This is a genomic window from Schlesneria paludicola DSM 18645 (assembly GCF_000255655.1).
Lineage (GTDB): Bacteria > Planctomycetota > Planctomycetia > Planctomycetales > Planctomycetaceae > Schlesneria > Schlesneria paludicola.
In genome coordinates this window covers 773580-888922 of record NZ_JH636435.1, presented here as the reverse complement: position 1 = coordinate 888922, position 115343 = coordinate 773580, and the positions used below count along the sequence as shown (strand labels likewise).

The following is a 115343-nucleotide window of genomic DNA, read 5'->3' as shown; positions in this document are numbered from 1 at the left end:
TCCTTGGCCATCGCACCCAGCATGCGTCCGAACAAGGGGGATTTGAGCGGATCGGGCCACGCACTGACGGCGCCTTGCGACAGGGGGCGCGTCGGATCAGAGATCAGGGCCGCCAGGTTCGTTCCCTGTTGAATCCCGATCCCTTCGCACACCGGGCACCAACCCAGCGGACTGTTGAACGAGAAGTTGTGCGGTGCCAGTTCTTCAAAGCTGCGTCCACAGCTTTCGCAGGCACGAAACAGGCTGTAGGGCAGGACCTTCCACTTTTTCTCGTCGCGCGTCTCGTCAACGATCGCCACGCGGATAAATCCCTTGCCGAGATCAAATGCCGACTCGACCGACTCGGCCAGCCGCGAACGGCCGCTCCGGTTCACGGTCACGCGGTCGACGACAATTTCGACGATGTGCTTTCGCTTGCGATCAATGTCTGGGGCATCTTCCAGCGTGTAGATGACCCCGTCGATTCGAACACGACGATAACCCTGGTCGGTCAGGCGTTCCCAGAGTTTCGAATACTGCTGGCCGACGGCGACCTCTTGCGGTGCCAGAATGAGCAGACGAACGGGTTGGTCCGCGTCCTTGGAATCACGTTGATCGGAGACTTCGCCGTCTTGCGTAAGTCGCATCAGGCGGTCGATGACGTCGTCGATCGTCTGAGACTGCACGGCGATTCCACAATCCGGGCAGTATTGCGTTCCCAGGCGGGCGAACAGAATCCGCAAATAATCGTAAATTTCGGTGACGGTTCCGACCGTCGAACGCGGGGTGCTACCCATCGTCTTTTGTTCAATCGCGATCGACGGCTGCAGTCCGTGAATATGTTCCACGCGGGGTTTTGGCATCTGCCCCAGGAACTGTCGCGCATAGGCCGACAGCGATTCGACGTAACGCCGCTGTCCTTCGGCGTAAAGCGTGTCCATGGCCAGCGAACTCTTTCCCGAACCGCTGGGCCCGCAGAAGACACTCATCTTGTCGCGCGGGATGGTGAGATCAAGTTGCTGAAGATTATGTTGTGATGCGCCGCGGACGACGATGGAGGTCTCGGCACCGACGGCCGAGTCCTTAAGAGCAACGGACGTTTGCCAGCGAGGCACCGATTCGGCGACGGTGGCGGGAGCGGGCGATCCATTCGCCGACTTCTTGGTCCCCTTCCCTTTCTTACCTGTGCGCGGTTTGGCGACGGTCGTGATCGATTCGAAGCCGGGAATCGTGCGCAGGGCGCGGCCGGTGTGTGATTCCTCGCACGCGGCGACGTCTTCGGGAGTGCCCTCGATCAGAATCCGGCCGCCGCCCGATCCACCTTCGGGTCCCAGGTCAATCACCCAGTCGGCGGTCTTGATGACGTCGAGGTTATGTTCGACGACGACGACCGTGTTTCCCGCGTCGACAAATCCGTGGAGCACACGCAGTAGATGCTCGATATCGACAAAATGCAGGCCGGTGGTTGGTTCATCCAGAATGTAAACCGTCTTGCCCGTCGAACGTTTGCTCAGTTCTTTCGCAAGTTTCACGCGCTGCGCCTCGCCGCCGGAGAGTGTCGGCGAGGGCTGGCCGAGCTTGATGTAGTCCATGCCGACATCGTGCAGCGTCTGGATCGATTTCATCAACTTGGGGTGATTTGTGAAATGCTCAAGTGCCTGCTGGATGTCCATGTTCAGGACATCGTTGATGCTTTTTCCTTTGAAATGGACTTCCAGAGTTTCTTTGTTAAACCGCTTACCCTGACAGACTGGGCAGGTCACCCAAATGTCGGCCAGGAAATCCATTTCGAGCTTGTTCGCGCCGTTTCCTTCGCACGCCTCACAGCGGCCTCCAGGGACGTTGAACGAGAAACGGCCGGGCTTGAACCCGCGCAGCTTTGATTCCGGCAATAACGTGTAGAGTTCACGAATAAGGTCGAACAGTTTCGTATAGGTCGCGGGGTTCGAACGCGGGGTGCGGCCAATCGGCGTCTGGTCGATGTCGATCGCCTTGTCGATCTGGTCCAGTCCCGAGAAGGCGCGATGGGCGCCGGGTTTGCCCGCGCCCTTGTTGACGTCGCGGTTCAGAACTTCCCAGAGGATGTCGTTGACCAGCGAGCTTTTTCCAGAACCGCTGACCCCGGTCACGCAGATGAATTTTCCCAGTGGAAAATGAACGGTGACATCACGCAGGTTGTGATGGGTCGCGCCTTGGATCTCGATCGTCTGCCCGTTTCCAGGCCGACGAATTTTGGGAATTTCGATGGCGCGACGACCGCTGAGGAACGCGCCAGTCAGGCTGCGTGCCGATCGTTTGACGTCCTCGACAGATCCCTGAGCGACGATTTCGCCCCCGCGGACCCCAGGGCCGGGGCCAAAGTCGACCATGAAGTCGGCCGCTTTCATGGTTTCATCGTCATGTTCGACCACGATGACGGTGTTACCCTGATCGCGCAGGTCTTTCAGGCTGTCCAGCAACATCACGTTGTCGCGGGGATGCAGGCCGATCGACGGCTCGTCGAGGATATAAACCACGCCCACCAATCCGCAGCCGATCTGACCTGCGAGGCGAATTCGCTGAGTTTCGCCACCCGACAACGTGGGTGCCGTGCGATCAAGTGTGAGATAATCGAGGCCGCAGCGCAACAGGAATCCGAGTCGACCACGAATCTCTTTGAGTGCTTCGGTGGCGATATGCCGCCCCGTGTCCGTCAGTTCGAGATTTCCGAAAAAGTCCCAGGCCGCAAGAGTGCTCAACGAGCAGACTTCAGGCAGTGAGAGCGCCAATGGGGCAGATGAACTTCCCGCGTCGCTGCCCGAACCGCTGTCGATCGTCGTCTGCTGGTCGACCCCTTCGGATTGCGACCGTTGCTTGGCATTCAATCCCCTGCGTTCGTCTCGCGCCGTCGCCGCGCTATGGGAAGTGATGCGATAGCTGCGGGCCTGATGGTTCAGTCTGGTTCCGGCACAACTGGCGCAGCCTGTCTCGTGCATGTACTTTTCAAGCTGCACCCGCCGCATCGGGTTCCGCGTCTTGCGATACTCGTCGAGGAGTTCGGGAATAAAGCCCGCGTAGGTGCCTCCCCGTTTCCAGACGTTGTTGCCCGAGCGGTAGGCGAAGGTGATATTGCGCGAACCGAGTCCGTATAGGAATAGCTTTTTGCCTTCGAGCGGCAGGTCTTTCCATTTGGTCTTGAAGAACGAATCCTCCGCGAGCCCCAGATCGACTTCGATGGCGCGAGCGACGCCTTTCAGGATATGTTTTCGCCATTTGCCGACGGAACTCAGTTTGCCCAGAACGACCAGAGCGCCTTTTTGAATCGTGAGCGTATCGTCGGGGACCAGACGATCCATCGCGAAGTCGTAACGAATGCCCAGCCCCTGGCAATCGGGACACATTCCTTGCGGGCTGTTGAAGCTGAACAGTTGTGGCGACGGTTGATCATAACTGATGCCACAGTGCATGCAGGCATAGTCACAGGAGTAGAGTTCATCGAGCGTGGTTGGAACGTCGTCGGGGGGGCCATCGTCGTCCGAAACAATCAGGTCGGTGGATCGTGCGGACGCGGCTTTCGAGTTTCGTTTCTTGGACGCTTTTGTCGGCTTGCCTGTTGGTTGTGTTTCGTGTGACTCATCAAGCGGAATGGGAGAGTCTGAGTTGGGTTCTCGAGCGATGACCAGTTTGCGTTCGGCGAGGTTCAATGCCGCTTCGATGGCTTCGGCGACGCGCGATCGTGGTGACTTGCCGGCGACCAGTCGATCGACGACGACATCGATCGTGTGCTTCATCTGCTTATCGAGCTGCAGGTCGTCTGTCAGTTGGACCAATTTGCCGTCGACGCGGGCCCGCAGAAAACCTCGCTTGAGTAGATCGACGAACAGGTCTTTGAATTCCCCTTTCTGGCGGGTAATAAGCGGCGCAAGGACGGAATATTTGGTCCCTTCGGGCAGTCTGAGCACGCGATCGAGAATCTGTTCTTGTGTTTGGGCGGTGATGGGGCGACCGCACTGGTAACAGGCGGGGGTGGACACGCGGGCGAACAAAACGCGAAGATAGTCGTAGATCTCGGTGATCGTGCCGACGGTGCTGCGGGGATTGCGACCGCTCGCCTTCTGCTGAATGGAGATTGAGGGGGCCAGACCTGTGATCGAATCGACATCCGGTTTCGGCATCTGCCCGAGAAACTGTCGAGCGTAGGACGACAATGATTCGACATAGCGCCGTTGTCCTTCGGCGTACAACGTGTCGAAGGCGAGCGAACTTTTGCCCGAACCGCTGACGCCCGTCATGACGATCAGTTGATTCCGAGGCAACGTTAAGCTGACGTCTTGCAGATTGTGCTCGCGCGCACCACGAATCACAATGTCAGAGGCAGGCATAGGCGGATCAACAACTAAGGCAGTGGGGATGAATCGGCGGACACGCAAGCGCGAATCTTAAGGCCGCTCACGAGTATAGGCCATCGCCCCCATCCATCAACTGTCTCGCGGCGACTTCCATCAGGTCAGAATCGATCCGTGAAGGTCGTCACCGTTCACGGGCCAGATTTGGGGGGGGGCAGCCCCATTTTCACCAGCGGCGTGTTGCTTGGTCGCGAATGTCTCCCGCGGCGTCTCGCGTTTTCAGCGATGAAATTGCGTCAATCCCCCATTGTGAACGATGACATCAAGGTCCGAAGGGCCAGAAAATTTGATCTTCATGATCCGTTTGATCGGCTTGTTCCCGATCATCTGATTTGGCAATGACTTAGGTGTGTTCATTGCTTTCGCAGTTTGATCGCCTTGATTGAGCATCTTGAGCAATATGGATTCTGCTTGTCCTTTGAAGGATGCGGATCTTGCCAGAGGAAGCTTGGGCGAACTGCGAGCAGCGACGCGAACTCTGCTCGCAGCCATTCCGGAGTTGCGGGCTTTGTCGAATGTCATAATCAAGCTCCTTTCCGACGCTGACGACGTTTATGGGCGCGTCTGTTGACCGCGTTCTCGCCATCATACGATCTCTGCGGAGCGCGTCACGGCCAATGTTCCAATCGTTTGGAAGACTCGCTGTGGTTTTATTGGGGGCCGACGGGGCGTCTTGATGGAGGTGGGCGAAGCGGTGTGAGGGAGGCACGGAGAAGCAGAGGTGCGAACGCTTCAGATTTGTGTGCCGTTTCCTCGTTTCCACGCGAGAGGTTGGAAACGAGGAAATACTCTCAGACACGGTCATCGGTGATTGATGCTGGAGTGTCGATCAGGGTTCGAGATCGAACTGTTCCTTTTTCATGAAGGACCGATTCAGTGGCCGTTCGTTGGCGCGGAGGTAGAGAACTCGTGGCGTTTTCGGGAATCGCTTTTCCAGTGTCGCTCGGGCGGTCTCGGGAAGTTTTTCTCTTAATTTGCCTGTGGTTTCGCAGGCGATCGCGGGAACGGTGACGAATCCGAACTCTTTGGCGGCTGCGATCAATTCCGCGGTTTCGTACGAACGACCGTTGTCCGAGGCAGGCAGTGAGAATTGGAAGCAGCCATCCTTATCGGTGATGGCATGGAGATCCAGTTGATCGGTGTCGCGGGAAAAAAGTCGAGTGGAACCGATGAAGATTCGCGCGTGATGAACGGGGTGCCCGTACGGGCCGATGACTTGTCCCTCGAAGTCATACGTAGGAATCGCGGGTTGTGGTGCGTCGCCCTCGATGGTTGCGCTCGCGACCGATTCGAACGTCCCGTAGAGCCCCAATTTCAAATCGCCAAGATCCAGCGGCTCGTCGGCCGTGACGACGTCCTTCGTGATTCTGGCAAAATTCCCGATGATGCCCGGACCTTCTGCGACAAGATGATAATTGCCGCCAGGGACCAGCTCACACCGGAAGCGTCCATCCCGATCCGTGATGAACGTTGTTGGTAGCCACCGTTCATTCAAGTCTTTCGATTTGCGAAACACTCGGATTGTCAAATCGGGCATTGGGCGATCCGCATGGAGCAATCGTCCCGTCACCGTCGCAAGCGGCAAGAGGCGAATCGTCGCTTCGTTGAGAGTTTCTCGCGGTTCAATCTGAATGGTCGCTCCGATGCTGCGTTCGTGGTGCTGAACGAGCAGGTCCAATATGGTTCCACGAGGCATGTGCTCGATGGTGCGGACGGCATTTCCTTTGATGGTGAGCGTTTTGTCGAGTCCGAAGAAGGTTGCACCTTCGACGAGTGATCCGGCTTCGTCGACGATTCGTAGTGTCAGGTGCAGTCCGGGATCGAGTTCGAGATTCGCTTCCACATTCGGCTGCGCCAGAGTCGGATTGATTTCGTGCAGCGATAGGGGCCAGTCGCGCGACGGACGTTTGGGGTTTGGCCAGGTCTTCAGTAGATGCTGCAAGTGTCTCTCTTCTTGACGAAGGGCTTGGAATCCGGTTCCCGGGATATAGTTCGCGCGATCCTTGTTCGCGCCAATCACGGCGGGACCGGGCAGCCCGACAAGGCGATAACGGCCGTCGAAATCAGTGAGGTATTGTTCGAGGATCAAATCTGGTGGATCATCTCCGGCAAATTCTGGCAGGGGGATCGCGAACGTGTTGTCTTCGTAGGGGAGATAATGCATGCTGACGCCCGACACAGGTTCGCGTGTCACTTTGTCGACAACGCGGCCGCTGATCCAGATTCCTTGATGCAGTTCGATCGACATTGCGGTCGACTTCCGCTCATCGAAATCGGTGACGGGAATTCGCCGAGGCAGGTAGGGACGTTCGTGATTAGGCCTCAGGCACAGCAGTGCCTCGGGTAACCTCGGAATGCCCGTCAGTCGAAAATGTCCCATTCTGTCGGAGGTGACGGTGGGAGCCAACCGGGCGCGATTCGCAATCGGATTGCCGGGAATGTGGTAGTCCACCTGGACTCCAGACAGTGGTTCACCAGTGCGTGAATCCACGATCACGCCGTCGATCGAACGACTGGGAGCGGTAGTCAGTGTGAAGTCCTGTCCATAGGTCGGGATGTGCATTCGACTTGATAGGTTGGTCTGTTCTTCCTGTTTCAAGTCCCGCGACAGGGCGACGAAATTGTGGATTGCGATGTTCTCGCCCCTTAGTGTCAGGACGACACCACGGTTCGCGCCGAGGCCGTGGAGCTCGATGCATCCATTCGCGTCGGAAGTCACTGGGGCTTGCATTCCGAGAAGGCGTGCCGGTGCGGACCGCGGGCGGCGGGGATGAATCTTGACGAAGGGAAGTTCGTAGTATTCCGCCGTGGCCCACCAGGTGACCAGTGACGTGTCGGCTGGAATGTCGTAGACCTCGTTCAGACTGAGTTGAACTCCTTTGAGTGGTCGTCCGGCTGGATCAAGAATTTGGCCACGCAGGGGGCTGTTATCGACCAGATTCAGCGTCACGTCTTGATTGGCTTCAAGGTCTGACAATTCCTTCCAGGCGACACCAAAGCCCCTGAGTGCGGCGGCGAACTGGATGGAATTCCCAGACTGGGATCGCTGATTGAGTGGAATCCGATGGTCGGTGACCGCGTCTCGACTGACCGAGATCGAGAATTGTCCCTCGGTGTTCGTCTGCGTTTCGTACAGGGTGGGAACGAAATCGGCGGGAAGGAGTGGTCGGAGCTCGGGTGAGACGCGGTGCAGCGCACGAACGGTTGCCCCGACTGCAGGCGTGCCATCGGGGGTGAGCACCGTTCCCGTCACCATGACCGTTTCTGCCGCGTCGTTTGCTTTTGGAGCCGCTGCCGCGTGTTCATTGCTCGCGTCGTCACGAGACGGTTTCTCGTTCGCCGACGCACCAAGCAAGCTGGCCAACATCGTCGCGCAGGCTGCTGCGACGATGACGAAGACGAGCGGCGTTCGCTTTGTCTGGAATGAGACGTTGCGTGCGCCGTCTAGGATTCGTTGAACGCGTCGGCCCAAACACGATTTGTAGTCTGCAATGCCGACAGCGGTCGTTGTCGTGGACCAGGATGCGGGGAAACGCTCGGCTATGGCGAGCAGTTCGCGGGCGTACGACACGCGGTCAAAGTTGTGAGCCACGACGTAATCGTCACACACTTCGTCAGCAATCTGTTCCAATCGTCGGGCAAGCCACCATGCCAACGGTTGCCAGGGAACAAGTGCGGTCAACAGGTGGCCAATCAAACTCCATCCGCAGTCTCCTCGTTTCAAATGAGCCAGTTCATGTGCCAGCACGTGGAGACCGAGCGGCTGGAGTTCTGCCGGAAGCATGATGGTCGGTCGCCAGAGTCCCGTAAGACAGGGGCTGCTGAGTGAGGCATTGATCAGAACGGGCGGTGCGGTGATCCCCATTTGAATCGCGATGGATTGGCATTCTCGCAGAATTTCAGCCGGTGCCGGGCCAGATTCGCTTCGCAGTCGCCACATCACGAGATTGGCGATCACGAGACGAGCCAGGAGCAGGCTGCTCATCAAAGACCAGATCACGATCACGATGCGATACGAAGTTCGCCACCTGGACCGATGGTCCGGGGAATCGACGCCGGGCTGCCAGGCGCGGGTTTCGATAGCGCCGAATGGCGGATCGGTCGGAGGGGATGTGGTGGGCTCGACTGGGGAATCTTGCCCGAGCATCGGGATGACAGGTGTGGGGAATTGAACGGTCGTTGTGTCGGGAAATGGGGGGGCTTCGTTAATCGTGGTGGGACCAGCTTGCTGAACGATTGTTGCGTCTTCCGGCGATGTGGGTGCGACGACGGGGCGTGGATTCGTGTTCTGATTGTGTGAGGCCAGGTCGATGCGGAATCCGGAAATCCCCGCTGAGGCGAGGAACCAGGACGCGATGGGACAAAACAGGGTGGCGAGCAGCGTGGTCCGCAGAATCGCAGATTGCAGCGCGGCACCCTGGTGACGGAGGATTCTCGCGGCGAGCAATCCAAATCCGATGACCAAACCGGTCTGCAGCAGAAGGCTGAGGCCGAGTGCCATGGTCCACTGAAGGTGCTGGTCGTACGACGAGAAAAAGAGATTCGTCATGGGCGTCACCCGGTGATGTGGTGAGAGAACTGAACGGCGGCGACTACGGATCGCGTTTTCATGTCACCAAGCTCCCGCGTTGGTAACGCCTCTTGTGATCTTGTCTTCTGTCGAGCCATGAAGTGGCCGGGGCCCCTTGCACTGGTTGTCTACTTATCGGAAGCGTTGCCAAGCGGGAGCTTGGCAACGAGGACAGGCCAATTCACTGTTCGCAGCACGAAATGAATTCGAGCCCGGTTACTTACCACGTTTTTCTTTTTCTTCGATCAGCTTGCGAATCGCTTCCAGTTCCTTGGGAGGGATCTTTTCTTCTTTGAGCAGGTACGAGACGAGGCCCGAGGCCTGGCCGCCGAAGATTCGTTCGATCAGTTCGCGTGTTGCGCTCTTGGCAACACTTTGCTGTTCGACGAGTGGGACATAAATAAACGTTCGCTCTTCGACCTGGTGGGTCAGTGAGCCCTTCTCTTCCAGTTGTCGCAGCAGTGTTTGAACCGTGCTGTGTGCGACCTCTTCTTCCTGGTTGAGGGTTTCCGTAATCTCGCGGGCGGTGGCTCGCCGACGTTCCCATAGGACTTGCATGATCCGAGTCTGCAGTCGGCCGAGTTTGGTTTTCGACATCGCGGTGATTCCGACGGGGTGGCGTCCTTTGTCGTTTACTGAGGTAAGTTTATATATGTAGAACTATGATTGTCAATGAGGGTTTGGAAGACGCGTGTTGGAGGTGCTGGACTGGGGCTGCTTGTTTTGCTTGTGGTTGAACTGATGGCCTTGGAAATTGGCACCTGTTCGCCATGCTAATTGGGATGGTCGAGGCTGCCGAACGGTTCTCGTTTCGGGCAGGAACGGGGATGTGTGGTTCCGATGGACGCTTTGTGTGGAACGTGGGTTCATCGGCTGATTGAGAGGCACGGAGGCACGGAAAATCGGAGACAAAAGAAGAAGTAAAAAAGGCCGTCGAGCAACAAGCTCGACGGCCTTTTTTTCTTGGACGAGGGCGTCTTTCCGTCCGGTAGATGTCGGGTGGGAAGACGCGTTACCAAGCGGGAGCTTGGTAACGAGAGGGGGTGCTCGCGGGGCGGGTTATTCTTCTTGTTCGCGGAGCTTTGCGAGGACGGTGATGTCTTCCAGGGTTGTGGTGTCGCCTGCGGATTCGCGGCCAGCGGCGATATCGCGGAGCAGGCGGCGCATGATTTTTCCGCTGCGTGTCTTCGGCAGCGCGGGGGTGAATCGGATCTTGTCTGGCGTGGCCAGGGCTCCGATCTGTTTGCGAACGTGGTTCGTCAGTTCCTTCTCGAACGCTTCGCTTCCTTCACCGTTCTTCAAGGTGACGAAGCAGCAGATCCCTTCCCCCTTGATTTCGTGTGGGAAGCCGACGACGGCCGCCTCGGCGACAAGCGGGTGAGCGACCAGCGCGGATTCCACTTCCATGGTGCTCAAGCGGTGCCCGGCGACGTTCAGCACGTCGTCGACTCGGCCCATGACCCACGTATAGCCATCCGTATCTTTGCGTGCGCCGTCGCCCGCGAAATAGCAGCCAGCGATTGTGCTGAAATAGGTCTGCTTGAATCGGTCGTGATCGCCATACAGAGTTCGCAGCATGGAAGGCCATGGTTGCCGCATCACCAGCAGGCCCCCTTCATTGGGGCCAAGGCTGACGCCATCTTTGTCGACGATATCGGCCACGACACCCGGCAAGGGGCGTGTGCAGCTACCGGGCTTGGTGGCTGTGATTCCGGGCAGCGGCGCGATCATGATGGAACCGGTCTCGGTCTGCCACCAGGTATCGACGATCGGGCAGCGTTCCTGTCCGATGACCTTGTGGTACCACATCCAGGCTTCGGGGTTGATCGGTTCCCCGACCGAGCCGAGCAACCGGAGGCTGGATAGATCGTACTTCGCGGGCCAGTGGTCACCCCATTTGATGAAGGCGCGGATAGCCGTGGGGGCGGTGTAGAAGATGTTGACTTTGTACTTCTCGATGATCTCCCAGAAGCGGCCCTCATTCGGCCAGTTGGGGGCTCCTTCGAACATCACCGTGGTAGTGCCGTTGGCCAGCGGGCCATAGACGATATAGCTGTGGCCCGTGATCCAGCCGATGTCGGCGGTACACCAGTACGTGTCTTCGTCCTTCAGGTCGAAAACCCATTTCGACGTCATCATCGTGCCAAGCAGATAGCCGGCTGTCGTGTGCAGGACGCCCTTGGGCTTACCGGTGCTGCCGGACGTGTAAAGGATGAACAGGGGATGCTCGGAGTCGAGCGGGACCGGATCACAATCCGGCGAAACATCCGCCATCAGGTCATGCCACCAGTAGTCACGATCGGGCACCATCTGGACGGGGCTGCCCGTGCGGCGGACGACCACGACGCGTTCGACGGTTGGCGATTTTTCGAGGCTTTGATCCACGGCTTGCTTCAGGGTGATTTCTTTGCCGCGGCGCCAGCTTCCATCGGCGGTGACGATCAGTTTGGCCTGGGCGTCGTTGCTACGGTCGGCGACGGCGTCGGCGCTGAATCCGCCGAAAATGATCGAATGCGTGGCGCCGATGCGGGCGCAAGCCAGCATGGCGATGGCCAGTTCCGGGATCATGGGCATGTACAGCATCACGCGATCGCCGGTGTTGATGCCGAGTTTTGTCAGGACGTTGGCGAATTTACAGACTTCGCGATGCAGATCCTGGAAGGTCAGCACGCGGGTGTCGCCCGGTTCCCCTTCCCAGATGATTGCCGCTTTGTTCTTTCGCCAGGTTGTCAGGTGGCGATCGATGCAGTTGGCACTGGCATTGATTTTTCCGCCCGTGAACCACTTCGTCTCGGGCATCGCTCCTTGCAGGACGTGGTCCCACTTTTTGAACCATTGCAGGTTGTTCGCCAGTTCGCCCCAGAATCCGGCCGGGTCGACTTTGGCACGGTTCCACATCAAGTCGTATTGGCCTTCGGTGCTGATGTGCGCCTGTTTCGTGAATTCAGCAGAAGGAGGGAATGAGCGGGTTTCTTGCAGAACACTTTGAATATTTTCGCCAGACATCGGGAGCTTCTCCGAAAGCAAAGCGCATCGCGGCTTGGACTATTGGGTACAGCCACCCTGTCCTGACAGGTTCATGGACATCGCCCGCAGGATTGTTGGCCTGCTCGCGGCGAGTTCATCAGCGTGTCGATTCAGGTTTGGAGCACCGCTGGGACGGTTTTACCCTATTTGGGGCGGCAGATTAGACACGGATTTCAGGCTGAATGCTATTCAACTTGATTTATCTGTCAAAGGTCGTGGGAAATGGTTTTTTTGTAAGGCACCGTTGCAAAGGGAGCGATTGTTGGATGTTAGGGCGGTTGATTCAGGCGGAATGCGCAGTTTTTACGATCGCACTGAGGCCAATGGCCGAGCACGGACGTCGCCGTGGCCGGTGTTTTCGTTAAATCTTGACTCGTTCGCTCGTGGCCGCGAGTTGATGTCAACCTGGCCGCTGACTATGGTGGCGTCTGGATTTCTCCAATCCAAAACTCACATTTCGAACCTGAGGAAACTGTCCATGACGAATCGTTCGCGTCTGGTGCGTGTCTCGCGTTACGTTGTGTTGCTTGCGGGGGGGCTTGCCGCGGATTGCCGTCTGGCATCGTCGGCTCCCCCGATTGTTCCGCCCGGCGCTCAGGTTGAAAAACTGTTCGAGTCGAAAGTGCTGACCGAAGGGGTCTGCGTTGCACCGGACGGGATGGTCTATTTCAGTGAGATCACGTTTTCGCATGTGGCACGCGATAAGAACGGCGTGATTGAAGCCGGATACATCTGGAAGTTTGATCCCACGACGGGCAAGACCACGATCTTTCGGTCGCCCAGTGGCATGTCGAATGGGATCAAGTTCGATGCGAGCGGAAACATGATCGTGGCGGAGGGGGCGGATTATGGCGGTCGCCGCGTGACGCGGACGGATATGAAAACCCAGAAGTCCTACATCATCGCCGGGATGTTTGAGGGGCGACCGCTCAATTCACCGAATGACATCACGATCGATGAAAAGGGGCGAATCTACTTCAGCGATCCGCGTTATCTGGGGCATGAGCCGCTCGATCAGTCGATCCAGGCGGTCTATCGCATCGACACGGATGGGACGATTCATCGCATCGTTTCGGACGCGGGAAAGCCGAACGGTGTGGCGATCTCGCCGGATCAGAAAACCTTGTATGTGGTCAGCAACGACAACGGGTCGACCGCCATTGATCGGCTGAAACGGGGAACGGCCAGCCAATCGGACAAAGTGGAAACGCCGCTTCGCAAGGGATACATGGCCCTAATGGCGTATGACCTTGCCGAGGATGGGACGGCCAAGTACCGCAAGACGCTGGTGGACTATGCCCCGTATGACGGGCCGGACGGATTGATTGTCGACAAGGATGGCAATTTGTACGTGGCGGTGCGGGCGGAAAATCGGCCGGGCATTTATGTCTACAGTCCCGAGGGTGCAGAACTGGCCTACATCAAAACGGAAGTTCCCACGAACGTCGGGTTCGGACGAGGGGCGGACTCGAATCTGCTCTATATTACGGCGGGTGCCAGTCTGTACCGGATTCGACTGAATAGTCACGGGTATCAGCTACCAACGCGATAAGGGAGGCAAGGTCTCGGCCTGCACAGCCGATTGCCACAGTCGCCCGATTGCCACAGTCGCCCGACCATTGCCGTCGACCGATCACCGCAGCCAACGGATCCGTCGCGTCTCATGAGACGTAACGGATCCGTGTGGTCGCGGTTGTTGTGTGTGGTTGCGATCAGCGATAAACTGCGCATCGTGCGGCGAACAACGTTGCGTGGAAGGGATTCTCGTTCTGGATGGTTGAGGGATCGCAAATGGCCGCTGCCAGTGACGCATTTCGGGTGGAAATAACGGGTGGAACGATCGTCATTTCGCCGGTGGGCGATATCAACAGCCTGTCGAGCGATTTGCTGGACGAAGTGGCGGTGATGATGACCGATCTGATCGAAGGGCACGAGTCACCAATGCTCGTGATCGATCTGACGGATGTGCCATCGTGCAGTTCGCTGTTCATGTCGTTTCTGCTGCGATGCCATAAGGCCGTTAAGAATCGAAGCGGTGAAATGGTGCTTTGCTGCGCCAGTAAAATGATGCTGGAATTACTGTCGCTGACCCGTCTCGACACCGTTTGGGCCGTGTACCAAACCCGGTCTCAAGCCTTGGATGCGGTCGATGGTTAGTGGCACCGACGCTTGGTCCTGGCAAGTTCTTGAGCATGTCCGACCGGCTCGTTCGGTTTGCTGGCGAAGAGTCTATCGACGGATTGATTCCCGTTTGAAATTTCACGAGTTCTGCATTTAATGATCAAGACGCGATCTGCCTTCGCATCGACTTGCGCTTTTGCTGACGAGTTATTTCTATGAGTTCTGAAGCTGATTTACCGATCAATTCGGCGTCGAATACGATCCCCGGACCAATTCCCTCCAAGTTCGAGCTTGATGCACGGGCCGCACTGATCGCCGAAATCAAAGAGACTGCCGACAAGTTGGGGGTCGATCAGGCATCACGAGGCGATCTGAAAATTCTGAGTCGGGCGCTGAAGGAATTGCGTTATGCCTTCAAGGTGTTCACTCCGTTTCGCAATGTGAAGAAAGTTACGGTGTTCGGTTCAGCGCGAACGGCGCCAGATCATCCCGATTTCCTGGCGTCAGTCGAGTGCGGTCGCAAGATGGCCGAGTTGGGCTGGATGGTTGTGACCGGTGCGGGCGGCGGCATCATGGAGGGGGCTCATCAGGGCGCCGGTGCGGCGATGTCGATGGGCGTCAACATCATGTTGCCGTTCGAGCAGGAAGCGAATCCGGTCATCAACAACGACGCCAAGCTGGTGACGTTTCGGTATTTCTTCACTCGCAAGCTGATGTTCGTCAAAGAAGTTCACGCCGTGGTGCTCTTCCCAGGCGGTTTCGGAACACAGGACGAACTGTTTGAAGTGCTGACTCTTGTGCAGACCGGGAAGCGGGACTTGATGCCGATCGTGTGTGTCGAGAGTCCAGGCGGAACGTACTGGGCAAATTGGTTTGAGTTCATTCGCAAAGAACTTCTCGCGCGGAAATTGATCAGCCCGCACGACCTGTCGCTGGTTCGGTTGACAGACAGCATTGATGTGGCCGTGCAGGAAGTGACCAACTTCTACCGCAATTACGACAGCATGCGTTACATCCGAGACCGGCTAATTCTTCGGTTGCACAACCCCGTCAGTGACGAGTTGCTGGCGAAATTGAATGCCGAATTCAAAGACATCCTGACCAGCGGGACGATTGAGCGGACCGAGATTCACCTGTTCGAAATGGAAGATGATTCGACCCGCGACTTGTGGAGACTGGCACTGCACTTCAATCGCCGCGATTCGGCACGTCTGCGCGAAATGATTGATCTGCTCAATCAAGAAGGATGACGCGGGCTCGTCTCAATAATGAAGGCTTGGTCCGCGCGGAGTGTTGTCGTTCAAGGCAAGGAATCAGCGGACGAAGCCCACAAGTTTGGGATTTCCGGGGCCGCGAATCGGAAGGCTATGTCCGCTAATCTTTGTGCCATTGGCTATGCCAATGCCCGATCCGCATTGATCCAGAACGGGGCCGTGATGGATGTTGATGAACCCTTCAGTCGAGCTTTTTTCTGATTGAAGATTGCTTCCCAACGAACGGTGTTCCTTGCTTGCAAATCGACTGGCACTGGCACAGCCAGTGGCCCACAAGAGATGTTGGATACCGGGGATGGTATGGCGGCTTTCGTCGTCGTTTCGAAGCGAAGCTGCGTTACCGAACGCACCTACTGCGTTACCACAATGCCTTATCCAAACACATCCACGACGTAGCGGATGCTGCTTTCCAGATTTGTCAACCATCTTTCGACGTTGGTGTCATCGGCGCCCGTTCGTTCCTGATGCATGCGTCCGAAGGTTTCGCGGACGGCGGGGGCCATCTTGCGGCCTTCGCCACAGACGAAGATTTTTGCTCCATTCTCAATGAGGTTCATGACCTCTGCCCGTTCCGTCCAAAGTCGATCTTGAACGTATTGCTTTGCCGAGCCGTCAAGTCGCGAGAAAGCTGGGCGCAATTGCACGAATCCCTCTTGTTCCCATGCCAAAAATTCGTCTCGGTACAGGTAGTCGACGTCCGGATGACAGCAGCCGTAATAAAGCAGTACGGAGCATGGCGCGACGCCATTGGGTGTGCCGCGAAGGGCGAGTTCCTGAATGAAGCCTCGAAAGGGGGCGACCCCTGAGCCTGCGGCGACCATGATGATCGGTTGCGTGTTGTGATCGGGCAGGTGAAAGCCAGGATTTGAGGGACGGACGGCCACGGCGACTTTGGTGCCTGGTTTGGCCTGGGCCAGATAGTTCGATGCGACGCCGAAGTATGTCCCCTGCCCTGACCAGGACGTGCCACTGATCACCGAGAGCGTGAGTGTGCAGTGATCGGGGCTCCAGAGCGGTGACGACGAAATCGAGTACTGCCGCGGTTTGAGTGGCTGCAGCATTTGCAGGTAGGCGGCGAGAGGGAGGCCGCACGAAGCGAACCGTTCGAGCAGATCGAGAATGCTGACACGCTTGTTCTGAATCTCCTCCGTATACGCCGACTTGTCGGCGATCCACCGTTCAAGTTGTTTCTTTTCGGGGGGACATGGAGTCGCGACGGCGAGCTGTTCGATTTGGAGAGGCGTCGCGGCGAGACCCAGTTCGACATAGCTGGAAATGAGTTCCCCGATCATGACGGGCTGGTCGGTCGGCAGGAAGGTCTGCACGGCATCGCTGCGGTGAATCATGATCTGTGCATCATACGACAGGCCGAATCGGCGCAGGACGCGATCAACGTTCTCGGGGGGATTTGTCGGCAATACGGCCAGGTAATCGCCGGACCGATATTTCATTCCGGTGGGCAGGGTGATTTCCAGATGGCGTTTCGAGCGTCCGATGGGCGACGAGAGATTCACGAGTTCACGGTTCTCGACGACGAATCCGGTCTCCAGGTGGTTGACGCGTAGCAGCGGGTCGCGAGTCGCGGAGACGAATTCGATTTCGAGTGCGGGGTGGGTTGTGCTGGGGTTCGGGTCAGTGTTCTTGGCAAGCCCGATCGTGTTCCAGAGCGTCGCGGACCAGGCGTCGAAGGCACTGAACAGCCCTTCTCGGGCGTCGGCTTCCCCGCGGTCAACGAGCCGTGAGGCACCGGCGGCGGTAAGTCCCGAATCGATTCGCTTGGGGATCGCCTGATAGGTACGCGTCCAGTCGCGGTTGCCACATCCGAAGACCGCGAAATGAACTCCGTCGCACGCGCCAGGGGGCAGGCTGTCGAGCCAGCCCACAAATTGGCGTGCATTGTCTGGCGGTTGTCCCTCGTAGGTGGCTGTGACAATGATGACAGGGCCGTCTTTCGAAAGGTGATCGACGGCAGAATCCAGCGGTGCGGTCGTGGCACGGTAGCCGTGTCGATGCGCCTCGGTCGCGATCCGTTGTGCGAACGATTCACATGATCCGCTGTTGGAACCGAACAAGACCTGCATTGGTGTTTTGGCAGAATCGAGCGGTTCCGTCACCGCAGCGACCTGAGCGGTTGCGGAGGCGACTGCCTGCGTGGCGCGGCGCATCGGAGCCGTGGCGAAGGCGCTGCGTCTTTTGGCGGTGACAAAGAAGCCCTCGGGCTTCAGTGTTAGCGTTTCTTTGACTTTCAACTGATAGTTTGCGTCGACTTTTGCCAGGTCAAATCGCTGCAGGATCATAGCCAGGATGAGTAGTGCCTCTTGCATGGCAAACGGCCGGCCGATGCAGGCTCGCTGTCCGTTGCCGAACGGCTTCCAGGCGTTGGGAGGCAGTTGTTCAAAGAGTTCTGGGGCCATGCGATCAGGATTGAAGGTCTCGACATCATCGCCCCAGACCAGAGGATCGCGATGCAGCATGGGCAAGAGGACAAACAGGACTTGTCCCTGTTGGATCGGATAGCATCCGCCGAGCATTTCCTGTTCGGCCTTGGGATGAACGGCGAACGCGGGGGCCGTTGGCCAGAGCCGAAGCGATTCTTTCAGAACCTGATCCAGGTAGACGAGCCGCGAAAGGTGTTCGAACCGGGGACTCTCATTTCCCAGCACCGCTTCGACCTCGGCCCGCGCCTTGGCCAGGCATTCTGGATTCTGGAGCAATTCATACAGGGTGAACGACAGCATTCCGCTGGTGGTTTCATGACCTGCGATCAGGAATGTTACCATTTGATAGCGGATGTTTTCGTCGCTCAGTCGTTCGCCCGTAATGGGATCGGCGGCCAGCAGCATGCGATTGAGCAGGTCTTTGACATCGGGAGCGGGATTCTTGCGGCGCTCGGCAATCAGTTCGTCTGCAACCTGGTGCATCACCCGGATGTCTTCGGTGTACTGCCGCTGTGTAATCAGCATCAGTCGCGTCTGCAAAGACAGTCTTCGCGAACGACGGCCGGATTCGTTCAGGGCGCGGACCATCGCTCCGACGAATGGGTGCAGTTCTCGCTCGTAGAAGCTGTTGAAGCGATAGTCGAACGCACAGAGTGCGATGGTGTCGAGTGTCAATCGCGTGAAGTTGTCAGCGACATCGATTGCGTGTGCGGGGCCCTCACGTTCCCATTTCAGCAGCATCTGTTCTGCAATGTCGACCATGCTGTCGAACATGTCTTGTAACGACGCCGGCCCGAATGCGGGCATCAAGATCCGATGGGCCAGCGACCAGTTTGGTTCCTGCGTATTGGCGGTGAACAGGCCATCCCCAGCGAAATCACGAATCTTCCAAAGGGCGGCGTGAACTTTCTTGTCGAAGCGCTGTTCGTCGCAGAGTTCATTCACCAGTTCCTGCGAGCAGACGACGAATAGTTCGCGACCAGGGAATTCGAGCCGAAAGAACGGACCGTATTGTTTGGCCAATTCCATCATCGATTGAACCGGTGTGTTCGAATCGATTGACGGCAGGTTGCGCAACAGCGGATACGCTTTGGGCTGCGGAATGCGATTGGGCAGGTTGGACATCCCTCTGTTCCTTGCAGGAGTCATGATCGAGATGGGCGGTCAATGCGTATGGCGTTGCACAGGGCATTGTCACCCGGTTCTGACGGGTTCACGAACAGCGCAAACAGGCATGTGGACCTGCTCGCGGAACGTTGATCGATGGGTCAATTCAAGTTGGAAACGCGACTCATTGACGCTCGATTCATCGTGCATCGGCTTTCAAAGTTCCATAGCGGAACACATCAATGACGGTCAGGCACAGTTCTTCATAGCTGATGTCGGCAGACACAATTTGAGGATTTTCTCCCAGTCCGATGACCGATGAGCGAAATATGACTTGAACGACCAGTGGATTGAGTTCCTCACGCCAGTAGCCCGCCTCGCGGACCACACGCATTGCGTTCTGGAAAATCTGTTCGATGGCCGATTCTCGCTGGCGTCGGAATTCCCGATGAATGTCGGGAAAGGCGTTTTGAATTTCGGCCAGGCATGGCAGAAATTGCGAGACAGGCAAGTCTCGCAGTTCTTTGAGCAACTCCAGCAGCCAGTTGTCGTACTGCTTCATCGTGACGGTCGGGCCCATGGCGGCGGCGTGAGCGAACGGACGCAAGATCCGCTGGCAAACCGCCGCGACGAGTGCTTCTTTGTTTGAAAAATGACGATAGATCGTCACCCGCGTCAGGCCTGCCGCGGTCGCCACGTCCTCAAGGCTCGATTTGAGGACGCCTCGTTGCGAGAAGGTCTGGAAGGCTGAGTCGATGATTCGGTCGGGGGTTGCGGTGCGTTTCATGATTCCAATGATACAAAAAAATGACTCTTCTGTAAAGTTTTAGGCGTCGTGACGAGATTGGCAAGTCAGAAATTCGAGCGGGTTGAAGCCTGGCCAACCGCTGTTTGGGATGTCTGTACAAACGGGAGAGTTGGAAACATCTGAGCCGCCCTGACGGAACTGGTGGCCTTCCCTTACCTGTCGCTGGTCATGGCGAAGGGGCCTCGATTCGAACGGCCATGCCACGGCGACGCGCATACCGTGGGGACCGTCGCAGCTCTAACAGGCAGCGGATCGGGCAGGCTGCAGATCGAGAGAGCTTGGGTGTTACAGGCGCTTGATCGAGCCGCTACAATTCTGACTGCCGACGAGCGTGCGCCGCGACGCGTGATGTAGGCACAAAACCAGGAGTTACTGATGCCGGGGTCTCACCCGTTTCGCAAATCTGTCCTGAGCGCCTCGACCGAGGAAGTCATCGTCAGCGAGCATCTGGCGGATCTGCGGGGTCGCGTACGGCTGCTGACATGGATCTCGGGGCTCTGTTCGCTGGCGGTCGTCGTATTTGGCGGATTGCTGATTACCGGGATGCTGGATTGGTTCGTTCACTTCGACGAATCGGGCACGCGGTTGGTCTTTGCTCTGGGGCTATTGGGCGCGGCGGGATGGATCTTATGGAAGCAATTGATCGGTCCCCTTCGCGTGTCACTGACCGGGACTTTTCTTGCCGCGCGCGTTGAGAAGCGTTTTCCGGATTTGAAGAACCGGGTGGTCAGCGCGGTGGAGTTTCTTGAACACCGCTTGGATTCGCGTCTGGGTTCCAGCGAACTTCAGCAGGTTGTGGTCAAGCAGGCCCTAAAGGATTTGGAGCGGATCGAACCTGCGGATGTGATTGAGTCTGGTGCGATTCGCAATCTCACGTTTGCGGGTCTGGTCGTCACGGCGATCACGGCGATCACGGTCATTCTGCATCCCGCCGAAGCGGTGACGTCGGTTCAACGGCTGGCGTTTCCCTTCGCGCCGATCCCCTGGCCGCGTGCCGTCGAGTTGCAACTGGTGCATGCAGACCTGTCGTCGGCGACGTTTGATCCTGATCATCCTTTCTTAATCGCTCGCGGAGACACACTGGAGCTGTATGTCAAAAATCGCAAAGGGAAGTTGCCGGAGCGTGTCTGGTTTGAGTATCGGGTGGGTGACGAGGGGCCGGTCGCGCGGGAGACGTTACGGCAAACGACCGTTCGTGACGAGCAAGGTCGCTCGCACGAGACGGCTGTATTGAGCTGGATTGCAACGCGGGGCGAGATGCAGTTTCGGGTCAGTGGTGGTGACGATGAAACGATGCCCTTTTATCGTATCGAAGTCGTTCAACCTCCGAACCTCGAATCTCTGCAGGTCACGGTGACGCCACCAGCGTATTCGTTGCAGACGAAAGAAACTCTTCCGCCAGGCGTTGGGCACGTTCAGGGGCTTATTGGGACGAAGGTCGAAGTCACGGCGACCAGCGACAAGCCGCTGAAGTCCGCCGTTCTCCATGTCGGTACGCAGGCGGCGGTTGATGTTCCGCTTGATCCAGGCCGCCATGAGTTGGCCGCCACCTTTGAGATCAAAGAGGCCGCGGCAAATTATTATTGGTTTGAACTGACGGATGAACGCGGATTCACCGATCATGAGCCGGTGCGATACGAGCTTCGAGGGATTGGCGATGGCGTACCTGTCGTGACCATTGAGTTGCCCGTGACCGATGTCACGCTTACCGCAGACGCGGAGCTGCCGATTCAGATCCTCGCGAAAGATGATCTGGGATTGCGCGACGTGCAGATTCGCTATCAAATTGGCGACGACGAGGCGACAAAGACGATTCCGTTGTACACGTATCAACGGCAGGCGGCTGCGGAGGCCGCAGGGGACAGTCCAGCGGCAAGCGGCGTCGGCGAACCGTCTGGGCTTGGTCCGCAGCAGCAGCAAGTCGAGCACGTCTGGAAGATGAGCGACTTGAGTCTGCAGCCGGGAACGCAAATCGTCTTTCGCGGCGAGGCCACTGATGATTGTGACATTGGTCCGCCGCATATCGGGTCGAGTATTCCGCGGACGATCACCATCGTGTCGCGCGATGAGAAGCAAAAAGAGCTGGCCTCGCGCGTGGGTGACTTGCACGACGATTTGAAGCAAGCGACCGAAATGCAGCAACGGGCTCGTCAACAGACGCGAGAGCTGCAAACCCAGTTAGAAAACGTGGGTGAATTCCGATCGCAGGATCTCGACCAGTTACAGCGGACGGAACTTGATCAGCGTCAGACGGCATCGCGATTGACGAATGCGGCCGACGGTGTCGAGACACGTGCCCGGAAGTTGCTTGACGAGTTCCGGGGCAATCGCGTGAACGACGAAGCGACCGAAGCGCGTTTGGCGCGACTTGCCAACGAGCTGGAACGTTTGGAAAAGGAAGAGTTGCCAGCGGTAGAGCGGGCGCTGACGGCGGCTCAAAAGACGGCCGAGAGTCAGCGAAAGCCGGACGGTTCATTGGAAAGACCGCAGGAATCCATTTCCGAGACAGAAAACTCCGCGACGAAGTCGGCGGCCGAGAAATCGACTCGACCCGCTACGGCGGGTGATAAGAAACCGGCACGGGCCAGTGATCCTGCTGGGGCCGAATCACAGACGGCTGAATCGGCAACTCCGTCGGTTCCTTCCGACTCGAAAGAGGCAGGTGGCGAAAAGGGCGAGCCGCAGAAGAACGAGCACCAAACGCAAGACGGCCAGAAGCAAGAGGCTCAGAGCGGCGTAGCGAAGGCAAAGCCCGCTCCGCGAGGGGATCAGAAGCAGGATCTCTCGGAGCAAACAACTGCGGAGCTGAACGAAGCACAAGAGAATCAGACCCGGGCTCTGGAAACATTGCAGGAACTTCAAGAGGCGCTATCGGAATGGCGCGATCGCCGCGACGTGTCACGCGATCTGGATTCCGTCATTGCTGAGCAGGAAGCGGTTCAGAAAGAAGCGGCCGAGATGGCGCAGAATACGCTGACCAAATCCGCCGCCGAGCTAACGAAACAGGAGAAGGCAGAGCTGAACAAGCTCGCCGCACGTCAGTTGAAGGTGTCGGAGCAACTCGACCAGTTTCGAAAGCAACTGCAGCAGACGGCCGAATCGTTGCGGAAGAGTGATGAGGACGCGGCCGAGCGAATGTCAGAAGTTGGCCAGCAACTGAACGAGCAGGAAACGGCCAGCAAACTTCAAGAGGCGGCTCAAGACATTGCGGACAACAAGCTTGGTTCGGCCACTCAGGCTCAACAAAGCGCGATGGATGAACTTCGCGATGTTGAGCGGATGATGAAGCGCCAGCCGCAAGAGGATCTTGAGCAGTTCGTGAAGCAAACCGAGGAAGCGCAGCAAGAGTTTCAACAGATCCGGCAGGAGCAACAGGATCTGGCGGATCGCGCGCAGGATCTCGCGAAGCAACCCGAGTCGATGGAGAAAACGGAACAAGTCAAACAGTTGATGGAGCAGCAAGAAGAGCTGACAGAGCGAATGGCGAAGGCGGAGCGGAAGCTGGAGCGTCTGCGACTGCATGGCCCGGCGGACGCGGCGCATCAAGCTCGAAAGCGTTTGACGGAAATGATGAAGAATGCGCAGGAGGCCGAAGACGGCGAAGAGATGTCGCAGGCGATGGACGAAGCGCTCGAGGATCTGGAGCAGGTTGAACGAGAACTGGTACTTGAAAAGCGGATTGCACAGGAGCGGCTGGCGTTCGAGCAGCTTGAAAAGATCGAAGATGAGCTGAAATCGCTGCGGTCTCGACAAGAGACGGTGCTCGCCGAAACGGTGCGACTGGATGAGGCCCGCGGCGAGCGAGATTCGTTTAGCCGTGGACAGTTGAAGACGCTGAAGGATCTGGCGGAGACGGAACGTTCGCTGCATGTGGCGGCGGAGCAGATGCAGCAACAGATGGCCTCGGCCGAGGTGTTCTCGCTCGTGCTGAAGCGACTGGCTCGAACATTGAAATTGGCCGCGGATCGCCTGGGAGAACAGGAGACGGGGGGACCGACGCAGACGTTAGAGAACGAAGGGCTGCGGAAGATCGACAGTTTGCTGGCGGTGCTGAAGCAAGAGAAAAAGAAACCTGAAAAGCCAGCAGAAGGCGCCGAAAAGCCGGAGGACTTAAGTCAGGAACCCAAGCCCGAATCAGACAAACCCGAAGAGGCTCAGCCGCCCGGCGACACCATCCCGCAACTGGCTCAATTGAAGTTGCTCAAGTCTCTGCAGGAAGAGTATCTGGAGCGGACTGAGTTGCTCAACAAGCTTCGTGACAAGGATGGCAAGCTTCCTGAATCGGTGTTGGCCGAGAAAGAAGAGCTGGCACGCGAACAGGCGGAACTGGCGGACTTTGCCCGCGCCCTGATTGTGAAATATTTGCAGCAGCAGCCGGATCGCGAAGAGGGGGACGAATCCCCTGAGGCGAAGCCAGACCCTGTGAAGGATCAGGACCAGTCCAAGAAGACGTCGAATAAAAATGAATGATGTTTTGTCGAGCGAAGATGGTCCGCGTTTCGTGTGATGCGGTAACCGGGATGAACAGATCGGCGGATTTGAGTTGATGAGCATTCCATTGAGATACCGGTGCAATCGATCCTTGATCGTCATTTCACTGTTCACGGCCGTTTCGGCGGTGTTTGCTGCGGATGAAACCGCACCACCCAAGCCAGAGAACGCAGCAGAAAAACCGCCGGCGAAGTCCGACCCTGCCGAGAAGCCAAAGGAGCGCAGTCTGCTTGAGAAATTGGGGGACGAGCTCTTGCGGGAAGTCGACGACACGCCGGGAGCGAAGCCTGAACAGGCGGGTGAGAAGGTGGACAAGATGGATCGTGCCGTCAAAGGAATGCGGTCGGCCGGGGCGAAGTTGGACGATGGCGTGACGGCGGATGAAACGCAAACGCTTCAGAAGCAGGTCATCAAGGACCTGGAGGACATCATCAATCAGCTCGAGAATCCACCTCCCCCAAATCCGAATGGCGGCGGAGGCGGCGGTGGTGGTGGTGGTGGTGGTGGAAGCAGTTCAGGCGGAGGTGGCGGCGGGGCGGGACGCGGGGGGCGTCGGGGTGGTCGTGGTTCGTCGCTGCGGATGCGAAGTCCGCAACGTTCTGGGGGGGCGTCAGGTGCACAGCCGCAAGGGGCGGCACCTTCAGAAGAACCGATGGGTGGCCAGAATGGCGCGAGTGGAACGGATTCATCAAAGATGACGCCGGCGCAGAAGCAGGCTGCCGAAGAGGCCGCTCGCCGCCGCAAACTGGAGATGGATATTTGGGGCCATTTGCCCGCTCATCTGCGCGAAGAGCTCTTGAGTACCTACAGCGATCGAATGCTTCCAAAGTACGAACAGATGGTGAAGCAGTTCTACGAAGCATTGTCGGTTCAGGGGGACTCGAAAAAAAGCGATCCGCCAAAGAAGTAGCCGTCGCTGCTTCGGTTCCGAAGCGCCATCAGTCGAATTCGCGATCACCCGGAGCGACGTCTTGATCTGCGGAGGTTGGGATCATGGCGGAGCCGTCAAGGGTCAAGATTTTGACGGGTTCGTTGGAGTCGGCCGGCATAAGTTGGCTGATCAGGAATTTTCCATCATCCGTGAAGCCGAGTCGTTGCACGTCGAAACCGGGGTATGCCATTTCAAATAGCTCTTGGCCGGACGTGACGTGCCAGAATTTCAGTGTTCCATCATTTGTGCCGGAAACCAGAACGCGGCTATCGGGTGAGAACGTGAGACAACTGATGGGGCCCTGATGGTCTGTTGATTGAAATCGCACGGAGCCATCGGTTGCATTTAGAAGTTGAAGCATCCGATCATGGCCGGCAACGGCCACCAGCGCTCCGTCGGGGCTGAACGCGACGCTTGAGGTTGTGTTGTTCGACGCCTCCCAGAGGATCCTTTTCTCTTTCAAATCCCACATGACCAGGCCCATTCGCGTGATCAGGCCCAGTCGTGTTCCATCGCGTGAAAACTCGGAATCTTTGGCGAATGGGACGGGGATCCGTTCGGCAGACCGAATTTCGGGAACGTTGTCACTGTCGGGCGTCTGTCGCTTGCCTGAATCGGGCAAGCGAAGAATCCAGACCATGTGGTCTGCGTCTTGACCAGGGACCTCTTGATACCAACGCGAAACGGCAACGGACTTGCCATCCATGGAGATTCGAGGGTTCGACAGATCTCCTTGGCATGTCCAATAGGCGATCGGCGATTGGTCGAGCGGATGCTGTCGATTCGCGGGCAGCTGATAGACGGTGATTCCCTCGGTACGGCCATCCAGGGGATGCATGTTAACGGCCGCGAACAATTTGCCATCGGCCGAGGTTGCAACATGATAAAGTTTTTCGGACGTGCTCTCGGAAATTTTTGACTGTGACATCCAGTCCCAACGCATCAGATGGTTTTCAGGTGTTCGCACAAGAAGCGATGTGGAATGGGGAATCAGGCAGATTCGGCGTCGGCATTCGAGTTCAAATTCGCTTTTCTCCGCAGACTCGATCGCCGCCAGGCTCCAACTGATCACGCGGCCGTCGCGTCCCGCGGAGATCAGTTTTGAGCCATCGGGGGACCAGGCGAGCGCATAGATCAATTTGTTATGCGCATGCCATGGTTCAAAACCTTCTTCAGACAGCTCACCGGTCGCAGAAAGTCTTCGCAGGCGAATTTGACCGCTGGCGTCACCTGCGGCGAGCAAGGAGCGGTTTGGATGGAGGGCCAGAGCCCCGATCTTGTCCAAGTGTTTCGTCGATGAAATGACCTGTGCATTCCGCAGGTCGATGGTCTGGATGAAGCCGAGACTGTTTCCCATGATAAGCAGGTTTTGATCGGGAACGGGAATGGCCGTGTCGATCTCACCTGGTGACGTCATCAGGCGGGTCTGTTCGTTCGTCTTAAGATTCCAAAAGCGAACTGTACGGTCATTACCCGCGGAGACAAGGGTTTGCCCCTCGTCGGTCAAAACCAAGGTTTGGACGTCTCGCTGGTGTCCAGTCAACGTGGAGACTTCTGCACCGGTTCGCGCATCCAGCCTGTAGATGATTGGGTCGTCGCCACAACTGATGATTTGACTTCCATCGGTCGTGTAAACGAGCTGAAAGGCCTTCCGGTGATGCGATACGAGCCTCAAACGTTCCGTGGCGTTTTCCAGATCCCAGATACGAATCGTTCCGTCGTCGCCTGCCGTTGCGAGGTCTTTGCCGTTGGGTGAGAAGGCGACGCCATTGACTTCCAGTTGATCCGTTGCGATCTGCTTCCAGATGATGCCGGTGGACGGATCAAAGATGCGGACAACCGCATCAAACCCCGCGGCAACCATCAAACGCTGATCCGGTGTATAGGCGAGAAGATACTGGGCCGTGCCGATGTCCAGGAGCTTGACATGAGACCGATGGGCTCGTCGATAGAGAAGCCACCATTCGAACCCCCGTTGGTCGATTCGGCCGTTTGCCGGTAGATGACGATCGAGCAGCGTGATCATGCCGCGGGTGTTGTCATGCTGCCAGGCGAGTGCCGCGCGGTTGATATCGGCGGCATAGAGCGCGTCTTGCGTTTGCCGCTCATGCGCCTCGGCACGATGCTGCAACACTTTGGCGGCTGAAGCGGACTTGTCGAGTTCGTCGATCAGCTTCTTGAGATGTTGATTCAGATGTGTGAGATCAAGATTGTATTCTGTCAGATTGCGGTTGTTCGTGACCAACAGTGTCACGATCGCGGCAGCGGACAGAAATGTCAGTCCGATCAAGCTGGCCACGGCGGGTCTGCGTCGGCACCAGCGTCGAACACGCTCGAACGGTCCAATCGGCCGTGACAGGATGGGCAATCGTCGCCGAAATCGGTCGAGTTCGTCCGCGAGTTTGGCGGCATTGGCGAGGCGACGATCGGGTTCCTTTTCCAGACAGCGCAAGCAGATGGTTTCCAGATCGCGCGGAATTTTCGGATTCAGTACTCGCAAGGCCAGCGGATCTCGATGTTGCACCTGTTCGAGAATATCCAGCGTCGACACACCGACAAAGGGGGGGCGTCCGGACAGCATTTCGTACAACGTGGCGCCGATTGCGTAGACGTCTGTTCGAACGTCGGTGGGGCGACCGCTTGCCTGTTCCGGCGCCATGTAGAATGCCGTTCCAAAGCAGGCACCCGTCTCTGTCAGCCCGCTGACTCGACCGGCTTCCTTGACCAGGCCGAAGTCTGCCAACTTGATCGCGCCGCGAAGATCGAGCAGGATGTTTGCGGGCTTGATGTCGCGATGCAGAAGTCCGCAAGCGTGCACCGCGATCATCGTCGTCGCCAGCTCGAATGCGATGGAGGCGGCGTCGTCGGGCGAGATAGAACCGCGTTTCATGCGGTCCGCCAAACTTTCACCCTCGACGTACTCCAGGACGATTGCAGCCGCTTCAGGAGTCTCGACGACGTCGATGATCTTGACCACGTTCGGATGATTGACGCGCGACAGACCAGCCGCTTCTTGTCGTAGCCGGTCCGCGTATCCCGACATTCCCCACCGCGACCCGGGCAGCGTCTTGATGGCGACAAGGCGTCCCAGGCTATTTTGACGCGATTTGTAAACAACCCCCATTCCCCCGCGGCCGATTTCTTCAATCAATTCATAGCCGGGGACGACGGGAAATTGAGCTGCGACCATCATTCCGTCATGGTCGGCAAACGCGACTTCGGCCCGTGCTAAGAATTGTCGGTCGAATTCACTCAGGTCGGCGAGGCACTTTTCAAAGGTAGGCAATAGCTCGGGGCAATCACGGCAGAAGTCCGCCGGAGTCAACGAACTGTTCGCGATGCGTGCCTCATCCCAGGCCAGCAACATTTCTGTCAGGCGAGCGTCACGATCACCGCTAAGTGTATTGGGATGGATGTCCATAGCACCGGCGATTGGAGTGAGTGTCGGTCGGACAGGCCATTGCAATGGAGACGGGTGCAGGTTACCACTTCCAACAGGCGTTTTCAGCGCTGCGACACGAAATTGCCTTCATAAAGCAACGTGGTGGGACGATCTCAACAGACAGGCGAACAATCTCTGGAACCTTTCGCCACAATTGTCTTTCGCCACAATTGTGAAGTGTCGGGGTGCGGTGGCTGAGGCGTCAACGTTGGCGATCTCGTCCGATCGGGATGTTCCTGTTGCATTTTGAAAAGTGAAGACGAGTGTCTTCATTGCAAAACAAGAGATGAGGAAAGCTGTGATTCAGGTGCTGCGATGAGTGGATCGGATTCAGGTCGCGTTGGTTTGCATGTTTGCAGTTTCGAAAGCCGGCGTGGCAGCGAAATGAAGTCGCTGATCGAGCGAAACGGCGGAATCGCGACGGTTGCCGCCTCGATGAGGGAAATCCCTTTCGGTGACAATCCTGAGGCCTTCGCATTCGCGGAAGAGCTGCTGTCGGGGAAGATTGACATTGTGTTGTTCATGACAGGCGTGGGGGCCACGGCGCTGCTCGAATCGCTTGAGACGCGGTATCAGCGAGCCGAGATCTTCGCGGCGCTCGAGAAGACGATCGTTGTGGTTCGTGGGCCCAAACCGACGGCAGTGCTCCGTGGGTGGGGTGTGCGGATCGATCATCGGGCGGCCGAGCCCAATACCTGGCGCGAAGTCCTGGCGCTATTTGAGCAATCCATTCCCCTCGAAGGTCGCCGCGTTGCCGTGCAAGAGTACGGGTTGCCAAGCACAGACCTTTATCACGAATTCGAGCTCCGCGGTGCCAGCGTACGCGCGGTTCCCGTTTATCGATGGGCACTACCCGTGGATATCGAGCCACTGAAGCAAGCGATTCGGCAGACGGTCGCTGGTGAACATAACGTGGTCATGTTCACCAGCGCTCAGCAGTTGACAAATGTGCTGCACGTCGCCGAGCAGATCGGACTGCGCGAGGAATGGTTGAACGCCGTCAATCAACGCTGTGTCGTCGCTTCAATTGGTCCCACCGCCACAGAAGCCCTGAAAGCGGGAGGACTTCGTGTTGATCTGGAACCGACTCACCCCACAATGGGATCGCTTGTCAAAGAGACGCTGGCCAACGCAGGGCGCCGAATGGCTTGAGCGAATCAACCTGCTTCGTAGGCCGCTTTGAGCTTCTGAATGTCGAGCTTGGTCATGGTCATCATCGCCTCCATGGCGCGTCTGGTTTTCGTCGGTTCCTTGCCCGACATGAGTTCGCTGATGGCGGATGGGACGATTTGCCAGGAAAGGCCGTACCTGTCTTTCAGCCAGCCACACCGCGACTTTTGTCCTCCTTCCGACAGTTTTTCCCACAGCTCGTCAATTTCCGCCTGGGATTCGCAGTCCACCGACAAGGAAATGGCTTCGGTAAATTTAAAGTGCGGACCACCGTTGAGAGCAATGAACTCAACACCCGACAGAGCGAACTCCACGGTCATTGCCGATCCGGCGCGCCCGGGGCCGCCTTCGGCATTCCGTGTGACTCGGTTGACTTTGGAGTTCTTAAACAGTGAGACATAAAAGTTCGCGGCTTCTTCAGCCTGGTTGTCGAACCACAGAAATGTTGTGATTTTTTGACGTGCCACAGTGATGTCCTTCATGACGAACGTGAAACTGGTTGATCCCGCGATCTGGCCGCCAACGCGCACGGGTGCCATTCGTCAACTCCAAATCGAGGCCGGGGCAGTTCCCAACGCGAGGTGGCCTCGGGCTTGCTAAAGCGGAACTGCGTGATGGGGATTTTGAGCGCCATTGTCAGCGTTGCCAAGCCCCAAATGGTCGCAGGAGCCGCGCACCAAAGAATCCAATGCTTCCACCCAAGGGTCCAGAGTGGCGATTCGGGCGGCGTCGCACTTTGAAATTTGATGGAGAGTGACTGTTTGTCCAGGAAAAGTATGAGCAGCGTTCCCAGTCCAATTGCTGCGAAGAACATCAACGACGTCGGGAATCCGATGCGGGGCAAGAGAATGTAGATGGCCAGCGCCATCCAGATCACAAGCAGAGCGAGCAGCTGGCTTTTACCGAGTGGTGATTTCGGCGCAAGATCAAGCGTTCCCATTTGCTGACGGTAAAGAGCGGTGGCCAGTAGTAGCAGGATCATGACAACGACGGCCATCAGGAGGTAGCCCGTAGGGATGCCAAGCGTCCGCTCGGAAATAAGCTTGAACTCTTTCCAATGTCCTACATTCGTCAAGAAGTTGAACGCGAACAGCGGACCCAGCAGCACAAAGGCGCAAAATGGGTTTAGAAGCCGAGCGACGGAATCTTCGTGTGGCGGAGCCAAGCGGCCTTGTACCAGACGCTCAATCGCCAGTGCGGTACCGAAGCCCATGACGTACCCAAACGTTTGCTCCATGATCGTCCAGGCCCCGAACTCTTTCAGGATGGCGATTGAGCCGATGGGCCCCCATTCGGCACGACCGAGTGCCTGCAGGAACTCGCCGCAGGCGAATCCATATCCGCCTGCAACAAGGCCGTAGCCCGCCAGCATGATGGCCGCTCGATTCTTCTCGATGATAAAATAGCCCAGTAGCGCAAGTTGCATTCCCAGGCAACCTGCCCAGGCATCATGGCGCGGCGGATTGATTCTGAGGTCGGCGAGATGAACCAGAACGAACATTCCGGCGAACCAGCCCAGTCCGAGGCTGGCCATCAGCCAGCCTGCACCGCGGTTGCCAGGCGTTCGTATCGCGGCCACTGTTCCTACGACGATCGCGGTGGCCGCATTCAGCCAGTTCGAGTTGTACAACCAGGCCGACACATTGGGAGTTGCCGGATCTTTCGCGAACAGGTCAATGCTCCAGCGTTTCAGGCCCGTGAACTCTTCCAGTAACCAGAGTGAATAAAGCACGATCATCGGGATGACCGCATGATCGAGAAAGGAACGTGGTTTGGTCAGACCAATCGCCAGGAATGAACAACCGAGTCCGCTATAGAGGGCACCGATCAGAAACAGGCACGCGTAGCCGTAGGCGCTATTCTCAAGCGAGCCGCCCACGCTATAGCCGATCAGCAGGCCGTAGCTGCTGGCACCATTGAAGCCCCAGCCAATCGCGGACAGAAACCCCAGAATCGCCGCTCGTTTCCGCCAGTCGGTCCGAAGTGAACAGACTGCCAAAGTGAGCCCCAGCATCGCGCCCGGCATCATCGCGCCACGGGAATGACCGAAGGAACCGCGGATACCCCACCCTGCTCCCATGATCAGCGTGGCCGCCATGACCAGTGCGAACCGATTCCACATCGATAATGAGTCTAATTTTCCGTCTTGATCGCTGGATGCTGGCGTTAGGGTCATGAAGCTCTCGAACTGGAAGTGGTCGCCGACTTCGTGATCAGAAGTCTTGATCCTCTTGGTGGAAAGGTTGGGTTTTCAGAACGCAGGAAATGCCAGGAACGGTTCACGTCGCACAGGCATCTGCCGCGCACCACATTGTCGGCTCGTCAGGTATGGATTTGCTGTCGTTCTCGAAGCGTCTTCATTAACAGTTGCGGATCAACGGGTTTCACGAAATGGTGGTCGAAGCCGGCTTCGTGTGACTGTCGACGATCGTCATCTTGTCCCCACCCCGTGAGGGCGAAGATTGCAATCTGTGTCCCCCAAGGTTCCTGCCGAATCTGACGGCAAACTTCATAGCCGTTCAGAGTCGGTAGGCCGATATCCAAAAGAATAATGTCCGGATGGTATTCGCGCGCCAGATCGATACCGTCGGGACCGTCATACGCGGTACGGGTGTCGTTTCCCATACACCGCAGCATCATCGCCAGACTCTCTGCTGCATCGCGATTATCGTCGACGATCAGGACTCGAAGAGATGTCTGCGGTGGTTCATCGGGTGGGGTGCCATTGAGGCAAGCCTCTGTGTTTTGCGCGTCAATGACGAGCGGTAGGCGGATGATGAATTCGGAGCCCAATCCGGGGCCCTCGCTTTTCGCTTCAACCTGGCCGCCATGCATCTCGACCAGTTGCTTGACGAGCGTCAGGCCAATCCCCAACCCGCCCTGCGATTTTCCCTGAGCGGAACTGACCTGCGAGAACATCACAAACAGGTGTGGAATTTGTTCGGGGGCAATTCCAATTCCGGAATCTTTCACCGAAATCGTGACCATTCGATTCTGCGGTGCTGCAGTGAGTGCATTCTGCTCTGTGGCAGGGGGAGCGCTCTGTACCGTTGCGGTGAGGGCAATCTGGCCGTTCCGGTCGCCGTACTTGGCCGCGTTGTTGAGTAGGTTTGATATGGCTTGAGCAAGCCGAACGGGGTCTGCTTGCAGGAGCGTCGGTTCTTCGGGCAATTGAATCGAAAGTTGATGGCCCATCTGTACGAGCAGTGGTCGGCTTGTTTCAACGGCATTTTGAACAATCGTGGACAATGCGACTCGTTCGGTTCTCAGTTCCAGCTTTCCACGGTTGATGCGACTGACATCCATCAGGTCATCGACTAGCCGAACCAACTGAGTGACCTGGCGCTCCATCATCGCGATCGTCTCACCGACCGTTTGACGATTCGCCGCGATAAGCGGAAGCAGTTGGAGTCCGTTACGAATCGGCGCCAAAGGGTTACGTAGCTCGTGGGCGAGTGTGGCGAGGAATTCGTCTTTTCGACGATCGGCATCACGGAGATTGCGGTAAAGCTGCGAGTTTTCGATCGCAATCGCGGCACGTCCAGCCAGATCCTGAGCCAGGGCCAGGTCAGTGTCGTCATAAATATGATACGAGTCGGCCGAGACGAACGTCATGACGCCCAGCGTTTTGCCTCGCAGGTTCAATGGCACGCCGATGTAAGACTTCAATCCAAGCTGCTGCATCGTCTGACGTAGCTGAGGCTGTGGGATGGAGCGATTCAAAATTTCGTCGGTGATCTGGGGTACGATTTCGGATTCGCCCGTTCTCAGGATCTGCCAGACACCATGATTGACGTTGGGGTCGGGGGGGAAACGTCGGTAGATCTCGTTTGCCAGTTCCACTTTTGCAGGATTGTCATGCGCCACCGCGACACGCCGCAGACGCCCGTTGTCTTCGAGCAGATCGATGGTGATCCAGTCGGCGAAACCTGGAACAACGAGTGACGCCACGTTTTGAAGCGTGCTGTCGATTTCTCCCAGGGTCGTCAGCGCGGCACTGGTTTCGGCCAGAAAACGGGCCGTTTGTTCGGACCGCTTACGTTGATTGATATCCATGCAGACGCCGATCATCCGTTCGGGGCGGCCATCAGTGCCGACGAGCACCTTTCCCTTGGCGGCGGTCCAATGTACACTTCGATCCGGCCAGACATTGCGGAACTCGACGTCATAGTCGGCATCGTGCTGCATCGCATCATGGATACATCTGTCGACCCGCGCGCGATCATCTGGATGAACGAGGGCCTTCGCATCGTCGTACGTGCCACCGAAGGCTCCGGCCGGCAGGCCATGCAATGCTTCGAGGCGTTCAGACCAGACGACGTGATTGGTACGAAGGTCCCAATCCAAAACACCCATCGATCCCGCATCGAGGGCAAGGCGCAGTCTTTTCTCGCTGGCGGCAAGCGCTTCCCGCGCCTGTTTGAGTTCGGTGATATCGGTATTGGTTCCGAACCAGCGTACGATTTGCGACTTGTCGTCGCGGACGGGCATGACGCGTGTCAGGAATGTGCCATAATTGTTGCTTCGGTCCCTGATCGTAAATTCCATGTCAAACGGTTCGCCGGTTGCAATCGATGATTTCCAGCGGGCCATGACCTTTGGTCGCTCGTCCGGATGAACAAACGATTCCCAACCCCAGCCTTCGACTTGTTCAAACGTCGTCCCGGTGTAGTCGTACCAGCGACGGTTGTACCAGAACACATGCCCGTCAGGATTCGCCATCCAGGCCAATTGGGGGATCCATTCGGCGAGTGTGCGAAAGACGCGTTCTCGAGCATCGCGTTCGCGTTCGCGTTGCCGTCGTTCGCTGATATCGCGAAACACCAGGACCGCTCCGGTGATCGAGCCGTGTTCATCGCGCAGCGGCGCGGCGCTGGCATCGATGGGACGTTCGATACCCGTCCGGGAAATCAGCACGGCATGATTGATTTGATTGACGGGCGCCCCTTCGCGTAGCGCCGATTTGATTGGCGATTCAAGGGGCTGGCGCGATTGTTCGTCGATCGGCCGAAAGCTCTGGTTTAGCGGTGTTCCGAGGGTGCGGGTTGCGTCGCAGTCCATCAACGCTTCGGCAACGCCATTCACGAAGGTAACACTTCCGGTCAGATCGGTGACGACGACGCCATCGCAGATACTGGCGAGCGTTGTACGGAACAACTCTCGCTCTTTATGCAAAGTGGCGATCGAGTGCGTCAATTCGCGCGTCCGTTCATTGACGCGGCGTTCGAGTTCCGCATTGGCCAGACCCAGGGCCGCTTCGGCGTGTCGTCGCGCCGCGATCTCGTGTTCCAATTCTTCCGGGCTGCGCATCTCGATGACGGTGGGGACGATACGAATGAGCGCCAGGACCGTGATCCAGGAAATGACAGCCGTCACCAGTTTGATCAAACCGGCCAGGCGATAGGCAGGCCACCAGAAGATGATCGCATCCATCAAGTGGGTTGTGCCGCACAATAAGATGAACAATCCAAATAAGAAAAAGATGCGGCGAAACGGCAGATCGCGCCGCCGGATCGCAAAAAATGCCAAGACAATCGGAATCGCAAAATAGGCGGACCAGATCCCGAGATCCGAAAGAATATGCAGCCATCCAAGCCCAGGACTCCACTGTCCGCACGACCAGCGAGCGGGGAAGCTTGACGTGTTGAAGAGCTGTCGAAAAAAATCCATGGATTAACCTGACCGAATCAGCATTCCGCGGTGAACGGCCGATGATCAACTGTCGTGGATGCCGGTCAATGACCGTCTCGCGATTCACTCTTTTTGAGCGTCGAACGGCTCCTCGTTCGATTGGTTGATGAGATCGTCACCGTGGGAAGTCTAGCCTTCAGTGGAGCGATTGTCGCGGATGTGAGTTGAAACTTTCCTATCGTGATTCCCACAAAGTAAAATGCCCCGTCAAGAGTGGTGTGAGGGCTGCCGTGGGGGATCATACTGCAAAAAGGCGTTTCGAAACTGTCAGAGGATGTGATTTTGAGTATGCTGCCCCGATGAATACTGCACTCGCCATTCTTTCTGTCATGGGTTACGTGTTAACGCTGGCACTGTTGCCGGTCGTCTTGCTGACGAAAAAGCAGCAGTCCGTGTCGACCGTTGCCTGGATCATGGCGATTGTGACCATGCCCTATGTTGGTGCGTTCTTGTTTACCGTGTTCGGAATCAACCGTGTCGGACGCCGAATTCGGGGGAAACAGGTGGCAACCGAAACGGTGACGCGAACCTTGCCTCAATTGGCGCGGCATCATCATCTGCATCACGATCACCTGAATGCGACACAGCAGGAACTGCGTCGTCTGGCGGAACGCGTTGCGGACACGCACGCGACAGTCGGGAACCGGGTTCAACTGCTGATCGATGGCGAGCGAACATTTGACGAAATCGCGGCTGCGATTCGGCAGGCGCGATTCTCGGTTCATCTGGAGTACTATATCTGGCAGCCGGATCGGTTGGGGACGAAACTGCGGGACTTATTGATTGAGAGGGCCACTGCGGGGGTTGAGATCCGGTTTCTGTACGACGCAATCGGGTCTGGAAAACTGACCCACCACTTTCTGAAACCGATGCGCGATGCGGGAATTCAGATTGCGTCATTCGTGCCGGGGCAGTCGTTGCGGGAACGCTGGTCGATCAATTTGCGCAGTCACCGCAAGATCATCATCGTCGACGGCCAGGTCGCGTTCACGGGGGGAATGAACGTCGGCGACGAGTATCTGGGGCGAGACCCGCATTTCGGGCACTGGCGTGACACTCACCTGAGACTGCATGGTCCGACGGTCCTGCAGTTGCAAGAGGTGTTCGCGATTGATTGGAAATACGCGACAGGCGAAGAGCTGACCCACGACTCGTTCTTTCCGCAGCCCGAGCACGTCGGGGCCGTCTATGCCCAAATCGTTTCCGGCGGTCCGGACGAGGATGAGGCGGTGTTTCACTCGCTTTATTTTTCCGCGATCAATGCGGCTCGCAGTCAGGTCACCCTCGCGACGTCCTACTTTGTGCCGACACCGTCGCTGGTCTCGGCGTTGGAGTCGGCCGCTCAGCGTGGGGTGGCGACGCGCGTGCTGATTTCCGGTCCGAAGACCTACTGGGCGACGCTGCATGCGGCACGCTCGAATTTCGATTCGCTGCTGAAGGCGGGAGTGGAGATTTATGAGTATCAGGACGGGCAATTGCATTCGAAGACGCTGACCATCGACGGATGCTGGTCGATGGTGGGCACACCCAACTTTGATGCGCGCAGTTTGTATCTGAACTTCGAGGTCGGAGCGATCCTGTATGACAAGGGGTTGGCCGAACAGCTTGAGCATCAGTTTGCGGAAGATTTGAACCACGCGAAGCGAATCGAAGCGACCACATGGTTTGCCCGTTCGAATTGGGACCGATTGCAGGAAAACTTTTGTAGAATGTTTTCTCCTGTCTTATGATCCAGGCTAATGCGGGCGTCCGGAAAGTCTTCGTTGTCACGCGGCCAATTGGCAACGCTTGCGGCATGTCAGGGGGGAGTATGAAGCGTTGCCAAGCGGGATCCTGGTAACGAGGAAAAAAGAAACGAACGCAGTAACGAGGAAAACGGGACGATCGCTCGAGGCGTTGCCCACCGGGGCGTCAGGGGTAATGCATGTTTGAAGCGCTGCCGATGAGTACGTTGGCAACATTTTGCCGGTCACTGGCCACGATGTTGCACTCCGGTGTGAACATTCTGAAAGCCTTTCAAGTCGCCGGTGGAAAATCGCATCATCCGCGGCTGAAGCGGATTTCGAGCGAGATCATCGACCAATTGCGAAAAGGCTCGGAAGTGTCCACGGCACTGCGCGAGCAGGGCGGTGCGTTTCCGGATCTGATGGTCGATCTGGTTCGCGTCGCAGATCAGACCGGTTCGTTGCCAGAGGTCTTGAGCGCGCTGGCGGATCATTACGACAACCTCGTGCGACTTCGCCGCACATTTTTGGGTGCCATCACGTTGCCGGTGATTCAGTTGCTGGCGGCCATCTTCATCGTGGCCGGATTAATCTGGCTGCTGGGAATGATTGGTTCGATGAATGGGACAAAGCCGTTCGACGTACTGGGGCTCGGGTTGACCGGAACGTCGGGAGCCTTGACCTGGCTGGGGGGCTGCTTCGGAACCGCCTTCGCCGGGGCGTTCCTGTATTTCTTTTTTGTCAACGGGCTGAAAGGACGCATGGTTGTCCATCAGGCGCTGCTGCGAATTCCCGTGATTGGCGGTTGTCTGCAATCCTTCGCATTGGCTCGATTTTCGTGGGCGTTCGCTTTAACGCAGCAAGCGGGCATGTCGATCAATCCGAGTCTCGAATCCAGTTTGAAAGCGACGGGCAATGGTGCCTATGCCGCCGCCATTCCGATGGTGACTGCAATGGTGACTGAGGGCGAAGACCTGTCGTATGCACTCATGGAAACAAAACTGTTTCCGCGTGATTACCTGGAGCTTGTGCGCGTCGGCGAAGCGTCAGGCACGGTTCCTGAGACCCTGGATCGATTGAGTCCGCAATTGGAAGATCAGGCCCGTCGCAGCTTGTCCGCCATGACGACGGCTTTGGGGTGGGCGATCTGGGGCTTTGTGGCGTCGATCATTATTTTCTTTATTTTCCGCATTGCATTGATGTATGTCGGCCTGATCAACGACGCCGTGAACGATCGGTTCTGAATTGCCTGATCTGCTTCTGCCGCTGCGATCCTCTATTCAGCGACACGTCCAAATACTTTTGAACCAAGGCCCGACAATGAATTGGAAGCGACTGTGCGTGACCTTCTTGGCCATCAGTGGATACATCACTGGAACAATTGCCGATGACAAAGCGGTCACTCATCGAATCATGGTTGTCGAATATGGTGCGGGCGACAAAAACCGGATCATCGAAATTGGTGATGATGGTAAGGTGGCATGGGAACATCGTCCACCAAGTCTGTGCGTGCAGTGCCAACCATTGGCAAACGGGCATGTCGTGTATGCCTACGGTGGCAAACCGACCGGGGTTCAGGAAGTGGATCGTGAGCTTCGCGTTGTCTGGAATTACGTTGGCAAATGCGAGCAGATCATGACGTGTGAACGCCTGCGGAACGGAAACACGCTGGCAGCGGAGCAAGGGCCCTGTCGAGTCGTAATGATTGACCCCACCGGTAAAACGGTTTTGGGTGTCAACATTCCGGTGAAAGAGACTGTCGCACACCAGCAGATGCGCTGCATCCATGCGCTGGAGAACGGTCATTTTCTGGTCGCCAACGAGTCTGACGCCATGGTACGAGAAGTGGCTTCAGACGGTCGCCTGGTGTGGGAATGTCCAGCGGGAAAGTATGTTCATGACGCATTGCGGCTGGAAAATGGCAATACGCTGATTGGATGCGGTACGGACAAGCGAGTGATTGAGGTGACGCCCGAGAAGAAAGTCGTGTGGGAGCTGACGGCCGCCGAAGTGCCGGAACTGAATCTGGCCTGGATCACCAGTTTGCAGGTTTTGAAGAACGGTCACTATGTGATCTGCAATTTCCTGCGCGGGCAAGAGGGCAAAGGGGCTCATGCGTTCGAGATCACGCGCGACAAAAAAGTGATCTGGCAATTTGCAGATCACAATCTGGTCAAGACGGCCACAAACGTGAAAGTCCTGGAGGAAACGCCTTGATTCTTACAGTCGCGCGTTTCGCAATGCGGTTTGATCCGACGGATTCGAACTTGGATTTGGTTGACGCCGCGTTCAGATCGCTACCGCATTAAGAATTCGACTGCGTGGCATATTTCTGAAGAACGCCTGCCACGAGATGTCAATTTCAATACGGCGGAAGCATCCGGCGGGCTATGTGAACCATGACGGCGGAGAGGAAGACGGCGTTTCTGCCCAGACCGACGATTGGCACGTATCTTGGCGTTGATTGGATGTCGCCGGTTTGCATGGCTTTGTCCGTCGCATCAGCCAATCGTTCCATCCAGTCAACGGAACGAGGCCATTCGCAGAGGCCGTTGAGCCAGGCGGGGGGGATGCCCGATCTACCGACTTCCGCGCCAACGATCGCTCCCACAATCGCGGCCGTTGTGTCTGTATCTCCACCGCAACGAATGACCGTCTGGATCGAACTTTGGTAGTCGCGAGGATGGCTGAGCCAACAATGGAGGACCACGGGGACAGTGTGGTAGACGTACCCGGATACGCCTCGACGACAGCCGAGTTGATCCGCGAAGATTTCAGTCGAGTCACCAGCAGCAAGACTGCTTGCCATCGTCTTCATCAATCCCTGGAATTCGTCAGAGGTATCCGTATCCACCAGGGAGCGGTACTTTTCAAAGAACGCGCCAGGGGTACTGAGTCCCCTTTTGGCGCACCAGGCGGCGATTGCGACCGCAAGGGCGCCGTGAAAGGCCTTGGGGTCGGTGTGAGTGATGCGCGTAGACGCGTGCACGTAGTCTCGAAGCAAATCCAGATCGTCGATGGCCGCTCCCAGGATGGGGCTCCTCATCGCTGGTCCGTTTCCGGCCGAGAATACACCGCTGTGCGACGCTCCGTAGCCGAGCCACAACTTGACGGTCGCTCGAAGCGTTGCGAAGCCGATGCCTGCGGGTAGCCCGACAAGCCACCATCGCAGTCGAATGCCCAGTTCACGAGCAAACTGATCCACGTCTCTGGGTTCGCGACAAAGCGATTCCGCGACAAAGCAGGTATGTTCTGTGTCATCCGAAACCATCCCTCGGCCCATCAGGAAGCGATGCCGATTGGGAACTCCGATCAATCGCGTCGCGCGTTGCCGCGAAAGTCCCTCATACGGTAGGCCGATGGCGTCCCCTACGGCGCATCCCAGAATTGCGCCCGCAATCGAATCGGTTGGCTGCGGGGAGGTCATTGTCTGTCTCTCAACTAAGTCGTGGCGTCTTATGTTCTGTTGGAAGACGATATCGAAAGTGCACGATTTTGAAATTCCAATTCACGCGATTCGTCTGAATTCTTTGTTGCAGGGTCACGCGGTCTCTGGTTTGGAAGGATTGATTGGTTTCAGCCGATTCGAGGGCGGTTGCCAAGTCTGAGGGGCGATTGGGATTCAGAAGTTGTGTTTCGTTTCACAGCCCCTCATTGATTTGTGACTTCTGGCTCGATGGATATCATCGCCTGGACGAATTTCACAGTGAAAACCGGGCGGAGCGAATTGTGGACGGTCAAATGGGTGACAAGCGAGTCAAAGTTGGCGTTGTCGGTTTGGGGCGGTTTGGTCGCTTGCATGCCTTGACGCTGGCGGGGCTGGCGGAGACGGAACTTGTCGCCGTTGTCGCTCGGCGACAAACCAGTCTGGATGCCATTCGGAGTGAACTTCCCGAGGTTCCCGGTTGGTTGGATCTGGGACGAGCGATCAAGGAATCGGCAGCGGACGCCTGGGTTGTGGCCTGTTCCACGGACGATCATGTCCGAGTGACCAAGACATTGTTGCAGGCCGGAAAATGCGTCCTACTTGAAAAGCCGGTTTCCGTCGACTTGTCGGAGGCGGAGAGTCTGGCGCCGCTGGTTCGTTCGGATTCCTCAAATTTGATGCTGGGGCATATTCTGCTGTTCAACAGCGAGTTCAGGCAATTGCGCGAGGAAGTCGCACAGCGAGGTCGGCCGATCTTGATCGATTGCGTCCGGCATCGGCCCGCATCGATCGTGCGAGACTTTCCCGGCGAAAACCCGCTTCATGCGGCGATGGTTCATGACCTCTACGCGGCCCAGGTCTTGATGAAACGCGAGGAACCGCAGCGGTTCTCGGCACGGTTACACCGAACGGAATCGGGTGAGGTCGATCTGGCGATCGCGCAGGTCGAATGGAGCGGCGGCACGATTGGCACGTTCGCGGCGTCGTACTTGACGCCGACGGGAATGCCTCCGCGCGGCTTTGACCGGACAGAAGTGTTTGGTCAGGGCTGGGTGGTGCGTGTGTCACCGAATCCACGTCCGATCGAGGTCTGGGACGATCGGGCTCGCTGGCCGATGGCGCTGGAGATTCGAACCGACGCATCAGGTGCGACCGGAATGATGGCCGAGGAGTTGCGATGCTTCTCACGCGTTGTCCGAGGTTTGGAAACCGTGCCGGTGGGAGCGACTTATTCGGATGCACTGCAGACCCAGCGATGGATGAATCAACTTCAGGCAGCGGCCGTTGATTGAGTCGAAACACGAAGTCGGTTGAGAACCCCATTGGCGTTGCCTACGCTTTCGCGATCCAGAATCATCATTCCGTGAGACGACGCGTTGTGATTCCGCCGGGCGCTGGCGGAGTGTCTTGTCACGTTTCCCTTTGATTTCAAAGAGGCCTCCATGTCCAGTTTCGTCGCCGAATTCTTTGGGACCGCAATTCTGGTGCTGCTGGGTAACGGAGTTGTTGCGAACGTGGTTCTGGACAACACGAAAGGCCATAACAGCGGGTGGATCGTGATCACGGCCGGCTGGGCCTTTGCCGTATTCAGTGCGGTGGTCTGCACGGCGGAACTGAGCGGCGCGCATTTGAACCCGGCGGTAACAGTGGGATTGGCGGTCAATGGGCAATTTGATTGGGTGCGTCTGCCTGGATACATCACCGCGCAGATTCTCGGGGCCGTATTTGGTGCGATTGTCGTCTACGTTTACTACTACAATCACTACGAGGCAACGTCCGATGCGGACGCGAAACTAGCGACGTTCTGTACGAGCCCTGCGATTCGCAACTTACCGCTGAATTTTTGCTGCGAAGCGATTGGAACGGCGGTTCTGGTTCTGGCCGTCTTGTCGTTTTCGTCCCCTGCCCTGCCCCTAACGCATGAGGGAAAAGAGACTTTGGTCAAAGTGGGCCTGGGTTCGGTGGGAGCGATCCAAGTTGCGATGATCGTGTTTTCGATCGGACTGTCGCTGGGCGGAACGACGGGGTACGGGGTCAATCCCGCCCGCGACCTGGGGCCGCGCCTGGCACATGCCTTTCTGCCGATTCGTGGCAAACGAGACTCGGACTGGGGCTATGCATTCGTGCCATTTGTGGGACCGCTTGTCGGTGCAATTCTTGCCGTCGGGCTGTTTCAGTTGATGAGGGCTGCATGACATCGACGGAGCCGGACACGATTTGGTGCTGGGGGGGAAATTCAGCTTCGATCGTTTTGGGTTGGTTCAGGATACGGTACAAAGAGGATGCGAAATCCAGCGCAGGCAAGGGGTCTACGCTGAACCGCTTTCAGACGTTGTCAAAAAGGAATCCGCGATGCGACGGCGCAACTTCATCAGTTTGAGTTTGGTTCTCGTCTGCATGGTGAGCCTCTGCCAGGCGGCAGACTCGGCCGATCCGACCGGTACCTGGAAGTGGAAGGTCAGCATCAATAATCAAGATCGCGAAATGTCTGCGAAATTGAAGCTCGACGGAGACAAGCTGACCGGAACGGTTCCCGGCCCCGACAATACCGAGATCAAGATTACCGATGCGACATTCAAAGACGGTGAAGTCGCGTTTACCGTTTCCCGCGAACGCGACGGCCAGAAATTCGTCGTGAAGTATAAAGGCAAACTTGACGGTGACACCATCAAGGGGAAGGCCGATGTTGAGCGGAACGGGACGACGATGACTCGTGATTGGGAACCGAAACGCGAGAAAAAATGACGCGCGGGTTCTCAAGCGTGGTTTGCAAGAATTCGACACGTTCAACTTGCCGACAGGTCCCTTAGGGCCGAAAATGAATGGTGGTCGCCTGAACGGGTGCCTGATTGGGGTGCCGGACTAGTTCACGTTGCCAAGCTTCTGTTTGGCAACGCTTTCCACACCGCAGACGTTTGTATGAGGATCACTGACCACATTCTGGTGCGGCTGAAGATCGGATTGCAGGAGGCGTTACCAAGCGAGAGCTTGGTAACGAGGACGAACAAACAACAACGGAATTTCCGGACACACTCAACGGGAGCCTGTGGGCTCAATTTCGAATTTGACGATGGAGAAATGTCTTGCTGGCCATGGTGCTCGAGAAACCGGGGCAACCTCTTGTACGACGTGATCTGGCTGAACCGCAGCCAGGTCCTCGTCAGGTGTTGTTGCAAGTTCTGGCATGTGCAGTCTGCCGTACGGACCTGCATGTCTGCGACGGAGAACTGCCGAACCCGAAGTTGCCGCTGGTTCCCGGGCACGAAATCGTCGGCATGGTGATTGATGTGGGGGTGGCAGTCACCTCACTTCGCCTCGGAGATCGCGTTGGGGTTCCCTGGTTAGGTTCGACCTGTGGGCAGTGCCGGTTTTGTCGTCGAGGGCAAGAAAACCTTTGCGATCGGGCTCAGTTCACCGGGTACAACCTGGATGGCGGGTTTGCCGAACGGACCGTGGCCGACGAGCGGTTTTGCTTCAAGCTGCCTCAAGTCTTCAGCGATGTCGAGGCGGCACCGCTGCTGTGCGCAGGTTTGATCGGATTCCGCTCATTGCGAATGGCGGGGGATGCCGAGCGGCTCGGAATATTTGGGTTCGGTGCCGCGGCGCACCTTGTGACCCAAACCGCGAAGTTCCGGGGCCAGAAGGTTTATGCGTTCACTCGTCCCGGCGATATTATCGCCCAGAGGTTCGCGAAATCGGTCGGTGCCTCCTGGGTGGGCGATTCCGAATCCAGACCTCCCGAAGAATTGGATGCGGCAATTATTTTTGCGCCAGTGGGGGACCTTGTCCCCGCGGCACTGAAGGTCGTGCGAAAAGGGGGCGTCGTCGTGTGTGGTGGAATTCACATGAGCGACATTCCCAGCTTTCCCTACTCGTTGTTGTGGGGTGAGCGAATGGTACGGTCGGTGGCAAATCTGACACGCCGCGATGGTGAGGAGTTTCTGTCGGTGGCGCCCGTGATGTCGATCAAAACGACCACCGAGCTCTTCCGCCTCGAGGACGCGAACGTCGCTCTCGATAAATTGCGATCGGGCGATTTGACGGGTGCCGCAGTCCTGGTTCCACCGAATGGAACCAATTTCCCTCTCGAAATCAGCATGACACCGCTGGAAATCGTCATTCGGAATCAGGACGAGTCGTGAACATTGGGCGAATTCGTTAGATTGATCCCTGGCGATTTTATCGTCATTCCCATTGAAACGGCGTTGCCTCGACACACCGGGTTCATTGAGTGTTGTACGAGTTCGTTCTCAACAGAAATAAGCGAGATCACGCGTCATGCCGACTGCTTCCGCGCTGCGGAGTTCACAATGGTTTGCCGGCCGAGAAGAGTTGGCGTTTCAAAATCGATCCTCGCTACGGTCCATGGGGCTAAACCCTGACGACTTCGCAGGAAAGCCGGTCATCGGCATCGCCAATAGCTGGAGCGATCTGAATAACTGTAACGCGAATCTGCGCGAGCTGGCCGAAGGCGTGAAACGCGGCGTCTTGATGGAGGGAGGACTTCCGCTCGAGTTCCACTCGATTTCGCTCGGCGAAGAGTTCATGAAGCCGTCGGCGATGCTCTATCGCAATCTGATGGCGATGGACATTGAAGAGACGCTCCGCGCTAATCCGATTGATGGCGTCGTGCTGCTTTGTAATTGCGATAAGACGACTCCGGCGCAGCTCATGGCCGCCGCGAGTGCCGATCTTCCAGCGATTCAACTCAACGGCGGTCCGCGGGCGATTGGGTATTGGCGTGGGAATCCGATTGGCTCGGGAACCGATTTGTGGAAGTATTCGGACGAGCGGCGCGCGGGGCGCCTTTCGCTGGACGAATGGCTCGAAATCGAAGCCAGTTATGGGTGTGGGGTTGGGGCCTGCAACACGATGGGCACGGCATCGACGATGACGTCGCTGTCGGAAGCGTTAGGGATGATGCTGCCTGGAACGGCCTCGATTCCGGCCACGGATTCGCGGCGAATGCAGGTCGCGACGGCGACCGGGCGGCGGATCGTACAACTCGTTCGTGAAGATTTGCGCCCGTCTCGCATCCTGACGCCGCAGGCGTTCGAGAATGCCATTCGGACGTTGCTTGCACTCGGTGGATCGACGAATGCCATCGTGCATTTGATCGCCATGGCGGGGCGACGGGGGATCACGATTCCCCTGTCTCGGTTTGACGAACTGTCACAGACAACGCCGTTCCTGGTCAACATGGCACCCTCGGGCCGGCATCTGATGGATGCATTTGATTCGGCGGGTGGCGTGTCGGCCGTGATGGCCGAGATCCGCGATCTGCTCGATCTGAATACGATGACCATCACGGGTCGTACGCTGGGTGACAATATTTCCAGAAGCCGCAGTTTCAATCGCGACGTGATTGTGTCGCGAGAAAAGCCGGTGCGGGACGGTGGAGCTTTGGCCGTCCTGAAGGGCAATCTTTCGCCCAGTGGGGCGGTGATCAAGACGGCAGCCGCCTCGCCAAAATTAATGACTCATACGGGGCACGCGATCGTCTTTCGTGACTATGAAGAGATGCTTGATCGAATCGATTCACCCGATCTTCCGGTCACTGCCGACAGCGTGCTTGTCCTGCAGAACGCGGGGCCCAAGGGCGTACCGGGATTTCCGGAATGGGGTTCGATTCCTGTCCCGAAGAAGCTGCTGCAGGACGGTGTCACGGACCTTGTACGAATCAGTGATTCCCGGATGAGCGGAACTTCGTATGGAACCGTCGTCCTGCATGTCACGCCCGAGGCCGCTGCTGGCGGGACGCTCGCGCTGGTGCAAGATGGCGACCTGATCGAACTGAATGTCGCCGAACGACGGCTGCAACTTCTGGTGGATGATGCGGAACTGGCGCGGCGAAGGGCCGCCTGGCAGCCCCCGACATCCAAGCATTTGCGCGGCTACCCGAAGCTCTATATCGACCACGTCTTGCAGGCGGACGAAGGATGTGATTTTGATTTCCTGCGTCCGGAGTCTGCTGAAGCACTGGAGTTTGTTCAGCCGATTGTCGGGCGTTCATAGAGGCCATTCCTCTTCTGCATCGCTGACCGGGGTCACATGCATCACGGGAACGTTTCGAGTTGGGCGATGCCGGCCAGTTCGGCGGCAGCCATCCAGCGGGATTCCAAGGCGGCGATGTATCCGAGGTTCGATTCGACGAGTCCGCGTTGCGATTGCAGCAGGCGGAACGAATCGAACTGCCCATTGGCGAATGCTTCCTGAATGATCGTCACGCCTTCGCGGGCCTTGGGAACGATTTTTTCTTCGAAGCGTCGCGCCTGCTGATCGGCGACTTTATAGCGGCCGATGCCTTCGGCCATCATGCGTGCAATTTGATTCTGAACTTGGCCGACATCGGCAGTCGCTCGATGAATGTGGGCATGGGCTGCTGCGATATTTCCTTGATTTCGATTCCAGACGGGAATCGGGATCGATGCATTCAGCAGGCCCATGTCGCGGACCCCAAGTAACTGGTTTTGATATCCACCGTAAACGGTGATATTCGGGAATGGTTCGACTTGAGCGCGTTGCAGAAGAATTCTCGAGCGTTCAACCTCCTGTTCGGCCACCTGAACTTGCGCGTTGTAAGGCACATAACCGTCAATCAAGATTTGCGCCATGGCTTCGTCAAGCGAGATTCTCAGGTTGCCGACGATGCGGCCGATATTCATTTCACGCACACCAATCACGGCGGCGAGCTGCCGACGAGCGGCCGCGAGTTGGGCTTGGGCGTTCTCGAGTGCCACTTCGGCTTTTTCCAGTTCGATTTCGAACAAGAGCGTGTCGGCCTTCGAGGTTTCGCCGGCGGCCCGCATTCGTTCGGCGGCCGTCGCGGAATTGCGCGTGATATCGAGAAGCTTTGTCAGGACATCGACGCGCCTTTGGCTGGCGAGCGCCAGGAAGAACGTCTGCCGGACCGCAGTCAGGAGTGCGAAACGCGTTTGGACAAAGTGGAGTTCCGCCTGATAGACCTCACGTGTCGCGGCACTCTGATTGAGCTGCAGTTTGTGTTTGGTGACAATTTCCTGGCTCAGGCCAAAGTAGTATTGGCTTTCGTTGCCCGCGAGCTGTGTTGCCCCGCCTTGGGCCACCGGGTTCGGGTACAGTCCCGCTTGATAGGCACGTCCGCGAGCGGCTTCGACGTCGGCGGCCGCACGAGCGAGAATTGGGTTGATCGACTCGGCCAGCGACGTTGCGGAAATCAATGTCGTGTCTGACGCCTGCGCATCTTCAAGCGCGATCATCTGTTCGGCCTCTTCCTGGGCAAACAGGTGAGCTCCGAAACCGAGCAAGACGACTGACAACGCAAAAAGTCTCTTCAGCATATCGATCTCGTTTCCGGCAAAATCCGCATGTTGGTGAAAGGACGACGATCCGTGGCGACCTTCACGACCCGCGAACACGGCGAGTCGGAAACGGCAGGTACGTACGATATCTTCGGTTCGTCAGAAAAACGCAGTACAATGTGCGATCTGCTCCCTATCGCAGACGTCAGCATCGACACAGGTTGACATGTCCGAAATGCGGACTGAAACGATCCTGACGAATTGTCGTGAAAGACTTCGCGGTCCGTGGCGGTTTCGTCGCGTGGTGGTTCAAGTCGGGCTTTGTTTTGGTGAAGGAAATGACCTATGAGTCTGGCCGTCAGCAATCTGAACAGGGTGTTGGTCCGGCATGAGGGGCAGACCCCTCGCGAAAAAAGTGCGTGCGGGTGGCGTGATCGCCTGATCAGTCGCGAAGATGCCGTGCTTGCTCCTGCGGCATGGGCACACGCCGTCGACATTGATGGGGCGAGACCTCATTTTCACAAACGGTCCACAGAGCTGTACTACGTGCTTGATGGGGCCGGGACCGTGACGGTCGAAGGCATTGGATACGAGGTTCAACGCGGAAGTCTGGTTCATATTCCGCCGAATGCTGTTCACTCGGCTCAGGGCCGAATGCGAGTGCTTGTGGTTGGGATTCCGGACATCGCAGACGACGACTACTTTGAAGCGCCGGATGTGGCGTGAACCGGGGCAATGCACGTGTCGCCACTATGGGCCGCTTCGTTCAGAAGTGGACTGTGCTGCTATCGGAAATCGCGCGAGGGATTCTTGTAGTGACTCAAGACGTCCGTTAAGTCTTCGAAAGTGTCAACGACAAGGTGGACGACTTCGTTCTGTCGTTCGAGCACGCCGCGGGCGATAATCGCAGAGGCGCGCCGCGCGATCAGTCGAAATCGCTCCCAGACGTTGACGTGAACGACAAGGTTCGCGGTTCCCGTTTCGTCCTCAATAGTCATGAAGGTGATCCCCTTCGCCGTCGAAGGACGCTGTCGAAGCAGGACCAGTCCTGCGACGCGATATCGGCGGTCGGGTTCCAGAATCAACAGGTCAACGGCCCGGACGACGGACCGCAGTTCCAGATCTGGACGCAAGAAGCTGAGCGGATGGGCGCGCAGGGACAGTCCCGCGGACTGATAATCGGCGACCACTTCCTGAATGGCTGTCATCGGGGCCAAATCTGGAGTCGGCTCACCCTCATCGGACTCGTCATAGAGGGGTGACGGTTCACGAACAGGCAAGGCATCCCAGATTGACGTTCGTCGTTGCGGTTGCAGCGATCCAAACGCACCGGCATTGGCGAGCAGCGTGAGTTCCCCACGGCGCAGCGAGGTGCGTCTGGCAAATTCCGCTTGTTGCGAGAACGGTTCCGTGCGACGTTCGTCCATGATTCGTTCGGCAGAGTCCTGTCGGAGACCATGGATCATGCGAAGACCCAAACGAATCGCGAATCGCCCTTCGCGGTTTCCCGGGACCAGACCTGGTTCACGCAGATCAGGGATTGGCTCGTGTGGCTCATAAGGATGAAGTTCGATGGTGCAGTCCCAGTCGCTGAGGTTGACGTCGGCGGGGCGCACATCCACTCCCTGACGCCGAGCTTCAGCAACGAGTTGGGCCGGAGCGTAAAAACCGAGAGGCTGACTGTTCAGTAAGGCCGCGGTAAAGATCGCTGGCTGATAGTGTTTCAGCCAGGCCGAGGCATAGACCAGCAGTGCAAAACTGGCGGCATGCGATTCTGGAAATCCGTATTCGCCGAATCCTTGAATCTGTTCATAGACGCGCTCGGCGAATTCCGGTGAATATTCTCGTGACACCATTCCGCCAATGAGCTTGTCGCGAAAAGGACCCATAACGCCTGTTCGGCGCCAGGCCCCCATTGCACGACGAAGTTGATCGGCCTCACCGGGGGTAAAGCCTGCCGCGACGATTGCGAGCTTCATCGCCTGCTCTTGAAAGATCGGTACCCCCAAGGTCTTTTCCAGCACGTGTCGCACGGCTTCGCTGGGATAGGTGACGTCTTCGAGTTTGTCGCGCCGCCGCAAATAAGGATGAACCATCTTGCCTTGAATTGGACCGGGGCGAACGATGGCGACTTCGACCACCAGATCATAAAAGCAAATCGGCTTCAGTCTCGGCAGCATGCTCATCTGAGCCCGTGATTCGACTTGAAAGACTCCGATCGACTCCGCTCGACAAAGCATGTCATAGACCGCGGTGTCTTCAGGGGGAAGGTTTGCCAGCGTGAACTGATGCCCGGTGTGTTGCTTAATGAAGTCGAACGATTTGCGGATGGCCGTCAGCATGCCCAGTGCGAGGCAATCGACTTTCAAGATTCCCAGCTCGTCGAGATCATCTTTGTCCCATTCGACGACTGTGCGATCCGCCATGGCGGCATTCTCGATCGGCACGAGTTCGCACAGCGGACCTTTCGTGATAATCATCCCGCCGACGTGCTGTGACAGGTGGCGGGGAAAGCCGAGCAACTGGTCGACCAAACTTACCAGTTGCCGTCCTACGCGTGAATCGGGATCAAATCCCACAGAGCGAAACCGCTCGACCAGGCGCGCGTCATCGTGATGAGCGTGGTCAACCGACTTGGCCAGCGCATCAATGCAATCGAGTGACAGTCCGAGTGCCTTCCCGACATCGCGGACGGCGGACTTCGGACGATACGAAATCACTTCCGCCGTCATGCCAGCTCGTTCGCGTCCGTATTTGTCGTACAAGTATTGCAGGACTTCTTCACGTCGCTCGTGTTCAAAGTCCACATCGATATCGGGAGCTTCTCCGCGTTCTCTCGAAATGAATCGTTCGAACAGCAGGTCGATCTTTCCGGGGTCAACGGAGGTAATGCCCAGGCAGTAACAGACGGCCGAGTTCGCGGCGGACCCTCGTCCCTGACACAGGATTTCACGACTGCGCGCGAATCGGACCAGGTCCCAGACCGTCAAGAAGTACGCTTCGTAGTGCAATTCCTCGATCAACCGCAATTCGTGGTCGACGGCATTTTGAATCAGTGGTGGGATATCGTTTGGATAGCGTTCGCGAAGGCCCTTCTTCGTCAACGCCTTTAGCCACGAGAGTGGTGTTTCTCCACGTGGGCAGAGTTCTTCTGGATACTCGTATTTCAGTTCGTCCAGGCTGAATGTGCAGCGATCGGCCAGCTCCACGGTTCGCTCGATTGCCATCGGACAGGCGGCGAAGAGCTGGCGCATCTGATCGGCAGACTTCAGGTGACGTTCGCCATTTGCCAGTCGATGCGAACCGAGTTCGGCAACCGAGCGGCCCAATCGAATGGCGGTTTGGACATCCTGCAAGAATCGCCGTGATGAATCGTGGAACTGAACTCCGTTGCTGGCCACAAGGGTGATCCGTGAGTGATTTGAAACTTGCACGAACCGCTGCAAGGTCCAGTCGTCATGCGGACCATGATGGCGCTGAGCCATCAACGAGCAATCGTCGCCGAAAAGTTCTCGCCATTGCGGAAGATCTTCGGCTTGTTGTTCGAGATTCTCGGAATCGAGCGGAATGCTCGCCAGCAGATCCGAGGAATGCTGTGCCACATCAGCGAATTTGAGGTGGCACTCGCCTTTTGGAGCGCGACGTTTGCCGACGGTCAGCAATCGCGCAAGGCCCGCGTAGCCACGGCGCGTTTTCGCGTGAAGAACAACGCGTGAGCCCTGCTCGAGAGAAATCTCGGTACCGATCATCAGCCGCAGGCCAAGAGGCTTCGCCGCAGCATGAGCTCGAACGACACCCGCCAGGCTGTGTCGATCCGTGATCGAAAGTGCGCAGTAGTTCAGTTCTGCCGCTCGTCGGACCAGTTCATCGGGATGTGACGCGGCTTGCAGAAAAGAATAGTTTGTCAGGCAATGAAGTTCCGCATAGCCTGCGTGCGGGTTGCTGGTAATTGGACGTTGATCGGCAGGGGCGAGCGTTCCCAATGGGCGAAGTTTGGGGATCGGTTGTTCGGGCATGTGGCACCTGGCCGGCGTTCCGAGACAGCGAGTTGGCGTGCGGATTCTTAGAAGGCGGATTCCAGGATACTCAGCAGGTCTGCTTCGGTCGGCGTGCGACCATTCAGAATCATCAAACGCTGAATCGCAAAGGATTTTTTGGCGAACAGGGGAAGCTGATCTCGTGTGCCGCCAAGATCGCGGATTCGTAATGGGATGCCCGCGTCCACACGAAGTCGTTCAACGGCGGTCACCGCGCGTTCAGCGGCTGCGAGGTCCGAGAGCCCGGAGACATTCTCGCCCAGAAGTTCGGCAATTCGTTTGAATTCGGGGATGCGTGCCGGCAGGTTGAACTTCATGACGTAGGGCAGCAGCAGGCCATTTCCGGCCCCATGTGAGCAATGCAGCGCGCCACCGATCGGGTATTCGAGCGCGTGGACGACCGCGACGGCGTTGTTCGAAAAGGCCAATCCCGCGAGTGTGGCTGCCAGTGCCATTCCTTCGCGGGCGACCAGATCGCTCGGCTCTTTGACGGCGGTGATCAGATGTTTTCCAATCAGTTCAATGGCTCGTTCGGCCAGACAGTCGCCGATGGGTTGCTTACCGTCGTATGGAAACGGTTCATCGGGCGGAACGGCCAACTGATCGAAGGACATCGCGGTGAAGGCTTCGATGGCGTGCGTCAACGCATCGATTCCACTGTCTGCCGAGGCTTGAGGTGGGCAGCTTAGGGTTAATTTGGGATCGACGACCGCCAATGCCGGTCGCAAGTAGTGACTGAGTGAACTGATTTTGACCTGATTTTCGGTGTCGGTCAGCACCGCGGCATGTGAGACTTCGCTGCCTGTTCCTGCGGTCGTTGGCAGGCAGACCAGTGGCATGATCGGCCCAGGAACTTTTCCGTATCCGAAATAGTCGCGATAGCCACCGCCGTGTGACAGCACACATGCGACGATTTTTGCGAGATCCAGGTTGCTGCCACCACCCACACCAATCACAAGATCGGGCTTGCTGGCATTCGCTTTGGCGAGAGCCCGGTCCGCGACAGCGAACGAGGGTTCCGGTTCGCCGCCGTCAAAGATGTCGACCTCGATCCCAGCGTCGCGCAGCGGTCGTTCGATTTCATTGACCAGCCCAATTCGAACCAGTACGGCGTCCGTGACGATGAGTGCCTTCTTGGGAGCCCAAGGCTGAATGAATTGGCTGAGTCGAGCCGTGACGCCCGACCCAAAGACAATTCGACCGGCGGAGTAGAAGTTGAAGTAGTCTCGTTTCGGCATCATGACGTTTCTTCAATTCAGTGGCTGGGGGGTAGCAGTGCAACGTAATTTCAACAGGCCGCTCAATTAGCTTTTCACTCGTTCCCACTGCTTGTCCAGCTTTTTCTCGGACACGGAAACGGCGGTTCCTAGCTCTTGGACAAACAACGCAACTCGCAGTTCTTCCGTCATCCAGCGATAGGCTTCCAGTTCGGGATCGTAGATTTGCCGATCCGCATGAAGGCGCAGCCGTTCGATTCCGCGTTGCCAGCGCGGAATGATGAGCGGAAGTAGTTGCTGATCACGGGGAGCGCCGCCGCTGGTCAGTTTTTGCAATCGCAGCACGATCGCTCGAGTGTAACGAGGAAACTGTGTCAGCCAGGGCCAGGGTGTGCGGACCAGGAAGCCCGGGGAGAACAAGTGGCTCAATTGGGCATGGACATCCTGGCGCGAGGGCTGCCACTGGGGGTGAGCTGTTTTCTCCCATGTCTTCCTGACATCGCTATAGGCCTGAAACAGCGGTGTCAGCAGGCTGGTGACTTCGACGGCGGCAGAGGGCAGCCGAGTACGACCCGCGCGTAGGCACTCGCGAAACTCGTTATCGCTACGGGGGAACTGTGTCGTCGGCAAGAACGCTCGATCCGCGAGAAGTTCCGTTAACTGGGCACGGAAGGGAAATGGTTGTGGAAACGTCTTGGAAAGCAGCGTCCAGTTCTGAAGTCCCGGTAACGCATCGATCTGCACTTTCAATTCACGAGCGACGGTGAGCACGATCAGCCGACGCAAGCCGAAACGCATTTCGAACTGCGACCGCTCCGGGTTATCAAGGAGTCGAAGCGAGGCAGTCTCGCCCTGGTCGATCAGTGTGGGGTATCCCTTGAGAGCAACCCCACGCCGCATGACGTCAATGACGGGCGGCAGGGTTCCGCAATCCCACGTCGCCAAACCGTCACGTGTCCAGCGTGGGTCATCCGATGACGAGAAGCTGATCGACGCCATCGCGCCGAATTCCTTACGGATCACCGCCAGGTCGCGTCCGGCGGCGAGTGTTTTGCCGTCAGAGTCGGTGACCCGAATCAGCATCCGCAGATGGTCGGTGATCTTCGTCTCGTCGAAGGCGTGAGGCGGAACTTCGATCCCCGTGACGAATTCGATCCCTTCAACGATCGCGGCCGCTAATGAACCGTCACCAAAATTCAGGACCTTGGCGACTTCCGCGGCCACTTCGGGAATTGGGACCAAATCGCGACGTAACTCTTTGGGCAAGGTCCTGATGAGTGCCGTGATCTTGTCTTCAATCAAGCCGGGCACAAGCCAACCCAGACGATCACCGTCCAATTGATTGAGGCCCTCTTGCGGGACCGTGATTGTCACGCCGTCGTCCTCGGCACTGGGGTCGAGGCGATAGGACAACGGAAGCGACAGCCCTTTCATCTGGACGCTGTCGGGATAGGCGTCTTTTGTGGCAAGAATTGCATCGGCTTCGACGAGATCCGCCTCGGTCATGTACAGCCGTTTTCGATCGTCTGGCGCCGCGGCACGCCACCACTGCTGCAGGCGGTGGCCGTCAAGCACATCGGCAGGCAACCGAGTTGCGTAGAAATCGAATTGAGCTTGCTCTTCTTTCAGCAGGCTTCCGCGTCGAACACGTGTTTGCAGATCTTCCAGCGATTTGATGAGGTCGCGATTGTGCGTCAGAAATTCCGGCGAAGAGGATTGGGACTTGGTGTTCAACACCGCAGGACGTGCCGCCGGGATCGCGATCGGTTTGCGGTGATCATTGCGATCGCGCGAACTGGACGACTTCGAGCCTGGGGCGCTGCGCTGTTTGTCGCGCTGGCCGATTTGCACGTCGCTTGTGACATCATCTTCGGGCCATTCGCCGTAGACCAGCGCATGCTGGATAAACATCTCGCGTGATTTCACCGGGTCAATTTGACTGAAGCGAATCCGGCGGCGCGGGACGACGACGAGTCCAAATAGCGAGACTTTTTCATAAGCCATCACCGCCAGCGATTCCGGGTCCCAATGTGGTTCGGAATAGGTTCGATCGATCAGGTGAGCGGCGAGCGGTTCAATCCAGTCGGGATCGATTTTCGCCACTGTTCGCAGGAAACGTCGCGTCGTTTCGAGCAGTTCCGCGGCGACGACCCACTTGGGTTTCTTACTCGCGAGGCCCGAACCGGGCCAGAGGAACGCCTTCATGTTGCCTGCTGCGAGATACTCGCCGCTTTCCGTCCGGTACGCGAGACTCGACAGATACCCGGTGAGCAGTGCCCGATGGATGGCGCCGAAGTCGTTGCGCCGGGTCAATGTCGTGTCGACGACGGCACGTTCGGCTGTTGGCTTCTGACGTGTGGCGTCTGCTTGCGTGATCGACGCACTCGTATTCTGTGGATTGGCATTCTGCCGCCTTCGATCATTGCCGCCGACGCGCGTGCCCTTGAGTGACTCTTGAACGATCGAGACGAGTTCTGCGTGGACGTCGACCCATTCACGAAGCCGAATCCACGAGAGAAAGTTCTGATGGCAGGCTTTGCGCAGCTGGCCTTTGGAGAGCTCGTTCTTCAACTTGTGGTAGAAGTCCCACAGTTTGAGGTCGGACAGAAAATCTGAATCTTCGTCGGCAAATCGTTTGTGGGATTCATCCGCCTGCTGCTGTTTCTCAAGCGGTCGTTCTCGTGGATCTTGGACTTCGAGTGCGGACGCGATGATCAGAATCTCACCCAGGCAGTTCTCTTCGTGTGCCGCCCAGATAATTCGTGCGATTCTTGGATCGACGGGCAGTCGAGAGAGTTTCCGTCCCATCTCGGTAAGCGCATGCTGTTCTGTGACCGCGCCGAGTTCAAATAGCGTCTTGTAACCGTCTTTGATCGATTCAGGTTTGGGGGGCTCGAGAAAGGGAAACTCTTCGATCTCGCCCAGTCCCAGCGTCTTCGTTTGCAGGATGACATTCGCCAGATTCGACCGCAGAATTTCGGGCGGCGTATAGCGTTCACGACTCGTGTAGTCTTCTTCCGAATAGAGTCGAATGCAGACGCCGGGGCCCACGCGTCCGCAGCGCCCTGCCCTTTGGTCGGCAGATGCTTGCGAAACCGGTTCGATTGGCAACCTTTGCAGTTTGGATTTGGGCGAATACCGACTAATGCGCGCGGTTCCGGTGTCGACGACGTAACGGATGCCAGGCACCGTCAGCGACGATTCGGCCACGTTGGTGGCGATGACAATGCGGCGTGTCGAACTGGTCTGGAAGACTCGCTGCTGTTCGGCGGCGGACAATCGGGCGTAAAGGGGCAGGATGTCGGGCTTGCTGCCGCCAAACGTCCGGCCTCGCAGCGTTTTCGCCGCCTCGTGAATCTCACGTTCGGTCGGCATGAACAACAGGACGTCTCCTGGACCGCGAGCGCAGACTTCGTTCACGGCGTCCCCGACCGCCTTCATCCAATCAGGATCTCCCCCCTCGTCGTCGGGGGATGGCGGTCGATAGATCATTTCCACGGGATACATGCGCCCGGAAACTTCCAGGACGGGTACGTTTCCGGCAACCGATCGGAAATGTTCCGCGAATCGTTCGGCGTCGATTGTCGCCGACGTGATGATCACTTTCAGCTCGCGTCGTTTCGAGATCAGGCGATGCAAGTTACCCAGCAGGAAATCGATGTTCAGCGAACGCTCGTGAGCCTCGTCGACGATGATCGTATCGTACTCGTCCAGAAACGGTCTGCTTTGCGTTTCCGCAAGCAGAATTCCGTCGGTCATCAATTTGATATAGGTTTGCGGCGAGGTGGCGTCGGTGAAACGCACTTTGAAGCCGACCTCGCGCCCGACGGCGACGTTCAATTCTTCAGCAATGCGCGTGGCCACAGACCTGGCTGCGATCCGGCGCGGTTGAGTGTGACCGATGACGCCGTGAATGCCGCGTCCCAGTTCCAGACAAATCTTCGGCAATTGAGTGGACTTGCCGGAGCCGGTTTCGCCGCACACCACGATGACTTGGTGGTCACGAATGGCAGCCGCGATTTCGTCTTTGCGAACGACGACGGGGAGTTCCTCGTCGAAATTCAGCTTGGGGACGCCGCGCAGGCGTTGTTCACTGCGGCGGCACGAGTTCGCCAGATCGGCCTGGAACTTCGCGAGTCGTTGATCGAATACGTTCTGTTGCGGGGTTGCCGTTGGGGGCTCGCCGGCGGCGTATCGACGCACCGGCTCTCGTAGCGATCGCCATTGTTGGCGCAGCCGATGACGATCGACCAGCATGGTCTTGGTCAGGGATGCTTCAATTTCGGTGATGAGATCAGTCATAGTGGCGGGCGGTTTATCAGCCGGTTGAAATCAGGATGACACGCACCTTTGGACGGTGAATGTCGTGTCGCTTGTGAGGCCTGGCAGAGGCTGCGCCCGTGTTTCAACGGCCTGTTAATTTATGCGAGACAAAACCCGCGAGGAAGTGGCACGGCCGCCGGAATCACTGATTCTCGCGTGAAATGTTCCGGAGCCGATCCCATCGGTCATTCCCGAGGCGGCTAATTTGGCGGTGTGCTTTTTGTCTGTTTTTCCCTCGTTGCCAAGCTCCCGCTTAGCAACGCTTCCCATTTCCTGCTCGACTCAAACATTGATTCGCAAGAGTCGTTACCAAGCGGGAGCCTGGTAACGAGGATTAGACGACGAGGAATCAAGCTCCAAAGTACATAACGTGAATAATATTTCTTGAGCGGAGATGTGGACAAGGACAGTGGCATCGGAGCTTGAGTTCGGGTCTTTTTTTGCCGCGATCGGGGACTCGCTCACGATGGTCATGGCGATTTCACTGATGAATCTGTGTGAAAACGGTGTCACCGGCCGGGCAGAGCTTGTCCGCGGGTGGAAATGTGGCCGTCAGGTCGTCAAACTGAGTCAAGGCCGATTGGTCGACCAAATTGTGTGAACTTCATTTGATGGAATTAAGGCGGCGAATGCCCGGCGTGGACGAGAATTCGGAACGTATTCGAAACGCAGTCATCCAACGGCTGGAGGATCTGCGACGCGCGGGCGTCACGCATTGGAAGCAGATCCAACCCGCCGCCCCCGTCGTAATCGCCGCTGCTCCGGTTGCTCATCCGGCGTCAGTGGCTGTCGCCGCCGTGTCGACGCCACCCAAGACGGCCACGCCGGTTGCCTCAGCCCCTCGAACGAACCTCTTGGGTGAAACGGAACGTTCCCAAGTGCCGCCTCGAAAAGTATCCCCGCCGGTTACTCCGGCCGCTCCTGCAGTTCCCTTCCAACCTTTGAATCTTCCTCTGGCCGAGCGAATTGCGGGGCTTGCCGCGTTGCAAGCACGCGTCAAGGACTGCACTCGTTGTCACGAACTGGCAACGACGCGGACGCAGACCGTGTTTGGAGTCGGAAATCCTGAAGCGAAGATCATGTTCGTGGGTGAAGCACCTGGAGCCGACGAGGATGCACAGGGCGAGCCGTTTGTCGGACGATCGGGACAGCTCTTGAACGACATCATCAAGGCCTGCCGAATGCGGCGCGAAGAGATTTATATCTGCAACGTGCTTCGCTGCCGTCCGCCTAGCAATCGACTACCGACACCCGTCGAGGCCGGTCACTGCCGAGAATATCTCGATGGACAGATTGCCCATGTGAATCCTGAATACATCGTCTGTTGGGGGGCGTGCGCAGCGCAGAACCTGTTGGCGGTGACCGAGCCGATTGGAAAACTGCGGGGACGCTTTCACTCGTACGGCCGCGCGAAAGTTCTATGTACGTACCATCCTTCGTACTTGATGCGAAATCCTGCGGCGAAGAAAGATGTCTGGGAAGATATGAAGACGCTGTTCCTGGATATGGGGATTGATCTTTCCGCCAAATCGAAGTGATGCGTGCCATTCAACGGGTAAAATCGTCTCGAAAAGCTTGGATGTCGAAGTCGGACGCGTGATTCCGCAGTGCCTTCTGAATTGAGGAGACGACCGCAATGTGGACTCGAGTTTGTTCGCTGGCCGTTGTTTGTTCGATTGCGACAGCTTCCACCACGGCGGCAGAGTCGAAGCCGGACTTCAATCAAGACGTGCTGCCGGTCTTTCGAAAGTACTGTATCGGATGCCACAACCCGAAGGACGCCGAAGCGGGACTGGTATTGCAGGACTATCAACGCTCGTTGCAGGGCGGCTCTGAAGGAACCGTCATCGTTGCGGGAAAGAGTGACGCCAGTCGGTTGTGGAAACGGATGACGGCGTCGGATGACACGCGGATGCCGCCGTTGGATCAGAAGGCACCCACGTCGGACGAATTGGCGACCGTCAAAACCTGGATCGATTCAGGTGCATTGGCACCGGAGGGAAGTTCCATTCCGGCCGGGCTTGTGACGCCGAAGATCAAAGTTGAATCGCAAAAGGCGGAACCGATCACCTCCGTTGCCGCCTCACCTGGATCGTATCCCCTGTTCGTGCTTGCCCGGCCGCACGACGTTGAAGTGCATCTTGGTGACACGGTTCGCAAATTGGAGGGGCATGCGGGGACCGTCAATGAAGTGCGGTTCTCGGTCGATGGGAAATGGCTTTGCGTTTCATCGGGCGAGACGGGGTTGCTGGGCGAAGCAACACTGTGGCGTACGTCCGATTGGGAACGCGGTCCCGTCGTTCAAGGTCATCGTGATGCGGTCTACTCGGCGGAACTCAGCGCTGATGGCAAGACACTCGCGACGGCCAGTTATGATCGTGAACTCATCACGTGGGATGTGAAGACTCGCCAACCGATCAAAACATTTCGTGGTCACAATGATGCCATCTACAGCGTCGGCTTTTCTCCAAACGGAAAACTGCTGGCGACGGCAAGCGGTGATCGGACCGTGAAGCTTTGGGACGTTGCATCCGGTCTGCGGTTGGATACGTTTGCTCAGCCTGCCAAGGAGCAAACGTCTGTCGTGTTTAGCCCGGACGGGCAGCTCGTGGTCGCGGGTGGTGTAGATTGCCGGATTCGGGTCTGGCAGATCAGCGAGACGGGCCGCGAAGGAACCAATCCAATCCGGTATGCGCGCTTCGCACACGAAGGACCGATTCTGAAGCTCGTTTTCTCGCCGAATGGAAAGCTACTCGCCTCGTCGTCAGAAGATCGACGCATCAAAATCTGGGAAACGAAGACCTTCACGCAAGTGGCGGTGCTTGAGCGGCAGCCAGACTGGGTGTCGGCCATGGCATTCACCGCGGGAAGCGATCGGCTTCTGGTAGGGCGTATGAACGGAGACCACCAGCTTTATCCGATTGATTCAGACTGGGCCGATGCGAAGAGCCATCAGCAACGACTTGACGAGACGGTGACAGGGGCGATTGATCCTGTGTTCACAAAGCCGATGGCCATCACAGAGGTTGAGCCGAATGACGCGCTGGCGAATGCGAATTCGTTACCGCTTCCGGGCGTCGTCAAAGGAATTTTGAAGGGAATGCAGAGCGCGTCAGAGGATGTCGATTTCTATCGCATCACGGCGACGCGCGGACAGCAATGGGTGTTCGAGACCGATGCCGCCCGTAGCGGGTCACTGGCTGACACAAAGCTGGAACTGTTTCACGTCGATGGCCGTCCCGTTCTGCGGGCGATGTTGCAGGCCGTACGCGATTCTTGGGTCAACTTTCGACCGATCGATTCATCGTCGCCCGATGTACGTCTGGAATTCTGGGAAGAGATGGATCTGAACCAGTATGTCTACATGAGCGGCGAAGTCTGCAAGACATTTCGTGCCCCGCAAGGGCCCGATTCGGGTTATCAGTTCTACGCTTCAGAAGGCAAACGCCGAAATTACTTTGATACGAGCGCCGCCGGGCATGCCAAGGATGAACCGGCTTACATCGTTGAAGCCTTCGCACCAAGCTCGAAAATCGTGGAGAACGGACTGCCCGTATTTCCGCTGTATTTTGCCAACGACGATGATGGTGAACGGAAGCTTGGGAAGGATTCGAGGTTGCTGTTTACAGCACCGACGGATGGTGAGTATCTGGTTCGTGTCAGTGATGTTCGTGGATTTGGAGGCGAGAAATTTGCCTACACCCTGATCGCTCGACGTCCCGATCCGAATTTTGCCGTCAAAGTCACCACCATGAATCCAAAGGTTCCTGCGGGGAGCGGTCAGCGCGTCAAATTTGCTTTGTCGCGAATCGATGGTTTTGACGAATCGGTCCGGATCGACATTGCGGGGCTGCCCAAAGGGTTTGTGGCCTCGTCACCGATTGTGATTCAGCCGGGACTGTTGGAGCAGACATGTGTCCTGACCGCAGCCAAGGATGCGCCCGAGCCGACCAAAGAGGATTGGGAACGTGTGGCGGTCCTCGCGACGGCCGACGCGGGTGGGCGGCTGGTGACGAAGATGATTGGAAATCTGGGTGAAATTAAACTGGAAAAACCTGCTCCAATTCGAGTGATGCTGATACCTGACGATCCACGCTACACCTCGGATGATCAGGGGTTGGTGATCGAACCCGGAACGACGATCACGGCAAAAATTGTGATTGAGCGAAACGGTCACGAAGACGACGTTCGATTCGATGTTGATAACCTTCCGCACGGAATCATCGTCGACAATATCGGGCTGTCGGGCGTACTGGTTCGTAAGCAAGAGACGGAACGGCAGATCTTTTTGACCGCACGGTCATGGGTGCCTGAAACGGATCGACTGATTCACGCCGTGGCACAGGTTGCGGGCAATCAGGCCTCTCCGGCAATTCGCTTGCGCGTCCGTTCGAATGCGGACGCAAAAAATCGTGTCGCCGGACGATAGTGTTGCATCACCGTTCAATCAGACTCGTCGATTGGATTGGTGGCAATTACCGTCATGCCAGAGCTTTTTCGATGATGTGTCGCTCTTCGACGCCCGTCAGACGTTGATCGAGACCATTGTAGAAGTAGCTGAGCCGACGATGATCGAATCCCATCAGGCGTAAGACGGTGGCATGCAGGTCTGAAACGTGAGTTCGATCTTCGACACCTTCGAAGCCGAGTTCATCGGTTACGCCGATCGCCTGACCGCCTTTGACGCCGCCGCCCGCCAGCCACATCGAGAAGCCGAGCCAGTTGTGATCGCGACCCGGTTTGCCGACGCCTTCGCTGGTGGCTGTTCGACCAAATTCGCCGCCCCAAATGATCAGAGTCTCATCCCATAGTCCTCGTTGCTTGAGGTCTGTCATCAAGGCCGCAATCGGTTTGTCGGTTTCACCCGCATGAGTCTTGTGGTTTGTAATACAGTCACTGTGTCCATCCCAGGTGGCTTCGATATGGCCGCCTCCCGAATAGATCTGAACGAAGCGGACACCCTGCTCGATCAACCGGCGCGAGATCAGGCATTTGCGGCCGAAGTCGGCCGTCAGCGGGTCGTCAAGACCGTACATCGCCTGCGTTTGGGCGGTCTCGCGTCCGACATCCACGACATCGGCGGCGCTGGTCTGCATGCGATAGGCCAGTTCGTAGGACATGATGCGCGCGGCCAGTTCTGATTGTTCAGGGTGCCGCGCAGTATGTTCGTCGTTCAGCTTGGCGAGCAGGTCCAGCGAGTGTCTTTGTGTTCGCGCCCCGATCCCATTGGGAGTCGTCAGGTCCAGTAGCGGCGATCCCTTGCTGCGGAACAAGGTCCCCTGGTTGGCGGCAGGCATGTAGCCCGCGCCCCAATTCGGAGCGCCTCCGATCGGTCCACCGCGCGGGTCGGTCATCACCACGAAGTTGGGAAGATTTTCGTTGAGTGATCCGAGACCGTAGTTCAGCCACGAACCCAGGCACGGCTTGCCGGTGAGAGGGCTGCCGGTGTTCATCTGTAAGCAGCCTGAGGAATGGGCAGCGGTGTCGGTGTACATCGCGCGCAGCACACATAGGTCGTCGGCATGCTGGGCGGTGTGCTGGAACAGATCGCTGATCGGCAGACCGCTTTCCCCGTACTGTCGGAACGCGAACGGACTCTTCATCAAGTAACCAATGGGCCGTCCGTTCGAACCGACTTTGACCTTTCCGGCGTAGGCCTCGCCATCATGTTTGTCGAGCGTCGGTTTCGGATCGAACGTGTCGACCTGGCTTGGGCCGCCGTTCATGAATAAAAAAATGCAGTGTTTGGCTTTGACTGGAAAGTGAAGCGGCTTGCCGCCGATCGCCGCTTGTGGCGCGGCAGTCGTTGCAGCAGTTGCGGGGTGAGAAAAAAAGCCATCACGCCCCAGCAGGTCGACCAGCCCGAGGGCGGCGAACCCTCCACCGGCTTCCCACAAGAACGACCGGCGAGATTGTCCACAGGGCGTCGGATTCGGAATAAATCGATGCATGGAGATTCCTTTCGAATGGATTCCGCCGGATATAGGTCTGCCATGGCGTGGCTTTGGCACGCAGCTATTCGACATAGACGAATTCGTTCAGGTTGAAGATCACCCGGCACATCTGAATGAGCGCCGTACGATGCGGAGTCTCTTTCGATTCCTTCGCGGCGGCGGCTGCTTCAATTTGAAGGAATTCCTGCAGAGCAGAGAGTTCCTTCGCGGAGGGCGGTCGACCAAAGGCGAGTCGATAGGCACGGTCAATCTGCAGGCTTGTATCGCTGCCTGCTTCTGCGACCAGTCGTTCGGCGAAGAACGCGGCCTGTTGGTTGACGAAATCACCGTTGTAAAGTGTGAGTGCCTGCGGCGCGATGCTGGTGATACTGCGCTTTTCGGTGCTGTTCGTCGTATCACACAGATCCAGGACCTCAAGCATCGGCACCAATAAGGTGCGCTTCACGTATGCGTAAATCGTACGACGATAAATGGCGGGCTCGGTGGAATTCTTCCATGCCGCCTCTTTGTCGGTGTGCGATTCAATGACGGTGGAGTCGATTGGCAAAAAGACGGCAGGTCCAAACATTTCGGGATTCAGTTTGCCGCTGGTAGCGAGAATCGAATCGCGAATCGCCTCGACATCCAGCCGTCGATGCGGAAACCGCGCGAGCAGCTTGTTCTCGGGATCAGCCTTCAGTTGGGTGGGCGTTGCCGAGCTTCCTGATTGATAGGTGCGACTGGACATGATCAGACGGTGAAGTTTTTTCATTGACCATTGCGCGTCGTGCACAAACCAATCCGCCAGCCAGTCGAGGAGTTCGGGATGTGTCGGGCGTGCCCCAATCTTGCCGAAATCGCTCGGGGTCGCGACAAGCCCTTCCCCGAAATGGTGCTGCCAGACTCGATTGACGATGACGCGCGCGGTCAATGGATTTGCGGGATCGACCAGCCATTGTGCGAATGGCAAACGTCGACCGCTTGTTGCGATGGATGTCGGTTCGAACTTAGGTTGCGATTTGGTCAAGACGACGGGCACCGCTGGATGCATCAGGGGGCCCGGGTTCGATGCGCGGCCGGAAAGCAACAGGTACGAAGGGGGCGGTGACGCAGTGTCTTCGAACAAGAAGTAGGCCCGCGGAAGGTCCGGGGTTTGTTCTCGCAGTTGTTGCACCACCCGTTCGTGTTCGGCGATTTGAACGCGGCGATCCGCGGGTAACGCGGCGGTGATTTCATTTTGCCATTCGGCCGCGTGCTTCTGCACCAGTTCGGCTTGAGCAGGTGTCCGCATGCCTGCCTTCAGTCGGAGTGCTTCGAGTACCGCGGGGGGAAGTTTGCTGTTCCCGCTCTCAAGCCATTCCTTTGCGGTCGTTTGCCGCAGGTCATCGATGGCCGTCCTGAGTTGTACGATCTTCTGATCGCGGACGCGGACGGCTTCGAGTTGGGCGACGGAACCCGCGGGAACATCGCGATCTTCGCGGCCCTGATTGGGGCGTTTCAAAGGGGCCAGAATTGCGGATAAGCTGTAATAGTCGACCATCGAAATCGGGTCGAACTTGTGGTTATGACAGCGTGCGCAACCGATGGTGACACCCAAAAAGGTCTGTGCCGTGGTGCGAAGCATGTCATCGAGTTCGTCGGCGCGGTACTGCGGCTGTTCGAGCGGATCCACTTCATCCTGCCAGGCGCCCAGAGCGTGAAAGCCGGTCGCAATGACGGTTTCGATGGTGCGGTCAGGCAGTTCGTCCCCCGCAATCTGTTCCATCACAAACCGGTCGTACGGCTTGTCTCGATTGAGTGATTCGATGACGTAGTCGCGGTATCGCCAGACATGTGGTTTACCGCCGTCACGCTCGTATCCATTCGAATCGGCATAACGGACCAGATCGAGCCAGTATCGCGCCCAGCGTTCACCGTAGCCGTGATGGGCGAGCAATTGCTGGATCAGCCGATCGAATGCTTCGGGGCTGGTGTGGTTCAAGTAGTTGTCTTGGTCCTCGAGCGAGGGTGGCAGGCCAACCAGGTCCAGCCAGGCGCGACGGAGCAATTGTCGCGGTGAGGCGGGCGCTGATGGCTCGATCCCCGCCGCAACCAACTTTTCGCCAATGAACGCATCGATGGGGTTGGGGCCGAAATCGTGTGATGGCACTCGAGGAACGGCGGGACGAATCACGGGCTGAAACGACCAGAAATCGCGTGCCGCATCGAGCTTCACGGTTTGTTCGTGAAGGCCGATTTCACGATCTTTGGGCCAATCTGCTCCGGCGGCGACCCACTTCTTCAGGATCGTTGTCTCCCGTTCCGACAGAGCGTCGCGTTTGCCGTGTTCCAGGGGAGGCATTTCGCCCGCAATGACGCGTTCAATTAAGAGGCTTTTTTCAGGGGTGGCGATGTCAATCCCCGGGCCACTTTCGCCGCCCTGGCGAAGGCTGGTGGCAATGGAAAGGCTGAGACCGCCGCTCAGCTTGCCACGGTGATGGCATTCGAGGCAGTGATTGATCAGGATCGGTGCGACGTCTATCTCGAAGTCTGGCTTGTCTTCCGCGGCACGCGCCCTGGACTGCGGTGTGATCAGACAGATTAAGATTGCGATTCCAAAAATCGCAGACTGAGTACGACGGACACAAGGTGAGCAAAGCGACCTGATGGGCCGCACGTGGAGATCTGCGGTTCGGAAGGGAGCTGAATGTTCATGACGTCCTGCCGTTCCATTCAAGACCTGTGAAGATCGCCACATCATGTGATCGCTCTCTTTCCGAAGCTGTCGGTCATGGTCGTCGAAAATTGGGACTCAACGTCTTTTTCCGTGATGACTGATGCCGCCTGCCGTGCCGCCTTTCGGTCGCGACGACGGACAATGCGATTTGTCCTGGCATTGCAAAAGTGGTACGGATCGTTGATTGTGAGGGACAGCATAACCAGCTTAGCAAGCGTACGTGAATGGATTGTTCGGTAGTCTGCATGGATATTTTGGCATGAGTCGTGTGCCGATCGAAGGCGTCTGGTACAGCACCTCGGGGCCGTGGTTTGTCAACGCGCCACAGCCCCTTGTTTGCAGTCTCGGACAGATCGTTTATGCCGGGACAAAGTGGAACAGCCGGGCGACTTATGCCCATGCGGCAGCGCCTGACTTCATGCGTCCGACAACCAATTACTTGATTGTCCTGACACTGGAGGGCGAAGCAGACTATGTGGACAGCACGGGAGTCCGCACGATTTTGCGCGAGGGCACATTGGTCTGGGCACGTCCTGGAGTGCAACAAAGTTATGGTCCGCGTTCCGGTTCGCGTTGGAGCGAGCTTTACATGTGGTTCTCGGGACCGGCCTTTGAAACCTGGCAAGAGCATGGCTTTCCGGGTGAACGAACTCGGATCATGACATTGTCTCCTCTGGACTATTGGGTGCGGCGGTTTCGTGAGCTCGTTCAGCCCATGACGGAATCACCGGGTGAGCTACATCTGGCGCGTTTCTGTCAGTTTCAGCAGATCCTGGCGGATGCCGTTCATTTCGAGCAGACTCACCAGCAAACGGAAGAAAACGTGCGATGGCGTGAACAGGCACTTCGGCTGCTGGACGATGGCAACATGACGTCGCCGTCGCTGGAAGAGATAGCGCAGACGATGTCGATGTCATACACCGCGTTTCGAAAGCGGTTCGCGAAACTCACTGGAAAAAGCCCCGGTCAGCATCGATCGGAAGTGGTGATTCGGCGAGCGTGCAGTCGCCTGCTGATGACGGACGAATCGCTGGCACAGATTGCAGATGGTTTGGGCTTTTATGATTCGTTTCATTTCTCGCGGCGTTTTAAGCAGATCATTGGCATGGCCCCCACAGAGTTTCGCCGGCAGAGGTCGGGGTAAATCTGGTCAATTTGTCGGTTGAATAGAGGATGTCGCGGACGGAAGCCGATGCGGGCGTGAGGCGAATTTGACGCGTCACGACGTCGCTCACTGCAGCTTCCACAGCGTGCTACCAGCCCGCGTGGGTTCCCCAGACTCCGGGGGTTATCAGTTCCACGGAGTGTCCCCCCGGGTCCCGAAAGTAGATGGAATGGCCGCCGCGCGGCCAGGTGATCTCCTTCTCGATGACAATTCCCAGGCCGGTCAAGCGTTCGCGCCAGAGGGGAAGCGATGTGGCGGCGACACCGAATGCGAGATGTCCCGGGCCGATGGCGCCATGTGCGGGCAAATGATGGCCGTGAACGGTCGTTTCGGGATTGAAGATTAGCAGCACGTTGCTTGGTCCCACTTCGAAGAACACGTGACGTCCGGGTTCTTTGGCGATGCGGTGCAGATTCAACACGCGGATGTAAAATTCTTCCATCGCATCAAGGTCGAGGGCATAGATTGCCGTTTCGACGATCCCTTCGATGGATGGGGAGGGTTCCACTGCTGGATTTTTTGTGGTCAGGTCAGAGTTTACGGTGCCGGGCTTAGTTGTTTGATCCATTTGTCGCTCCAACGCGTTCGTATCTCGGCTGGGGAATGCACGTGCAGAAGGTCAATCTGATTCGGCGACACACGCAGACGCGGTGATTTTGAGGACACCTGCCGCGGAAGCGATTCGTACTTGGAATTCTCGCGGAACCGGTCAGAAAGTCTATCCCCGTGGTGATCTTGCGGCGCAGTCGGTCTGTCGGACAGGTTGAGGACGCCCACCTGCAAGCGGGTGGGGAGGGGCGTAACGCGTTCATCGCCGTGTCAATTTAGGTTAACAGTTCTCGCCGGTGATGAACGTTGAGGTGCTCCGTCGGACAATCGGAAAAATGACTCCGTTTGAAACTGGCATTGTGTCGAAAGAGGATACGTCGTGGATTTCGAAAACCGAAACTTTTTCGTGGGGTGGGGGACGTTGTCGCTGATCAACGCGGGGTTGGCGCAGTCGAAAGGACGCAGCGGCCTGGCGTGGTGGTTGGTTTCGTTACTGCTCGGGCCATTTGCAACACTTTTGATTGTGATTCTGCCTCGTGCGGCACGTCTGGAATGACGTCGACGGACGTTGTGATCGTTCGAAATGTCACGACATTCTGCACGGAAAAACGTTGCGACCGGTGGTGAGTTGTTGCCAGAGAACCTTTCGGTCTATTCAGAACGCGGACCGTTCGTTGAACTGTGGCCGATGAGTGTTATACTCCCCTATGTGGAGAAGGAAATTACGACACTTTCCTCGTTTTTTTCCGTCTAATGAATTGATTGGGCATCGTTCGTCGCGATGCGTTCCCACACTTACTTGGACCCGTTCGACCTGCGAGTGAGACCGTCAATGACTGCCGCCGTATCCGCTTCTTCTTCCGCGCACGAAAGTGAACAATCGGCCGAAAAGACCGCGGCTCGCGGGCTCAAAGGAGTTGTCGCTGCAGACACGAAAATCTGCGATGTGGACGGCGATGCGGGTAAGCTGATCTACCGTGGATATAACATTCACGATCTCGCGAAGAACAGCACGTTTGAAGAAACCGCCTATTTGTTGTTCAAGGGTGAATTGCCCAATCCGCAGCAGTTGGCCGAATTCAACAAAGTGCTGGTGAAGCATCGTGAGATCGAGCCGTCGATTCTGGCATTCCTGAAGACGTTGCCGAAAGAAACGCCTCCGATGGCGGCACTGCGTTCCGCCATTTCGATGTCGGGTGTTTTGGATCCGCGGGCCGAAGACGAGTCGGCCGAAGCGAATTTCGAGAAGTCGATTCGGCTGACGGCCGAGATGACCACGATCGTCGCCGCCATTCGTCGAATCCTGGCGGGGCTTGAACCGGTCGCACCGCGACAGGACCTCAGCCATGCCGGCAACTTCATGTACATGTTGAACGACAAGGTCCCTTCGGCCGATGCCGAAAAGGCGATGGACCTGATTCTGATTTTGCATGCGGAACATGCCCTGAACGCAAGTACCTTCGCCGCGCGCGTGATTGCGGCAACGTTGTCGGACATTTATTCGTCCGTAACGGGGGCGATTGGCGCACTGAAGGGCCCGCTGCATGGCGGTGCGAATACGGAAGTGCTCAAGACACTCGAAGAAATTGCCAAGGTGGAGAACGTGGTGCCTTGGGTTGAATCCGTGCGAGCCAAGAAGGGCAAGTTCATGGGGTTCGGCCACGCGGTTTACAAAGTCGAAGATCCTCGCGCGATTCATTTGAAAGATTTGTCGCGTCGGTTGGGACTTGAAGCCGGAGATTCGCGGCTGTACGACATTTCGATCGCGATGGAAAAGGCCGTCAACGCCACGATTCACAAGAATTGCAACGTCGATTTTTACTCTGCCAGTCTGCAGTACTACATGGGTATTCCGGGTGACATGTTCACCTGCGTTTTTGCTGCCAGCCGGATTGTCGGTTGGTGTGCCCACATTCTCGAACAGCAAAGCGATAACAAGATCATTCGGCCGTCGTCAAACTACATCGGCCCCGCAGAGCGTTCCTATGTCGGGATGGCACAGCGGTAGCCGGTCTGTCTCCTAGCGAAAAGAGGCACCATGTCCGCAATCTACCTGACCGAAGATGACGTGACCTGGCTGCTCGACATGGAGACAGCGATCGAGTGCGTCGAAGAGTCGTTTCGGCAATGGTCTTTTGGCAAAGCCGACAATCAACCACGGCGGCGGGTCAATGCGGGGAAGGTCACACTTCACACATTGCCCGCAGCGGCCGAGTACCTTGGCTATGTCGGGGTGAAGTCGTACGTCTCAAGTCGTGCCGGCGCGCGGTTTCAGTTCACATTGTACGATGCCCAGACGGCACAACCGGTTTCGCTGATCGAAGCCAATCTGCTCGGGCAGATGCGGACGGGAGCGGTATCGGGCGTCGCCACCAAATATATGGCTCGCCCCGACGCCAGCGTCGTAGGGTGTTTCGGAACCGGTCTGCAGGCGCGGTCGCAACTCAAGGCGATCTGCTGCGTCCGACGAATCGAGCGGATCGACGTCTATGGTCGCGACGATGCGAGGCGCCGGGCGTTTGCCGACGAGATTGCCGAGTTCTGTGGCGTTCCAACCGTTGCCGTCCATGTCCCTGAAGAGGCAGCAGCCGAGAAGGATGTTGTCGTCTGTGCCACGACCAGCAAGGTTCCAGTGTTCGACGGGCATGTGTTGAGTGAAGGGACGCACGTCAATGCGATCGGCAGCAACTATCTCACGAAGGCCGAGATTGACGTCACGACGATCCGGCGCGCGGATCATATTATCTGCGACAGCATCGATGCCTGTCAGTTAGAGGCGGGTGATTTCGTGCCCGCGCTCGAAGATGGAAGTCTTGATTGGTCGCGGATTCACGAATTGGCGGACGTTGTCGTCGATCGTGAGACCGGTCGGGCCCATCCTGAGGATATTACGCTCTTCAAGTCTGTGGGACTCGGGCTTGAAGATCTGGCCGTGGCCGTTCGAATCTTTGAGCGGGCACGAGAAGAAGGTGTTGGTCGTCCGTTGCCGTACTGAACTTCCGGTGCGGTGTCAGAATCGGGTTCTGACCTAAACGTGTGTTGGCCGTGACTCGGTGTGGTGTGTCATTTTCTTGGGTCAGTATTTTTGCGGATGAGCGACCCCACGAACGCCCCGGCAGGAGGGATCATTAAGAAGAATGGCACGGCCAAGTACATGTAATCTGCGAACAGTCCCTTGAGATCGCAAGCCCAAATGATCATGGCGACCGGGAGTGGGAAGATCCAAAGAAGTAGAGCTGCTACCAGTCCGATAAGAAGGCCCGTCACGGTATGAGAGCCATCTTGCCCTAGCGGTTTATTGTCCATCGTCCCATCCCTCGAAGCCGAACAATCCCCAGCATATCGCCGGGGGCGTTCGTTCTATCGGATCAACAGATGTCGTCGAAACACGAGCGTGGCACAAAACTGATAATCGGTGGATTCGCGTTGCCTGTGGTCGGGTATGTTGTTGGAGGCGCGATTGTGGGCGCCTTGTTTGAACTTGGGCCGCCGCCGAATCAGGGAGCAATGCTTGTTCAAGGCCTGATTGTGCTGGTGTCAATCCTCGTCGCAATCTTGTTAGTCGTGATCGGAATCTGCGATCTTATCGAAGGTGATCGTGAAGAATACACGGCCACGAAGGCCGACGACATGAAAGCCGCCCGCGGCTCAGGATAACCCGAGAATACCGAAGTCAGGACCAACACACGTCTAGGAAAGTACCCAGAATCGTCTTCGCAAGTCGTGTTGACCGCCGCTTGATCGCAATGTCGATTGGTGCGATCAGGCGTACGCGGACGGCGCGTTCTTCTGGGTGGCAACCGAGGCCACTTCGTGGCTCAATGGCACGATGGCGTCTCGCTACGAATTCGACAGTGCGCATCCGCTTGTTCGTGGCAGCAAGATGCCGCCGCGCCGCGAATCATGTTCTTAATCAGGAGACATCCGAGAAATGCCGAACAAACGATTGCTGTTACTCGCCGGGGACTTTGTCGAAGACTACGAAATCATGGTCCCGTTCCAGGCTCTGACATTCGTGGGATATGACGTCGATGCCGTCTGCCCCGGAAAGCAGGCGGGCGAACATGTCCGAACAGCAATCCATGATTTCGAGGGTGATCAGACCTATAGTGAAAAGCCGGGGCACAATTTTACATTGAATGCGACCTTTGCGAGTGTCAACGCCGCGGATTACGTCGGCCTGGTGATTCCCGGAGGACGCGCGCCCGAGTATCTGCGATTGAACGAAGAGGTCTTGAATCTGATCCGATCCTTCGCAAAAGACAATCGACCGATCGCGGCGATCTGCCACGGAGCCCAACTGCTGACGGCTGCGGGTGTCGTGAAAGCGCGTCGCTGCACGGCGTATCCTGCCTGTGGTCCAGAGATCGCGGCGGCGGGCGGACAGTACGTCGCGACGCCTGTCGATCAAGCCTATGTGGATGGGAATCTCGTCACCGCGCCGGCGTGGCCTGCTCATCCAGCCTGGCTCCGTGAATTCACGAAGGTCTTGGGTGCCAAATTTGACCTCGGTTGATTTCGCCAAGGTCATTCACGGTCGCAATGCGTGTCAATGCGTCGCGTGCGACACATTTGAAGTCCCGCAGTCGTCATCGGTCCATGACAAAACGAACAGAGCGAGTGGGGCTTGTCACCACTCGCTCTGTTTTGAGTTTATCCCTCAGAAAATCGGCAGGACTATTTGGCAGGAAGTGCAAAATCGCCAGCCAGATTTCGCCACATCGAGTGCACATGATTGGCGTTGTTCTGAGTGTTGTTGTATTCGATGACGAACGTCGGTCCCTGCACGCGATAGTGATGCGCTTCGTGCAAATCGGGCTGTCCGAACCATGCGAAGGTGATCTTGTCGACACCGGCGGCTTTTAACATGTCGCGACGTTCTTTCTCGACATCGGCCGGAAGATTTTTAAGGTACTCGTTCAGCAGGTCCTGAATGAGTTGTTTCTGATCGGCGGACATCTTGCCGACCGGCAGCCCGACGGGCTCTCCCACAACAGGTTGCGGCAGGTTCGGGCCAGGGACTTCTCCGGGGGCCTCTTTGCTGACCCAGCAGATGGCTTGTTGTTCAGGCGTGCATAGCTTCAGGATCTGGCGTGCGATGTCTTCTTCTGGCCCCAGCACGCGGATTTCTCGTCCCTTACCAGCGTCGATCGTGCCGGGATTGGCACCGAAGAACTCTGGCGTGCTGGAAATCACCTTTCCATCTTTGATGCTGAAGTTCAGGCACAGATGATGCCCTTCCAGCCGCCAGCCCCAAAGTCCGATTTCCGCCGGCGTACCAAAGATGCTCAGGTAATACTTACTGGGATCGCGTCGTTCACGTCGCGCAGCTCGTTCACCCGGTTCGATCAGATAGAGAACTTCTTCAAGGCTCATCACATTCAGCGCCTGATCGTAGCCTGCATCGGAAAGGCCGGTGCGAATAAGCTTCATCGCGGCGTGGAGTGTTGGCCCTTCCAGCGCTTTCAAAGGCAAGCCTTTTCGTTCACGCGGGATGAAGTGCCAGTTCAGTCGTTCTGGATCGTCGTACTTGAACGAAGCGGCTTGGCGTTGGTCTGGGGTAATCGCGGTCAAGAATGATTTGGCCGCTTCCGCCATGCCCACGCCCGTGGTGGGGGGCTGAGGCGTTTGAGCGGTCAACAGGGCTGCCATCGCACCGGCGACGGACAAGGTCAATGCGAACTTTCGAACGTCCATGCTGAGGTCTCTCTGATACTTTGCGAACCACGGGCTGCCGTGGATTGCCGTTGTTGATCGTACCTGTTGCTGATTGATTCCTGGGCGATCCCAATCGTGCGAATTCCTCGTCGAGTTCGAGCAAGCCGTGCTTGCCGGATCGATCGTATTGTCCAGCACGCCTACCCCGGAGGCCACCCTAAAGCTCGGCCGCCGAGCAAATGCACGTGAATATGATGCACCGTCTGGCCGGCGTCAGGGCCACAGTTGATGACCGTGCGATACCCGTTTGTGAGTGATAATTTTTCGGCCACTTGTCGCGCGACGACGAGCAGATGGCCAAGGACTTGTTCGTCAGCAGCGGTCACATCGGCCAGCGATGGGATCTCTCGCTTGGGGATGATCACGATATGCGTTGGCGCCTGAGGATTGATGTCGCGAAATGCCAGGCTGAGATCGTCTTCGTAGACGATGTCGGCAGGGATTTCTCGATTGATAATCCGTTTGAAGATCGTCATGTCGCCGCGTTTCCTGCGAATGGTTTCGATTTGCAGAATCGTCTGCTACGCGACGGTATCAAAAGTTCGGGGTGAACTCAATTACGGCAGGTGTTTGGAACCCTCGAGTCTGAGCGCGAGCTGAAACTGTCTCAGCAGGCGTGCAGATCGCCCCGCCGACCGCTAACATTTCTCTGTGAATCGGGATTTGTTTCCAGGAATCAGCGAGATCGCACGAGATGAAGAGTCTGTGGCCAATTGTGTTTGCACTGTCAACAGGTTTTTTCTGGGGGACTTATGGGCCAGTCTTGGCGCAGGCTCGCACCTTCGAGAAGAGTCCCTTCAAGCCGTATGTGATGATCGGGATCGCCTATTTGATCTGGGGGATCATTGGTGGTCTGGTCGGGATGGCTGTGAAGGGTGACTCGTTCAGCTTCACCCGCGCCGGAACCTACTGGGGTTTCGCTGCCGGAACGCTCGGTGCGTGGGGAGCATTGGCATTGACGTTGGCGATGTATACGGGCGGGATGTCGATGCCGCAGGTGGTCATGCCGATCGTGTTCGGCACAGCGGTGTCCGTCTCGGCGATTGTGACGGTTCTCACTTCGAAGACGAATGCCGATCCTCGATTGTACATGGGGATCGTGGGGATGGCGATTTGTATTGTGACCGTCGCGTACTACACGCCACATTCAGCGCCACATGCGCCCAAGCCTGCGGAAGCTCCTGCGGCGAAAGAGCCTGCTTGAGCCATTCGTCCGCGTTCGACAATCGATGGACGTCGGGAGAATGACTTCCTGAGGGGGCAGGTGGTGCCATGTCGGATGACATGGCACCACCTGCCCCTTCCTTTTCGAATACCCGACAAATGACGGAACGTCCGCGATGCCGAGCGCCTGTCACTTGTCACAGCGGACGTTCTCAGTTGAGACCGTCTTGGATTGAATCGCGAACGACCTGGCAGAGTTCAAGGACCAACTGTTCCGGCATCGCAGGGGCGGGCATCAAGACGATCACATCCGCGATGTTGCGGAGAATGACACCCCGACGTCGACACGCCAGCGTGACTTCATGGCCGACGCGCCGTTCAGGGGGAAACGGGGTCCCCGCGTTATGAAGTTCGATTCCGACCATCGCGCCTTGCTGTCGAACCTCTTTGACCTGCGGGTGTTGTTTGAGCGGTGCCAATTCTTGTTTGAGAACTGCAGTGACTCGCTGGACGTTCTCGAGAACGGCGTTGTCGTCGATCAAGCGAATGGAAGCCAGTGCCGCCGCGCAGGCGAGTGGATTTCCCGTGTAGGTGTGGCCATGGAAGAAAGTGCGACCTTCCCAAGGTTCACCGAGAAACGCGGTATCGATTTCGTCCGTGATCATCGTTGCGGCAAGTGGAAGATAGCCGCCGGTTAGGCCTTTGGAGAGGATCAGGATATCGGGCGAGACGTTCTCTTGTTCGCAGGCGAACAGGGTGCCGGTCCGTCCGAACCCGACGGCAATTTCGTCGGCGATCATCAAGGTGTCGAATCGACGCGTCAGTTGCCGAACACGCTCTAGAAATCCGGTGGCTTGAACATTGATGCCTGCTGCGGCTTGGACCAGAGGTTCGATGACGACGCCTGCGATGCGGCCCTGATGCTCGATCAGCAAACGCTCGAGTTCGTGGGTGCAAAATTCAAGTTGTTCGGATTCACGCAGTGGGTGGTCTGGTGATGCGGCGGGAACTTTGGCCCAGACGGCGGGAAACAGGAGCGGCGAATACAGGTTCTTGAAGCGACTGATCGAACCGATGCTCATTGTTCCGATGGTGTCGCCGTGATACGCGCCGTCGAAGTAAATGAACTTGTCGCGTGAGTCCTCGGGTGTGGCCCGCTGGCGGTAGTACTGATAGGCAATTTTAAGCGCCACTTCGACGCCAGCCGCTCCGCAGTCGGCATAAAAGACTTTGTTCAGCCTGCTGGGAGCTCGTCGTACAAGTTCGGCTGCGAGTTCGATGGAGGGGGCATTCGACAGGCCGAGCAGCGTGGTGTGGGCGACGCGCTGCAACTGGTTCGTAATCGCTGCATCGATCGCCGGCACACGATGTCCGTGGATGTTACACCAGAGCGACGAATGACCGTCGAGGTAGCGAATTCGTTCTTCGTCGACGAGATGGAACCCTTCGGCGTCGACGATAATCGGCGCCTGTTCACGGCGATATGCAGACATCGCTGTGAATGGATGCCAGACGTGTGCATTGTCGAGTTCGCGAAGAGAGTTGGACAATTGAGGAGTGGTTCCCGGCGTCACGGCGGGGCGTTCGTTCACGTGGATGCTCCGCGCGCTAAAAGTGCGTGATGAAAGTCCGTGTGACCGTTGGCGAAGACGCACTTCACGGCGGCGGTCAGGTCACGATGGACTCCCGGGACGAGCGAGCGTCCCAGGAATCGCGGGTGTCTTTACTGGATCTTCGCTTTGAGCGCGGCGATCTTCTGGTTGGCCTCTTCGCGTGCTTTTGCCATGACACTTTCGAGTGTGACGCTGGCGCCGTTTTGGCGTTTGCTTTCGTCGGCCGCCTCCATGAAGGCGTAGATCTCGAGCGTTTCTTCCGGTGACACGGGAACCTGGCCGGTACGGAAGAACTTCACGATTTCAAGGACCAGAGGGTCATATCCATCATACGAGCCAGCGGGGGCTTCGCCCTTCTCGCCGATCGCCTTGCCCTGATATCCGCTGCCTTCCCGGTAGATCCCAACACGGCCGTTGCCCCATTGGCCTGTGACTTCGATTTTGCCATCCGGAGTTTTGCCGCGAACGACGGATTGGCAACCGGTCCCCATGACTGTGAACAACGATTCTGTGCCGTGGATTCCATACCAGAAGAGGTCAGGATGTGTGGGTTCCAGGCTGGCGGGGCTGCTTGTTTCGCAGAATGTGACTTTTCCAAGCGAACCCCCGCGAATTTCCTGTGTGTTCTTGCCGTAACGTAGCGAGGACGTCGAGAAGACGGGCACGCCAGCCTGCTTGGCCAGTTCAAAAATCGCGATCGCGTCAGACAACGTGCCTGCGATCGGTTTGTCGATGAAACAAGGCTTCTTTGCTTTGAGGACAGGCAGCAATTGTTCGAGGTGCGGCCGACCATCGTTCGTTTCCAGCATCACGACGTCGACTCGTTTGAGAAGTTCGTCGATGGAATCGACGATTTCGACGCCGTGTTTGCTTTTCAGTTCTTCCGTGTAACTGGGGACACGTTCCAGGCTCGACTTGATATCGGGGCTTCCCTTGGGATAGGCGGCGACAACGCGACAGTTTTCGGCACCGGCGACGGGGGTTGCGGCGTTCAGCGTTTTCGAGAACGCAATCGCATGCGATGTATCAAGCCCAATGATTCCCGCGCGCAGGACACGCGCCTTTGGTTCACTGGCGGCTTGCGTGTTTGGTGAGGGCTGATTCGTTTGGACGACTTGCTCGGCGTTACTCTCCTTGGGGGGCGCCACGTCGGCGGCGGCAAGCTCGGCGAGCCCCACCGTCAGAAAACTGCTGCTCCAGAGTGCCACGGACCGATCCTGGCTGGCAGTTGCGATCATTCGTCCATCTGCGGAAACGGCCAGCGACGTGATCTTGGCTTCGTGTGCTTCAATGCTCGCCATGACATCCCCCGATTCGATTTCCCATGCCATCAGTTCGTTCTTACCGACCGCGCGCCCTCCGCTGACGCTAATCGCCGTTTCTCCATCGGGATAGACCGCCACGGCGATTGTGGGGCGTGAATGGCCACCAAAAAAGCCCAACGGCTTTTTAGCCTGCAGGTCGTAAACATTGACGTGTTCGTCGATGCTGCCCGAGAGCAAGTAGTGCCCGTCAGGAGTGAATGTGACGCAGGTGGCGGCTTTCGCGTGCAGTTCGAACTGGTCTTGCAGCATTCCTGATGCGGCATCCCAGATTCGGACTTGTCCCGGTTTTGTGGGACGAGTGTCGTCGCCGGCGGAGGTCGCAATATGGGCTCCGTCTGCCGACCATGCCACTCCGGTGACAGGATAGGCATGGCCTTTCAGTGTCACCGGCTGATCATTTTGATCCATGTTCCAAACGCGTGCGATTTCGTCTTCGCACGCCGTCGCGATGCGCCGACCATCGCGTGAGAATGCGATGGAGGTCACATATCCGCGATGTCCGCCCAGTTCGCGGACCGCCGCGTGCGTTTTGGCGTCAAAGAGTGTCGCATGCTGATAACTGGCCGTCGCGAGGTGCGTCCCGTCGGGAGAAAAGACAAGTCCGCGGACTTGTCCAGACTTCACCGGGAACGAGCCGGTGACCGATTTCGTTTCGAGATCAACGAGTTCGACGGCATCCTTCAGGCCGATGGCCAGAGTCTTGTTGTCAGGAGAAAACGCCAGACTGGTTGGCCAGCTTTGAAGATCTTTCCATCGCGCCAGTTCCTTGAATGCGCGAACTGTATTTGCCGATTGCCCTCCGTTTAACAGATCCAGTCCTGGTGACGTGTCCGCGGCGAGGAGGCTCAATGCCATCAAGGACAGAAGACAGGTCGGGAGTGTCAGGATCATGCTGCGCATCAATGAAGTCTCCATCGGACAAAGGCTGCGTCGCTCGTGAAATTGGCCGCGGTCGATTGCGGTGGGCAATTATGTCATGAGGCTTCCTCGAAGAACAACTCGATGGCATCCAAATGCAGATGACCTATGAAAATGGGCGCCGTATCGTGTTGGTCAGGTGCCGGATGGCCTAGAAATCGTTTACACCTGCCGGAGAGCTTTTGAACCGCAGGTGCGGCGATTGCGTGGATGAAAAACGCGTTGTAATTGGGGGATCTGGCAGGGTGAAAATTCGCCTTGACCAATTTGTTGTTTCTCTTTCTTGAAATGTGGGGAAAGCAGAGACGGAATGGGGTGTTTCCTGTATTTAGTGGTCAATATGTTTTCTTGCCCCAAAATGAGCGATTTGCTTTACAGGTTCGTCATGCACGACTATTGTCCGCCCACGTTGATGATGACGCTGTTGATCGCTCAATGATTGAGGATTGCAGCGTTCATTGAAAGAGGTTCGATGATCCACGTAAGGCTCTTGTGGTTCCTTGCGACGACGTCGAATAGCACCTGAAGGAATCGGGTGGGAGCTGCAAGAATGGATTCAGTAAGTCAGTCAGTATTTCAGGGTGAGCCCGTTGAAGTTTCAGGGTGGACCCAAAGTCTCACGTTTCTGTAACGGGTTCGTTTCGTATTTCTGTCGGTGCTCGACAGCCAGTCATGTTGCCTGCAGTGAATGTCGTGCTCAAATGGCCGACAAGCTGCGTGATGTCGCGGAGTGACACGTTCGTGTCAGCGGTATCGGTTGGTGATTGGATGCCGTGGCTTAATGCACGGCGAGTTGGTTTGTGGTTACGTCGGTCCGCCAATAAAGGGGGGTGCGTCGCGCCCAGCGGAAAGTTCCGGCGATGTTTTGATCGGTGGTTTGCACAGGATGTGCCCGTCAGGAAAAGGATGTTCCATGAAGACAAAGCCAGTTATCGGTATCAATGGTGATTATCGTCCCGGTCGCAAAGATGGTGTTGCCCTCAGTTGGTTCAACACGGGTTACTATGATTCGGTCACGGCATCGGGTGGCCTGCCGCTGCTGATTCCTCCATTCGGCAGTGACGAAGATTTGAAGCAAACGTTGTCGATGTGCGATGGAATTGTGCTGGCCGGTTGCTCAATGGACCTTGACCCGATGCGCCTGGGAATGGAGCCGCATCCACACACGCGTCCCATGCCGTCCCGCCGCGAAGATTTTGATCGCCGAATCTGCAAGTTGGCGTTTGAAATGCGGATTCCCGTTCTGGCGATCGGTGCCGGAATGCAGACCATGAACGTGGTGTGCGGTGGAACGCTGATTCAACATATCGCAGAAGCTGTTCCCAAGGCCCTGCATCACCGCGACCCCGTCGAACGGCACAATCGTCACATCATTGAGATTGTCGAGGGAACTCTTTGCTGGGACATTTATGGCCCTGGCGAAATTCGCGTGAACAGCGAACATCACATGGCCGTGAACCACCTCGCAAGCTGCTTCAAGGCGTCTGCTCACGCACCTGATGGCGTGGTTGAGTGCTACGAATCGACGTTGTCTGACTGGTTCTGTCTCGGTGTGCAATGGCATCCCGAAGACGACACCGCGTCGGCTCTCGATATGCAGGTCTTCCAGGAATTCATGTCGGCCGTTCATGGCGTGGAACCGACGATCCTGAAGATGCCACAAAAAATGGCCGCCTAGAAACTGTCGCTGTTCTTAGCGAATGGGACCTCCAGCAATTTTCAGCCCCTCATCGCATTTTCGCGTTGAGGGGCTGCGTCGTTTGGGGGCTTGGCGTTTCTCGTGCACGGCGGGCCGTCGAAGTTTGACCTTGATTCAAATTCGATCCTCGTCGTAGCAAATCGCTTTGCTAAAATGGCGGAACGAAGCCAATCCCGTGCGTTCCTTCTGCCGATCAAGAAGGTGTATCGATCAAGACGGAATCGAGCGTCTGGAGCGGCGGTCGGTTTCATCGAGCTATTCTTCGGAATGTCAACAATGCAGGTGGGCCCCCAATGGACCATTCGCGCGGCAGAGCACGCGGATTGGAAGGCGATTGCGGATTTCAATTCACGGCTTGCGCTTGAAACCGAAGGCAAGCGACTGGCGCCCGAGACGATCGAAGCGGGCGTACGGGCACTATTGTCTGAACCGCGGCATGGTCGTTATTTCGTTGCCTGTAGCGGAGACCGCATTGTCGGTCAGATGATGCACACGCGAGAATGGAGTGATTGGCGGAATGGTGAGATCTGGTGGCTGCAGAGTGTTTATGTAAGCCCAGATCATCGCCGCCACGGAATATTTCGCACCCTTTATCGGCATCTGGAACAAATGGCGGAACTTGACCCTGGCGTCGTGGGTATCCGCTTGTATGTCGAACGGGAGAATGCCAAGGCGATCGAGGCGTACAAATCGCTGGGCCTTGTTGATGCTCACTATGCGGTGATGGAGACCATTTTTCGCAGGGGCTGACGGTGGAATCCATTGGGCCGACGCGAATTTTGTTGCCATTTTGCTTGAGTGGATAGAATCTTCGGTGATCTTCGAAAACTTGTTGAGGTGAGAGGATCGTGGGGTTCGCTCGAGAATAGTGAACAAACGGACCCTGTTCGGGTGCATCTTCCGGTAAGATTCGTGGGTAACTGAAACTTCCGTTGGTTTGATGGTTGGTGTGCACGATGCTGGCCGAGTATTATCGAGGTGCGTCGCCCGAGAGGGGTCTTGTTCCTGATCGCACCGAAGTGAATGTAAGGTCGAGAGTTCGACCGCGATTGCAGCGTGCTGATTTTTGATATCGTGGATGAACGGACTCGTTCGTGAATTCTGACCTGTTTTTCCGTGCCTGCCTTCCTTCAAGGATCAGCTGTGGCCGACCTCTATCATGAGTGTGGAATTGCCGCGATCTATCACCTGCCGGGCGAAACCAGTCGACTCGCCCCGAAACAAGGACCAACGCAAGTCTCGCGGCACATGTCGCGGCTGTTGTTGGAAATCCAGAACCGAGGCCAACTTGCCGCTGGCATGACCGTCTATCGGCCTGGTCATCCGCAGCTTCTGGATACGTACAAAGACGTCGGTACGGTCACCGAGGTGTTTCATTTGAATCACCAGAAGGAAGCCGTCGAACTGATGGACAAATATGCGGGCCCCGCTGCGATCGGGCACGTTCGCTATGCGACCTGCGGTGCCGATGATCGTGGCAATGCGCAGCCGTTTGAACGACATCACATCGAAAAGCATAAGTGGTTCGCGTTCGGCTTCAACGGGCAGCTTTCGAACTATAAGCAGTTGAAGGAAGAGATTCTTTCGGAGCCGAACTTTCATCTGGCTCGCGATACCGATACCGAAGTGTTGATGCACATCATCTCGCAACTGCTGTCCGGTGATCGGCAGCCAACGCTGCTGGAAGTGCTGACTCAGCTTAGCGAACGTCTCGACGGTGCCTGGAACGTGGTGTTCCTGAACGCTCTGGGGGAAATGTTTGTTGCCCGTGATCCGTTGGGGATTCGCCCACTCTGCTATGCGGTGGAAGGTTCGCTATTCGCCGCAGCGAGCGAAAGTGTGGCTCTGACAAACTTGGGGTTTGCCCAAGAGTCGATCAAGAATGTGCCACCAGGGCACGCGGTCTTGATTCAAAATGGCAAACTGACAGTCAAGCAGTTTGCCGCGAGTACGCGCCGTGCTCACTGTTTCTTCGAATGGATCTATTTTGCCAACGTTGCCAGCACGTTGGATGAACGCAGTGTGTATCTGACTCGCAAGCGTTTGGGTGAAGAGTTAGCCCGGCAGGAACGCGAGAAACCCGTCTGTCCGCTGGATGACGGCGACACGATTGTCGTTCCGGTTCCTGACACCGCAAAAGCCGCGGCGGACAGCATGGGCTATGCGCTTCGCGTGCCGTGTCTTGAGGGATTGATTCGCAATCGGTACATGGGGCGGACGTTTATCGAGGGAAACAACCGCGAAGACAAAGCGCGGATGAAGTACACGCCGCTGGCCGAAGTGCTGGCGGGGAAACGTGTGCTGCTGGTCGAAGACACCATTGTCCGCTCGACGACCATGAAAGTGCTGATTTCACAGTTGCGTGACCGCGGTCATGCGAAAGAGGTTCACGTTCGGGTGGCCTGCCCGCCCATTGTCGCGCCCTGTTTTTATGGGATCGACATGTCGACGACGAGCCAGCTCTTTGCGCCGAAATTCATGTCGGCCGGTGAATCGTTGACGCCTGAAATTGAACAGGAAATGGCGAACGCGATTGGTGCCGACAGCCTGCGATTCTTGTCAAAAACGGCGATTGCACGCAGTGTCGACCTTCCAGGTCACGCCCTCTGTCAAGCTTGCATCGACGGACGTTATCCGACCGAGGCCGGACGAAAGCTGTACGACCTGGATATCAACCGTGGATGTGAAAGCGGGTGTTCGACGACGCGTGTCTTTGACGAGCCTCGGGCTGTGGTTGTGAAGTAACGTTTCCCGGCTGACATTCCCCTTCAGCGGTCTGCGTTCAGGATTTGCACGTTCTGATCGATTGTATCCACTTCACTTTGCGCTGCGGTTTCGCTACTTTGCCAACTTCGTCGGTCGCGATTGAAGTCGATGTCGCGCAATCGAGTTGCGAGCCGGCAGGTGGTCATTGAATTCGGGGAGTGTCTTACGATGGATCAGGACGAAATTCTGTTGGATGCCGAAGAACGCATGGAAAAAGCGGCGTCTGTGGCCCATGACCATTTCCAGGGCTTGCGCACCGGACGTGCATCGACGGGTCTCGTCGATTCCATTCGCGTCGACTATTACGGCAGCCCGACTCCCTTGAAGCAGATTGCCACGATCAGCGTTCCAGAAGCGCAGCAGATCATGATTCGCCCTTTCGATCAGGGCGTGATCAATGAGATTGCCAAGGCGATTCAATCGAGCGATATCGGATTGGCGCCCAATTCCGACGGTCGTGTGATCCGTTTGAATGTACCGCCCCTATCGACCGAACGCCGTAAGCAAATGGTCGGACGACTTAAGGATCTGGCGGAAGAGGCGCGTGTGGCGATTCGCAATATTCGTCGCGATGCCAACAAACACGCTGACACGTCTCTGAAAGACAAGTTGATGAACGAAGACGTTCATGAGCAGACCAAAGAGCAGATCCAGGAACTGACCAAGCAGTACGAAGGCAAAGTGAACTCGATGGCGGATGCCAAAGAGAAGGACATCATGAGCTGACGACGGTCAGTGTTCCAGGTCAGCGGCTCCTTCAACCGGTTCGCGACTGCCATAGAAGCTGTAGAGCACGGGCATCAGGTAGCGCGTCAGAAACAGCGTCGTGATCATGCTGCCCACGACGACGATTGCCAGCGGCTTCTGACTTTGCGCCCCGATCTTTGTTGAGATGGCCGCCGGAAGCAGTCCCAGGATTGCCGTGAGGGCGGTCATCATGACGGGGCGAACTCGCTGTTCGGCACCGGCCATGATGGCTTCTCGTAGCGGCATTCCTTCTGCGCGATGATGATTAAATGAGGAAACCAGTAGCAGTCCGTCCATGATCGCCACGCCGAAGATTGACGTGAAGCCGACGGCGGCGGCGATACTGAAGTTTGTCCCGGTCAGGAACAACGCCCAGATTCCGCCGAGCGACAGTGAAACCACATTCAGCAGGACGACGGTCGCATCCAGCAGTGAGCGGAACGCAAGATAGAGCAGGATGAAGACGAGTACGAACGACATGGGGACGATCACCAGCAGCCGCCCTTCCCCTTCTTCCATGTTTTTGAATTCACCGCTCCATTCATCGCGATATCCGGTTGGGATCAGCTTGCGAACGGCAGCTTGTGCGTCTTTGACCGCACTTGCCAGATCACGGTCCCGCACACTGAATTTGATTGCAACAAGTCGTTGTCCCTCTTCGCGCGAAACCATCGAAACCCCGCTGCGCACGAAATGACCATCGGGACTCAAGGGGCCATCGGGATCGACGCCCAAGGGCGTCACGAGGTCGCGGAGTCGTTCAATCGGGGCCGTTAATGTTTCGGGAAGCGCACCACCGCGCGAATTGCCCGTGATGGGAAGTGCTGGTGCCGCGGCACCGGTGGTCGCCAGAGTGGGGTTGCTGTCTTTCCCAGACGCGACGGAGGTTGTCACCGTATTCTCTGTAACAACCACGGGGATATCGAGAATGCTGGAGAGGTCTCGTCGCAATGGCGCTGGCCAGCGGATTGTGATGTCGAAGGACTTTTCCCCTTCAATCATCTGCGAGACCGTCTTTCCTCCGATTGCGGTCTGGATCACATCGTGAACATCCGCCACGCTGACGTTCCAGAGCGAGCACTTCTCGCGATCAATCGGAAGCGCGACGTTACTTTGACCATTGATTTTGTAGTACCCAACGTCCTGGATACCGGGGAGGCCCGACATTGCGAGGACGGCTTGCTGGCCCAGTTCTTCAAGGCGATCGAGGTCGGGGCCGATAATTTTGACGGAGTTTTCGCCCTGCACTCCGGACAGCACTTCCAGGACGTTGTCGCGGATTACCTGCGAAAAGTTCCAGTTGACGCCAGGAAGCGCGGCGGTGAGCCTGTCACTCAGTTCACGAACGAGTTCCGGTTTCGTCCGCGGTCGACGTGATCCCAGCCAGGCGCGCCAACCCGTGGTCGGGACGATCGCTGGCCACTCTTCTTGTTTCATGAGCGGAATGAAGAATTCCGAACTGTAAAAGCCGGTTGGATCGGCACCAGAATCGGGCCGGCCCAGCTGGTTGACAACCAATTCAACTTCAGGATAGCTGCGCATGATCTCGCGCGCGATCTGTGACTTTTTCGAGTTCTCTTCCAGATTGACGCCGACTGGAAAGATCGCGCGGGCCCAGATATGCCCTTCCTCGAGGGCGGGCATGAACTCACGGCCCAGGTGCGGCAGCGTGGCGGCCGTTCCGGCGATCATCGCGGAAAAGGCCAGGACAACCAGCCACCGGTGATTCAAGCACACTTCCAGGTTTTTCAGGTAGCCGCGTTTGAGAAAGCGGACGAAGAAATTGTCTCCAGAGGTCTTCAAATTCTTGAAGAGCATGAGGCACAGCACGGGGGCGATGGTGAGTGACAGCAGCAGCGCGCCTCCGATGGCGAAGGCGTACGTTTCCGCCATCGGTCGGAACAGTTGCCCTTCCGGGCCGCGCATGGTGAACAAGGGCAGCATGGCACAGACCATGATCATCGTCGAGAAGAACAGAGCTCGCTGAACTTCGGTCGATGCCCGCACGATTCGCTGCGATAGGGGCAAGTCGGCGTATTTACCGGTGCTGAGGACGCGGTAAATGTTCTCGACCATGATCACGGTTGAATCGATGATGATTCCAAAATCGACGGCACCGATCGACAGCAAATTCGCTGACTGGCCTCGAAAGAACAGGACTGTAAAGGCGAATAGCAGCGCCAGCGGCAAATTGATCGCAATGATCAATGCGCTGCGAACGTTGCTTAAGAACATCAGCAGAATGACGGTAACAAAAAGGATTCCGAGCAATAGGTTTTCCTCAACCGTTTCCGTCGTGGTTTTGATGAGGGTCGTGCGATCGTAGAAAACTTGGATTGTGACACCAGGAGGAAGAATCCCCTTGCTTTGATTCAGTTCCTCAATTTTGGCTTTGATCTTTTGCAGTGCTGGCAGTGACTCGGCCCCTTTCCGCAGTAAGACCAGTCCTTGAATGATCTCGTCTTCGTCAATCCAAACTCGTTCACCCTGCTCATCCAGGACTGGCTTGCCATCGGCGTCGAGCTTTGGCTGGCTCAACGCCGCTTTTCCCAGACGGGTCAAATGGCTGATGACGACACCTTTCGCTTCACTGGCGGACTGGCCTGGTTTCAGCGGGCCACCGTCGACGACATCATCAATGCGAATCGGAAGATTGTTGGTGGATTTGAGGGTGATCTTGCGGATCTCCATCAACCGGCGATCATCTTCTCGCCGAAGGTGTTGAACGGCGACTTCGGGTGTTTTCAGGGTCAGCGTACGCTGGACGGGGTCGCGACCTCGTCCAATGAGGCCGATTCCGCGCACCACGGCGGCCGAATCGCCTTGCGAAAGATAGTCGCCGCTGACGTTGTCATTGCTGGCAGCCACGGCTTTCTGCAGTTGATCCAGCGTGATTCCGTACCGCTTCATCCGGTCGGGGTCTGGTTGAATTTCGTAGCGCTTGGTCGTCCCACCCATGCTGACGACATCGACGATTCCCGGAATACGTCGAAACGTTCGTTCCAATGTCCAGGTCTGGATTGAGCGCATGTCATTGAGCGAGTAGAGCGGTTGGCCATTGGCATCGTTCTCACAATTCAGCGAGTATCGCAGGATTTCTCCAATCGGCGAACGCGGGGAAATTCCGGTGTTGATGTCGGGTGGGATATCGGCGCTCGCAATGCGATTCAGGACTTCCTGTCGGGCGGACAGATACGGGGTTCCGTATTCGAATTGCAAATTGATGTAGGTGAGTCCGAACAGCGATTTCGATCGCAGGCTTTTTAAGCCGGGCATCCCGGACAGCGACACCTCAAGCGGGGCGGTCACGAGCCGCTCCATTTCTTCGGCCGAGCGTCCGCGATTTTGAGCGATCACCTCGACAATTGCAGGCGCTGGATCGGGGTAGGCTTCGACATTGACGTTCTGGAACGAGTAGATGCCGAGAACTGTCAGTGCGATGGTTCCCAGGATGACAATCAAGGGATTGTTCACCGACCATTTGATTAAGAGGGCAACCATTTCTGCGCCTTTGGCATCTCGTCGAGCCGATGTGGATGGAACTCAATCTGAACTGGTTAGCAGCCTGCTGAAGTACGGGGGACAGGCACCTTGGCGGTCACGATGTCATGGCGTTTTTTCAGTTGGGCGGAGCCAGTCCCCGTTACTTCAGCAGGCTGCTATCGCTCTTGCTGCAGGTGGTCTTCAAGTTCCAGGATGCCGCCTGCAACGACGGCGTCTCCGACATGAATTTCACGCAATCCCGATTGCTTCTGCTCGTCGGAGAGCTCACTGCGCACATACACGACGTCAAAGTATCGTTTTACGATTTTGACATGTCGCCGGTGAAAGTGCGGCTTCGACGTGTCAGGCTGGACAAACGCGACCGGTCCATTGTCGGTATCGACTAGCCCATTGGCGGGAACTTCGACGATCCCCGGTTCCGCCGGAATTCCGACATCGGCAGTAATTAGTTGTCCCGACAGCAGTTCGTGTCTCGGGTTGTCGACGGTGCCGATCAAGAGTGCCATGTGCTCGTTTTGATCAACGAGCGGCGAGAAGCGATCGATCTGGCCATGAAGTTCGCCATGCTCGGGGTTGGCCAGAATTTTGATGGAGACCTGTAATGGTTTGGGGAGTTGTTCAAGTGCTGGCAGGTCTTCTTCGTAGGCATGTAAGTAGACCGCCAGGACGCTCATGTCCGCGATTTTGAATAGATCGGCATAGGCATCGACGATATCACCGATGGTGACGGTTTTTTCCACAATTGAGCCGCTGATCGGCGCGCTGACGACCACGCGTGGCCAATCGGCGGAATAGCTCTTGTCGGTTTCCTGGCTGAGATGAATTTTTTCGGCAGACTCTTTGACCTGTTTGATCTCTGCTTCGGAGACCTGGTAAGACCGTAAAGTGGCCTCGGCCGTGAATGCGGCGATCTGCCCCTGTTCGACCTTCAGTTGCTGGTCCATGAACTCGCGATCCGAGATCGAACCAGACTGCTGCAGGGCCTCGTAGCGTTTTAGTGTCTGCTTTTCCTTCCGGAGTTCGGCGAGCGATGAAGCCAGTTGACTCTTCTTTTCGCCCAGGTCCTTGCTCCAAATAATCGCTAACGGAACGCCCTGCTCAACCTTGTCGAACCCCTGCAAAGTTCTTGGAGCGGACGCCGATGCCAAAGCTTCCTGCGATCGAAGTCCTGCGACGGTTGCCAGATCGACAATCGTTCCCGGAAAGCGGGCATGGACATGCGAAAGTCGGTTGGGATCGATTGCGAGTGAGCCGCGCAGATGGAGTTTCTTTGAAAACCGTGGAACAGTCGCAGGGATCGTGGTGAGATGGATGGCCTTGACCGTTTCGGGGGTGAGATCGAGGAATTCGAGATCCCGGCGTTCTCGCGCTTTGGGGGGGACCGATGTTCCCTCGGGCGGTTGCGCGTGTTGTGCTTGGCGATGTCGTTCAATTGCCCAACCGCCCACGACGCAGAGTCCAATCGCAATGAGACCTATGACCACGCGAATTGGTCGCTGCATGCGTGACGGATTCGTCATATTTCGTCTCCCGAATCCGGTTGATTCGCCGAATCGTTGAGCTGTTTTCGAGTTGGTTTGGCGCTGGAGGACATTCGATCTGCAGTGCGGTACTCGTGTCTTGTCATGCCAAAATCTTCGGCTGGCCGGGGCTCGAAGGCATTGCCGAAACCCCGAGCTTCGAGGGCTCCGCTCGTCCAGCCCCAATTCACCAGATTGGTGGCGGGCTGACGAACCCCGTCAGGCCAACATTACTGAAGTCGTTCCGAATTGAATAGCGGCGGAAACTGCAGATTCCCGGGAATAGAATCGTCCAGGTTTCTGTCGAACTTGCGACGACTGCGTGAGGTTCGCCGTTGAAGTGGATTCGTTTGAAAGTGGCCCCCCGATTTCGGGCGATTTGATTGGAGTATTCCTCATATCCGCCACGATAGGAATCGAGCGCCTCTTGAGCACACCGTTCAATGTCGACGCTTTCGTTCAGGTCATTAGCGATGCGACGTGGTCTGTCGGCACGCTGTCTGTCACGCCCCGCGGGATTGGCTTACTTCGCCGTCAGGAACGAATGAACGTTTCCCTCACAGGTCGATTGCGTGGATCAGCCGGTCGCATTCCGTTCCGCGGCCTGGTTCGAGTTGTTGCCTTTGCGATCCTCGCGTCGATCGGATGTGTTGGCTGTCGAAATACCGCTCTACGGGGAACGGATTTGGGCCCCACCGATCGCAGTGAGTCCGATCAGCGTCTTCCGATCATCGGCTCGAATCCGCAAAAATCGTCTTCAGCGACGGGGGCTCGCCTTGGCGTGAAGGCGAGAAATTCATTTGCGGCGTCCCCATTCGAATCGCGTGGCGTTGCTGCTTCTGAAATCGACGACGAGGTTGCCGCCAACGACGATGACGCAGAGACTCCAGGCGCCGATCGGGCGGATGAGTCTCAAATTCAAGCCGTTTTCCGGCGAGTCAGTTCCTCCGACGACGACCAATTCGTCGAAATCGTGGGTTTCCAAGAGAGCGACACTCAGTCGAAATCCGCAGATCCAACGAATGACGAGGCGAGTCACTCGCAAACTCCGATCGTGGACAATGGTCCCCGATCACTGCGGCTGAGCTTTCCGCCCGAGATTCCGGGCGCGATGGCCCCTCGGTTGATGCTTCCGAGGACCCAGCGCGAGGATGATCCGAAGTTAATCGCGAAAAAAATGGCTGTGATCGACATGCTGTTTCCACCCCCGACGGTGCCGAAGCAGATTGTCGCGCCGCACGAGCGGACCATGGATTTGGAGGAGCTTGAAGAACTCGCGCTCCAGCACAATCCGATCATTGCACAAGCGCTGGCATCGATCACGATGAGTCAAGGAAAGGCGATCCAGTCGGGGGTTTATCCCAATCCGGTGTTTGGTTACGAGGCGGATACCGTCGGGTCTTCGTTCACGCGGAACTACCAGGGAATTTATGTCTCGCAGCAAGTGAAAACGGCCGGAAAAGTTCCCCTGCAGCGCGCGGCGGCCAACATGGAGCTGATGAATGCTCAATTGGCGTATGAGCGAACCCAGCTTGAGGTGCTGCGGATCGTTCGTGCACGTTACTACGATGTCCTGGTTTCGCAAGAATCGACGCGCATCAACGACGCGTTGACACGCTTCGCGAACGAAGTCTATTCGATCATGATCGAGAGACTGAAACAGGGGCAGCAAGCGGCGTACGAGCTTTCACAATTGAATGGGCTGGTGAATCAAGCTCGTGCAATTCTGGTGCAATCGCAAAATCGCTATCTGTCGGCATGGAAGCAGTTGGCTGTTGCTACGGGGGTTCCCGAGTTGCCACTGGCGACGCTGGAAGGGCGCGTGGATATGCCTGTGCCCAACCACAATTATGACGTCCTGTTTGAGCGAATGCTGAGCGTACATCCTGATCTACACGCTTCGCGGAACTTGGAATCACAGTCGCGGCTGGAATTGCAGTTGCAGAAAGTCATTCCCATCCCCGACATCACCGTGGGCGGTGCTTTACAAAATGACTCGACCGTACCTGGGTATCAGCGCACGTCATACAACTTGAACGTGTCAGTTCCGATTCCGATTTTCGATCGAAATCAAGGCAATATCCGCAGCGCCGTCGGTAAGCTGAATCAGTCGTCTCAGCAGTACGCGGTGGCGAGGAACCAGTTGACGAACGATCTGGCTGACGCATTCGAACGGTATCAGACAGGACGCGTTCAGGCCGAGTATTACCGGAACAAAATTCTGCCGGATCTGGCCCGTGCCTATCTGGGCGTTTACGAACGGCATATTTCGAATTCGAAGGAAGTCGCATTTGGTGACATCATTGTTGCGCAGCAGAATCTGGCGACGGGAGTTGGGATCTATATCACCACATTGTCTATGCAATGGGGCGCCCTGACGGATATTGCAAATCTGATTCAACTGCGAGAGTTTCGTGAGTTGTTGTCAGATCTTCCGAGCGCCTCGTCCGGTACGATGATCGATCAACCGACATCGGCAGAACGCGGCACGGCGACGGAGCAGCGCATCAATGTGGAAGGAGGCCAGCCATGATTGCCTGGACCTCGATCACGGTTTGTTCGCCGACGCGATGTCAGTCAAGGCCGGCGGCCATGGGAGTGGTGTTCGTCGCGATTTGGTTTGTTTCGGCTTTCAGCATCGCGGCCGCGCCACCCCAATCCGACTCGAAACGCACCGGAAAGCGAGTTGTTACGGCGCTCATGACGACAGACGAGACTGAAGGGCGGCTGCTACAGGTCTCGGACGTGATCGCCGTTCCAAAGTCGGATGATCGCATGCCGCAACCGCTCAACGCCGCACCCCCTCCAGATCCTGAAACGCCCGCGTGGGGGCGATTCGATGAGCCGTTACCGTCTGCGGCACCGTTGCCTGCGATCGAGTATAGTCTGATCGGTCCGCCTACGGGGATTATTCAACACAGCGACGAACAAGAATACCGTGCTGTGGTGTCAGACCCCAATACGGTGTTCGATTATGACTCGCGCATAGGTCAGTCGATTGATCTTCAGCGACCCGATGGAATTGCGCCCATTGGCGTTTTTGGTGATCACACGCTTCCCGCGGGTAAGGCCTTTATTTCATACCGTTATCTGCAGAATACGTTCGAACAGAACTATGTTGGATCGCATCGATCAGGTGTGCCGACGGGATATCCGTTTTCTCCAACCCGCATGATGCAGAATTCGCAGGTCGTGCAGATTGAATATGGAGCGACGAATGACTGGACCGTGATTGCACAGCTTCCGTTCGATCACAATGAAATCAGTTATCAGACGGCGACAAACTACAATAAGGCGACATTTACAAACCCAGGTGACATTCGAATCATGGGGCTGTATGTGATGACGCGGGGCGTTCAGTCACAGTCCCATCTCAGTGTTGGATTGAATCTTCCTGTTGGGTTTCTCGAAACACAGACAGTGATGCCGTCAGCAACTGATCCGAATCTGCCGTATCAGCTTCGGACCAGTTCAGGAACTTATGATCTCTTGTTGGGATACACGTATCGGCGGCAGACAGACTGTTGGACCTGGGGGGGGCAAGCGAATGCGGTCATTCCCACCGGTAAGAACACGCTGAACTATGAGCTCGGAAATCAAGTAGAGCTTACCACATGGGTATCGCGACGGTGGACTGAGCAGTGGAGCACTTCGGCTCGGCTCGATGGACGGCTGACCGAGAACATTCATGGAGCAGATGGACGCCTGGACCCTGCGCTGTCGCCTGTGAATCAGGCAAATGCACAGGCGACACGAAGTGTGAGTGGATTGCTTGGTGTGAATTACCTTCTGAGCAGGCCAGAGCACCGCATTCGCGAACAGCGTTTGTTTTTGGAATCTGGAATTCCTTTCTATCAGTGGGTTGATGGTCAACAGCTCGGCCTCTCGTGGACACTGAATGCCGGTTGGGGCATGATGTTCTAACCACGAGGTCGCGCGAAATCCGTCAAATCCATAAACAAGTTGATTGCAGATCCCGTGGATGATGTCGACAATTCGTGAGACGTTCGAACAGCGCGTTCTTAACGAGTGCTGGTATCTACCAGGCTGTCATCTCTATGAATCAGTTCGATGCAATGAACAAGTGGGGGCTGAAAGAGCGTTTCGCCAAGCTCTGGCAGCAGGGCGGCGACCCTCCGGATATCTTTCGGTTTCTGGAGGAACATGGCGATCTGCCCGTCGAAGATGCCGCTGAAGTTTGTGTGATCGACCAAATCAATCGGTGGCGGGGTGGAATCGGGCTGCCCGTCGAAGAGTACGTATCGCGGCTCCCGCGCTTGCAGCAAGCTCCAGATCTTACGCTGAAACTCGTTCAGGCGGAGTTGCTTAGACGCTGTGATCCGCGGCGCAAGGAAGATGTCGATCAGTTTATTCGCCGATTTCCCCAGTTTACGAAAGAGATTTGCGATTTTGCCGCGGGCGGGGAAAGTCCCACAATCGATCCACTTCAGATTGGGAACAACCATTCTCTCGATCCCACGGTTGCGGAACGACCGGCGAAGGTAGAAGATCCGGCGTTCGAATCGCGGCCAACGCGCGACGTTTCGAAGGCGAGTGGAGAAAACGCATTACCGTCGTATAAGCCTGCGTATATTGGACGATATGAGATCGTGCGTTTGTTGGGGGACGGCGGATTTGGACGCGTTTGGCTTGCCAAAGATGGTCGGCTTGAACGGAATGTCGCGATCAAGATACCGCATCGTCATCGCGCCTTGCAGCAGAAAGATATTGAAGGCTATCTGACGGAAGCGAGGATTCTCTCGAGCTTACAACATCATGCCATCGTTTCGGTCTTTGATTGTGGCAAGACAGACGACGGATTGTGGTACGTCGTATCGCAGTACATTGATGGCTGCGATCTTGCGAACAAGGTCAAGCGGACGCCACTGTCCGTGACCGCCTCGGCGGAACTGGTGATCTCGCTGGCCGAGGCTCTGGAACATGCTCACTCACACGGTGTTGTGCATCGTGATGTCAAGCCTGCGAATATTCTGATTGATGGCGCAGGGCGGCCATATCTGGCCGATTTTGGAATTGCGCTGCGAGAAGTGGACTACGGCACCGGCTACACGATGCTGGGGACGCTCGCATATATGAGTCCCGAACAGTGTCGAGGTGAAGGCCATCTGGTTGATGGACGATCGGATCTCTTCAGCCTTGGAATCGTGTTTTATGAACTATTGACGGGACAGCGGCCCTTTTCTGCGAATCGTCTTGATTCCTCGGCGGCGACCGACCCCAAGCCACCTCGGCAAATCGACGACGCCATTCCTCGCGAGATCGAGCGAATCTGTTTAAAAGCGATGGCATACCGGGTTGTTGACCGTTACGCCAAGACGATCGAAATGGCGTCCGACCTGCGGAGCTTTTTGCAGTTGGGGCCTGTTCAAAACGGTCGGCCGGAGCGGATTGTTGGCCTGAGCGGACAGGGAATTACGGCGACGAGCGGAAATCAGTTCCTGGAGACGGGCGTTCACATCGAACCCAAGGGGTTGCGGTCGTTTGATCGAAACGACGCGGGATTTTTTCTGGAACTGTTGCCCGGCCCTCGAGATCGAAACGGACTGCCCGAAAGCGTCAAGTTCTGGAAGGAGCGAATCGAGGCTGTGCCGGCCGAGACATTTCGGGTGGGGGTGATCTACGGCCCTAGCGGTTGCGGAAAGTCGTCATTTCTGAAAGCGGGCGTTCTTCCCCAACTGGGCGATTCGGTGCTGCCCGTCTATGTAGAGTCGACGCCCATTGAGACCGAAACGCGTTTGCTCAAATCGATCCGCAAGGCATGTCCAGAGCTGTCGAACGAGCTGGGGTTGGCGGACAGCATGGCGGCGCTCCGTCGTCAATCGGGCGGGGACGCCAAGCCGCGAATCCTGATTGTGATTGATCAGTTCGAGCAATGGTTGCATTCGCGTCCGAAGGACGAGGCGTGCGAGCTGGTTCGCGCGATCCGTCAATGCGATGGAAATCGTCTGCAGTGCCTGATCACGGTCCGTGACGACTTTTGGATGGCACTCACGAATTTTATGCATGATGTTGAGGTGCGGCTAATCCCCGAAAGCAATCTCGCGGCCGTGGACCTATTCAGTTTGCGGCATGCCACTAAGGTGTTGACGGCTCTTGGACATGCCTATCACATCCTTCCGCCGAATCCTGGCCAGATTGACAGCGAGCAAAAGGCGTTTATTCGCCAAGCGGTGTCGGAGCTGGCGACGAATGACAAGGTTATTCCCGTTCAATTGTCCCTGTTTGCGGAGATGTTCAAGGACAAGAGTTGGTCGCTCGCAACTTTGAAAGACGTCGGTGGTACGGAGGGGGTTGGAGTCGCCTTTCTGGAAGAAACCTTCAACGGTCGCGCGGCCAGTCCATTGCTTCGCTTGCACCAAAAGGCGGCGCGTGCGGTATTGCGTGCGCTGCTGCCCGACGATTCGACAGGCATCAAGGGTCAAATGCGTTCCTATGAGGAGTTGCTCGAGATTTCGGGCTATTCGGACACACCTGAAGAACTCTCTACATTGCTCCACCTGCTGGATTGCGATTTGCGGTTGATTGCCCCCACCGATCCTGAAGGGTTGGACACACAACAGGCAACGGTTGCCTCGTCATTGCAGCATCAAGGGCGTTATTATCACCTAACGCATGATTACTTGGTTCCCTCACTCCAAGAGTGGCTGACGCGGAAACAAAAAGAGACGCGCAAGGGTCGCGCCGAACTTCTACTCGCGGATCGTGCCGCCGTCTGGAGCAAGAAGCCGTCCAATCGGACGCTGCCCTCCTTTTTTGAGTGGATCAGCATTCTGGCGTTCGCTGGAAAGGGCGCGAAACGCGAGAGTCGACAAGTGCTTCGTCGGTCACGTGCGTACTATGGGACCCGAGGGAGCGTGGCGGCGTTGATTCTGTTTGCGGTCTTCTTCGGCGTGCGTTCGCAAGTGGCGATGGCCCGCGCGACGGCGATGGTGGAGTCATTGTTAAGCGCTCGAGCGGACGACGTGCCAAAGATCATTGAGAGTCTGAAGCCGTATCGTGCGATTGCGAATCCGTTGCTTCAAAGCATTGTCCAATCACCGGATTCTGGCCGTGCTCCTCGATTGCACGCGGCGATGGCGTTGTTTCCCGTCGACCGAACACAAGAAGAGTCCGTGTATGCTGGGTTGCTGAGTGCCGCACCTGATGAGTTTCTTCCAATCTGTGGGGGGCTGGCGTCCTGGGGTGATTGTGATGAACTGATCCCCCGGATGTGGGGCGTCTTACGCGATCCCCAGCATGATGCTGGCCAGCGGCTGCGCGCCGCGGTCGGCGTGGCGAATGTCGATCACGCATCTGTTCAGAAGGACGAAGCTCACTGGAGAGAGGTCTCTGGCTTTGTTGTAAAGCAACTTGTGGCTGAGGTTGGCAAGAATCTTGGCCGATTCGATCAGTGGGTTGCCGTTCTTCGACCTGTCCGTTCGGTGTTGTTTTTCGAACTGGATCGCGTCTTTTCGAAATTGGATGAGTCCGATGTCGACAGATACGTCGCCGCGATGATTCTGGCAGACTTCGCTGCGGATGATCCGCCCCGACTGGTTGATCTGGCGGTGCGCGCAACGGAGAAGGAGTATCAAGTCTTCGTCCCACGCTTGAAAGCGCAGAAAGACACGACATACCCGTTGCTGATCGACGAATACAAAACGATGATTCCAGAGGACGTTTCGCGCGATGAACGCTTTCGAATTGGAAAGCGAAAAGCCCACGCGGCTGTTGCGTTGATGGAGTTTGACCAATTCGAACCGATGCAGTCTTTTTTGGTGCCGATGAGTGCCGATCCGACAATTAGTTCATACGTCGAGAACCGTATTTCGAAACTTGCGACACGTCCCGAAAGTCTGATACGGATGCTTGAAATCGCGGACGTTAATTTTCGCTCGGCGCTGCTAAGAATGTTGGCAAAAGTGTCCATCGATCAATTGCCGCCCGATTTACGGCAGGGGCTTATAAGAATCGCAGCGAATGTCTACGCCATGGACCCAAATCCAGGAGTCCATTCGGCTGCGGAGTGGGCATTAAAAAACTGGAATGAAGTCGATCAATTGGGTCGGCTTCATGCGACGATAAGCGAAAAGCCTGAATTGACGCGTGATTGGTATCGCAACAAACGTGGCATCACCATGCTCGTCTTCAGAGAGCCAACGACCGTGATGGTCGGCTCACCGCCAGGTGAGTTTGAGCGTGATGCATCGGATGAAGCTCAAGTTTTAAAGACAATTAGTCGCACATTCGCCTTGAGTGCGACCGAAATTACATTGAAAGACTTTCTGGAATTCTTACCAGACTTTCGTCATAAGGGGCGGACAGAAGCTCCAACAGAGGATTGCCCTGTATCTGCAATTCCATGGCACCATGGGGCGGAGTTTTGTCTTTTCTTGAGTCGGCTTGAAGGAATTCCTGAGGACCAATATTGCTATCGAAAAGATGGTGACGATCTCATTCCCTACCCCGACTATCTCCATCGAACTGGCTATCGGTTACCGACGGAGGCGGAATGGGAGTATGTTTGCCGGGCCGGTGCCGTGACGGCATTTACCTGGGGTGACGATCTCTCCATCGCGAATCACTATGCATATACAATTCAGAACGGACAGGGGCATCCCTGGCCAGTGGGAAGCTTGTGTCCCAATCGATTTGGTGCGTTTGATATGCATGGTAATGTCGCTGAATGGGTTCATGATCGCTATCAGGATGTACGGGTGGCAGGGGACGATACTGAAGAAGAGATCGATCCGGATGAGGAATCCGCGAAGGTGGTGAAGGGAAGTTCGTTTGGGGACTTTATCTCGCGACAGCGATCCGCCAATCGATTGGCGGCGCGTGCGCGGACTCAGCTGAGCGTTCGCATCGGATTTCGAATTGCGCGGACAATTGCGACTGATCAAGCTTCGCAATGAGAAATGAAATTTGTGTGTTTGCGCAATTTTGGTCAAGCGTTTAGGAACGATGCGTTGATCATGTTGACACCTTAACGGCCGATGCGTACTCTCCAGCTTCAGTCATGGGGTGCATCGATTTTGCTCGATTGACGTCCCGGATTAAACCTCAGGAGGAGCGGGCTAGATGGCTGTAAATATCGTTTGGGATAGTCTTTATAGCGCCAGGACAGTACCGATTACGTCGACGATCGCAAAGCGGTGTATCGAGATCCTGCAGCTGACAGCGAATGTTCATCGGGATCGCGATTTTGATGGGATCTCGGCACAACAAGTTGCGACAAAAATCAACAGCGTCGACAACGGCTACAATTGGTTGAAAGTTCGCACGGGGCACGACAAAGACAGCGGCGCTCAAGTTGTAGTGTTCTACCAACTTCTGCGACATCGAATTCGTCAAAGTAACGGTGATCCGAAGTATGGGTATTGGCTGTCCGCCGTCGGGTTTGATCCTGCACTGTTGCTGATGTCCGACATCGGCAAAGATGTCAATGATCCCGCGAATCCCTATGTTCAGGCTGCAATCGAAATCACGAGTCAGATGCATGCCGATTTGGGAGGATTTGATGCGGTGGGTGATCTGTCGGGCGATGTCTCTGTGATTTACGACGACGTCAACGCAGTTGACCCAACGGGTAAAGACCCCGCGCTACGGCGGACGACGCGAATTGGTGAGATTGGATGGGTTGCGCAGAGCAATAAAGCGATTCAAAATACGTTCACAATTGATTTGCCAACGGGGATTACACCGCATCCTACTGACGCCAACGGAAATCCGATTCCTGGATGGGGTAGAACGTTGACAGAGGGAATCGTCGTCACGAAGTTGACTCGAAAATAGCGTTGACGTGGACGACGTGATGTCTCGTTCTTTTTACAAGCAGCGGCGCTGACGCGACGCGCTGTTTCTATTCCAGCTCCTCCCCCCGGATGTTTAAGGAATCTCTGATGCCATTACCCCCCATACCTACGACGCCCGATTTATTGGTGGCTGCGGCTCCAGGTGGCGTTCCCGGACAGTCTGTAACCAATCCTGCGGTGCTTTTGGGTAAGTTGAAGCTATTGCAAGAAAGTGTGAACGAACTCCAGCAGCAGCTCAGTGAATTGGTGGATGAAGTCACAAAGGCGAATAGTCCATCGAAGCCGTAACGCGGATCGGTATGGGGCGAACCGTTGTGAACTACGGTTCGCCCACTTTTCGTTCTATCGCATTAACTGTTTTGTTTGAGTTGTGGAATTGTTGTCTGGTGTGGACGCAATGCGACCCTTGATGAGCGTCGTGATCACTGCACATAACGAAGGCAATGAGGTTTCGCGGACGATCGAGTCGATTCGCGCAAACTCGTCCTCGTCACCTGAGATTATACTGGTTGATGATGCGTCAACCGATGGTTGTTGCGACGAGTTGGTTCAGGACGAAGCATTGCGAATCATCCGTCGGCCAACTCGGGTCGGTGTTGCCAATTCGAGAGTCGAGGCCACCCGTCTGGCGCGAGGGGCTGTCATTGCGTATTTTGACGCGCACCAGCGGGTCGAAACAGATTGCCTCGAGAAATGTGCGAAGGTGGCGTTGGAAAACAGCGCGATTGTCACTCCTGACATTCTGGATTTCGACGGACAAATCCGAATGCATGGGGCCTACGCGGTGATTTGTCGCCAGCAGCGCTACATGACTGCCGAATGGAAGCATCGCGTTCCATCAGGAGGGCTCGGACGCGTTTCAGCCTTGCGCGCACCGACCTACCTGATTCCGCGTCGCGTGTATTCTCGAGTGGAATGGAGTCGCCAGCTACGGGGGTGGGGCGGGTCTGAGGGTGCAGTTTCGCTCAAAGCTTTTTTTGCTGGGGTTCCGATTCTGCATCTGTGCGGACCGTTGGTATTTCATCAATTCAAGCCAAAATTCCACTATGATGTCGATTGGCCTGAAATCTGGCGGAATCAAGCGATCAATACACGAATCTGCTTCGATGAAAGGTCGTGGTATGACTATTGGCTGCCCGTCGTCTTTGAGGCGCACATTGACGAAGCGGTGCGAATGGAACTCGAATCCGACGTGATTCGTGCGGAGCACCTGGAATTCTCAAAACTCAAAGTCCGTCGCGATGACGAGTTTTGGACATCGCTGGTTTTTCAGAGCATCCCCATTCAACTAAATTGATCACGATCATGAACCTTGTTTGCGAAATTCGACGATATATGGCATGCCCCTGCCCGCAATCCGGTGAATGTTTTATTGGGCGATTTTTCTGTTCCGCTGGCTATGCCAGCGTCCGGTCCGCATTAATCCTCAAAAGGTCAATGGTTGTCGGTTGACCATTCAATAAGGGATTGTTCTGAAAGTCGATTGTCGTTCGATTTCCAACCAACGGTATTCCTCATTCCCATATCGACTGGCACTGGCATAGCCAGTTGCACGCTAAAACCAATGATGAAATCCTTCACCGCGTTGTCATGTCGTCTCGGCGCGCATCGTCCGGCATCAATCCTGCCCTATCTCTGTGATGAGTATTCATGAGATTTCTTCTCGACCTCATCTACCTTGCGGCGTATCTGTTGTTCTGCCTGCTATCGCTCTTCTGGTCCAAATCTTACGCGGATGCCGTGCACGCGTTTGGGCGAAATTTTTGGGGCCGGTATTGCCCAGAACTGGATGGGCGTCCCGTCGTTTGGATGCATGCGGTAAGCGTCGGAGAATCTTTGATCTGCGGCCCACTTTTAAAACGCCTTCGTGCGCAGCGACCGGACCTTCAGTTCGTGATGTCCGTAGGCACGTCGGATGGGTTTCTGGTGGCATCACGGGAGTATTCGGACCTCTTCGTGTTCAAAGCACCTGCAGATTTTTCATGGGCCGTGGCTCGGACATTTGAGCAGCTTCGACCAGTGGCGTTGGTGATCTCAGAGAATGACTTCTGGCCGAACATGTTGGGCGAAACGCGGCGTCGCGAAGTTCCCTTGGCGATCTTCAACACGCGGATCACACAGCGAGAGATTGCCGAGCATGATTGGAATGCCTGGATGTTTCGTTCGAGTTTGCAACGGACTCGCTGGTGGGGAGTGGTGTCAGAGGGTGACGCGGACTGGATTCGCCGATTCTTCCGCGTGGGCTCGCCGCCACTTGAGGTCACTGGCTCACTCAAGCTGGATGGTCACTTGCGTGATTCGATGAATCCGCGAACCGAGCAGTACCGAAAGTTGTTCGGTTTCGGTCTAGAGGATCGAGTGCTGGTGGCGGGAAGCACTCATGATGACGAGGAATTGTGTCTGGCCGCGATCGTTCGTGAGATCGCTGTTGATTTTCCTAGAATTCGTCTAGTGCTTGTTCCGAGGCTTGTTTCTCGCTGCCCCGAGATTGCTGCAGAACTTCGGAAGCGGGGCTTTGAGTTCGTCGTCGAGAGTCAGTTGTTGGCACGGTGCGAGGTACCCTCTCTTGTAACACTGGTCGACTCGACCGGGAATTTGCGTGACCTCTGGGGGCTTGGCGAGTTTGCGTTTGTCGGTGGCAGCCTGGCTCCCAAGGGGGGGCATAATATGGTGGAACCTGCCAGCTACGGGCTTGCTGTCACGTTTGGCCCGTCAGTGACGGATTTTCAACGAGTCGCCGACGAACTTGTCGCGGCAGGCGGCGCGGTGCAGGTTTGCTCGCGCGCGGCATTGTCAGATCTGATTCGATTTTGGATGAATTGTCCTGAAGAGGCCTCTGCTGTGGGAAATCGTGCAAGGAAGTTTGTGAAATCGCAGTGTGACTCGTTGGAGACCACAGTGCGCGGGGTGTTGTCCGTATTTCCACCACCAATGGATTCGCTGCGCCCTCCGAGCAGTGAGCGCGTCGAAGATGTAGGTGAGTCCGACGCGACGGGCAATGTGCCGACAAATCAGATCTCGGAGGCGACATGAACGATTCCGTCCGCCTGCCTTTCCGTCCGCTGTTTTGTTACAGCATCGGAAATGTGACCCTGACTGCGATCTACGGATACCTGGGGGCGTTCCTACTGAAGTACTATTCGGATCACGTGCACCTAGACCCTGCCTGGATCGGGTGGGCCTTTCTCGTTCGAAGTGTTGTGGATGCGGCGGTCGATCCGTTGATTGGCTTCTGGTCAGATCGCAGTCGGTTTTCGCAGGGCCGTCGTCGTCCCTTTTTCCTCATCGGCTCGATTCCAGCGGCCCTCCTGTTCTATTGGATGATGACACCGCCCGACGGTTCTCAGTTCTTGATTTTTATCTATCTCACCGTGACGTCGACGCTAATGGTCTGTTTCCTGTCACTGATGGGAATCTCTCACCTTGCGCTCGGATTTGAACTCACGACGGACTACGACGAGCGGACGAGGCTATTCGGCTACAAAAATCTTGTCGAGAATCTGACGACACTTGTTGCGACGTTCAGCGTGCCGCTGGCACTTCTGTTGAGCGGGTATTCCCTTGCGGGACACGAGTTGTCGCGGGCCGATTGCTATTGTCTAGCCGCCGCGGCACTGGCAGTGCTTTCCGTCGTTGCCGCACTCGTTGCATACTTTGGTACAAGCGAGCGACCGACGCCATCGGATCAGCAGACGTTCCGGTTTGTTGATGGTGTGGTCGCCATTATTCAGAACAGGGCGTTCTTAATTCTCTTGGGCGTATTTGTCCTGATGACCATTGCCGATCGCGTGACGTCGGCCGAATTGTTTATTGTGCTTGAGCACTTTCATGGCCTGAAGGAAGAGGATTCGCTGGCGCTACTGGTTGGGCTATTTGCCGGAGCATTGATCAGCGTGTGGCCGTGGGTCTGGTTGGCACAGCGATACGGAAAGGACATCATCCTGCGACTGGCCATTGCGCTGTGGCCCATCACCTGCATTGCATTTGTCGCGCGTCAGTGGACGATGGTCGAACTGTGTGCGATCACGTTCGGAATGGGAGTGTTCGGGACGGGGATGATCACAATCTTAGGGGCGATCGTGCCCGACGTTCTGGAGTATGACCGTCATCATACGAGCCAGCGCCGCGAAGGAATGTATGTCAGCATCGGAAACCTGGTTTATCAAATCGCGATGGGTGTCGGCTTTCTAATCGCCGGGCAGACATTGCATGCGATTGGATATCGGGGCGAATCAGAGGTATCACCCAATCTCGTGTTGGGACTGCGCGTGACTTATGCGGCCGTTCCGACCGTTCTCGCGATGGGGGCGTCGCTCGCCCTGGTTTATTTTCCAATTTCGAAGCGTTCGTACCAAGAATTGGTGGAGTGCCGTGAATCTCACGTCTCGCTCGCGCCGATTGCGAGCACTGCGAATCCGGAAATCCGTTGAAGAGAGACGCATTCCTTCATGCGGTCCGCGGCATTCGACGGCTATCACCTTGCGAGTGCGGATGATTTTTTCATGGGGAAGGCGTCCGGTGGAATTCTGTTGAGTGGACGAATTGGTCACAGATGTGCATGATTCGATAGATTTCTCGAGTTTTCAGATCGGGCTGATCGGAAAAGCGGAAGTCATTGGATGAGTTTGCCCGCCAGTTTGCCTGCCTGAACTGCCCACCTTTAAAGGAAATGATGGCGATGTCCTTTCGAGTGAATCGTTTCTCCATGCTCGTCATGTCGAGCCTGGCACTGTCTTCCGTCGGGCTCTCTGCCGAGACGACGGATGGCAAGATCTACACCCAAGTGCCTGAGATTGCACCTCTCGCTGGTCCCTCGGGGGCGCCCCTTGTTCCGATCGACGCCCCAACAGCCGCCTTGTTTAAAGACGGCCCTGCCCCGAGCTGGATTTGGGGAGCCGATGATGAGAAGAAGTACTCGCTGAAAACGACATTCGAAGGTGCAGCAAAGAGTGCCTGGCTGCGAGCGACGTGCGACAACGCCGTGACCGTGTTCGTCAACGGCAAGAAAGTTGCGACGAGCAGTGACTTCAATGCCCCCATTCAGATTGATCTCAAGCCGCACCTGAAATCCGGCGAGAACGTTCTTGAAGCTGCGGTCGAAAACAGTGGTGGTCCCGCTGGATTTGTGGCCAAGCTTGCGATCACGGGCACGGATGGCAAAGTACGGTATGTCGTTACCAACGATTCGTGGAAAGCCGCTGAATCACGCGACGCGAAAGAATCTGTCGCTGTGCGTGTCGTTTCGAAGCTGGAAGATCATCCCGGCGGTAAAGGAATGATTGCGGAGATCCCGGTCGAGGCTCCACGCGATTTGTTCAACGTCCTGCCTGGATTCCAAGTCGAACGCCTGTTCACGGTTCCCAAAGATGAGCTGGGTTCATGGGTCAGCCTGACAACGGACGCGAAAGGTCGCCTGGTTGTCAGTGATCAAGGTAAGTTGGGGCTGTTCCGCGTGACGCCACCCGCGACAGGTAGTGGCGAGCCGACCAAGGTCGAGCCGTTGGAGATTCAATTTGACGGGAAACTGGTGTCGAGTGCCCAGGGTTTGCTGTTTGCATTTGATAGTTTGTACATCGTCGTGAATGGTGGCGAAGTGCCCAATGGTCTCTATCGCTGCAAAGATACCAACGGTGACGACAAGTTCGACGAAGTTCTGAAGCTGCGTGATATTCCGGGTGGCGGCGAGCACGGTCCACACGCCCTGCGCCTGTCACCGGATGGCAAATCGATCTACATGGTTGCCGGAAATCACACAAAGCTGCCGTTCGAGATCAAATTGAACTCAGAACCTCAAACCATGGGTGGCATTCGTCCGCAACAATTGCGGGCCACGCTTCCTGAGGGCGCGACCAGCCGTTTGTCCCCGAATTGGGACGAGGATCTGCTGTTGCCACGTCAATGGGATGCCGGTGGCCATGCGGTCGGAATTCTGGCCCCTTGCGGTTGGCTTGCGAAAACAGACCCGGACGGCAATACGTGGGAAGTCATCTCGGTGGGATATCGAAATCAGTACGATTTCGCCTTCAACGCCGACGGAGAGATCTTTGTCTATGACTCTGACATGGAATGGGATATGGGGTCGCCGTGGTACTTGCCCACGCGCGTGATGCATGCGACGAGCGGCAGTGAGTTCGGTTCGCGTAGCGGAACGGGTCGCTGGCCCAGCTACTTCGTCGATAGCCTGCCAGGTTTGCTTGACGTTGGTCCGGGGTCGCCGGTCGGTGTGGAGTTCGGATATGGCGCAAAGTTCCCCGCCAAATACCAGCGATCACTATTCATCTGCGACTGGACCTTCGGAACCATGTATGCCGTCCATCTGGAACCCGATGGTGCGAGCTATAAGGCCACGAAAGAAGAGTTTGTGTCGCGGACACCTTTGCCACTGACGGATGTCGTGATCGGCAAGGATGGGGCGATGTACTTCACGGTCGGCGGTCGAGGCACTCAGTCAGAACTCTATCGCGTGACCTACACCGGAAAAGACTCAACCGCGCCGGTGGATGTTCATGACGTCCGTCAAAGCGATGTTCGAGCACTTCGCCGGAAGATTGAAGCCTATCACAGTGCGACGGTTGTCAACCCGGCCCAGGCTGTTGAGTTCTTGGTGCCCTACCTGGGGCACGCAGATCGACATATTCGTTATGCAACCCGTGTGGCGCTGGAGCGACTGCCACTGGAATTGTGGCAGGACAAAGTCCTGAGCTCGAAGAATGCAGACGTTGTGATTACGGGCGTCGTGGGATTGGCGCGCCAGGCCGAGCCCGCACTGCAAGCAAAGTTGCTGACCGCGCTCAACGGGATCGAGACGTCGAAGTTGACGGAGACGCAGCAGTTCGGTTTGTTGCGTGCGTACCAGCTCACCTTTATTCGCTTGGGCCGACCTGACGATTCAGTGGTGCAGCAGTTGGGTGCCAAGTTCGACGCACTCTTTCCGACGAAGAACAATCTACAGAATCGTGAACTCGCCAATCTGATGGTGTTCACAGAGTCCCCCGGAACGCTTACGAAGATTCTACCACTGCTTAAGGCAGAACGAACTGTCGAGAAGCAGGACCTGGGCGACATCACTTCGCGTAACAAGCAGTTCGGCGGATCGATCGAGCAGATGAATGCCAACGCGCCGGACCTTCAGCAATACCACTATGCGTTCGTGCTGCGGAATCTGAAGAAAGGCTGGACGCTGGACGATCGCAAGACGTACTTCGGTTGGTTTGAAAAAGCCCATTCCTGGGCTGGTGGTCACAGCTATCAGAAGTTCTTGACGAATATCGATAATGCGGCGTTCGAGCTGATGCCCGAAGCCGAACGAATCGTGGTCGAAGCCGCAGGGGCCCGTAAGCCCTATAAGGCACCCGAACTACCGAAACCCGCGGGGCCCGGCAAGGACTATACGCTGGATGAATTGGTCGCTTTGTCGCAAACCTCGCTAAAGGGGCGTGACTTCAAGAATGGTGAAACGATGTACAAGGCTGCGCGCTGCGTCGTGTGTCATCGCTTCGCCGGTGACGGTGGCTCGACAGGCCATGACTTGACCCAGGCGGCTGGGCGATTCGTGTTCAAGGATCTGGCGGAATCGATTATCGACCCCAGCAAAGTGGTTTCGGATCAGTACAAGACGACCGTTGTGGAAACCAAGGGCGGCAAGACCTACACCGGCCGAATCGTCAACGCGACGAATGATTCGATTAGTTTGCTCGTCGATCCAGAGGATTCCACGAAGGTGGTGACGGTGAAGAACGACGACATCGAAGAGCAGCATCTCTCGCCTGTTTCGTTGATGCCGAAGGATCTGCTGAAGCCGCTGAACGAGAACGAAGTTCTGGATCTGCTGGCGTATCTGTTGTCGCGAGGCAATCCACGCGATCCAATGTTCCGTAAGTGATCCTGGAATACGCTCAATAAGACGTAGAGAAAGCCGGGATGATCATTGCGATCGTCCCGGCTTTTTTGATGATGTCGAGATGTGGTGCTTGCCGTCGCAGCGATCGCTGGAACTGGGGAACCGGATTTACTGTGCGTCGCTGCCGATGCAGTACAGTCGATCGCCGCGGCGAATCAGTAGGCGGTCGTTAGTCAAAACGGCGGCATAAAGTACGGGGCCTCCGCCGGCCCCGGGAGCTCCGCGTCCGCCGCCCCGACGTTCTCCTGCCGCGAGCGGATTTGCGGGTTTCTCCTCTGGGGGCCGCTCGGCAGTTGATCGTTCCGGTTCTGCGGCGGGTGGAGCCGCTTCCCAAGTTTGATTCTCGGCGACCTTGTCGAACTCAGGACCCGTCGCGATGACCGATACAGTTCCACTCTTTCCGAAGAAACAGATGCGGTCGTTAATGACAAACGGTGTCGCCCAGGTGCTTTCCGCCAGTCGACTCGAGAATTTCTCTTCGCCCGTCGCGAGGTCGAGGCAGAACACGACACCCGTTGCATTCACGAAATAGGCTTGATCACGGTGAACAAGTGGCGATCCGAACGAGCAGGTCGCGCGCTTGGCTCGCCATACGAAGTCGGCGTTGAAAGTGCCGTCGTCGAGGCGTTTGATCGCAACCAGGCCATTGGAGGCCGATGCCTTACCAGAATCGGCTTCGCCGCGTCCGACCGTGGCGCCGATCAAAAAACGCCCGTCGCCCGCAGGGGCGGGTGTCGGGGATGAGTTGCCCGTGATGCCCTCGACCCGCCAAAGTCTTGTGCCTGTTTGGGGATCAAGGCCGGTCACACTCCCCACCGCGCTCAGCACCAGATGATGTCCTGACAATACTGGTACCAGCCGGGGGCTTGCCCAACTGGTGGAACCGATGCCGGGCACCTTCCACAAGTTCTTGCCGGTTGGTTTCTCAATCGCCAGGATGTAAGGCTCGTCCTGTCGCTCGACCCAGACAAAAAGCCGCTGATCCAGATGTTCCAGCGAAGCGGAGATTCCGTGACGGGAGTTAATCTCGCCGTATTCTTTGATCAGATCACGTTGCCACAGCAATTCTCCGCCATGTGAAATCGCCAGCAAGTTACCACCCTCAAAGAAGCAGTAAACGCCAGATGCATCGACGACCGGTGTCGGTGCCGCCCGGCTCACATAGTTGGTGTTTTCCGCCTGTGACGCAGCCTCGAGATCGTGTTGCCACAGCCGCGCACCAGATTTAAGGTCGTATGCGGCAATATGGCATTGCTCTTTTTTCGGTCCTGAAATGGACGTGATGAAGACCTTGCCGCCCCAAGTGACCGGACTCGATTGGCCGTAGCCCGTGATCGCAGCCGTCCAGAGGATATGTTTCTGTGGAGACCAGGACAGTGGAACCGAGGACAGGGATCCCTCCGCGCTGGCGGAGTCTTGAAATCGCGTCCAGTCCTTCGACATCACTGACGGAGTTGTCACGAACGATATCAGTGTCAGCCAGACGACGGACACGCCGAGCCCCCACGGCAAAGTGATCGCTTTTTGGGGCCTGTTGCAGTGGTTAAGTTTTCTCATTCATCCTCTCTCGATCTGAAAATCATGGCGCGTTCCAAGGTTTCGAACGCGGGTTGTGGAAATCGCAATACCGACCGGCGATGGACAGTGAAGGCATTGGAGGTCCCGGCCGGTATTGCGCTAGCTTGCATGGTGACGTGTTCTTAAAGCGCAAATATGTCGCGAGTTGCGGTGATGTATAGAGACGGCGGTCACTTGTTGCCGTTTTGAATGGCAGTGATCGCAAATGGCACCCGAACTGCTCAATCGCCACCGCAATGTCAGCTATTTTAATGAGACTGAGTCTCAGTGTCAAAGTATTCTGCGGCTGGTGAAAGTACAAGAGTCGTCTGGTCTGCTTCGTCTGAATTCAGGAGGGATCTCTGGGTATTGCTGGTCGGTGTTATCAGGGCCGGGCGACAGGAACGGAATTCGAGCTCAGGCTTGGTCGTCCGGCGTGGGATGCATCCGTTACAGATCACAATTCAACTTGAAGTCGGCTTCGAAAGGTCGCCGGACGTGTGGGCCCCTTCTCGCGCTATTTCCTGCCATCAGGATCCGCTTCCTGGTGATCGACATACCCGTCTCGATTCAGATCGAATTTTTGGAAGATTTCGGTGGGGCCGGTGAATTCGCGGCGAGAGAGATCGCCGTCTCCATTTCGATCCATCGCTTGAAACCAGGCCGGTCCCTGACGATCGGGGCGACCAAGGGGCGACTGGGGATGACCGTGGCTGACAACCGCCAGCAGATGATGCGGCAACGCGTTCCGATTCAAACGCCCGTCGCGAAAACAGTCGGCAGTCCGCAATCGATCGGCGGCAGCGCGCAGTTCTCGTCTCGACAAAGCGCCGTCATGGTTCTGATCAATGAGTTCGAACAGGCCGCAGCCATGATCGATGATCGTGAGCAGCAGATGTCCCCGGGCGATCTGGTCCATGAGATCAAGCCAGGTGGAAAACTCGGTTCGGCTGATCGATCCGTTGTGGTCACAATCTGCGACCTTTGCGATTTGTCCCAAGGCTCGGGCTCGCGGGGCCGAGAGTTCTTGTGGGGAGAGCGTTCCATTAGAGTCTGTATCGAATTCTGCGAACAAGGCTTCAAACTGCTTTCTCGCTGTGACGCTTTGTGCTGCCAGTTTTCCCTGATCACAACGCATTGCGAGTCTTACCGGTCCCGCAGGGGCGATTCGCGGGCCATTGGGTGGGACTGAAAATTCGGTCGAAGGATAGGCAAACTGGATTCCTTCGGTGGTCGTCTTTGCCTGAATTCTGCACGACGATTCAGGAGGGCTTTCCAGCATTGCGACGATCTGGTGTGAATCAATTCGACGATTTGTTGAGTTGGATGCGTTTAGCAAATCCACGATCAGTTTTGGGGCGAGCGATTCTCTTGGAAGCAAGATGAAGGGAAGTGCTGCAACGACCGGATTTGGCGCTTCGCCCGGAACGGGTGGGCGCAAGAAGATAGAACCGACAGCGCCCGGATAGGCCGATCTGGTGACCAGTTCACCGGGGCCAATCTGTTCGTCGTCATTGCTGTCACGCCGTTCAATCAAGTCGACCGCTGACTGCCATTCGAATTCATCCGCGAAGCCGTCTTGATTGAGATCGACCGAACTGATGAGGGCGTCATTCAGCGCCTCGGTTGTCGACGTTTTTCCGACCCCTATCAACAGGTCGCCAAGTCCACTCTGACGATAGTAAGCGGACAATTCCTCCTTGCTAACCGAATGGTTGGCGTTGGAATCCAGTTGATGGAGCGGTGGATTGCTTCCGCTGTCGAGGGCGAATCGTCCCCAGAGGATTTGACGAATGGCAAACGGAGAGGGCAATCGGGTCACTTCGGTTTCGTCGAGCGATCCATTCGCATCGCGATCAAAAAACTCGAACAAGCGAGCGAATATCGTCTCCCAGATATCACGAATTGGAACGCCATCCAACTCGATCTGAAGTTCGAAGCGCGAAGGGAGATCGACGGTCATGAAAAGAAGCTCGATCGACGGAGGTACGTGCTCTGGTTGACGCGCGTGTTCAATCGTTTCATCTGCGACCGATCTTGTGCTGAGGCCAAGTGGCACGGCAATGCTGATCAGCATCAGCAGGTTCAGCATGCGGCGGATCATAGAAGTTCCAAGATCGGTTTGGCGTCGGGCGCGGCAACGCGAATTGGCCGACCCACGTTCGACATATTCTGCTTTTGAGGATCGACACCGACGGACTTCGCAATTGTGGCAATCAAGTCCGGAGCGGAAACGCGTTGATCTGCGACTGTGGTTCCATCCTCGTTTGTGCTGCCGATGGTTTTTCCTGTTTGAAGTCCGCCGCCGGCGAGTGCGACGGCCCAGGACGCGGGCCAATGATCGCGGCCGGTATTATTGTTGATCTTGGGAGTACGACCGAACTCACCCTGACAAACGACGAGCGTGGATTCGAGCAAACCGCGTGATTTGAGGTCACTGAGCAATGACGAAAACGCGGCGTCGAGTGTGCCGCACAGGTCTCTGACGCGTTCAAAGTTGTTCTGATGTGTGTCCCAACCATCGAGCGTGACTTCGACAAAGGGGACGCCACATTCGACCAGGCGGCGTGCCAGGAGCACCCCCTGCCCGAACTGTCCATTGCCATAGGCCGCGCGGGTCTGTGCGGTTTCCTCTTCAAGGTTAAAGGCTGCTGCTGCTTCTGGACGCATGAGCCGCACCGCCCGATCGGTGGCGGATTGGATGCTCGCCGTGACCGCTGAGTTTCGCGTCACGGCGAAGCGGCGATCCATGTCTTTCAGGATGCTGAGTCGTGAGGACTGCGAAATCTCGGTAACGTTCGCGCCCCGGTTCAGATCGGCCACTTTCAATCCATCAGCGGGTGAGGCCGAATCTCCAAGGACGAGTGGATCGTGCTGTGGACCAAGAAATCCACCGCTCAGCGATTCCGCGTAACGTGTGGGGGCGACGCTGACGAAGTTCGGCAAATCGTTTGATTCCGTTCTCAGTTCTTTCGCGAGAACCGCTCCAACGGAGGGGAACTGAATGGCACCCACGGGGGTATAGCCAGTGCGCAGAAGGAACGATGCTCGCTCGTGGTCCCCTTCTTTCGTCGACATCGATCGAACGATGGCCAGGTCTTTGCCGTACGGAGCCAGTTTCGGGAGATGTTCTCCGATCAAAAGGCCGGGTGCGGCGGTTTCAATCGGCCGAAATGGGCCGCCATTGGGGTTTTCCGGCTTGAGATCCCACAGATCGATTGTGGCGGGGCCGCCATTCATCCACAGGACAATGACGGACTTCAGCGGCTTACGAGGTGCGTCGTTTGCGAGCGCGCCCAGCCAACCTGACATCGATCCGGCGGCCGATCCGATGCCGATCGCGGCCGCGCGAAGCCAGTCTCGGCGGCTCAATGAGTGCAGCGATCTGTTCACAATCAGGCTCCAGGAACGGGATGAACGGGACGAGTGAATGGGACTAATCGTCAGCGGAAGCGATGAGTTCGCCCCCCGCATAACTGACAAGCGCGATCAACAATTCTTGTGACATGCCCGCTTTGAGAAAACGGACCGAACCATCGACGAACAGCACGTTGGCGCCACCGGAATGAAATCCATAGATGGCCGCGCCGTTGCTGCAGTTCACCGCACAAGGACCAAAGGCGCTCGTGCCATCGGCCGTATGCGATCGCAGATGGTTCCAGTTAGGGGCGGCCCACTGTCCAGACAAAGAGGTGGATTGAGGTTTGTCGGTTCGGTCATCAGCGAGTCGACCCGCCTGCCAGGAATTGGGCTTATCCGCCATTTCGACGACGAGCAACGTCTGCGACGTGCCGTCGACGATGTCCGGAATTCGAAGCCGTTTGACGAGCGTTCGGTGGTGCATGGCGCCAGGATGCAGGTTGTGTTGCTGATTGTCTTGATAGTAGGCACCCGCTGATCCCACATAGTCCGTCGCGCCCGCGAGAAAACTTTGTCCCTCGGTTTCTGGATCCATGGTCAGGACTTGTCGGTCGGGATGCGGCGCCGCGGGGCACAGAAATGTTTCGACGCGGGCACTTACCACGGCGCGATTTGGCGAATTCTTGCTGGCCCACCAGTCGTGACCGGGGTTGTAGTCACGCGCGAGCTTCTCGCGTCCGATGTGAGGCAGTAGCTGTGTATTCCAACTTCCGAACGGAGCCGCAAGCTGATTGAAGGGCAACATCTGGTCGTTGGACTCGGCAAAGCCATGCGCCCCGGCACCGATTTCGCGAAGATTGGCGGCACAGCGGTTCTGTCGAGCGGCATCGCGCGAAACTACGATCGCCGGCGTTGCGATGCCCATCGTCAGTGTAACGAGTGCGATCAGGACAATCAGTTCGTTCAGGGCGAACCCGTGGCGGATGGCGTTCATGGGTTTGGTTCCACTACCGTTCAGGGTAGTTCGAAATCGATGGAGTTCGGACACTTGTTGACGGTTGCTCGAAGCTTGGATGATTTCCCATTCGTATAGGTGGACTTCAGGCGATCGGGTGGCAGCGGCGGGTCAGGATCTGCGGCCGAAGGGGCTGCCTGTGGTGTGGATGGCCAATGGATCGTCACAACGTAGTCGCCTGCCGCTGCGCCGTCGTTCGATAGATAGGTTGTAAGCGAATAGACGCCGAGCTCGTCTGCAATCCCCTGAGCCGTCAGCTGCCGCTCGTTTGAATGGAATGTGATGACGGCTCCGATCATCGATTCTCCTTCGTAGACCAGGTTGCCAGTGACGGGGAAGACGGGTACAGCGTCTTTCGGTTGAGCCGGCTTGGCGCATCCGGCGGCCGCCAGGGCAACGTAGAACAATGTGAATTGGATCGGGAAAAAGCCTGACCTGATTGTCATCGAGCGTCTCTGCAGAATTCGATCAATATTCACCGGCGACGTCACCTTCGGCGATGCTGACCAGCTTGACCAAGATGTCACGCGAGAAGCCAGCTCGAAGGAATCGGACCGATCCGTCCCCCAGCAGAACGTTGGCTCCTCCTGAGTGAAATGCATAGACCGAGGCACCGTTTGAACAGTTCACCGCGCATTGTCCAAATGCGGTGACCCCATCAAAGCTGTATCCCCGCAAGTCGTTCCAATTGGGCGAGGCCCATTGCCCGTTGACGCAGGCGGCGCAATTGAAGATCTGATCGGCATTGCTCTTAAACAACTTGCCCGCGCGCCACTGATTGGGCTTGTCCGAGATTTCGACGATGCAGATGGTATTCGAAAGCCCGTCGGTAATATCTCGGAACCGAGTGGGCTGATCGGATTCTTTCGCCTGCAAGACACCGCGATGATAGTACGCAGCGCCTGCGGCGGTGTCGTACATGCCTCCCACGCCGACATAGTCCGCGGGGCGTGCATTGAATGTGTATCCGTTCGTGTTCGTCGTGATCATGACGCGATCGGAATTGGGAGCCGAGGGGCATAAGTACATGGGATTCTTGTAGGCCGCGACGGTCGCGTTACTTCCCGTGTTATCCCACCAGTCTTTCTTAGGGTCGTATTGAACGAACAGGTTGCCGCTTTCGAGGTAAGGCAGAATCTCGGTGCTCCAACTACCATAAGGGCTCGTCAGGCCGAAGAACGGCCACGCAACCGCAGTGGGGTTGCGATACAGCGTTGAGTTGCTTGGAATACGGCCGTCGTAGGACGCGCCGAAATTGTGAAAGCCAAGGCCGATTTGTTTGAGATTGTTCTTACATTGCGTGTTTCGCGCGGCTTCTCGCGTCTGCTGAACGGCTGGTAGCAGCAACGAGACCAACAGTGCGATGATCGCGATCACCACCAGAAGTTCGATCAGCGTAAATCCGCGACATCGTTTGCCGACCGGCGAAGGGACGATGGTGTGCCGTGTCTCGCGAACGGGCGGTGTTCTACGAGGACATGCGATGCATTCGAGAGTTCTTCGCATTCCAAAAGCTCCAGGATCAATATCAGTGGTTTGTGCTGAATTCCGCACTGTTCAGCAGGGCCCAGAAGATGTCAGCGAGACGGGACTTCGAGTCTTCCGATGACGAACCCTGATCGATGTACGTCACATACAGCTCACGTTCTTCGTTCGTTGCCGGTCTGCTGATCGTTGCAAGAAATAACGCCTCGATCCGTCCTTGGGAGTCGAGGAACGGCGTTTCGGCGATGGCGCGGAGTGTCGGCGACTTTCCGATATCCGCTAGCTCCGACATCATTGAACCGTTCATCAATGACAGCGATTGCAGGATTGATCGCTGGGCATTCGAGGTCCGTTCAATTCGGAATCGCTCCGCGAAGCGTGATCGTTCTCGCGAGGCATTTTGTGGATCAAGATCCTCTCGCTCGGCCGACATGCCGGCCGCGGTACGTAGGCTGTCATAGAGTTGTTCGCCCGTCAGTCCGCGTACACCGAATCGAACAAAGAGCCGGTCGTCTGTGGCATCGAGTCCAGCCACTGTGGGCAAGTCGCAGTGGCTGGACCGTTGATAGGCATTTGTCATGACCAGGCTTTGGATCAAGCGATTCAGATTGAAATCCTGCTCTATCAGTGATTGGGCAAGTTCATCAAGCAGTTCGGGGTGGCTCGGGGGATTCTCGTGGTTCAGATCATCCAGCGGTTCGACCAGTCCGATTCCGAAGAGTTGTGCCCAGACACGATTGGCGAGATTGCGGGCAAAAAATGGATTTTGTTTGGACGTGATCCAACTGGCGAGTACATTACGACCTGTTTCATCGCCCAAGGGGGTGGGCCACGTTGGTGATGCACCAGCGAGAAAACGTGGTGTGACGGTTCTGGAGCTGCCTGGAATGGAGATCGCCAATCCGACGGGCTGCGTTTCGGTTGTGGCCGGTCGATTGAAAAATGCCGCGGTTTCCCAGAATTGATCTCGCGTCCAGCGCGCGAACGGGTGGTCATGGCATTGGGCGCAGTCGAGGTTCAGTCCGAGAAACGCACGTGTGCTGTTCGCGGCCAGATTTTCGGGTTTGAACTCGCTGGCGGCGAGAAACGCGGTTGGCGCACCATCGCGATTGGATTTGGGGACCGCGACAAGCAGTTCACGCACAACCTGATCGAATCCGGTTCCCGCGCGAACTTGAGCTGCGAGCCAGCTTTCGATTTCATCGGAGTGGAGCGATTGAACTAAGTCGGATTGAGGAACCCATTGCCTGCGCCAGATCGTGGCGGCGTGCCGCGCGTGAGCGGCAGACATCAACAGACGATCGGCCAGGATCACACGCTTGTGTTCGTTGTGATCGTCGAGAAATTGCCGAGTTTCACCCGCGGTGGGGATTCGTCCAACGAGATCCAGATGGATTCTTCGGACATACACACTGTCTTCTGCGAGCGGCGC

69 protein-coding genes (2 of these 69 cut by a window edge) are annotated in these 115343 nt (G+C 56.7%); 37 read left to right on the top strand and 32 right to left on the bottom strand.

The window, feature by feature from the left end:
- The 5 genes from uvrA to acs all read right to left on the bottom strand — a co-directional run.
- Positions 1-4340: the 5' portion of an excinuclease ABC subunit UvrA gene (gene uvrA / locus OSO_RS0121175; RefSeq protein WP_010585138.1), read on the bottom strand. It extends 3166 nt beyond the left edge of the window; only the first 4340 of its 7506 coding nucleotides appear in the window; the start codon lies at positions 4338-4340; the stop codon falls past the left edge of the window.
- A 243-nt stretch (positions 4341-4583) separates the two neighbouring features.
- Entirely contained in the window at positions 4584-4886 is a 303-nt protein-coding gene (locus OSO_RS0121170; RefSeq protein WP_010585137.1) for a hypothetical protein, read from the bottom strand.
- Positions 4887-5193: 307 nt separating this feature from the next.
- A complete protein-coding gene (locus OSO_RS0121165) occupies positions 5194-8913 on the bottom strand; it encodes a M56 family metallopeptidase (protein ID WP_010585136.1) in 3720 nt (1239 codons plus the stop codon).
- 237 nt (positions 8914-9150) lie between these two features.
- Positions 9151-9531, bottom strand: coding sequence for a BlaI/MecI/CopY family transcriptional regulator (locus OSO_RS0121160; RefSeq protein WP_010585135.1), 381 nt, complete (start codon positions 9529-9531; stop codon positions 9151-9153).
- 462 nt (positions 9532-9993) lie between these two features.
- A complete protein-coding gene (gene acs, locus OSO_RS0121155; protein WP_010585134.1) occupies positions 9994-11940 on the bottom strand; it encodes an acetate--CoA ligase in 1947 nt (648 codons plus the stop codon).
- 499 nt (positions 11941-12439) lie between these two features.
- On the opposite strand from acs, the gene OSO_RS44465 reads away from it, so the two are divergent.
- The 3 genes from OSO_RS44465 (at position 12440) to OSO_RS0121140 (ending at position 15332) form a co-directional block, all read left to right on the top strand.
- Positions 12440-13513 (top strand): SMP-30/gluconolactonase/LRE family protein, encoded by a 1074-nt coding sequence (locus tag OSO_RS44465; RefSeq protein WP_063710435.1) that lies wholly within the window; start codon positions 12440-12442, stop codon positions 13511-13513.
- A 239-nt stretch (positions 13514-13752) separates the two neighbouring features.
- Positions 13753-14118 (top strand): STAS domain-containing protein, encoded by a 366-nt coding sequence (locus OSO_RS0121145; protein ID WP_029247283.1) that lies wholly within the window; start codon positions 13753-13755, stop codon positions 14116-14118.
- 179 nt (positions 14119-14297) lie between these two features.
- Positions 14298-15332, top strand: a complete 1035-nt coding sequence (locus OSO_RS0121140) for an LOG family protein (RefSeq protein ID WP_010585131.1) — start codon at positions 14298-14300, stop codon at positions 15330-15332.
- Between the two features lie 395 nt (positions 15333-15727).
- Here the strand turns inward: OSO_RS0121140 and OSO_RS0121130 are convergent, their stop codons facing one another.
- Both OSO_RS0121130 and OSO_RS0121120 read right to left on the bottom strand, forming a co-directional pair.
- Positions 15728-18919 (bottom strand): bifunctional cytochrome P450/NADPH--P450 reductase, encoded by a 3192-nt coding sequence (locus tag OSO_RS0121130; protein ID WP_010585129.1) that lies wholly within the window; start codon positions 18917-18919, stop codon positions 15728-15730.
- A gap of 181 nt (positions 18920-19100) precedes the next feature.
- Positions 19101-19688, bottom strand: coding sequence for a TetR/AcrR family transcriptional regulator (locus OSO_RS0121120; RefSeq protein ID WP_010585128.1), 588 nt, complete (start codon positions 19686-19688; stop codon positions 19101-19103).
- A gap of 396 nt (positions 19689-20084) precedes the next feature.
- Between OSO_RS0121120 and OSO_RS0121115 the strand changes: the two genes are divergently transcribed.
- A complete protein-coding gene (locus OSO_RS0121115; RefSeq protein WP_010585127.1) occupies positions 20085-24179 on the top strand; it encodes a hypothetical protein in 4095 nt (1364 codons plus the stop codon).
- Positions 24180-24255: 76 nt separating this feature from the next.
- The gene (locus OSO_RS50400) at positions 24256-25110 is read left to right on the top strand and encodes a hypothetical protein (RefSeq protein ID WP_010585126.1); all 855 of its coding nucleotides are present in this window, start codon (positions 24256-24258) and stop codon (positions 25108-25110) included.
- 28 nt (positions 25111-25138) lie between these two features.
- Here the strand turns inward: OSO_RS50400 and OSO_RS48350 are convergent, their stop codons facing one another.
- Positions 25139-28552 carry a WD40 repeat domain-containing serine/threonine-protein kinase gene (locus OSO_RS48350; RefSeq protein WP_010585125.1) on the bottom strand — a complete coding sequence of 1138 codons (3414 nt, stop codon included), beginning with the start codon at positions 28550-28552 and terminating at the stop codon, positions 25139-25141.
- Between the two features lie 405 nt (positions 28553-28957).
- On the opposite strand from OSO_RS48350, the gene OSO_RS0121100 reads away from it, so the two are divergent.
- On the top strand, positions 28958-29725 hold the full coding sequence (locus OSO_RS0121100) for a uroporphyrinogen-III synthase (protein WP_157605370.1): 768 nt from the start codon (positions 28958-28960) through the stop codon (positions 29723-29725).
- A 5-nt stretch (positions 29726-29730) separates the two neighbouring features.
- On the opposite strand, the gene OSO_RS0121095 is transcribed toward OSO_RS0121100, so the two are convergent.
- The 3 genes from OSO_RS0121095 to OSO_RS48345 form a co-directional block, all read right to left on the bottom strand.
- Positions 29731-30282, bottom strand: coding sequence for a VOC family protein (locus OSO_RS0121095; protein ID WP_010585123.1), 552 nt, complete (start codon positions 30280-30282; stop codon positions 29731-29733).
- Positions 30222-31919, bottom strand: a complete 1698-nt coding sequence (locus tag OSO_RS0121090) for a hypothetical protein (protein WP_157605369.1) — start codon at positions 31917-31919, stop codon at positions 30222-30224. The genes OSO_RS0121095 and OSO_RS0121090 overlap by 61 nt, the downstream gene beginning before the upstream one ends.
- A 146-nt stretch (positions 31920-32065) precedes the next feature.
- The gene (locus tag OSO_RS48345) at positions 32066-35413 is read right to left on the bottom strand and encodes a hybrid sensor histidine kinase/response regulator (protein ID WP_010585121.1); all 3348 of its coding nucleotides are present in this window, start codon (positions 35411-35413) and stop codon (positions 32066-32068) included.
- 320 nt (positions 35414-35733) lie between these two features.
- On the opposite strand from OSO_RS48345, the gene cls reads away from it, so the two are divergent.
- The 3 genes from cls (at position 35734) to OSO_RS0121070 (ending at position 39375) form a co-directional block, all read left to right on the top strand.
- Positions 35734-37164, top strand: coding sequence for a cardiolipin synthase (gene cls, locus OSO_RS0121080; protein WP_010585120.1), 1431 nt, complete (start codon positions 35734-35736; stop codon positions 37162-37164).
- 194 nt (positions 37165-37358) lie between these two features.
- Complete coding sequence (locus OSO_RS0121075; RefSeq protein ID WP_010585119.1) at positions 37359-38402, top strand: type II secretion system F family protein; 1044 nt, start codon at positions 37359-37361, stop codon at positions 38400-38402.
- 76 nt (positions 38403-38478) lie between these two features.
- Positions 38479-39375, top strand: a complete 897-nt coding sequence (locus OSO_RS0121070; protein WP_010585118.1) for a BamB-related PQQ repeat family beta-propellar protein — start codon at positions 38479-38481, stop codon at positions 39373-39375.
- Positions 39376-39520: 145 nt separating this feature from the next.
- Here OSO_RS0121070 and OSO_RS0121065 read toward each other — a convergent pair whose 3' ends face one another.
- A complete protein-coding gene (locus tag OSO_RS0121065; RefSeq protein WP_010585117.1) occupies positions 39521-40585 on the bottom strand; it encodes an ADP-ribosylglycohydrolase family protein in 1065 nt (354 codons plus the stop codon).
- A gap of 314 nt (positions 40586-40899) precedes the next feature.
- Here OSO_RS0121065 and OSO_RS0121055 point away from each other — a divergent pair, with 314 nt between their 5' ends.
- The 5 genes from OSO_RS0121055 (at position 40900) to OSO_RS0121030 (ending at position 46600) form a co-directional block, all read left to right on the top strand.
- Entirely contained in the window at positions 40900-41877 is a 978-nt protein-coding gene (locus OSO_RS0121055; protein WP_157605368.1) for a Gfo/Idh/MocA family protein, read from the top strand.
- A 150-nt stretch (positions 41878-42027) separates the two neighbouring features.
- Positions 42028-42780 carry an MIP/aquaporin family protein gene (locus tag OSO_RS0121045; protein WP_010585115.1) on the top strand — a complete coding sequence of 251 codons (753 nt, stop codon included), beginning with the start codon at positions 42028-42030 and terminating at the stop codon, positions 42778-42780.
- A gap of 157 nt (positions 42781-42937) precedes the next feature.
- Entirely contained in the window at positions 42938-43330 is a 393-nt protein-coding gene (locus OSO_RS0121040; protein ID WP_029247280.1) for a hypothetical protein, read from the top strand.
- 338 nt (positions 43331-43668) lie between these two features.
- A complete protein-coding gene (locus OSO_RS0121035; RefSeq protein ID WP_157605367.1) occupies positions 43669-44727 on the top strand; it encodes a zinc-dependent alcohol dehydrogenase family protein in 1059 nt (352 codons plus the stop codon).
- A 136-nt stretch (positions 44728-44863) separates the two neighbouring features.
- The gene (locus OSO_RS0121030) at positions 44864-46600 is read left to right on the top strand and encodes an IlvD/Edd family dehydratase (protein ID WP_010585112.1); all 1737 of its coding nucleotides are present in this window, start codon (positions 44864-44866) and stop codon (positions 46598-46600) included.
- Positions 46601-46641: 41 nt separating this feature from the next.
- Here OSO_RS0121030 and OSO_RS0121025 read toward each other — a convergent pair whose 3' ends face one another.
- Positions 46642-47904, bottom strand: a complete 1263-nt coding sequence (locus OSO_RS0121025; RefSeq protein WP_010585111.1) for a TolC family protein — start codon at positions 47902-47904, stop codon at positions 46642-46644.
- A 306-nt stretch (positions 47905-48210) separates the two neighbouring features.
- Between OSO_RS0121025 and OSO_RS0121010 the strand changes: the two genes are divergently transcribed.
- Complete coding sequence (locus OSO_RS0121010; protein WP_010585110.1) at positions 48211-48591, top strand: cupin domain-containing protein; 381 nt, start codon at positions 48211-48213, stop codon at positions 48589-48591.
- 59 nt (positions 48592-48650) lie between these two features.
- On the opposite strand, the gene OSO_RS0121005 is transcribed toward OSO_RS0121010, so the two are convergent.
- The 3 genes from OSO_RS0121005 to hrpA form a co-directional block, all read right to left on the bottom strand.
- Positions 48651-51881: an error-prone DNA polymerase gene (locus tag OSO_RS0121005; RefSeq protein ID WP_010585109.1), complete on the bottom strand. Its 3231-nt coding sequence runs from the start codon at positions 51879-51881 to the stop codon at positions 48651-48653.
- A 47-nt stretch (positions 51882-51928) separates the two neighbouring features.
- On the bottom strand, positions 51929-53143 hold the full coding sequence (locus tag OSO_RS0121000) for an iron-containing alcohol dehydrogenase (protein ID WP_010585108.1): 1215 nt from the start codon (positions 53141-53143) through the stop codon (positions 51929-51931).
- Between the two features lie 63 nt (positions 53144-53206).
- Positions 53207-57421 carry an ATP-dependent RNA helicase HrpA gene (gene hrpA / locus OSO_RS0120995; RefSeq protein ID WP_010585107.1) on the bottom strand — a complete coding sequence of 1405 codons (4215 nt, stop codon included), beginning with the start codon at positions 57419-57421 and terminating at the stop codon, positions 53207-53209.
- Between the two features lie 650 nt (positions 57422-58071).
- Here hrpA and OSO_RS0120980 point away from each other — a divergent pair.
- Entirely contained in the window at positions 58072-58980 is a 909-nt protein-coding gene (locus OSO_RS0120980) for a uracil-DNA glycosylase (RefSeq protein WP_010585105.1), read from the top strand.
- 98 nt (positions 58981-59078) lie between these two features.
- The gene (locus tag OSO_RS0120975; protein WP_010585104.1) at positions 59079-61871 is read left to right on the top strand and encodes a WD40 repeat domain-containing protein; all 2793 of its coding nucleotides are present in this window, start codon (positions 59079-59081) and stop codon (positions 61869-61871) included.
- A 52-nt stretch (positions 61872-61923) separates the two neighbouring features.
- Here OSO_RS0120975 and OSO_RS0120970 read toward each other — a convergent pair whose 3' ends face one another.
- Positions 61924-63393, bottom strand: a complete 1470-nt coding sequence (locus OSO_RS0120970) for a DUF1501 domain-containing protein (RefSeq protein WP_010585103.1) — start codon at positions 63391-63393, stop codon at positions 61924-61926.
- A gap of 64 nt (positions 63394-63457) precedes the next feature.
- The gene (locus OSO_RS44450; protein ID WP_010585102.1) at positions 63458-66115 is read right to left on the bottom strand and encodes a PSD1 and planctomycete cytochrome C domain-containing protein; all 2658 of its coding nucleotides are present in this window, start codon (positions 66113-66115) and stop codon (positions 63458-63460) included.
- A 235-nt stretch (positions 66116-66350) separates the two neighbouring features.
- On the opposite strand from OSO_RS44450, the gene OSO_RS48340 reads away from it, so the two are divergent.
- Positions 66351-67235 (top strand): helix-turn-helix domain-containing protein, encoded by an 885-nt coding sequence (locus tag OSO_RS48340; protein ID WP_010585101.1) that lies wholly within the window; start codon positions 66351-66353, stop codon positions 67233-67235.
- 109 nt (positions 67236-67344) lie between these two features.
- On the opposite strand, the gene OSO_RS0120950 is transcribed toward OSO_RS48340, so the two are convergent.
- Positions 67345-67824, bottom strand: a complete 480-nt coding sequence (locus OSO_RS0120950) for a VOC family protein (protein WP_010585100.1) — start codon at positions 67822-67824, stop codon at positions 67345-67347.
- A 360-nt stretch (positions 67825-68184) separates the two neighbouring features.
- Between OSO_RS0120950 and OSO_RS51520 the strand changes: the two genes are divergently transcribed.
- The 5 genes from OSO_RS51520 (at position 68185) to OSO_RS0120915 (ending at position 72321) form a co-directional block, all read left to right on the top strand.
- Positions 68185-68361, top strand: coding sequence for a hypothetical protein (locus OSO_RS51520; RefSeq protein WP_010585099.1), 177 nt, complete (start codon positions 68185-68187; stop codon positions 68359-68361).
- Positions 68362-68637: 276 nt separating this feature from the next.
- The gene (locus tag OSO_RS0120935; protein WP_010585098.1) at positions 68638-69813 is read left to right on the top strand and encodes a citrate synthase; all 1176 of its coding nucleotides are present in this window, start codon (positions 68638-68640) and stop codon (positions 69811-69813) included.
- A 30-nt stretch (positions 69814-69843) separates the two neighbouring features.
- Positions 69844-70800, top strand: a complete 957-nt coding sequence (locus tag OSO_RS0120930; RefSeq protein ID WP_010585097.1) for an ornithine cyclodeaminase family protein — start codon at positions 69844-69846, stop codon at positions 70798-70800.
- 380 nt (positions 70801-71180) lie between these two features.
- Complete coding sequence (locus OSO_RS0120920; RefSeq protein WP_010585095.1) at positions 71181-71462, top strand: hypothetical protein; 282 nt, start codon at positions 71181-71183, stop codon at positions 71460-71462.
- Positions 71463-71736: 274 nt separating this feature from the next.
- Positions 71737-72321, top strand: a complete 585-nt coding sequence (locus tag OSO_RS0120915; protein WP_010585093.1) for a DJ-1/PfpI family protein — start codon at positions 71737-71739, stop codon at positions 72319-72321.
- Between the two features lie 161 nt (positions 72322-72482).
- Here OSO_RS0120915 and OSO_RS0120910 read toward each other — a convergent pair whose 3' ends face one another.
- Together OSO_RS0120910 and OSO_RS0120905 are read right to left on the bottom strand one after the other, a co-directional pair.
- The gene (locus OSO_RS0120910; RefSeq protein WP_157605366.1) at positions 72483-73502 is read right to left on the bottom strand and encodes a DUF3500 domain-containing protein; all 1020 of its coding nucleotides are present in this window, start codon (positions 73500-73502) and stop codon (positions 72483-72485) included.
- Between the two features lie 161 nt (positions 73503-73663).
- Positions 73664-73999, bottom strand: a complete 336-nt coding sequence (locus tag OSO_RS0120905) for a histidine triad nucleotide-binding protein (RefSeq protein ID WP_010585091.1) — start codon at positions 73997-73999, stop codon at positions 73664-73666.
- 218 nt (positions 74000-74217) lie between these two features.
- On the opposite strand from OSO_RS0120905, the gene OSO_RS44440 reads away from it, so the two are divergent.
- Positions 74218-74727, top strand: coding sequence for a hypothetical protein (locus tag OSO_RS44440; RefSeq protein ID WP_010585090.1), 510 nt, complete (start codon positions 74218-74220; stop codon positions 74725-74727).
- Between the two features lie 172 nt (positions 74728-74899).
- On the opposite strand, the gene bioA is transcribed toward OSO_RS44440, so the two are convergent.
- Positions 74900-76279 (bottom strand): adenosylmethionine--8-amino-7-oxononanoate transaminase, encoded by a 1380-nt coding sequence (gene bioA, locus OSO_RS0120895; protein WP_010585089.1) that lies wholly within the window; start codon positions 76277-76279, stop codon positions 74900-74902.
- Between the two features lie 131 nt (positions 76280-76410).
- Positions 76411-78525, bottom strand: coding sequence for a Gfo/Idh/MocA family oxidoreductase (locus OSO_RS49965; RefSeq protein WP_010585088.1), 2115 nt, complete (start codon positions 78523-78525; stop codon positions 76411-76413).
- Positions 78526-79456: 931 nt separating this feature from the next.
- Here OSO_RS49965 and OSO_RS0120880 point away from each other — a divergent pair.
- The 4 genes from OSO_RS0120880 to frr all read left to right on the top strand — a co-directional run bounded on the left by OSO_RS0120880 (position 79457) and on the right by frr (position 83734).
- Positions 79457-80221, top strand: coding sequence for a gamma-glutamyl-gamma-aminobutyrate hydrolase family protein (locus OSO_RS0120880; RefSeq protein WP_010585087.1), 765 nt, complete (start codon positions 79457-79459; stop codon positions 80219-80221).
- Between the two features lie 288 nt (positions 80222-80509).
- Positions 80510-80992 carry a GNAT family N-acetyltransferase gene (locus OSO_RS0120875; RefSeq protein WP_029247275.1) on the top strand — a complete coding sequence of 161 codons (483 nt, stop codon included), beginning with the start codon at positions 80510-80512 and terminating at the stop codon, positions 80990-80992.
- 393 nt (positions 80993-81385) lie between these two features.
- Positions 81386-82987, top strand: a complete 1602-nt coding sequence (locus tag OSO_RS0120870; protein WP_010585085.1) for an amidophosphoribosyltransferase — start codon at positions 81386-81388, stop codon at positions 82985-82987.
- 189 nt (positions 82988-83176) lie between these two features.
- Positions 83177-83734 (top strand): ribosome recycling factor, encoded by a 558-nt coding sequence (frr, locus tag OSO_RS0120860; RefSeq protein WP_010585084.1) that lies wholly within the window; start codon positions 83177-83179, stop codon positions 83732-83734.
- 6 nt (positions 83735-83740) lie between these two features.
- Here the strand turns inward: frr and OSO_RS0120855 are convergent, their stop codons facing one another.
- Both OSO_RS0120855 and OSO_RS0120850 read right to left on the bottom strand, forming a co-directional pair.
- The gene (locus tag OSO_RS0120855; RefSeq protein WP_010585083.1) at positions 83741-87256 is read right to left on the bottom strand and encodes an efflux RND transporter permease subunit; all 3516 of its coding nucleotides are present in this window, start codon (positions 87254-87256) and stop codon (positions 83741-83743) included.
- 158 nt (positions 87257-87414) lie between these two features.
- A complete protein-coding gene (locus OSO_RS0120850; protein ID WP_029247274.1) occupies positions 87415-88779 on the bottom strand; it encodes an efflux RND transporter periplasmic adaptor subunit in 1365 nt (454 codons plus the stop codon).
- A gap of 427 nt (positions 88780-89206) precedes the next feature.
- Here OSO_RS0120850 and OSO_RS0120840 point away from each other — a divergent pair, with 427 nt between their 5' ends.
- From OSO_RS0120840 to OSO_RS0120795, 9 genes are all read left to right on the top strand, one after another.
- Positions 89207-91312 carry a TolC family protein gene (locus tag OSO_RS0120840; protein ID WP_157605365.1) on the top strand — a complete coding sequence of 702 codons (2106 nt, stop codon included), beginning with the start codon at positions 89207-89209 and terminating at the stop codon, positions 91310-91312.
- A complete protein-coding gene (locus tag OSO_RS0120835; RefSeq protein ID WP_010585079.1) occupies positions 91309-92703 on the top strand; it encodes a hypothetical protein in 1395 nt (464 codons plus the stop codon). The genes OSO_RS0120840 and OSO_RS0120835 overlap by 4 nt, the downstream gene beginning before the upstream one ends.
- A gap of 134 nt (positions 92704-92837) precedes the next feature.
- Complete coding sequence (locus OSO_RS44430) at positions 92838-97694, top strand: bifunctional serine/threonine-protein kinase/formylglycine-generating enzyme family protein (protein WP_010585078.1); 4857 nt, start codon at positions 92838-92840, stop codon at positions 97692-97694.
- 166 nt (positions 97695-97860) lie between these two features.
- Positions 97861-98574, top strand: coding sequence for a hypothetical protein (locus OSO_RS0120825; RefSeq protein WP_010585077.1), 714 nt, complete (start codon positions 97861-97863; stop codon positions 98572-98574).
- A gap of 107 nt (positions 98575-98681) precedes the next feature.
- The gene (locus OSO_RS0120820) at positions 98682-98882 is read left to right on the top strand and encodes a hypothetical protein (protein WP_010585076.1); all 201 of its coding nucleotides are present in this window, start codon (positions 98682-98684) and stop codon (positions 98880-98882) included.
- A 109-nt stretch (positions 98883-98991) separates the two neighbouring features.
- A complete protein-coding gene (locus OSO_RS0120815) occupies positions 98992-99891 on the top strand; it encodes a glycosyltransferase (protein WP_010585075.1) in 900 nt (299 codons plus the stop codon).
- Between the two features lie 353 nt (positions 99892-100244).
- A complete protein-coding gene (locus OSO_RS0120810; protein ID WP_010585074.1) occupies positions 100245-101627 on the top strand; it encodes a 3-deoxy-D-manno-octulosonic acid transferase in 1383 nt (460 codons plus the stop codon).
- Entirely contained in the window at positions 101624-103024 is a 1401-nt protein-coding gene (locus tag OSO_RS0120805) for an MFS transporter (protein ID WP_010585073.1), read from the top strand. Before OSO_RS0120810 ends, OSO_RS0120805 begins: the two co-directional genes overlap by 4 nt.
- A gap of 248 nt (positions 103025-103272) precedes the next feature.
- Complete coding sequence (locus tag OSO_RS0120795) at positions 103273-106476, top strand: c-type cytochrome (protein ID WP_010585072.1); 3204 nt, start codon at positions 103273-103275, stop codon at positions 106474-106476.
- A 126-nt stretch (positions 106477-106602) separates the two neighbouring features.
- Here the strand turns inward: OSO_RS0120795 and OSO_RS0120790 are convergent, their stop codons facing one another.
- From OSO_RS0120790 to OSO_RS0120760, 7 genes are all read right to left on the bottom strand, one after another.
- Complete coding sequence (locus OSO_RS0120790) at positions 106603-108051, bottom strand: PQQ-binding-like beta-propeller repeat protein (RefSeq protein ID WP_010585071.1); 1449 nt, start codon at positions 108049-108051, stop codon at positions 106603-106605.
- A gap of 517 nt (positions 108052-108568) precedes the next feature.
- The gene (locus OSO_RS0120785) at positions 108569-110155 is read right to left on the bottom strand and encodes an EF-hand domain-containing protein (protein WP_010585070.1); all 1587 of its coding nucleotides are present in this window, start codon (positions 110153-110155) and stop codon (positions 108569-108571) included.
- Positions 110152-111444: a DUF1501 domain-containing protein gene (locus OSO_RS0120780; RefSeq protein WP_010585069.1), complete on the bottom strand. Its 1293-nt coding sequence runs from the start codon at positions 111442-111444 to the stop codon at positions 110152-110154. The genes OSO_RS0120785 and OSO_RS0120780 overlap by 4 nt, the downstream gene beginning before the upstream one ends.
- A gap of 43 nt (positions 111445-111487) precedes the next feature.
- Positions 111488-112405, bottom strand: coding sequence for a DUF1559 family PulG-like putative transporter (locus OSO_RS0120775; RefSeq protein ID WP_010585068.1), 918 nt, complete (start codon positions 112403-112405; stop codon positions 111488-111490).
- A 20-nt stretch (positions 112406-112425) separates the two neighbouring features.
- Positions 112426-112872, bottom strand: a complete 447-nt coding sequence (locus OSO_RS44425) for a hypothetical protein (protein ID WP_010585067.1) — start codon at positions 112870-112872, stop codon at positions 112426-112428.
- Between the two features lie 22 nt (positions 112873-112894).
- Positions 112895-113932: a DUF1559 domain-containing protein gene (locus OSO_RS0120765; RefSeq protein WP_010585066.1), complete on the bottom strand. Its 1038-nt coding sequence runs from the start codon at positions 113930-113932 to the stop codon at positions 112895-112897.
- A gap of 22 nt (positions 113933-113954) precedes the next feature.
- Positions 113955-115343, bottom strand: partial view of a DUF1553 domain-containing protein gene (locus OSO_RS0120760; RefSeq protein WP_010585065.1) — the 3' portion only. It continues 162 nt past the right edge of the window; the window shows 1389 of its 1551 coding nt (coding positions 163-1551); the start codon falls outside the window, past its right edge; its stop codon occupies positions 113955-113957.

Bases quoted from the DNA above. Each gene is read 5' to 3' on its own strand.
- OSO_RS0121170 (WP_010585137.1), bottom strand. From the start codon at position 4,886: ATGACATTCGACAAAGCCCGCAACTCCGGAATGGCTGCGAGCAGAGTT.
- OSO_RS0121165 (WP_010585136.1), bottom strand. From the start codon at position 8,913: ATGACGAATCTCTTTTTCTCGTCGTACGACCAGCACCTTCAGTGGACC.
- OSO_RS0121160 (WP_010585135.1), bottom strand. From the start codon at position 9,531: ATGTCGAAAACCAAACTCGGCCGACTGCAGACTCGGATCATGCAAGTC.
- acs (WP_010585134.1), bottom strand. From the start codon at position 11,940: ATGTCTGGCGAAAATATTCAAAGTGTTCTGCAAGAAACCCGCTCATTC.
- OSO_RS44465 (WP_063710435.1), top strand. From the start codon at position 12,440: ATGACGAATCGTTCGCGTCTGGTGCGTGTCTCGCGTTACGTTGTGTTG.
- OSO_RS0121145 (WP_029247283.1), top strand. From the start codon at position 13,753: ATGGCCGCTGCCAGTGACGCATTTCGGGTGGAAATAACGGGTGGAACG.
- OSO_RS0121140 (WP_010585131.1), top strand. From the start codon at position 14,298: ATGAGTTCTGAAGCTGATTTACCGATCAATTCGGCGTCGAATACGATC.
- OSO_RS0121130 (WP_010585129.1), bottom strand. From the start codon at position 18,919: ATGTCCAACCTGCCCAATCGCATTCCGCAGCCCAAAGCGTATCCGCTG.
- OSO_RS0121120 (WP_010585128.1), bottom strand. From the start codon at position 19,688: ATGAAACGCACCGCAACCCCCGACCGAATCATCGACTCAGCCTTCCAG.
- OSO_RS0121115 (WP_010585127.1), top strand. From the start codon at position 20,085: ATGCCGGGGTCTCACCCGTTTCGCAAATCTGTCCTGAGCGCCTCGACC.
- OSO_RS50400 (WP_010585126.1), top strand. From the start codon at position 24,256: ATGAGCATTCCATTGAGATACCGGTGCAATCGATCCTTGATCGTCATT.
- OSO_RS48350 (WP_010585125.1), bottom strand. From the start codon at position 28,552: ATGGACATCCATCCCAATACACTTAGCGGTGATCGTGACGCTCGCCTG.
- OSO_RS0121100 (WP_157605370.1), top strand. From the start codon at position 28,958: ATGAAGTCGCTGATCGAGCGAAACGGCGGAATCGCGACGGTTGCCGCC.
- OSO_RS0121095 (WP_010585123.1), bottom strand. From the start codon at position 30,282: ATGGCACCCGTGCGCGTTGGCGGCCAGATCGCGGGATCAACCAGTTTC.
- OSO_RS0121090 (WP_157605369.1), bottom strand. From the start codon at position 31,919: ATGACCCTAACGCCAGCATCCAGCGATCAAGACGGAAAATTAGACTCA.
- OSO_RS48345 (WP_010585121.1), bottom strand. From the start codon at position 35,413: ATGGATTTTTTTCGACAGCTCTTCAACACGTCAAGCTTCCCCGCTCGC.
- cls (WP_010585120.1), top strand. From the start codon at position 35,734: ATGAATACTGCACTCGCCATTCTTTCTGTCATGGGTTACGTGTTAACG.
- OSO_RS0121075 (WP_010585119.1), top strand. From the start codon at position 37,359: ATGTTTGAAGCGCTGCCGATGAGTACGTTGGCAACATTTTGCCGGTCA.
- OSO_RS0121070 (WP_010585118.1), top strand. From the start codon at position 38,479: ATGAATTGGAAGCGACTGTGCGTGACCTTCTTGGCCATCAGTGGATAC.
- OSO_RS0121065 (WP_010585117.1), bottom strand. From the start codon at position 40,585: ATGACCTCCCCGCAGCCAACCGATTCGATTGCGGGCGCAATTCTGGGA.
- OSO_RS0121055 (WP_157605368.1), top strand. From the start codon at position 40,900: ATGGGTGACAAGCGAGTCAAAGTTGGCGTTGTCGGTTTGGGGCGGTTT.
- OSO_RS0121045 (WP_010585115.1), top strand. From the start codon at position 42,028: ATGTCCAGTTTCGTCGCCGAATTCTTTGGGACCGCAATTCTGGTGCTG.
- OSO_RS0121040 (WP_029247280.1), top strand. From the start codon at position 42,938: ATGCGACGGCGCAACTTCATCAGTTTGAGTTTGGTTCTCGTCTGCATG.
- OSO_RS0121030 (WP_010585112.1), top strand. From the start codon at position 44,864: ATGCCGACTGCTTCCGCGCTGCGGAGTTCACAATGGTTTGCCGGCCGA.
- OSO_RS0121025 (WP_010585111.1), bottom strand. From the start codon at position 47,904: ATGCTGAAGAGACTTTTTGCGTTGTCAGTCGTCTTGCTCGGTTTCGGA.
- OSO_RS0121010 (WP_010585110.1), top strand. From the start codon at position 48,211: ATGAGTCTGGCCGTCAGCAATCTGAACAGGGTGTTGGTCCGGCATGAG.
- OSO_RS0121005 (WP_010585109.1), bottom strand. From the start codon at position 51,881: ATGCCCGAACAACCGATCCCCAAACTTCGCCCATTGGGAACGCTCGCC.
- OSO_RS0121000 (WP_010585108.1), bottom strand. From the start codon at position 53,143: ATGATGCCGAAACGAGACTACTTCAACTTCTACTCCGCCGGTCGAATT.
- hrpA (WP_010585107.1), bottom strand. From the start codon at position 57,421: ATGACTGATCTCATCACCGAAATTGAAGCATCCCTGACCAAGACCATG.
- OSO_RS0120980 (WP_010585105.1), top strand. From the start codon at position 58,072: ATGCCCGGCGTGGACGAGAATTCGGAACGTATTCGAAACGCAGTCATC.
- OSO_RS0120975 (WP_010585104.1), top strand. From the start codon at position 59,079: ATGTGGACTCGAGTTTGTTCGCTGGCCGTTGTTTGTTCGATTGCGACA.
- OSO_RS0120970 (WP_010585103.1), bottom strand. From the start codon at position 63,393: ATGCATCGATTTATTCCGAATCCGACGCCCTGTGGACAATCTCGCCGG.
- OSO_RS44450 (WP_010585102.1), bottom strand. From the start codon at position 66,115: ATGATGTGGCGATCTTCACAGGTCTTGAATGGAACGGCAGGACGTCAT.
- OSO_RS48340 (WP_010585101.1), top strand. From the start codon at position 66,351: ATGAGTCGTGTGCCGATCGAAGGCGTCTGGTACAGCACCTCGGGGCCG.
- OSO_RS0120950 (WP_010585100.1), bottom strand. From the start codon at position 67,824: ATGGATCAAACAACTAAGCCCGGCACCGTAAACTCTGACCTGACCACA.
- OSO_RS0120935 (WP_010585098.1), top strand. From the start codon at position 68,638: ATGACTGCCGCCGTATCCGCTTCTTCTTCCGCGCACGAAAGTGAACAA.
- OSO_RS0120930 (WP_010585097.1), top strand. From the start codon at position 69,844: ATGTCCGCAATCTACCTGACCGAAGATGACGTGACCTGGCTGCTCGAC.
- OSO_RS0120920 (WP_010585095.1), top strand. From the start codon at position 71,181: ATGTCGTCGAAACACGAGCGTGGCACAAAACTGATAATCGGTGGATTC.
- OSO_RS0120915 (WP_010585093.1), top strand. From the start codon at position 71,737: ATGCCGAACAAACGATTGCTGTTACTCGCCGGGGACTTTGTCGAAGAC.
- OSO_RS0120910 (WP_157605366.1), bottom strand. From the start codon at position 73,502: ATGGACGTTCGAAAGTTCGCATTGACCTTGTCCGTCGCCGGTGCGATG.
- OSO_RS0120905 (WP_010585091.1), bottom strand. From the start codon at position 73,999: ATGACGATCTTCAAACGGATTATCAATCGAGAAATCCCTGCCGACATC.
- OSO_RS44440 (WP_010585090.1), top strand. From the start codon at position 74,218: ATGAAGAGTCTGTGGCCAATTGTGTTTGCACTGTCAACAGGTTTTTTC.
- OSO_RS49965 (WP_010585088.1), bottom strand. From the start codon at position 78,525: ATGCGCAGCATGATCCTGACACTCCCGACCTGTCTTCTGTCCTTGATG.
- OSO_RS0120880 (WP_010585087.1), top strand. From the start codon at position 79,457: ATGAAGACAAAGCCAGTTATCGGTATCAATGGTGATTATCGTCCCGGT.
- OSO_RS0120875 (WP_029247275.1), top strand. From the start codon at position 80,510: ATGTCAACAATGCAGGTGGGCCCCCAATGGACCATTCGCGCGGCAGAG.
- frr (WP_010585084.1), top strand. From the start codon at position 83,177: ATGGATCAGGACGAAATTCTGTTGGATGCCGAAGAACGCATGGAAAAA.
- OSO_RS0120855 (WP_010585083.1), bottom strand. From the start codon at position 87,256: ATGGTTGCCCTCTTAATCAAATGGTCGGTGAACAATCCCTTGATTGTC.
- OSO_RS0120850 (WP_029247274.1), bottom strand. From the start codon at position 88,779: ATGACGAATCCGTCACGCATGCAGCGACCAATTCGCGTGGTCATAGGT.
- OSO_RS0120835 (WP_010585079.1), top strand. From the start codon at position 91,309: ATGATTGCCTGGACCTCGATCACGGTTTGTTCGCCGACGCGATGTCAG.
- OSO_RS44430 (WP_010585078.1), top strand. From the start codon at position 92,838: ATGAATCAGTTCGATGCAATGAACAAGTGGGGGCTGAAAGAGCGTTTC.
- OSO_RS0120825 (WP_010585077.1), top strand. From the start codon at position 97,861: ATGGCTGTAAATATCGTTTGGGATAGTCTTTATAGCGCCAGGACAGTA.
- OSO_RS0120820 (WP_010585076.1), top strand. From the start codon at position 98,682: ATGCCATTACCCCCCATACCTACGACGCCCGATTTATTGGTGGCTGCG.
- OSO_RS0120815 (WP_010585075.1), top strand. From the start codon at position 98,992: ATGCGACCCTTGATGAGCGTCGTGATCACTGCACATAACGAAGGCAAT.
- OSO_RS0120810 (WP_010585074.1), top strand. From the start codon at position 100,245: ATGAGATTTCTTCTCGACCTCATCTACCTTGCGGCGTATCTGTTGTTC.
- OSO_RS0120805 (WP_010585073.1), top strand. From the start codon at position 101,624: ATGAACGATTCCGTCCGCCTGCCTTTCCGTCCGCTGTTTTGTTACAGC.
- OSO_RS0120795 (WP_010585072.1), top strand. From the start codon at position 103,273: ATGTCCTTTCGAGTGAATCGTTTCTCCATGCTCGTCATGTCGAGCCTG.
- OSO_RS0120790 (WP_010585071.1), bottom strand. From the start codon at position 108,051: ATGAGAAAACTTAACCACTGCAACAGGCCCCAAAAAGCGATCACTTTG.
- OSO_RS0120785 (WP_010585070.1), bottom strand. From the start codon at position 110,155: ATGATCCGCCGCATGCTGAACCTGCTGATGCTGATCAGCATTGCCGTG.
- OSO_RS0120775 (WP_010585068.1), bottom strand. From the start codon at position 112,405: ATGAACGCCATCCGCCACGGGTTCGCCCTGAACGAACTGATTGTCCTG.
- OSO_RS44425 (WP_010585067.1), bottom strand. From the start codon at position 112,872: ATGACAATCAGGTCAGGCTTTTTCCCGATCCAATTCACATTGTTCTAC.
- OSO_RS0120765 (WP_010585066.1), bottom strand. From the start codon at position 113,932: ATGCGAAGAACTCTCGAATGCATCGCATGTCCTCGTAGAACACCGCCC.